At 74.0% G+C, this 114242-nt stretch carries 90 protein-coding genes, 5 pseudogenes and 1 riboswitch (1 of these 96 only partly in view); of the genes and pseudogenes, 36 read left to right on the top strand and 59 right to left on the bottom strand.

Features of this window, described 5'->3' with window-relative positions:
• Positions 1-59 precede the first annotated feature (59 nt).
• A complete protein-coding gene (locus AC3CHW_RS33135; protein WP_488468947.1) occupies positions 60-767 on the top strand; it encodes a PAS domain-containing protein in 708 nt (235 codons plus the stop codon).
• Positions 768-1239: 472 nt separating this feature from the next.
• Positions 1240-2736, top strand: coding sequence for an amino acid permease (locus tag AC3CHW_RS33130; protein WP_488468946.1), 1497 nt, complete (start codon positions 1240-1242; stop codon positions 2734-2736).
• Between the two features lie 580 nt (positions 2737-3316).
• On the opposite strand, the gene AC3CHW_RS33125 is transcribed toward AC3CHW_RS33130, so the two are convergent.
• Complete coding sequence (locus AC3CHW_RS33125; RefSeq protein WP_488468945.1) at positions 3317-5827, bottom strand: excinuclease ABC subunit UvrA; 2511 nt, start codon at positions 5825-5827, stop codon at positions 3317-3319.
• 288 nt (positions 5828-6115) lie between these two features.
• Here AC3CHW_RS33125 and AC3CHW_RS33120 point away from each other — a divergent pair, with 288 nt between their 5' ends.
• Both AC3CHW_RS33120 and AC3CHW_RS33115 read left to right on the top strand, forming a co-directional pair.
• Positions 6116-7789: an NAD(P)/FAD-dependent oxidoreductase gene (locus AC3CHW_RS33120; protein WP_488468944.1), complete on the top strand. Its 1674-nt coding sequence runs from the start codon at positions 6116-6118 to the stop codon at positions 7787-7789.
• Between the two features lie 528 nt (positions 7790-8317).
• The gene (locus AC3CHW_RS33115; protein ID WP_488471257.1) at positions 8318-9205 is read left to right on the top strand and encodes an aminoglycoside phosphotransferase family protein; all 888 of its coding nucleotides are present in this window, start codon (positions 8318-8320) and stop codon (positions 9203-9205) included.
• Positions 9206-9404: 199 nt separating this feature from the next.
• Here AC3CHW_RS33115 and AC3CHW_RS33110 read toward each other — a convergent pair whose 3' ends face one another.
• The 11 genes and pseudogenes from AC3CHW_RS33110 to AC3CHW_RS33060 all read right to left on the bottom strand — a co-directional run bounded on the left by AC3CHW_RS33110 (position 9405) and on the right by AC3CHW_RS33060 (position 23880).
• Positions 9405-11354 (bottom strand): ABC transporter ATP-binding protein, encoded by a 1950-nt coding sequence (locus AC3CHW_RS33110; protein ID WP_488468943.1) that lies wholly within the window; start codon positions 11352-11354, stop codon positions 9405-9407.
• A gap of 127 nt (positions 11355-11481) precedes the next feature.
• The gene (locus AC3CHW_RS33105) at positions 11482-13137 is read right to left on the bottom strand and encodes an ABC transporter ATP-binding protein (RefSeq protein ID WP_488468942.1); all 1656 of its coding nucleotides are present in this window, start codon (positions 13135-13137) and stop codon (positions 11482-11484) included.
• Positions 13134-14030 (bottom strand): ABC transporter permease subunit, encoded by an 897-nt coding sequence (locus tag AC3CHW_RS33100; protein ID WP_488471256.1) that lies wholly within the window; start codon positions 14028-14030, stop codon positions 13134-13136. The genes AC3CHW_RS33105 and AC3CHW_RS33100 overlap by 4 nt, the downstream gene beginning before the upstream one ends.
• A 128-nt stretch (positions 14031-14158) precedes the next feature.
• Positions 14159-15112: an ABC transporter permease gene (locus tag AC3CHW_RS33095; RefSeq protein ID WP_488468941.1), complete on the bottom strand. Its 954-nt coding sequence runs from the start codon at positions 15110-15112 to the stop codon at positions 14159-14161.
• Positions 15109-16695 carry an ABC transporter substrate-binding protein gene (locus tag AC3CHW_RS33090; protein ID WP_488468940.1) on the bottom strand — a complete coding sequence of 529 codons (1587 nt, stop codon included), beginning with the start codon at positions 16693-16695 and terminating at the stop codon, positions 15109-15111. The genes AC3CHW_RS33095 and AC3CHW_RS33090 overlap by 4 nt, the downstream gene beginning before the upstream one ends.
• Before the next feature lie 95 nt (positions 16696-16790).
• A complete protein-coding gene (locus AC3CHW_RS33085; RefSeq protein ID WP_488468939.1) occupies positions 16791-17744 on the bottom strand; it encodes a class I SAM-dependent DNA methyltransferase in 954 nt (317 codons plus the stop codon).
• A 227-nt stretch (positions 17745-17971) separates the two neighbouring features.
• Positions 17972-19228 (bottom strand): annotated as a pseudogene (locus tag AC3CHW_RS33080) (MFS transporter); the annotation flags it as partial.
• Positions 19229-19647: 419 nt separating this feature from the next.
• Positions 19648-20739 (bottom strand): enolase C-terminal domain-like protein, encoded by a 1092-nt coding sequence (locus AC3CHW_RS33075; RefSeq protein WP_488468938.1) that lies wholly within the window; start codon positions 20737-20739, stop codon positions 19648-19650.
• Positions 20736-21806 (bottom strand): PLP-dependent cysteine synthase family protein, encoded by a 1071-nt coding sequence (locus AC3CHW_RS33070; protein WP_488468937.1) that lies wholly within the window; start codon positions 21804-21806, stop codon positions 20736-20738. Before AC3CHW_RS33070 ends, AC3CHW_RS33075 begins: the two co-directional genes overlap by 4 nt.
• Positions 21803-22627: a Rossmann-like domain-containing protein gene (locus AC3CHW_RS33065; protein ID WP_488468936.1), complete on the bottom strand. Its 825-nt coding sequence runs from the start codon at positions 22625-22627 to the stop codon at positions 21803-21805. Before AC3CHW_RS33065 ends, AC3CHW_RS33070 begins: the two co-directional genes overlap by 4 nt.
• Positions 22624-23880 (bottom strand): ATP-grasp domain-containing protein, encoded by a 1257-nt coding sequence (locus tag AC3CHW_RS33060; protein ID WP_488468935.1) that lies wholly within the window; start codon positions 23878-23880, stop codon positions 22624-22626. The genes AC3CHW_RS33065 and AC3CHW_RS33060 overlap by 4 nt, the downstream gene beginning before the upstream one ends.
• Before the next feature lie 417 nt (positions 23881-24297).
• Here AC3CHW_RS33060 and AC3CHW_RS33055 point away from each other — a divergent pair, with 417 nt between their 5' ends.
• Positions 24298-25668, top strand: coding sequence for an alpha/beta hydrolase (locus AC3CHW_RS33055; protein ID WP_488468934.1), 1371 nt, complete (start codon positions 24298-24300; stop codon positions 25666-25668).
• Positions 25669-25793: 125 nt separating this feature from the next.
• Complete coding sequence (locus AC3CHW_RS33050; protein WP_488471255.1) at positions 25794-27272, top strand: lipase maturation factor family protein; 1479 nt, start codon at positions 25794-25796, stop codon at positions 27270-27272.
• A 51-nt stretch (positions 27273-27323) separates the two neighbouring features.
• Here AC3CHW_RS33050 and AC3CHW_RS33045 read toward each other — a convergent pair whose 3' ends face one another.
• The 4 genes from AC3CHW_RS33045 to AC3CHW_RS33030 all read right to left on the bottom strand — a co-directional run bounded on the left by AC3CHW_RS33045 (position 27324) and on the right by AC3CHW_RS33030 (position 30891).
• Positions 27324-28181, bottom strand: coding sequence for a hypothetical protein (locus AC3CHW_RS33045; protein ID WP_488468933.1), 858 nt, complete (start codon positions 28179-28181; stop codon positions 27324-27326).
• On the bottom strand, positions 28178-28981 hold the full coding sequence (locus tag AC3CHW_RS33040; RefSeq protein WP_488468932.1) for a MerR family transcriptional regulator: 804 nt from the start codon (positions 28979-28981) through the stop codon (positions 28178-28180). Before AC3CHW_RS33040 ends, AC3CHW_RS33045 begins: the two co-directional genes overlap by 4 nt.
• Before the next feature lie 147 nt (positions 28982-29128).
• Positions 29129-29908, bottom strand: a complete 780-nt coding sequence (locus tag AC3CHW_RS33035) for an NAD(P)-binding domain-containing protein (RefSeq protein ID WP_488468931.1) — start codon at positions 29906-29908, stop codon at positions 29129-29131.
• 20 nt (positions 29909-29928) lie between these two features.
• A complete protein-coding gene (locus AC3CHW_RS33030; RefSeq protein ID WP_488468930.1) occupies positions 29929-30891 on the bottom strand; it encodes an alpha/beta hydrolase in 963 nt (320 codons plus the stop codon).
• Positions 30892-31020: 129 nt separating this feature from the next.
• Here AC3CHW_RS33030 and AC3CHW_RS33025 point away from each other — a divergent pair, with 129 nt between their 5' ends.
• Both AC3CHW_RS33025 and AC3CHW_RS33020 read left to right on the top strand, forming a co-directional pair.
• Entirely contained in the window at positions 31021-31674 is a 654-nt protein-coding gene (locus AC3CHW_RS33025) for a TetR/AcrR family transcriptional regulator (protein WP_488468929.1), read from the top strand.
• 337 nt (positions 31675-32011) lie between these two features.
• A complete protein-coding gene (locus AC3CHW_RS33020) occupies positions 32012-33355 on the top strand; it encodes a DUF418 domain-containing protein (protein ID WP_488468928.1) in 1344 nt (447 codons plus the stop codon).
• 112 nt (positions 33356-33467) lie between these two features.
• Here AC3CHW_RS33020 and AC3CHW_RS33015 read toward each other — a convergent pair whose 3' ends face one another.
• Entirely contained in the window at positions 33468-33827 is a 360-nt protein-coding gene (locus tag AC3CHW_RS33015) for an ArsR/SmtB family transcription factor (RefSeq protein WP_488468927.1), read from the bottom strand.
• Positions 33828-33936: 109 nt separating this feature from the next.
• Here AC3CHW_RS33015 and AC3CHW_RS33010 point away from each other — a divergent pair, with 109 nt between their 5' ends.
• The gene (locus tag AC3CHW_RS33010; RefSeq protein ID WP_488468926.1) at positions 33937-36120 is read left to right on the top strand and encodes a heavy metal translocating P-type ATPase; all 2184 of its coding nucleotides are present in this window, start codon (positions 33937-33939) and stop codon (positions 36118-36120) included.
• A gap of 139 nt (positions 36121-36259) precedes the next feature.
• Here the strand turns inward: AC3CHW_RS33010 and AC3CHW_RS33005 are convergent, their stop codons facing one another.
• Positions 36260-37894, bottom strand: a complete 1635-nt coding sequence (locus AC3CHW_RS33005) for an MFS transporter (RefSeq protein WP_488468925.1) — start codon at positions 37892-37894, stop codon at positions 36260-36262.
• Positions 37895-38092: 198 nt separating this feature from the next.
• Between AC3CHW_RS33005 and AC3CHW_RS33000 the strand changes: the two genes are divergently transcribed.
• Positions 38093-38854: a TetR/AcrR family transcriptional regulator gene (locus AC3CHW_RS33000; protein WP_488471254.1), complete on the top strand. Its 762-nt coding sequence runs from the start codon at positions 38093-38095 to the stop codon at positions 38852-38854.
• 78 nt (positions 38855-38932) lie between these two features.
• On the opposite strand, the gene ptsP is transcribed toward AC3CHW_RS33000, so the two are convergent.
• From ptsP to AC3CHW_RS32950, 10 genes and pseudogenes are all read right to left on the bottom strand, one after another.
• Complete coding sequence (gene ptsP / locus AC3CHW_RS32995; protein ID WP_176165799.1) at positions 38933-40603, bottom strand: phosphoenolpyruvate--protein phosphotransferase; 1671 nt, start codon at positions 40601-40603, stop codon at positions 38933-38935.
• A 140-nt stretch (positions 40604-40743) separates the two neighbouring features.
• On the bottom strand, positions 40744-41193 hold the full coding sequence (locus tag AC3CHW_RS32990; RefSeq protein WP_387598010.1) for a PTS sugar transporter subunit IIA: 450 nt from the start codon (positions 41191-41193) through the stop codon (positions 40744-40746).
• A 101-nt stretch (positions 41194-41294) separates the two neighbouring features.
• The gene (locus AC3CHW_RS32985) at positions 41295-42365 is read right to left on the bottom strand and encodes an SIS domain-containing protein (RefSeq protein ID WP_176160145.1); all 1071 of its coding nucleotides are present in this window, start codon (positions 42363-42365) and stop codon (positions 41295-41297) included.
• Between the two features lie 1018 nt (positions 42366-43383).
• Positions 43384-45339, bottom strand: a complete 1956-nt coding sequence (locus tag AC3CHW_RS32980; protein WP_488468924.1) for a pentapeptide repeat-containing protein — start codon at positions 45337-45339, stop codon at positions 43384-43386.
• 166 nt (positions 45340-45505) lie between these two features.
• Positions 45506-46021 carry a hypothetical protein gene (locus AC3CHW_RS32975; RefSeq protein WP_488468923.1) on the bottom strand — a complete coding sequence of 172 codons (516 nt, stop codon included), beginning with the start codon at positions 46019-46021 and terminating at the stop codon, positions 45506-45508.
• Positions 46022-46410: 389 nt separating this feature from the next.
• Complete coding sequence (locus AC3CHW_RS32970; RefSeq protein WP_488468922.1) at positions 46411-46758, bottom strand: hypothetical protein; 348 nt, start codon at positions 46756-46758, stop codon at positions 46411-46413.
• A 38-nt stretch (positions 46759-46796) separates the two neighbouring features.
• Entirely contained in the window at positions 46797-46958 is a 162-nt protein-coding gene (locus AC3CHW_RS32965) for a hypothetical protein (RefSeq protein WP_488468921.1), read from the bottom strand.
• A gap of 440 nt (positions 46959-47398) precedes the next feature.
• The gene (locus tag AC3CHW_RS32960) at positions 47399-47542 is read right to left on the bottom strand and encodes a hypothetical protein (protein WP_488468920.1); all 144 of its coding nucleotides are present in this window, start codon (positions 47540-47542) and stop codon (positions 47399-47401) included.
• A 540-nt stretch (positions 47543-48082) separates the two neighbouring features.
• A pseudogene (locus AC3CHW_RS32955) lies at positions 48083-48746 on the bottom strand (response regulator).
• The gene (locus tag AC3CHW_RS32950; RefSeq protein ID WP_488468919.1) at positions 48743-49870 is read right to left on the bottom strand and encodes a sensor histidine kinase; all 1128 of its coding nucleotides are present in this window, start codon (positions 49868-49870) and stop codon (positions 48743-48745) included. Before AC3CHW_RS32950 ends, AC3CHW_RS32955 begins: the two are co-directional and overlap by 4 nt.
• Before the next feature lie 234 nt (positions 49871-50104).
• Here AC3CHW_RS32950 and AC3CHW_RS32945 point away from each other — a divergent pair, with 234 nt between their 5' ends.
• From AC3CHW_RS32945 to AC3CHW_RS32930, 4 genes are all read left to right on the top strand, one after another.
• A complete protein-coding gene (locus AC3CHW_RS32945; protein WP_488468918.1) occupies positions 50105-50482 on the top strand; it encodes a DUF6223 family protein in 378 nt (125 codons plus the stop codon).
• Positions 50483-50624: 142 nt separating this feature from the next.
• Complete coding sequence (locus AC3CHW_RS32940) at positions 50625-51017, top strand: hypothetical protein (RefSeq protein WP_488468917.1); 393 nt, start codon at positions 50625-50627, stop codon at positions 51015-51017.
• 476 nt (positions 51018-51493) lie between these two features.
• A complete protein-coding gene (locus AC3CHW_RS32935; RefSeq protein ID WP_488468916.1) occupies positions 51494-52039 on the top strand; it encodes a hypothetical protein in 546 nt (181 codons plus the stop codon).
• Positions 52040-52452: 413 nt separating this feature from the next.
• The gene (locus AC3CHW_RS32930; RefSeq protein WP_488468915.1) at positions 52453-52833 is read left to right on the top strand and encodes a helix-turn-helix domain-containing protein; all 381 of its coding nucleotides are present in this window, start codon (positions 52453-52455) and stop codon (positions 52831-52833) included.
• Positions 52834-52901: 68 nt separating this feature from the next.
• Here the strand turns inward: AC3CHW_RS32930 and AC3CHW_RS32925 are convergent, their stop codons facing one another.
• Positions 52902-53114 (bottom strand): hypothetical protein, encoded by a 213-nt coding sequence (locus AC3CHW_RS32925; RefSeq protein ID WP_488468914.1) that lies wholly within the window; start codon positions 53112-53114, stop codon positions 52902-52904.
• Between the two features lie 695 nt (positions 53115-53809).
• Here AC3CHW_RS32925 and AC3CHW_RS32920 point away from each other — a divergent pair.
• Positions 53810-54220: an actin-binding ADF family protein gene (locus AC3CHW_RS32920; protein WP_488468913.1), complete on the top strand. Its 411-nt coding sequence runs from the start codon at positions 53810-53812 to the stop codon at positions 54218-54220.
• Here the strand turns inward: AC3CHW_RS32920 and AC3CHW_RS32915 are convergent.
• Positions 54181-54465, bottom strand: a complete 285-nt coding sequence (locus AC3CHW_RS32915; RefSeq protein ID WP_488468912.1) for a hypothetical protein — start codon at positions 54463-54465, stop codon at positions 54181-54183. The genes AC3CHW_RS32920 and AC3CHW_RS32915 overlap by 40 nt on opposite strands.
• A 363-nt stretch (positions 54466-54828) precedes the next feature.
• Between AC3CHW_RS32915 and AC3CHW_RS32910 the strand changes: the two genes are divergently transcribed.
• The 3 genes from AC3CHW_RS32910 (at position 54829) to AC3CHW_RS32900 (ending at position 57005) form a co-directional block, all read left to right on the top strand.
• Entirely contained in the window at positions 54829-55005 is a 177-nt protein-coding gene (locus tag AC3CHW_RS32910; protein ID WP_488468911.1) for a hypothetical protein, read from the top strand.
• A gap of 483 nt (positions 55006-55488) precedes the next feature.
• Positions 55489-56094, top strand: a complete 606-nt coding sequence (locus tag AC3CHW_RS32905) for a hypothetical protein (RefSeq protein ID WP_488468910.1) — start codon at positions 55489-55491, stop codon at positions 56092-56094.
• Positions 56095-56543: 449 nt separating this feature from the next.
• Entirely contained in the window at positions 56544-57005 is a 462-nt protein-coding gene (locus tag AC3CHW_RS32900) for a peptidoglycan-binding protein (RefSeq protein ID WP_488468909.1), read from the top strand.
• Between the two features lie 372 nt (positions 57006-57377).
• Here AC3CHW_RS32900 and AC3CHW_RS32895 read toward each other — a convergent pair whose 3' ends face one another.
• From AC3CHW_RS32895 to AC3CHW_RS32855, 9 genes and pseudogenes are all read right to left on the bottom strand, one after another.
• Positions 57378-57668: an acyl carrier protein gene (locus AC3CHW_RS32895; protein ID WP_488468908.1), complete on the bottom strand. Its 291-nt coding sequence runs from the start codon at positions 57666-57668 to the stop codon at positions 57378-57380.
• A complete protein-coding gene (locus AC3CHW_RS32890) occupies positions 57650-59509 on the bottom strand; it encodes a fatty acyl-AMP ligase (RefSeq protein ID WP_488468907.1) in 1860 nt (619 codons plus the stop codon). The genes AC3CHW_RS32895 and AC3CHW_RS32890 overlap by 19 nt, the downstream gene beginning before the upstream one ends.
• 13 nt (positions 59510-59522) lie before the next feature.
• Entirely contained in the window at positions 59523-60998 is a 1476-nt protein-coding gene (gene purF / locus AC3CHW_RS32885; RefSeq protein WP_488468906.1) for an amidophosphoribosyltransferase, read from the bottom strand.
• Positions 60995-61540 carry a hypothetical protein gene (locus AC3CHW_RS32880; protein ID WP_488468905.1) on the bottom strand — a complete coding sequence of 182 codons (546 nt, stop codon included), beginning with the start codon at positions 61538-61540 and terminating at the stop codon, positions 60995-60997. The genes purF and AC3CHW_RS32880 overlap by 4 nt, the downstream gene beginning before the upstream one ends.
• A complete protein-coding gene (locus AC3CHW_RS32875; protein WP_488468904.1) occupies positions 61537-62418 on the bottom strand; it encodes a hypothetical protein in 882 nt (293 codons plus the stop codon). Before AC3CHW_RS32875 ends, AC3CHW_RS32880 begins: the two co-directional genes overlap by 4 nt.
• A 1165-nt stretch (positions 62419-63583) precedes the next feature.
• Positions 63584-63838, bottom strand: a complete 255-nt coding sequence (locus AC3CHW_RS32870) for a hypothetical protein (RefSeq protein ID WP_488468903.1) — start codon at positions 63836-63838, stop codon at positions 63584-63586.
• Between the two features lie 277 nt (positions 63839-64115).
• A pseudogene (locus AC3CHW_RS32865) lies at positions 64116-64881 on the bottom strand (IS5 family transposase); the annotation flags it as partial.
• Positions 64882-64999: 118 nt separating this feature from the next.
• Positions 65000-67810, bottom strand: a complete 2811-nt coding sequence (gene fxsT / locus AC3CHW_RS32860; RefSeq protein WP_488471253.1) for an FxSxx-COOH system tetratricopeptide repeat protein — start codon at positions 67808-67810, stop codon at positions 65000-65002.
• 32 nt (positions 67811-67842) lie between these two features.
• Entirely contained in the window at positions 67843-68334 is a 492-nt protein-coding gene (locus AC3CHW_RS32855; RefSeq protein ID WP_488468902.1) for a hypothetical protein, read from the bottom strand.
• A gap of 537 nt (positions 68335-68871) precedes the next feature.
• Here AC3CHW_RS32855 and AC3CHW_RS32850 point away from each other — a divergent pair.
• Positions 68872-69393 carry a carbonic anhydrase gene (locus tag AC3CHW_RS32850; RefSeq protein WP_488468901.1) on the top strand — a complete coding sequence of 174 codons (522 nt, stop codon included), beginning with the start codon at positions 68872-68874 and terminating at the stop codon, positions 69391-69393.
• Between the two features lie 188 nt (positions 69394-69581).
• Here AC3CHW_RS32850 and AC3CHW_RS32845 read toward each other — a convergent pair whose 3' ends face one another.
• Positions 69582-69707 (bottom strand): hypothetical protein, encoded by a 126-nt coding sequence (locus AC3CHW_RS32845; RefSeq protein WP_488468900.1) that lies wholly within the window; start codon positions 69705-69707, stop codon positions 69582-69584.
• A gap of 290 nt (positions 69708-69997) precedes the next feature.
• On the opposite strand from AC3CHW_RS32845, the gene AC3CHW_RS32840 reads away from it, so the two are divergent.
• Positions 69998-70141, top strand: coding sequence for a hypothetical protein (locus tag AC3CHW_RS32840; protein ID WP_398609558.1), 144 nt, complete (start codon positions 69998-70000; stop codon positions 70139-70141).
• Positions 70142-70305: 164 nt separating this feature from the next.
• Here AC3CHW_RS32840 and AC3CHW_RS32835 read toward each other — a convergent pair whose 3' ends face one another.
• The 4 genes from AC3CHW_RS32835 to cobN all read right to left on the bottom strand — a co-directional run bounded on the left by AC3CHW_RS32835 (position 70306) and on the right by cobN (position 76503).
• A complete protein-coding gene (locus AC3CHW_RS32835; RefSeq protein ID WP_488468899.1) occupies positions 70306-71487 on the bottom strand; it encodes a macrolide family glycosyltransferase in 1182 nt (393 codons plus the stop codon).
• A gap of 222 nt (positions 71488-71709) precedes the next feature.
• The gene (locus AC3CHW_RS32830; protein WP_488468898.1) at positions 71710-72228 is read right to left on the bottom strand and encodes a nuclear transport factor 2 family protein; all 519 of its coding nucleotides are present in this window, start codon (positions 72226-72228) and stop codon (positions 71710-71712) included.
• A 200-nt stretch (positions 72229-72428) separates the two neighbouring features.
• A complete protein-coding gene (locus AC3CHW_RS32825) occupies positions 72429-72863 on the bottom strand; it encodes an NUDIX hydrolase (RefSeq protein WP_488468897.1) in 435 nt (144 codons plus the stop codon).
• Entirely contained in the window at positions 72856-76503 is a 3648-nt protein-coding gene (cobN, locus tag AC3CHW_RS32820; protein WP_488468896.1) for a cobaltochelatase subunit CobN, read from the bottom strand. Before cobN ends, AC3CHW_RS32825 begins: the two co-directional genes overlap by 8 nt.
• 53 nt (positions 76504-76556) lie before the next feature.
• A riboswitch (cobalamin riboswitch) is annotated at positions 76557-76630 on the bottom strand.
• A gap of 356 nt (positions 76631-76986) precedes the next feature.
• Between cobN and AC3CHW_RS32815 the strand changes: the two genes are divergently transcribed.
• From AC3CHW_RS32815 to AC3CHW_RS32805, 3 genes are all read left to right on the top strand, one after another.
• Positions 76987-78645, top strand: coding sequence for a hypothetical protein (locus tag AC3CHW_RS32815; protein WP_488468895.1), 1659 nt, complete (start codon positions 76987-76989; stop codon positions 78643-78645).
• 91 nt (positions 78646-78736) lie between these two features.
• Entirely contained in the window at positions 78737-79363 is a 627-nt protein-coding gene (locus AC3CHW_RS32810) for a precorrin-8X methylmutase (protein WP_176160151.1), read from the top strand.
• Entirely contained in the window at positions 79360-80961 is a 1602-nt protein-coding gene (locus tag AC3CHW_RS32805; protein WP_488468894.1) for a precorrin-2 C(20)-methyltransferase, read from the top strand. Before AC3CHW_RS32810 ends, AC3CHW_RS32805 begins: the two co-directional genes overlap by 4 nt.
• 103 nt (positions 80962-81064) lie before the next feature.
• On the opposite strand, the gene AC3CHW_RS32800 is transcribed toward AC3CHW_RS32805, so the two are convergent.
• Positions 81065-81832, bottom strand: a complete 768-nt coding sequence (locus AC3CHW_RS32800; RefSeq protein ID WP_488468893.1) for a cobalt-precorrin-6A reductase — start codon at positions 81830-81832, stop codon at positions 81065-81067.
• A gap of 428 nt (positions 81833-82260) precedes the next feature.
• On the opposite strand from AC3CHW_RS32800, the gene AC3CHW_RS32795 reads away from it, so the two are divergent.
• The 4 genes from AC3CHW_RS32795 (at position 82261) to AC3CHW_RS32780 (ending at position 86504) form a co-directional block, all read left to right on the top strand.
• On the top strand, positions 82261-83406 hold the full coding sequence (locus tag AC3CHW_RS32795) for a cobalt-precorrin-5B (C(1))-methyltransferase (RefSeq protein WP_488471252.1): 1146 nt from the start codon (positions 82261-82263) through the stop codon (positions 83404-83406).
• 323 nt (positions 83407-83729) lie between these two features.
• Entirely contained in the window at positions 83730-84860 is a 1131-nt protein-coding gene (locus tag AC3CHW_RS32790) for an FAD-dependent oxidoreductase (RefSeq protein ID WP_488468892.1), read from the top strand.
• A 112-nt stretch (positions 84861-84972) separates the two neighbouring features.
• Complete coding sequence (locus AC3CHW_RS32785) at positions 84973-85956, top strand: helix-turn-helix transcriptional regulator (RefSeq protein WP_488468891.1); 984 nt, start codon at positions 84973-84975, stop codon at positions 85954-85956.
• Positions 85957-86036: 80 nt separating this feature from the next.
• Entirely contained in the window at positions 86037-86504 is a 468-nt protein-coding gene (locus tag AC3CHW_RS32780; protein WP_488468890.1) for a GNAT family N-acetyltransferase, read from the top strand.
• Positions 86505-86588: 84 nt separating this feature from the next.
• Here AC3CHW_RS32780 and cobM read toward each other — a convergent pair whose 3' ends face one another.
• The 3 genes from cobM to AC3CHW_RS32765 form a co-directional block, all read right to left on the bottom strand.
• Positions 86589-87335 carry a precorrin-4 C(11)-methyltransferase gene (gene cobM / locus AC3CHW_RS32775; protein ID WP_187064470.1) on the bottom strand — a complete coding sequence of 249 codons (747 nt, stop codon included), beginning with the start codon at positions 87333-87335 and terminating at the stop codon, positions 86589-86591.
• The gene (gene cbiE, locus AC3CHW_RS32770) at positions 87332-88720 is read right to left on the bottom strand and encodes a precorrin-6y C5,15-methyltransferase (decarboxylating) subunit CbiE (protein ID WP_488468889.1); all 1389 of its coding nucleotides are present in this window, start codon (positions 88718-88720) and stop codon (positions 87332-87334) included. The genes cobM and cbiE overlap by 4 nt, the downstream gene beginning before the upstream one ends.
• 136 nt (positions 88721-88856) lie before the next feature.
• Entirely contained in the window at positions 88857-89696 is an 840-nt protein-coding gene (locus AC3CHW_RS32765; protein ID WP_488468888.1) for a (2Fe-2S)-binding protein, read from the bottom strand.
• Between the two features lie 247 nt (positions 89697-89943).
• Between AC3CHW_RS32765 and AC3CHW_RS32760 the strand changes: the two genes are divergently transcribed.
• Complete coding sequence (locus AC3CHW_RS32760) at positions 89944-91002, top strand: enoyl-CoA hydratase/isomerase family protein (protein ID WP_488468887.1); 1059 nt, start codon at positions 89944-89946, stop codon at positions 91000-91002.
• A gap of 51 nt (positions 91003-91053) precedes the next feature.
• Positions 91054-91776 carry a transporter substrate-binding domain-containing protein gene (locus AC3CHW_RS32755; protein WP_381165639.1) on the top strand — a complete coding sequence of 241 codons (723 nt, stop codon included), beginning with the start codon at positions 91054-91056 and terminating at the stop codon, positions 91774-91776.
• Between the two features lie 52 nt (positions 91777-91828).
• On the opposite strand, the gene meaB is transcribed toward AC3CHW_RS32755, so the two are convergent.
• The 3 genes from meaB to mutA are packed head-to-tail and all read right to left on the bottom strand — an operon-like array spanning position 91829 to position 97069.
• Positions 91829-92935 carry a methylmalonyl Co-A mutase-associated GTPase MeaB gene (gene meaB, locus AC3CHW_RS32750; protein ID WP_488468886.1) on the bottom strand — a complete coding sequence of 369 codons (1107 nt, stop codon included), beginning with the start codon at positions 92933-92935 and terminating at the stop codon, positions 91829-91831.
• 4 nt (positions 92936-92939) lie between these two features.
• On the bottom strand, positions 92940-95174 hold the full coding sequence (scpA, locus tag AC3CHW_RS32745; protein ID WP_398609575.1) for a methylmalonyl-CoA mutase: 2235 nt from the start codon (positions 95172-95174) through the stop codon (positions 92940-92942).
• A complete protein-coding gene (gene mutA / locus AC3CHW_RS32740; RefSeq protein WP_488468885.1) occupies positions 95174-97069 on the bottom strand; it encodes a methylmalonyl-CoA mutase small subunit in 1896 nt (631 codons plus the stop codon). The genes scpA and mutA overlap by 1 nt, the downstream gene beginning before the upstream one ends.
• Before the next feature lie 219 nt (positions 97070-97288).
• Here mutA and AC3CHW_RS32735 point away from each other — a divergent pair, with 219 nt between their 5' ends.
• The 4 genes from AC3CHW_RS32735 (at position 97289) to AC3CHW_RS32720 (ending at position 101968) form a co-directional block, all read left to right on the top strand.
• Positions 97289-98017, top strand: coding sequence for a 4'-phosphopantetheinyl transferase family protein (locus tag AC3CHW_RS32735; RefSeq protein WP_488471251.1), 729 nt, complete (start codon positions 97289-97291; stop codon positions 98015-98017).
• A 400-nt stretch (positions 98018-98417) separates the two neighbouring features.
• Positions 98418-98813, top strand: coding sequence for a TOBE domain-containing protein (locus AC3CHW_RS32730; protein WP_176160163.1), 396 nt, complete (start codon positions 98418-98420; stop codon positions 98811-98813).
• A gap of 64 nt (positions 98814-98877) precedes the next feature.
• A complete protein-coding gene (gene modA, locus AC3CHW_RS32725; RefSeq protein WP_488468884.1) occupies positions 98878-99660 on the top strand; it encodes a molybdate ABC transporter substrate-binding protein in 783 nt (260 codons plus the stop codon).
• Between the two features lie 31 nt (positions 99661-99691).
• The gene (locus tag AC3CHW_RS32720; protein WP_488468883.1) at positions 99692-101968 is read left to right on the top strand and encodes an ABC transporter permease; all 2277 of its coding nucleotides are present in this window, start codon (positions 99692-99694) and stop codon (positions 101966-101968) included.
• Positions 101969-102059: 91 nt separating this feature from the next.
• On the opposite strand, the gene AC3CHW_RS32715 is transcribed toward AC3CHW_RS32720, so the two are convergent.
• The 4 genes and pseudogenes from AC3CHW_RS32715 to AC3CHW_RS32700 form a co-directional block, all read right to left on the bottom strand.
• Complete coding sequence (locus tag AC3CHW_RS32715; RefSeq protein ID WP_398609579.1) at positions 102060-102605, bottom strand: hypothetical protein; 546 nt, start codon at positions 102603-102605, stop codon at positions 102060-102062.
• A 142-nt stretch (positions 102606-102747) separates the two neighbouring features.
• Positions 102748-103446 carry an endo alpha-1,4 polygalactosaminidase gene (locus tag AC3CHW_RS32710; RefSeq protein ID WP_488471250.1) on the bottom strand — a complete coding sequence of 233 codons (699 nt, stop codon included), beginning with the start codon at positions 103444-103446 and terminating at the stop codon, positions 102748-102750.
• A gap of 638 nt (positions 103447-104084) precedes the next feature.
• Complete coding sequence (locus AC3CHW_RS32705) at positions 104085-104990, bottom strand: NAD-dependent epimerase/dehydratase family protein (RefSeq protein WP_488471249.1); 906 nt, start codon at positions 104988-104990, stop codon at positions 104085-104087.
• Positions 104991-104998: 8 nt separating this feature from the next.
• Positions 104999-105676: pseudogene (locus AC3CHW_RS32700) on the bottom strand (nucleotidyltransferase family protein).
• Positions 105677-106466: 790 nt separating this feature from the next.
• Between AC3CHW_RS32700 and AC3CHW_RS32695 the strand changes: the two are divergent.
• Positions 106467-107945 carry an aminotransferase class I/II-fold pyridoxal phosphate-dependent enzyme gene (locus AC3CHW_RS32695; RefSeq protein WP_488468882.1) on the top strand — a complete coding sequence of 493 codons (1479 nt, stop codon included), beginning with the start codon at positions 106467-106469 and terminating at the stop codon, positions 107943-107945.
• 37 nt (positions 107946-107982) lie between these two features.
• Here the strand turns inward: AC3CHW_RS32695 and AC3CHW_RS32690 are convergent, their stop codons facing one another.
• The gene (locus tag AC3CHW_RS32690) at positions 107983-109383 is read right to left on the bottom strand and encodes an NADP-dependent succinic semialdehyde dehydrogenase (protein WP_488468881.1); all 1401 of its coding nucleotides are present in this window, start codon (positions 109381-109383) and stop codon (positions 107983-107985) included.
• 391 nt (positions 109384-109774) lie between these two features.
• On the opposite strand from AC3CHW_RS32690, the gene AC3CHW_RS32685 reads away from it, so the two are divergent.
• Both AC3CHW_RS32685 and AC3CHW_RS32680 read left to right on the top strand, forming a co-directional pair.
• Entirely contained in the window at positions 109775-112150 is a 2376-nt protein-coding gene (locus AC3CHW_RS32685; protein ID WP_488468880.1) for a phosphoketolase family protein, read from the top strand.
• Positions 112151-112209: 59 nt separating this feature from the next.
• Entirely contained in the window at positions 112210-112707 is a 498-nt protein-coding gene (locus tag AC3CHW_RS32680) for a DUF6328 family protein (RefSeq protein WP_398609612.1), read from the top strand.
• Here AC3CHW_RS32680 and AC3CHW_RS32675 read toward each other — a convergent pair.
• The 3 genes and pseudogenes from AC3CHW_RS32675 to AC3CHW_RS32665 form a co-directional block, all read right to left on the bottom strand.
• Positions 112704-113117, bottom strand: a complete 414-nt coding sequence (locus AC3CHW_RS32675; protein WP_488468879.1) for a VOC family protein — start codon at positions 113115-113117, stop codon at positions 112704-112706. The two genes, AC3CHW_RS32680 and AC3CHW_RS32675, sit on opposite strands and share 4 nt — an antisense overlap.
• 266 nt (positions 113118-113383) lie before the next feature.
• Positions 113384-113998, bottom strand: a pseudogene (locus AC3CHW_RS32670) (dioxygenase family protein); the annotation flags it as partial.
• A 132-nt stretch (positions 113999-114130) separates the two neighbouring features.
• Positions 114131-114242, bottom strand: the 3' end of a protein-coding gene (locus AC3CHW_RS32665) for a helix-turn-helix domain-containing protein (RefSeq protein WP_398609588.1). 941 nt of this gene lie beyond the right edge of the window; 112 of the gene's 1053 nt are visible here — the last part of the coding sequence; the start codon falls outside the window, past its right edge; it ends in the stop codon at positions 114131-114133.

The following is a 114242-nucleotide window of genomic DNA, read 5'->3' as shown; positions in this document are numbered from 1 at the left end:
CATGATTGTGCAGTGGTTTCTCACGGGCCGCACTTGCGGACGAGGCGTGGAGCGGGGCGATGGCCGAGGACGGCGCGGGTGGTGCCGGTGGTGCGCGGGGCGCGGGTGGTGCGGGTGGTGCCCGAGACGCGGGTGGTGCGGGCGGTGGGGTGGAGCGTACGGGCGGCTGGGGCAACTACTTCCTGACGCTGCTGGATCGGCTGCCGCTGCCGGTCGCGGTGTGCCGGTCCGACGGTGAGGTACTCATCGCCAACCCGGCCATGGCCAACCAGTGGGGCGAAGCCCCTGGCCGGCTCAACGGACGCAACCTCCTCGACCTGTTCCGGCCGCGGGACGGGGCGCAGTTGGAGCGGCTGGGCGAGGCGCTGCGACGTGGCTACCGGTCCCGCTACCTGGTGCGGGTGTGTTGGCGGATGGGCGGGGACGGGGCCGAGCGCGAGGGAGAGTTGAGCATCGACCCGGTGGGCGACGCCGCGCCCAACCGGCCGGCGCTGTTGGTGGTGTTGCGCGTCGGCGACGAGTGCCCCGCGCGGCCGGAGGGGGCCGAGGTGAGCCCGGTGGAGGAGCGGGTGTTGGCGCTGGCGGCCTCCGGGGCGACGACGGCGGCCATGGGCAAGGCCCTGGGCCTGACGGTCGACGGCGTCAACTACCACCTCACCCGGCTCTCCCGGCGCTGGCGGGTGCCCAACCGCACGGCGCTGGTGGCCCGGGCGTACGTCCTGGGCGTGCTGACCCCCGGGGTCTGGCCACCCGCCGCGCGCCGCTGAGCGCGGCGCCCGCCTGCACCGGTCCCCGGATGGGACCCCGGGACGGGGCGGGATCGGTGCGGATTCCGGTGCCGGGTGCCGGGTGTCGGCCGGTGATGGCGGCAGCACGGCCACCCGAGGTGGGCGCGGTGACGCCCAGGTGGCCGGCGGACGCCGATCCGTGGCCGGAGGGCGGGCAGCCGGCGACCCCCGGCGGGGTCGGGTCACGGCCCCCGGCTGCCGGTCGGGGCCGGTTCCGCTTTCCGGGCGGTGGGCGGGCCGGTGCCGGGTGGGCGGGGACGGTGGCTCGGCGCGGCGCGATCCGGTACGCGGCGAAGGGCGGGGCAGCGGCCGGGGCGCGGGGCGGCGGCGCGGGGACGGCGCGGGCCGTGGCATCCGACGGAGACGGGAAATTGCCACGGAGCGGTGTCTATCTTCCTCCCCGGCGCTGGGCCATCATGATCCGCCGTCAACTGTCGGCGGGGAGGACACCATGGCCAGACTCCGACCAGGGCACGGCGTACTGCGACGCAAACCCATCGCGACCATCGAGGAGGCCGAGGGCGCCGCGAGCGAGCAGCTCAGCCGGAGCCTGGGCCTGTGGCACCTGACGGCGATCGGCGTCGGCGGCATCATCGGTGCCGGGATCTTCACCCTGGCGGGCACCGTCGCGAACGGGACGGCCGGCCCCGCCGTGTTGATCTCGTTCCTGATCGCTGGGGTGGCGAGTGCGGCGGCGGCCTTCTCGTACGCGGAGTTCGCCGGGCTCATCCCGAAGGCGGGCTCGGCCTACACCTACGGCTACGCGGTCCTCGGCGAGCTGGTGGGGTGGCTGATCGGCTGGGACCTGTTGTTGGAATACACGGCGATCGTGGCGGTCGTGGCCATCGGCATCTCCGGCTACTTCTCCTTCCTGGTGGGAGAGATGGGGGCCGACCTGCCGAACTGGATGCTGGGCGCGCCGGGCACCGGTGACGGTCACAAGGTGGACCTGTTCGCGCTGGTCCTGTGCCTGTTCGTGGCGTACCTGCTGAACCTCGGCATCAAGAGCGCGGCCCGGTTCGAGATGGTCGTGGTGGCGCTGAAGGTGCTGGTGGTGCTGCTCGTGATCGTCGTGGGCTTCTTCCACGTCGACACCGGCAACTACTCGCCGTTCTTCCCGTACGGCGTCGGCGGGGCCTTCACCGGGGCGGCCACGGTCTTCTTCGCGGTCTTCGGCTACGACGCGATGAGCACGGCGGCCGAGGAGTCCAAGGACTCGCAGCGCCACATGCCGAAGGCGATCCTGTACTCGCTGGCCATCTCGATGGTGCTGTACGTGCTGGCCTGCCTGGTCCTGACGGGCATGCAGAACTACACGGAGGTGGACGCGGAAAGCGGCTTCTCCACGGCGTTCAAGTCCGTGGGGCTCGGCGGCATCGCGGACGTCATCGCGGTGGGCGCGATCATCGGCATCCTCACCGTGATGTTCACCTTCATGCTGGGTGTGACGCGGGTGTGGTTCTCCATGAGCCGGGACGGCCTGCTGCCGAAGTGGTTCGCCAAGACGCACCCGACGCGGCGCGTGCCGACCCGGGTGACCTGGATCGTGGGCGTCGCCTCGGCCGGGATCGCCGGCTTCGTGGAGATCGGCGAGGCGGCCGAGCTGACCAACATCGGCATCCTGCTGGCCTTCGTCGTCGTCTGCGTGGCCGTGATCGTGCTGCGCTACCGGCGCCCCGACCTGCCGCGCACCTTCCGCTGCCCCGGCATGCCGATCGTGCCGCTGATCGGCGTGGGCGCCTCCATCTGGCTCACCACCTACCTCCAGTGGCACACCTGGGTGCGCTTCGCGGCCTGGTTCGGCCTCGGCCTGGTCGTCTACTTCGCCTACTCCTACCGGCACTCGGAGCTTGCCAGATCGGCCGCGGTCGACCCGGCCGGGCCGGGACAGGGGCCCGCCGGGCCCGCCGCCGGGCCGGGGCCGGGTGGGAAGAGCAGGCGGGACTGACGGGCGTTCACCCGTACGACGGCGCGCGACCAGGGCGCCCGGCCGGAGGCGGAACTCCGGCCGGGCGCCCGCGCGCGGTCAACCACCCGGGCGCCGTTCGGCGAGTGCGGGGCGGGCTCAGCCCAGGCGCCGCCGGCGGACCAGCACCGTCAGGGCCGTGCCCGCGGCGATGGCGAGCACTGCTGCGCCCAGCACCCAGGGGTCGCCGAGCGCGCCGGTGAGCGCGAGTTGCCCGTCGTCGCTCTCGGCGCCCCCGCCTCCGCCGCTCCCGCCGGCCGAGGACGAGCCGCCGGCCCCGGCGGGCGCGGTGGGATCGGCGGTCCCGACGGGAGCGCCGGTCGGACCGGTCGGGCCGGTGACCGACGCGCTCGGCTCGACGGTCGGGGCGGTCGGGGCGGTCGGCCCCGTGGTCGGCGCGGTCTCCGTCGGGCTCGGCTCACCCGGCCCGGTCGGGTCGGTCGGGTCGGTCGGGTCGGTCGGCTCCGTGAGCGCTGGCCCATCGGGCGCTGACGGGCCGCCAGCGCCGTACGGTGGAGGTGCCGGCCGTACCGGTGGGGGGCGCCGGGGGCCCGGCGCGGGGTCAGCTCCGCAGCGCCGTGGCCAGGTAGGGGGCCGTCACGCTGGTCTGGGAGGCGGCGACGGTGGCCGGCGGGCCGGCGGCCACGACGTGTCCGCCGCGGTCGCCGCCGCCGGGTCCGAGGTCGACGACCCAGTCGGCGCCGGCCGCGACGGCCATGTCGTGCTCCACCACGAAGACGGAGTTGCCGGCGTCCACCAGGCCGTGCAACTGCCGCAGCAGCAACGCGGTGTCGGCCGGGTGCAGGCCGGTGGTGGGCTCGTCGAGCAGGTAGACCGTGTGACCCCGGTGCGCGCGTTGCAGTTCCGTGGCCAGCTTGATGCGCTGGGCCTCGCCGCCGGACAGCTCCGTCGCGGGCTGGCCGAGCCGCAGGTAGCCGAGGCCGACCTCGCGCAGCGCGCGCAGCCCGCGTACGGCGGCGGGCACGTCCGCGAGGAAGTCGGCCGCGGCGTCCACCGCCAGCTCCAGGACGTCGGCGATGCTCGCCCCGCGATAGGTGATCTCCAGGGTCTCGGGGTTGTAGCGGGCCCCGTGGCAGTCGGCGCAGGGGGCGTACGTGCCGGGCAGGAAGAGCAGTTCCACGGCGACGAACCCCTCGCCCTGGCAGGTCTCGCAGCGCCCGCCGGCGACGTTGAAGGAGAACCGGCCCGCGCGGTAGCCACGGGCGCGGGCCTCGTCGGTGGCGGCGTACACCTTGCGCACGGCGTCGAACAGGCCCGTGTAGGTGGCCAGGTTGGAGCGCGGCGTACGGCCGATGGGGCGCTGGTCCACGCGGACCAGGCGGTCGACGGCCGCGAGGCCCTCGACCGCCGCGGGCCGGGCCCAGGCCGCCGCGTCCGCGTCCCGCGCGTCGTCGGCATCGGCGCCCGGCTCGTCGGCGGCGGGGTCGGCCGCGTCGCCCGCGCCGCCCAGGTGGTCGGTCAGCACCTCCGCGAGCACCTGGGTGATCAGGGTGGACTTGCCGGAGCCCGAGACCCCGGTCACGGCGGTGAACACGCCGAGCGGCAGTTCCACGTCGAGGTCGCGCAGGTTGTGTCGGCGTACCCCACGCAGGGTCAGCCACCGCGCGGGCTGGCGCGGGGCGCGGGGAGCGGGCCGTGTCGCGGTGGGGAAGACGTAGTCGCGGGTGACGGACTCGGGCACGTCCGCCAGGCCCGCGACCGGGCCGCTGTAGAGCACGCGACCGCCGTGCTCGCCGGCCCGTGGGCCGACGTCGACCACCCAGTCGGCGCGGCGCACCACGTCCAGGTGGTGCTCGACCACGAACAGCGAGTTCCCGGCCTCCTTCAACCGGTCGAGCACGGTGAGCAGGGCGGCGCTGTCGGCCGGGTGCAGGCCGGCGGACGGCTCGTCCAGTACGTAAACGACGCCGAACAGGCCCGAGCGCAACTGGGTGGCCAGGCGCAGCCGTTGTAGCTCGCCGGCGGAGAGGGTGGGGGTCGGGCGGTCCGTGCTGAGGTAGCCGAGGCCCAGCTCGGTGAGGACCTCGATGCGGGCCACCAGGTCGCGGGCGAGGGTCGCGGCGACCTCGGCGGCGATGCCGGCACCGTCACCGGGCCCGGGCCCGGCGGCCGTACCGGCCTCGGTGGCCGGTCGCAGGATCTGGGCCAACCGGTCGAGCGGGAGGCTGGCCAGTTCGCCGATGTCGTGGCCCGCGAAGGTGACGGCCAGCGCCTCGGGCCGCAGCCGGCGCCCGTCGCACGCCGGGCATTCGGCGCTGACCAGGAACTGGCGCACCCGGCGGCGCAGGGTCTCGCTCTTGGAGTCGGCGAAGGTGTGCAGCACGTAGCGCTTGGCGCTCATGTAGGTGCCCTGGTAGGGGCGTTGGATGCGGCCGGCGTCGCGCACCGGGTGGACGGTCACCACCGGCTGCTCGTCGGTGAACAGGATCCACTCCCGGTCCTCGGCCAGCAGCTCGCGCCACGGTCGGTCGACGTCGTGGCCGAGCGCGGCCAGGATGTCGCGGAGGTTCTTGCCCTGCCAGGCCCCGGGCCAGGCGGCGATGGCGCCCTCGCGGATGCTCAGGTCCGGGTCCGGTACCAGCGACTCCTCGGTGACGCGGTGCACCCGGCCGAGGCCGTGGCACTCGGGGCAGGCGCCGGCGGCCGTGTTGGGCGAGAACGCGTCGGAGTCCAGCCGCTCGACGCCCTCCGGATAGCTGCCGGCGCGGGAGAAGAGCATGCGCAGCGAGTTCGACAGGGTGGTGACGGTGCCGACGGACGAGCGGGTGGTGGGCGCGGAGCGGCGCTGCTCCAGCGCGACCGCGGGCGGCAGCCCGCTGATCTCCTCCACTTTGGGCGCGCCGACCTGGTGGATCAGGCGTCGGGCGTACGGGGCGACGGACTCGAAGTAGCGGCGTTGGGCCTCGGCGTAGACGGTCGCGAAGGCCAGCGACGACTTGCCGGAGCCGGACACGCCGGTGAAGACGACCAGCGCGTCGCGCGGAATGTCCACGTCAACGCCGCGGAGGTTGTGCTCGCGGGCGCCGCGCACCCGCACAAACGAGTCAGTCATCCCTCCATGATCAGCCCCGCCCCGCCCGCCGCCACGCCGGGCCACCCCACCCGGTGCGCCGGGCGCGAGCGGGGCCGCAGCTCGCCCGGCCAACGGGCGAGGCACCGCTCACGGATCGAGCCGGGCGACGACCGTGCGGTCCGTCGTGACCACGGCGGCGAGGAAGGCCGGCCCGGGCCTCGGTCACTCACACGGCTCGGGTCGGCTCGCCGCGTCGCGGACCGCGGCCGAGCATCGGTGGTGGGAAGGCACACACCGTGGAAGACATGACAAAGGGAACGTGGCGGCATGGCGAGGGACCCCTTCACGACCACCGATGAGCGCGACGTCATCGTGTTGGCGCTGTCCGACCCACCGCGGGGCGAGAAACTGGCCGCGCAACTGGGCGAGTACTTCAACCACCGCTATCGCGTCGTGCGGACCTCGACCGCGCGGGAGACCCGCGAGACGCTGGGCGAACTCGCCGACGCCTCGCGCAGAACGGTCGTCCTGTTCGCCGAGGAATCACTTCCCGAGGGCCCCTCGGGGCTGGAGCTGCTGCGTGACGAGAGCCTGGCAGGGGTCGCACAGGGGCGTCTGCTGCTGGCCGACGAGCCTGAGCGGGCACTGCGTGACCTTGCCGACGAGGAAGGGGCGGCGGAAGTCGTCGTAGCTCCCCGGTCTCCGTCCACCTCACCGCAGGAGCCTTCGGACGACCCGTTCTGGGAGCAAGCGGAGAAGGTTCTCTACCTCGCGGCCCCGTCAGGCGAGACAAAGGCCGATGTGTACGGGGACCCCAAGACGGATGTCGTCTTCCGCGCGAAGCGGTTCCTCCGCCTGAATCACGTCGCTGTCTATCCCAAGGGCGGCACCGCGTACGAGGTGGTTCCCACGAAGAAAGGCGTACAAGGCACAAAGCTGGTGAAGCCAACGCTGAGCGATCTGGCACAGGCGCTGCTCGACTACACGGCTCACGACCCTGACACCACGTATGACCTCGCGGTCGTCGGTGGGGGCCCGGCGGCGATGTGCGCGGCCGTCAACGCCCACGCGTTGTACCGCATGTCAACAGTGATCGTGGAGAACTTCGCCCCCGGCGGCACGGCCGCCACCGCGAACAACACGATCGAGAACTACCTCGGCTTCCCCGACGGTATCCGGCCGGACAAGCTTTCCCAGGAGTGGTTGAAGCACACGGAGAAGTACAAGGTCGCGTGGCTGCACACCCACACCGCCACCAAGCTGGCCAAGCCCGCCGGCGGCGGCGAGCCGTACACCCTGACAGCAGAGAAGTCGGACAAGGCCAGAACTTCGGCCACGGTGAAGGCGAAGACGGTACTCATCGCCTGCGGCATGCAGACACCCAGGCAAGGCGGAGAGAACGAGGCGAAGTTCCGGTACAAGGGCGTTTACTACGACGCACTCCCCGCGGACGGCCCCGACTACAAGGGAAAGACCGTGGCCGTCATCGGAGGAGGCGACACCGCCGGGCGCGCGGTCGACATCTTCGCCACCTGCGGCGCGACGAAGATCTACCTGATCCTCCGCGGCACCTTCGCGAACGCCCCCATGCTCAAGGACATCAAGAAGCTGGTGGAAGAACACAAGGCCGCGAACAAGGTCGACATGCGGGAGAACACCGAAGTCGTGAAGTACGAGGGGGGAACCTATCTCGAGAAGCTGACGCTCACATCGAGCAGCACCCCGATCAACGTCGACGCCGCCTTCGTACTCATCGGCGGCAAACCCAACACCGGGTGGCTGAAGAACAAGGAACTCGGCCTCTACCTTGACGCTGGCGGTTACGTGCAGACCACGACCATCACCCTCGGCAAGGAACAGGCCCCCCTGGCGACCAACCTCCCCGGCGTCTTCGCCGCGGGCGACGTGCGCGGCGGCGCCACCCGCCGGATCGCCGCCGCGGTAGGCGACGGGGGAACAGCCGCCCTGTCGATCTACCACTACCGCAAGCACAACCCCTGACAGCCCGCTCCGCTGCCCGCCTACCGATCACCGCGGCATGGACGCCATGGGGGAGAGCCCTCGCAGGCGCGAGCACACACTCGGCTGACGCGGCGAAACCCACGTCACCGGGGAGTGGCCGTACGCGGCAGAAACAGTCGTGTGCCGGGCCGGGTGGGGTGGGCAGCGGGCAGGGCGGCGAGCAGTGCGTGCGCGCGTCGAAAGCCGACGCGGTCGCCGCCGAAAACTCCCGCGAACTCCTCCCCCGGGCCGGCTTACCCTGCTCCCATGTCGCCCGCGTCGATACCGCCCCCCTTACCCTCCGCTTCCCTCGGCCCCACCGTGCCGGTCACCGGCCCGGCCGTGCCGCCGGTCACGGCGCCGGCCGCCGGACCCACCTGCCCCCTCGCCCCCGCCGGCACGGCCCCCGCGCCCCCGTCCCCGTACCCGTCTGCGGCTTCGGGCCCCGTCGCCCGGTCGCGGGGCGGCCGTGCCGCCGACGCCGCGGGGTCCGCGCTGGTGCCGGCCGACCTGCCGGTCGTCACCGAGATGTCCAGGACCGCGTCCGGGCGGGCCTGGCTCGCGGAGCTGCCGGCGCTCATCGCGGAGTTCCGGGACCGCTGGTCGCTGCGGCTCGGCCCGCCGATCCACGGCGGAAGCTGCTCGTGGGTGGCGCCGGCCGCGCTGCCCGACGGCGGCTCGGCCGTGCTCAAGCTGACCTGGCCGCACCGCGAGGCGGCCGGCGAGGCGGCGGGGCTGCGCACCTGGGGCGGCAACGGCGCGGTACACCTGCTGGCCGCCGACGAGCGGCGGCACGCGCTGCTGGTGGAACGCTGCGTGCCGGGCACCGAGCTGGGCGAGGACGGCCGCCACTCCCCCGACGCTCGGCTCGCCGCCGCGGCGGAGCTGCTGAACGGGCTGTGGTCCGCACCGCCGCCCGCGACCGGGCTGGAACGGCTCGCGGCGGTCACCCGGGAGTGGGCCACGTTGGTGGAGCAGCGCATGGCGCGGCTGCGGCCCGACTACGACCCGGGTCTCGTGGCCATCGGCGTGGACCTGCTGCGGACGCTGCCACGGTCCGCGACCCGCGAGGTCGTGGTGCACGGCGACTTCAACCCCGGCAACGTGCTGGCCAGCGAGCGCCGGCCCTGGCTGGCGATCGACCCGAAGCCCATGGTCGGTGACCCCGGCTACGACCCGTGGCCGCTGCTCACCCAGTTGGACGAGCCGTTCGAGCACGACGACCCGGCCTCGGTGCTGGCCCATCGGTACACCCTGGTCGCGGACGCGGTGGGTGAGGACCCGCGGCGGCTGCTGGCCTGGTCGGTGGCGCGGACGGTGGAGAGCGCCCTGTGGTTCGCGGCGATGGGCGAGGTCGCCGACGGCGCGGAGGAGATGGCGCAGGCCGCGGCGCTGGCCGAACTGGCGGGCCTGTGACGGGAGAGCTCGTGACGGGAGGACTCATGGCGGGACGGTTCCTGGCGGTACGGCCCTCACGCGGGCGGGCGGCCGGGAGCGTTCGGCCGTGAACGCGGCGGCGCCCTCCGCGTCACGGTGACGGGGAGGGCGCCGGCTTCGTGGGGCCGACCGCGTGGGCCGCGGGACCGTGGCCCGCGCGGCGGGCGGGGCCGGGCGCTCACGGAGCCGCCGTGGCCAGCGGCTCGGCCGCGTCGGGGCCCGCCGGCGTGGTCGGCCCGCCGGCGGCCACGGCCTCGGCTTCGGTGTCGGTGTCGGCGAACTGGGTGCGGTAGAGCTGCTCGTACCGGCCGTGCTGGGCCAGCAGTTCGGCGTGGGTGCCCCGCTCGACGACCCGGCCCTCCTCGATGACGAGGATCAGGTCGGCGGCGCGCACCGTGGACAGCCGGTGGGCGATGACCACGGCGGTCCGGCCCTCCAGCGCCTCGGCCAGGGCCTCCTGCACGGCCGCCTCCGACGTGGAGTCCAGGTGCGCGGTGGCCTCGTCGAGGATGACCACCTGCGGCCTGGCCAACAGCAGCCGGGCGATGGTCAGGCGTTGCCGCTCGCCACCGGAGAGCCGGTAACCGCGCTCGCCGACGATGGTGTCGAGCCCGTCGGGCAGCGCCGCGATCAGCCCGTCGAGCCGGGCCCGGCGCAGCACCTCCCACACCTGTGCGTCGGTGGCGTCGGGGCGGGCGAGGAGCAGGTTGGCGCGGATGGACTCGTGGAAGAGGTGTCCGTCCTGGGTGACCATGCCGATGGTCTCGCGGACGGACGCGGCGGTCAGGTCCCGTACGTCCACGCCGTCGACGCGCACCGCGCCGGCGTCCGCGTCGTACAGCCGGGGCAGGAGTTGGGCGATGGTGGACTTGCCCGCGCCGGAGGAGCCGACCAGGGCGACCATCTGGCCGGGCTCGGCGCGGAAGGAGACCTGGTGCAGCACCTGCTCGCCGCCGCGGGTGTCGAGCGTGGCGACCTCTTCGAGCGAGGCGAGGGAGACCTTGTCGGCGGAGGGGTAGCCGAAGTCGACGGCGTCGAACTCGACGGAGACCGGGCCCGGGGAGACCGTGCGGGCGTCCGGCTTCTCGGTGATCAGCGGCTCCAGGTCGAGCACCTCGAAGACCCGCTCGAAGCTGACCATGGCGCTCATGATCTCCACCCGGGCGCTGGCCAGCGCGGTCAGCGGGGCGTACAGGCGGGTCAGCAGCAGGGCGAGGGCGACGACGGCGCCGGCGTCCAGGCTGCCGCGCAGCGCGTAGTAGCCGCCGAGCCCGTAGACCAGGGCGAGGGCCAGGGCCGAGACCATGGTCAGGGCGGTCATGAACACCGTCTGGACCATCGCGCTGCGCACCCCGATGTCCCGCACCCGGCTGGCCCGCGCGGCGAACTCCGCCGACTCGTCGTCCGGGCGTCCGAACAGCTTGACCAGGGTGGCGCCGGGCGCCGAGAACCGCTCGGTCATCTGGGTGCTCATCGCGGCGTTGTGGGTCGCGGCCTCGCGCTGGAGCCGGGCCAGTCGGGCGCCCATCCGGCGGGCCGGCAGCACGAAGATCGGCAGCAGGACCAGCGCCAGCAGGGTGATCTGCCAGGAGAGGCTGAGCATCACGGCGAGCGTCAGCAGCAGCGTGACGACGTTGCTCACCACGCCCGAGAGGGTGTCGCTGAAGGCGCGTTGGGCGCCGATCACGTCGTTGTTGAGCCGGCTGACGAGCGCGCCGGTGCGGGTGCGGGTGAAGAAGGCGACGGGCAGCCGCTGTACGTGGTCGTAGACGGCCCGGCGCAGGTCGAGGATGAGGCCCTCGCCGATGCGGGCCGAGAACCACCGCTGGGTGAGGCCGAGGCCGGCTTCGGCCACCGCGATGCCGGCGATCAGCGCGGCGAGGCCGACGACCTTGCGTACCGCGTCGCCGTCCACGATGGCGTTGACCACCCAGCCGGCGACGACCGGCGTGGCGACCGCGAGCGCGGCGGTGACGACGCTCAGCACCAGGAACTTGACGATCTGCGGGCGGTGTGGCCTGGCGAAACGCGCGATGCGGCGCAGGGCGGCCCTGGAGAAGGGGCGCTTGTCGTTTTTGGCGTTCATCGCGTGGTGGAGCGATGTCCAGGCGGTGACTTCCATGTCCATGGGGCTTGGCTCTCCTCGATGGGTGGCGCACCGCCTGACCGGCGGTTCGAGATGAACGTACGACTTCAACAATTGTTTAAGTCAACACCTCGAACCACCGGACCGCTTCCCGTGTGCCCGCCCACCCTCACGGCGGCACGGGCTGGTCCGCGGCGACAGTGCCCCCGGGCTCGGCCCCGGCGCCGGGCGCCTGCGGCTCGCTGGCTCTCACGAGCGAGGCCGTGAAGGGGTGGCGGGGCGCCGTGAGGACCTGGCGGGCCGTGCCCTGCTCGACGATCTCGCCCGCGTCGAGCACGGCCACGCGGTGAGCGAGCGCGGCCGTCTCCAGGTCGTGCGTGATCAGGATCAGCGCCAGGTCACCGCGGTCGCGCAGCAGCGTGGTGAGGAGGCGCAGGATGCCGTGCCGGGTGACGGCGTCGAGCCCCGAGGTGACCTCGTCGCACAGCAGCACCCGTGGCCGGGCGAGCAGGGCCCGGGCCAGCGCCGCGCGCTGCAACTCCCCGCCGGAGAGTTGTTCCGGCCGCCGCGCGGCCAACTCCTCGCTCAGGCCGGTGGCGGCGAGCGTCGCCGTGGCCTGCTCGCGCGCCGCGCCGGGCGTGGCGCCGCGCAGCCGTACGGCGGTGCGCGCCACCTGGTCGAGTACGGGCCGGTACGCGTCGAAGGCGGCCCGGGCGTCCTGGAACACGTACTGCACGGCGGCCAGTTCGGCCCGGGAGCGGTCCCGCAGACTACGCGGCAGCGCCGCGCCGTCCAACAGCACCCGACCCGTGACGTCGCGGTGGAGTCCGGCCACGCAGCGGGCCAGCGTGGTCTTGCCGCTGCCGGACCGGCCGACCAGGGCCAGGGACTCGCCCGGGGCCACCGCGAGGTCGGCGCCGCGCACGACGGCGACACCGCCCCGGCGTCCGCCGGCGCGGTGCCGTGCGGTGAGGTCCCGTACGACCAGGCCCTCGGCAGCGGGCGGGGTCGCGCGGTGCGGCCCCGCGTCGTCCGTGCCCGCGCGGGCGGTGGGTGGCGCGGCGCGCGGGGTGTCGTGGGCGGGGGTCGGTGGCGGGGCCAGGAGCTGCCGGGTCCACGGATGTCGGGGCTCGGTCAGGAGGCGGTCGGCGGGGCCCTCTTCGACGATCCGGCCGGCGCGCAACACCAGGATGTCGTCGGCCAGTGCGCGCACCACCTCCAGGTCGTGGCTGAGCAGGACGAGCGCGATGCCGCGCCGGGCCACGGCCGCGAGTTCGGCCACCACGCGGCGCTTGGTCAGCGCGTCCTGCCCGGTGGTGGGCTCGTCGGCGACGATGACGCGTGCGCCGAGCAGGAGCGCCTGGGCCAGTACGACGCGCTGTTGCTGCCCGCCCGAGAGCTGGTGCGGGTAGCGCCCGACGGTCTCCGGGCCGTCGGCGACGTGGGCCGCGGCCAGCGCGCCGAGCACCCGCTCGCGGGCGGCGGCCCGCCGCCGCCCGCGCGGCAGGTCGCGCACCTGTCGGCGGGCGATGTCGGTGAGCAGCGCGCCCACGCGCCGGGCCGGGTTGAGCACGGCCGCCGGGTGCTGGGGGACGTAGCCGGCGAGCCCGTCGGCGACCCGGACCTCGCCGCTGACGACGGCTCCCGTCGGATAGCTGCCGAGCAGGGCCAGCCCGGTGGTGGTCTTGCCGCTGCCGGAGGCGCCGACCAGCGCGGTCACCCGGCCGGGCCGGGCGCGCAGGCTCACGCCGTCCACCAGGGCCCGGCCCGCCACCTCGATCCGCAGGTCCCTCACTTCGGCAACGGCCGGCACGTCGGCGTTCACCGGCGCTTCTCCTCTCCTTCGGCGGGGCGCGTGGAGCGCTGAGCGGACACGGGACGGGCCTCGTCCGGGGCGCCGGTGCGCGGGCGAATCAGGCGGACCAGGCGGCGCCGGGTCGGTGGGCGGGTGCGGGCCCGGCGGTCGGCGCGGGGCGCGAGGGCGGCGTCGAAGAGCAGGTTGGTGCCCATCGACAGGCCGACGATCAGCAGCGCGGGCACCACCACGGCCCACGGCTGGAGGAAGAGGCCGGTGCGGTTGCGGTCGACCATCACGGCCCAGTCGGCGGCGTCGGGGGCGACGCCCACACCCAGGAACGCGGCGGTGGCCACCAGGTAGAGCACGCCCGTCAGGCGCACGCCCGCGTCGGCGACCAGGGTGCGCCGGGTGGCGCGGCCGACGTAACCCACCGCGATCCGCCACCAGCTCTCGCCCTGCATCCGCAGCGCCTCCACGGCCGGGCGGGAGGCCGCCTCCGCCGCCGACGCGCGGACCATGCGGGCCGCGTCCGGGATGTTGACCAGCGCCACCAGCAGCACCAGGCCCAGCGTGCCCGGGCTGTAGACGGCGGCGACGAGGAGCACGAGGAGCAGCGACGGCACGGCGAGCAGCACGTCCAGCGGGCGCATCAGCACCTCCTCCAGCCAGCCACGGCGGGTCAGGGCCGCAGTGAGGCCGATCGGCAGGGCGACGACGTAGGACAGGAGCGTCGCCGACAGCGCGACGAGCACCACCGAGTGGCCGCCGAGCAGCACCTGTCGCCACACGTCGCGGCCGACGAAGTCGGTGCCGAGCCAGTGCCCGTCGCCGGCGGTGAAGGACACGCCCCGCTCCCCCGCATCGCCCGCGAACAGCGGCCCGAACAGGGCGAGCAGCAGCGGCGGGGCGAGGATGAGCAGGCCGAGCGCGAACCTGCCGGGCGAGGGCCGGCGCCGACGCGGCGCGCCGGGCGTCGGCTCCGGTGGGGTGCTGGCATGCGCGGTGGTGGGGGCGGCCGGGGCGCCCGGGGTGCGGGGATCGGTCGGGTTCACGCGGCCACCCCCGTACGCGGGGCGAAGCGGTGCGCGACCAGGTCGGCGGCGAGGTTGAGCACCACCGCGAGCAGACCGAAGATCACCGCGAGGCCCTGCACCACCGGCACGTCGCGGGCGGCGACCGCGTCGATGAGCACCGTGCCGAGCCCGGGGATGATGAACAGCGCCTCCACGACGATGACGCCGCACAGCAACCAGTCGACGGTACGGGCCAGTTGCTGGGTCGCGGGCGCCACGGCGTTCGGCAGCGCGTGGGCGTAGCACACGCGGGCCCCGCTGACCCCGTAGCGGCGGGCCTGCGCGGCGTACGGGGCGGCCAGCGCGTCGATCATGCCGGCGCGGACCAGCCGGCTGATGGAGCACACCGGTCGCGACAGCAACACGAGGACCGGCAGCACCAGGACGGCGGGGTGGGCCAGCAGGTCGGTGCCGTAGCCAACCGCGGTCGGTGGCAGCCAGTCCAGGCGCAGCGCGAAGACGGTGACCAGGAGCACGCCGAACGCGAACTCAGGCACCGCGTACACGCCCAGCGTCACCGAGCTGATGAGCCGGTCGAGGGCGCCGCCCTCGCGGCGGGCGGCGAGCACGCCGAGCCCGACCGAGATCGGGACCAGCAGCGCCACCGTGAGCGCCGCGAGCAGCAGCGTGGGCCCGAAGCCGGCGGAGAGGTAGTCGGCGACGGGCCGGCCGGACGCCAGCGAGGTGCCGAAGTCGCCGTGGAGCAGCCCGCCGGTCCAGTCCGCCAGCCGCTCGAGGGCGGGCCGGTCGAGGTCCATCGCCGCGCGGATCTGCTCGATGCGCCGCGGGTCCGGGTCGTCGCCGGCCAGCGCGACGGCGGCGTCGCCCGGCAGCGCCTCGGTGAGCGCGAAGACCAGCAGCACCACGGCCACGGTCTGCGCGAGACCGAGCAGCAGCCGTCGGGCGAGCCAGGAGCGGAGCGAGTTCATCGCAGCCACACCTTGTCGAAGCGGGCCCAGTCCAGCGTGTTGGCGGGCGCGCCGGAGCGCACGCCGGCCACCTTCTTGGCGGTGCCGACGATCCAGTCAGCGAAGCCCCACACCAGGAAGCCGCCCTCGGCGTGCAGGCGGCGCTGCATGCGCTCGTAGACGCCGGCGCGGGCCCGCGGGTCCTTGGTGGACTGGGCCTGCTGGTACTGGGCGTCGAAGTCGCGGTGGCGCCAGTGCGTGGCGTTGGTGGAGGAGTCGGTGAGCAGCCGTTGCGAGATGTGCGACTCGATGGGCATGGCGCCCGAGCGGTAGCAGCACAGGGTGCCGGAGTTCAGGACGTCGCTCCAGTAGGTGTCCTTGCTGCCGGACCTGACCTTGACGGTGACGCCGGCCTTGGCCGCCTGGTCGCGGAAGATGCCGGCGGCCTCGGTGAATCCGGCGGCCACCTCGGAGGTGTCCAGGGTGACCCGCAGGTCCTCGGCGCCGGCCTGCCTGAGCAGGTGCCGGGCCCGGTCCAGGTCCTGTGCGCGCTGCGGCAGGTCGGCCGCGTAGTACTGGTACCCCTTGCCGAACAGGTCGTTGCCGATCTCGCCGGCCCCCGACAGCGCGCCGTCCACCAGTTCCTGGCGGTCGGCGATGAGGAAGAACGCCTGGCGCACCCGCGGGTCGTCGAACGGCGCGCGGTCGGTCTTCATCGCGAACGCCTGCATGGCGCTGTTGCGCAGCCGCACGATCGTGATCTGGCCCCGGTTCTCGTGGGCGCGCGCGGTGGCGGGGTTGAGCTCGTGCGCGTACTCGATCTGCCCGCCGAGCAGCGCGTTGATCCGCGCGGACTCCTCGTTGGCGATGACGAACTCCAGCTCGTCCAGGTAGGGGGCGCCGTCCCAGTAGTCGTCGTAGCGGCGCACCGTGCACGAGCGGCCGGGGGCGAAGGAGACGAAGCGGAAGGGGCCGGAGCCGACCGGCCGGTCGAACCGCTCGGTGTCGCGGGGTATGACGTACGCGCCGAACGCGGCCAGCACGTTGGGGAACTCGGCGGTGGGGCGCTTGAGGCGGAACTCGACGGTGCGCGCGTCCAGGGCGCGGCTCGCCTTCAGGTCGATGGGCTCCAGGGACGCCTTGGCCCGGTAGGTCTTCTGCGGGTCGGCGATGCGGCGGTAGCTGTAGAGCACGTCTTCGGCGGTGACCGGCTTGCCGTCGTGGAAGGTGGCCTCGCGCAGGGTGACCTTCCAGCGGTCGAGCCGGGGGCTCGGCTCCCAGGAGGCGGCGAGGCGGGGCTTGGCCGACATGTCGGCCCCGCAGTCGGCGAGCTTGTCGTACAGGGCCTTGGCGCGGGCGGCGTCGGCGAACAGGTTGCTCAGGTGCGGATCGAGTGTCTCGGCCGCGCCGCCACCGGCGAACGCCGCGCGCAGCCGGCCGCCGCGCCGGGGCTTGCCGTCCCCGCCGGCGGCTCCGGCGTCCTCGGCCCCGCCGCCACAGCCGGTCAGGGCGAGGGCGCCGAGGCCGGCCGCGGCGCCGGCGGCGAGGAACCCGCGCCTCCGCAGGGCGGGGAAGGCGCGGTCGGGGTGAGCGGATGCGGTCACGGGAGACTCCTTGTGCGGGGAACGGGTGCGGAACGTGGGGGGCGGCTGGCGGTGCGGTGGCATGGGCCGCGCCGGGGACGGGGCGGGGGCGGGTGTCAGTCGGCCGTGCGCTCGGCGACCAGGTGCAGCCGGTCGCCGTCGGCCGTGCCGCGCGGCGGCGCGTCCTCGTGCCACGCGGGCTCGGTGCGCGGCCCCGGGCCGTCGTGCAGTTCCCGTACGCGGAAGCCGTGCGCGGCCAGCAGGTGGCGCAGCTCCTGCGGGAACAGCAGCCGCCAGGCGGAGTGCTGGGTGATGGGCGGCGAACCGTCGTCCGCGGTCCACACCCGGCGCCGGCGCAGCAGTTGGGCGGCGCGGTCGAGCCAGAGCGTGGTGAGCGCGGTGTAGCTGACGCCCTGCCAGGTCAGGGTCGAGTGCGTCGGGGCGTCCAGGAGTTCGGTGTTGCCCAGGAAGAACGCCCCGTTGCGCAGCTCGGCCACGAGCAGCCCGCCGGGGGCGAGCGCGCGCCGGCAGGAGGCGAGCAGTCCGTCGAGTTCCTCGCCGGTGTGGCAGTACAGCAGGGCGCTGTCCAGGCAGGTGATCGCGTCGAAGGCGCCCGGGCCGAAGTCGAAGCCGCGCAGGTCGGCGGTGACGTAGGTGGGCCCGGGGTAGTGCCGCCTGGCGTGCGTCAGCATCGCCTGGGACAGGTCGGCCCCCACGACGCGGCGGCCCGCCGCGTGCAGGTGGGCCGCGTCCCGGCCGGTGCCACACCCGAGGTCGAGGACGCGCGGCCCGGCGCCGTACGCCCGCAGGGTCGCCTCCACCCAGCGGGCCGCGAGACCGTGCGGGTCGGGGAAGCGCGCCTCGTACAGCTCGGGGTTGTCGGTGAGCAGGTTGCCGCTGTCCGACGCGGGCGCGGGCGGGGCGGGGTTGAGGGACGCTGGGTTGCCGGCCGCCGGAGCGGCGGTGGGCGGCCGGGGCGCCGGTGGCTGTGGCGTGGGCGGCGGGGCGGTGGGCAGGGGGGTGGCCGGCTGGTGGCCGGCGGCTGGGTGCGTCGGGGTGGGGTCGGTCATCGGGCTGCTCCCGTCGGGTCGTCGCTGGGGCCGGCGGCGCGTCGCCTCGCGGCGGCGCCCGCGGGGTGGGCGCGGGTGGCGGATCGCCGGGCCGGGGTGGGCGCGTTGGCCCGGTCGGCGTGGGGCGCGGCCTGGCCGGCCGGCCGCTTCGGGGACGCGGTGGGGTGCGGGGCGGCGGGGCGCTCGGCGCGGGTGGCGTCGGGTGGCTCGGCGGCGGGGGCGGCGGGCGCGGTGGGCGCGGCGGGCGCGCCGGCCGGGGTGGGCAGGGCGCGCAGCCGGTGCAGCCAGGCCACGCCGCTGGCCGACGCCAGGCCGAAGCCGAGGCAGCACACCCAGGGCAGCCAGTGGGCGCCGCCCCGCTCGCCGGCGTCCATCGCCCAGCCGACGGCCGTGTTGCCCAGGGCCGCCGCGATGCCGGAGACGACGTAGAAGACACCGAAGTAGGTGCCGGTCAGGTGGGACCGGCCGAACTGCGGTATCAGCTCCATCACGAACGGCTGCGCGATCATGGCACCGAGGTAGAGCAGCAGCGCCCCGGCGAGCACCGGCAGCAGGGCCAGGCCCGCCGCCAGCGCGCCGTCGGGCGCGCCGCGCCCGGCCACCACGAGCGGCGGCACGAACCCCAGGCTCATCACGGCCAGCCCGCAGGCGATCCAGCGGGGTCGCGCGCCCCGCTGCCCGAGCCGTCCGGTGATGCGCATCTGCAGGGCCAGGTTGGCCACCGTGCCGACGAGGAAGACCAACCCCGCGGCGCCCTCCCAGCCGCTGGCACGCCGCGCGCTGTCGGGCAGCAGCAGGTAGAGCTGGTTCTCCATGGCGAACATGCCGACCATGGCGAGCGAGAAGGCGAGGAAGGAGCGGTGCGAGACGACCTCGCGCCAGTCGCCGAGCACGCTGGTGCGGGCCGGCGGCACCGGGCGGGCGGGGAGGACCACGGCCTGGGCGGCGGTGAGCAGCGCGAAGATGGCGGCGGCGGTGAGCGCCGAGGCCCGGAAGTCGACCAGCAGCAGGGCGCTGCCGAGCAGCGGCCCGACCAGCGCGCCGGTGGTGGCGAAGACGTTGAACAGCGCGAACGCCTCGGCCTTCCGCTCCCCCGCCTCCTGGGCCAGGTAGGCGCGTACGGCCGGGTTGAACAGCGCGCCCGCCAGCCCGCTCAGCACGGAGGCGGCCAGCAGCACCGGCAGCCCGTCGCCGAGCGCGAAGAGCGCGAACCCCAGCGTGCGCAGCCCACAACCGGCGATGATCACGCCACGGGCGCCGAGCCGGTCGGCGGCCGACCCGCCGATGATGAACAGCCCCTGCTGGCTGAGGTTGCGCACGCCCAGCACGATGCCGACCACCGCGGCGGACATCCCGAGGTCCTCGCTGAGGTGCGTGGCGAGGTAGGGGATGAGCAGGTAGAAGCCGGTGTTCACGCCGAGCTGGTTGACCAGCAGCAGGCGGATGGCCAACGGGAAGCCGCGCATCGCGCGCCAGGTCTTCACGGCATGCTCTCTTCCTTGGTGGGGGTGGGTTCACGGGACGCGCGGGTTGTTGGGCTCGCGGGCACGGGGCGGGTGGGCCGGGTCGGGTCGGGTCGGGTCGAACGCCGGCGTCGCGGCCGACCGGACGGGGTCGCCGGCCGCGCGGCGGTGGGGTGCGACGCACCGCTCGTGCGCCGCCTCGCGTGCCGCCACCACGTGGCCGAACCCGCTCCGGCCGGGGCGGGTTCACGTGCCGGACGCCGCGGGCCCGGCACGGCCGGGCGGCGTGCGGCGCGGGTGAACGGGGCCCGGGCCGGCCGCCGACCCCGCGCCGTACCGCCGAGCAGGCCACCGCGCCGCGCGCCGCCGCTGCCGTCTCGTCCGGTCCCGTCCGGCCGCCGGTGCGGGTGGGGTGGGCCCGCTGGCCGGCGGCCGGCCCGTCACGTGCGGAGTCGGGGCGGCGCCGGGGCCGGGCGGGGCTCGGGCCCGACCGGGCGCACGGGGCGTACGCCCAGGCCCGCGTGGGCGCTGGCGCGGACGGTGCCGTCGGTGCCGCCGATGCCCGTCCACGGGTCGTGCGCGAGGAGGAGGTGTCCGTCCAGGTCGACCCAGCGGGCCCGGTCGGCCAGGTGCACGGCGGGCGCGATGCCGAGGGAGCTGGCGGTGAGGCAGCCGAGCATGAGCGCGGTGCCGGTGCCGGCGATGAGTTCGCCGATGCGCAGCGCGGCGTGCACACCGCCGCACTTGGCGAGCTTGACGTTGACGCCCTGGACCCGCCCCGCGAGGCGGCGCACGTCCTCGATGCTGACCGCGTCCTCGTCGGCGATGATGGGCAACGGCGAGTCGGCGGCGATGGCCGCGAGGTCGTCCGGGGTGCCGGGGGCGATGGGCTGCTCGACGGCCTCGACGCCGAGTTCGGCGTACCGGGGCAGCAGCGCGCGCGTCTCGGCCACCGTCCAGGCCCCGTTGGGGTCGAGCAGCAGCCGCAGGCCGGGGGCCTCCGCCCGGATGACGCGTACCCGCTCCAGGTCGGCCTCCGGGTCGGCCGCGCCCACCTTGACCTTGATGGTGCGGAACCCGCTGTCGGCCAGGCACCGGGCGCGCACGGCCGCGCTGACGGCGGTGGTGATGCCGATGGTGCGGGCGGTCGCGGCGGCCGGCGGGGTGAGCGTGCCGATCAGGTGGTGGGCCGGGGCCCCGGCGCGCTTGCCCACGAGGTCGAGCAGGGCCGCCTCGACCGCGGCGACCACGGCGGGCGGCGTCCCGTCGGCGGGCAGTTCCCCGGCGCGCAGGGCGCCGAGCGCGGACTCCGGGTCGGGGTGGCGCGCGAGGTCGAGCCCGGCGTCGGTCAGCAGGTGCCCGATGGTGTCGGCGTCGAGGCCGAAGTAGACGCTGGCCACCACCTCGCCGTGGCCGCGCAGGCCGCGGTGCTCGATGGTCAGCCACACCGCGTCGCGGGCGTCCATGACCGAGCGGGAGATGCGCAGGGGTTCGGCGAGCCGCAGCCGGGTGGTGCGCAGGGTGGTCTTCATGGGGTGCCCTCCAGGGGGTCGATGACCGTGGTGCAGCGCGCCCAGCCGGCGGCCTCCGCGGCACGCGGGTGCGGTATCTCCACGGGCCGGGTGGCGGCGCGGTCCGGGTCGATGCCGTGGGCCGCGGTGAAGGCGTCGTCGAAGACGCTGCCGAGGTAGCGGTGTGGGCCGTCGGGGAAGACGGTGGCGACGACGGCCCCCGGGTGCACGCGGGCGGCCCAGGCCGCGACCAGGGCGACGGCCCCGGTGCTCCAGCCGCCGCTGACGAAGCTGGTCCTGGCGAGCCGGCGGCAGGCGTGGACGGATTCGGCCGGGCCCACCCAGTGCACCTCGTCGAAGGCGTGGTAGGCCACGTTGCGCGGGTGGATGCTGCTGCCCAGGCCGCGCATCAGGCGCGCCCTGGCGGGCTGCCCGAAGATGGTGGAGCCGGTGGCGTCCACGCCGATCAGCCGCAGCGCCGGCCAGTGGCGGCGCAGCGGTCCGATGATGCCGGCGCTGTGACCGCCGGTGCCCACGCTGCACACCAGGATGTCCAGGTGGTCGAGTTGGACGGCGAGTTCGGCGGCGAGCGAGGCGTAGCCGGCGACGTTGTCGGGGTTGTTGTACTGGTCGGGCCAGTACGCGCCGGGCAGCGCGGCGAGCAGTTCGCGCAGCCGGCGGATGCGGGCGGCCTGCCAGCCGCCGTGCGGCGCGGGGTGTTCGACGATCTCCAGGCGGGCGCCGTGGGCGCGGAGCAACTGGCGCATGGAAGGTTCGAGTTCGTCGTCGCAGACGAGGACCACGGGGTGGCCGAGCGCCTGCCCGGCGAAGGCCAGGCCGATGCCGAGGGTGCCCGACGTGGACTCCACCACGGGCGCGCCGGGGGCGAGTTCGCCGCGTTCGCGGGCGCCGAGCAGCATGGCGACGGCGGCCCGCGCCTTCATGCCGCCGGCGCCGAGCCCTTCGAGCTTGGCCCAGAAGCCGGGGTGCGGGTGGGGCAGCGGGGCGGTGACGCGGGCGAGCGGGGTGCGGCCGAGCAGGGCGAGGAGTTCGTGGCTCGCGGTGGGGGCGAGCGCGGTGGTCGTCAACGGGAGCCCCCGTAGCGGTAGATGACGCCGGGGCCGCCGTCGAGCCAGAAGAACGGGTACGGCTCGGCGCACACGGCGCTGACGCCCGCGCCGATCAGCCGGGGCAGGATGGCGCTGCCGGTCTGGGCGAACATCACCAGGGGCTTGTCGTGGCGCGCGGCGTGTTCGCGCAACTCCTCGAAGGTGCCGTTGCCCAGCGTCATGCCGGAGGCCAGGATGGCGTCGCAGCGCTCCAGCTCGGCCGCCGCGTCCGTGCTGACGGGCTCGCCCCACTCGGTGCTGCCGCCCTTGAGGTCGCAGGGCAGGTAGCCGATGCCGCGCTCCCGCAACGCCTCGAGCAGCGAGTTGACGACGCCGATGACCAGCACCCGCCGCGGGCGGGCCGGTTCGAGGAGGGCGGTGACGGCGCGGGCGCGGGCCCGCGACTTGTGCAGCGAGCTTCCGGCGGGCAGCGGGTAGGGGCGGGCGCCGCTGGCCGTGTGGTGCGGCAGGGCGTGCAGCAGGTACGCGTCGAGCGCGGCGACCCGCACGGCGGGCAGCGGGTGGGTGAGCAGGGTGGCGACGTCGGTGCCGATACAGTCGTCGAGCGCGGCGGGCGGCAGTGTGCCCGGCTCCACCGCGCAGGAGCCGACGGCCTCGGCCAGGCGCAGGCTGAGCACCTCGTTGCGGTACCCGCCGCCGCGGCCCTCGTGGCGTACGGCCTGACTGGTGCTGAAGGCGACGGAGACCCGCTGGCCCGCGGGGTCGGGGCCGAGCTCGCCGGCTCGCACCCGGCGGAGCAGGTCGGCGTATCCGGTGGCGGTGCCGAGGGCGGTGCTCATCGGGTCGCCACCCGCGGGCGCAGCGCCCCGAGCAGTTCCTCGACCCGGGCGCGGGCGCCGCTGCCGGTGGGGTCGGCGGCCATGACGTGGCCGAGGTACTCGTTGTTGCTGCCGGCCGCCTTCACCGTGGCGCCCGGCTCGGCGAGTTGGGCCTCCAGGACGCCCGGGCGCTCGGCGAGGCCGTCGGCGCCCTCGATGGCCTCCAGGACGCCCGCGGTCTCCGGTACGAGGAAGCCGATGGCGGCGCTCTCCAGGCCGGTGTCGCGTGCGGCGAGGTCGGGCGTGTTGCCCAGGGCGACGTCCACGAAGGCCGCGGCGAGGTCGATGCCGGTGACGTGGCGTACGAGTTCGGTGATGCGGTTGCCCGCGGGCCGGGGGTTGACCTCCACGACCCGGGGGCCGTGGGCGGTGAGCTTGATCTCGGTGTGCGCCACGACGTGGTCGAGGCCGAGCGCGGCCAGCGCGTCCTGGGCGGTGCTCGCGGCGGCGGTGGTGGCCTCGGCGTCGAGGGCGGCGGGGAACATGTGGCCCGTCTCGATGAACGCCGGTGCCCCGCCGACGCTCTTGTCGGTGACGCCCACGACGTGGCTCTTGCCGTCGAACGAGACGGTCTCGACGCTGACTTCGGGGCCTTCGAGGAGTTCTTCGAGGAGCACCTGCGGGGCGCGCCGCTGGCCGCGCGCGTTGACGGGGAAGTCGGCGAGGGCCCGATAGGCGCGGGAGAGGTCGCCCTCGTAGTCGACGCGCCGTACGAACATGCCGGCGCACAGGTCCACGGGCTTGATGACCAGCGGGTAGCCGATTTCGCGGGCGGCCTCGGCGGCCTGGGCCCAGTCGGTACAGACGGCGAACCGGGGCCCCGGCACGCCGGCGGCGTGCAGCACGCGCCGCGTGGCGTCCTTGCGGCAGGCGTCCGCCACGGCGCCGGGCGGCGCGCCGGGCAGTCCGAGCCGGGCCGCGACCTCGGCGACCGCGGGGAGGTAGTAGTCGCACGAGGTGATGACGCCGTCGAAGCCGAGCGCGGCGTGCAGCCGCTCCACCTGCGGGAGCAACGCCTGGGTGTCGTTGGTGTCCCAGGTGAGGACGTTGCGCGCGCCGAGCAGCGGGTGGCTGACGCCCTCGGGGGCGCTGCGCAGGTAGTGGTGCAGGTCACGGGTGAGGAACGTGAACTCGTGCCCGCTCTCCCGCACGGCGCGCGGCAGCAGCCGGCTCATGGACCCGACCCAGCTTTCGATCATCAGAAGGTGACCCACAACTCTCCTTTTCGCCAGGGAACTTGGGAGTCCGGGCACACGAGGGGGAGCCCCCTGGCGGCCGGGACCGTGTTGACCAAGAGCACACGCTATCGATAATCATTTTCATTGTCACCTAGCTGAACCACTGATCTTCCGATTGCGAGCTTCGCCATGCCCTCCGCCACCCCGACCTCGACACCCGCGGCGCCGACCGCCCCGACGAGCACCCGAACCACCCCGCCACGCGCCCGACGCGCCGCCACCACGGCCGCGCTCGCCGCCAGCGTCGCCGCGCTCATACCACCCATATCGCCGCTGTCGCCGCTCTCACCCCTCTCGCCCATATCCCCTATATCGCCGTCAGCCGCGCATGCCGCGTCCCGCTCCGCCGCCGCCCCGCGCCCCACCATCGACTTCGGTCCGTGCCCGGCCTCGGTGCCGACCCCGCCGCCCGGCGAGCGGGTCGAGTGCGGCACGGTGAGGGTGCCGCTGGACTGGAAGCGCCCCGCCGGGCCCGCGCTCGACATCGCCGTCTCCCGGGTCCGCGCCTCGGGCACCGCCGCCGAGCGGCGCGGCGCCCTGCTGGTCAACCCCGGCGGCCCGGGCGGCTCCGGACTGCCCTACGCCGTGACCAAGCGCGCCAAGCTCCCGGAGCAGGTGCGCCGCGCGTACGACGTCGTCGGCTTCGACCCGCGCGGCGTGGGCCACAGCGCCCCCGCCGACTGCGGCCCGATGGGTGGCCTGTTCGCCAGCCCGGGCGCCGACCCGCTGCCGACCGACGCCGCCGACGAGCGGCGCCACCTGGCAGCGCTGCGCCACCTGGCCGATGACTGCGCCCACGGCGCGGGCCCGGCGGCGCTCGACGCGCTGTCCACCGAGGCGACGGCGCGCGACATGGACGCCATCCGCGCCGCGCTCGGCGAGCCCCGCGCCCACTTCCTCGGCGTCTCCTACGGCAGCTACCTGGGCGCGGCGTACGCGACGCTCTTCCCGGACCGCGCCGGTCGGATGGTGCTGGACAGCGTTGTCGGGCCGTGGAGTTGGCACGACTTCGACGTCCGCCAGGCCGCGGCGCTGCTGCGCCAGCGCGAGGTGCTCTTCGGCTGGCTGGCCGGCGACCCGGACCGGTACGGGCTCGGCGAGAGCGCCGGCCAGGTGCGGGCGGCGTACGCGCGGGCGCGTGATCGGCTCGCGGCCCGGCCGGTGGACGGCTTCGGCCCGGCCGAGTTCGACCGCGCCGTCTACCGGGCGCTCGGCCGCACCGAGCGCTGGGCCCCGCTCGGCGACGGGCTGCGCGACTACCTGCGCACTGGCAACGTTGCCAAGCTGCGGCCGGCGGCGCCGTTCGGCGACGCGGCATCGCGCAACTACGAGGCGGCCAACCGCATCGTCAAGTGCGCGGACGGCCCGAGCCCCAGCCCGCGGCGGGTGGTCGCCGACCTGCGCGGGCTGCGCCGGCTCGACCCGTACCCGCTCCTGACCGGTCTGGAGGCCAGCGCCTGCGCCTACTGGCACCACCGGCCGCGCCACCGCACCCCGCTCGGCGGGCCGCGGGCGGCTTCGGCGCTGCTGGTCGCCAGCGAGCACGACCCGGTCACCCCGCTGGCCGGGGCCCGGCGGTTGGCGGCCCGGCTGCCGGGCGCGCGGCTGGTCACCCTGCACGACGACTACTCGCACGGCGTCTTCGCCAGCCGGGGCAACCCGTGCGTGGACCGCGCGACGACGGCGTACCTGCTCACCGGCGACCTCCCCGCCGCCGACGTCACCTGCCGGGGGGCCGGTTTGCCGCGGCACGAGGCGCGGTAGTCGTCCGCCGCGCCGCGTGTCGCCCGCGCCCGGGCGACACGCGGCGCCCGCGGGAAGCGGCGCCGCCCGCCCCTCGGGTGGTACGCATGGCGCACTTCCGCGGCGAGCAGGGCGAGGAGCGAGGCATGGAGTGGTTCACGGCGGACGGCTACTGGTGGAGCCGGCTGGCCTTCCAACGGGCTCTGGCCGCCCTCTATCTGACGGCGTTCCTGACCGCGGCCCTCCAGTTCCGGGCGCTGCTCGGCGAGCGCGGGCTCACGCCCATCCCCCGGTTCGTGGCCCGGGTGCCGTTCCGCGCCGCGCCCAGCCTCTTCCACTTCTCGTACTCCGACCGCCGCTTCGCCGCCGTGGCCTGGTTCGGGGTCGCGCTGTCGGCGGCCGTCCTGGTGGGCTGCGCCGACGCGGTGCCGCTGTGGGCCGGGGTGCTGATGTGGGCCGTGCTGTGGGCGCTGTACCTCTCGATCGTCAACGTCGGCCAGACCTGGTACGGGTTCGGCTGGGAGTCGCTGCTCCTTGAGGCCGGCTTCCTGGCCATCTTCCTGGGGAACGCGCGCGTCGGCCCCCCGGTGCTCGTGCTGTGGCTGGTGCGCTGGCTGCTGTTCCGGGTCGAGTTCGGCGCGGGCCTGATCAAGATGCGCGGCGACCGCTGCTGGCGCGAGCTGACCTGCCTGGACTACCACCACGAGACGCAGCCCATGCCGGGCCCGCTGAGCTGGTTCTTCCACCGGCTGCCGAAGCCGCTGCACCGGGTGGAGACGGCGGCCAACCACGTCGCCCAGCTCGTCGTCCCGTTCGCCCTGTTCACCCCGCAACCCGTGGCCACCTGGGCCGCGTTGGCCGTCATCGTCACCCAGCTCTGGCTGGTGCTCTCGGGCAACTTCGCCTGGCTGAACTGGATCACCATCGCCCTCGCGCTGACCGCCGTCGACGGCCACCTGATCGGCGACCTCCTGGCCCTGTCCGACCCGGCCGAGCGCGGCGATCCCCCGCTGTGGTTCACCGTGTTGGTGCTGGCCGCGACCGCGTTGGTGGTGGTGCTCAGCTACTGGCCCGCCCGTAACCTGGTGGCCAGGCGGCAGCGGATGAACGCCTCGTTCAACCCGTTCCACATCGCCGGCGCCTACGGCGCGTTCGGCAGCGTCAACCGCCACCGGCACGAGGTGGTCATCGAGGGCACCGACGACCCGCCCGGCACACCCGAACCACGGTGGCGCGCCTACGAGTTCAAGGGCAAGCCGGGTGATCCACGGCGCGTGCCGCGCCCGTGCGCCCCGTACCACCGGCGGCTGGACTGGATGATGTGGTTCGCCGCGATGTCCCCCGCGTTCGCCCGGCCGTGGTTCGCGCCGTTGCTCGGCAAGCTGCTGGAGGGGGACCGCGCGACGCTGCGGTTGCTGCGCACCAACCCGTTCCCGGACGCGCCGCCCGCCCAGGTGCGGGCCAGGCGCTACGCGTACCGCTTCACCACCTGGCGCGAGCTGCGCGCGACGGGCCAGTGGTGGCACCGCACCCCCGCCGGCGCCTACCTGCCGCCGGTGACGCTGGAGACCCTGTCCACCACGGCCCGCCGCGCGGGGTTCGCCCCGCCACCCGAGGGGCCCTGACCCCGCGGCGGGCGGGTCCCCCGGGGCGGGGGATGGTGGGCGGTGGTGGCATCAGGCTGCGTCGAGGGCCGCGCGGGCACGGAGCGCGGCGACGGCCGCCGCCGGGTCGTCGGCGTAGAAGCGGAAGGTGCGGGCCCGCGCCAACCCACCCAACGGTCGTACGAAGACCACCGGCTCCCGCAGTTCCACGGTGACGGTCACCTGGCTGGCCACGGCGAGGTCGGCGGCGCCGTGCGCGTCAACGGCCGCCAGCCTGCTCTCGGGGAAGCGGCGGTCGACGCGGACGGCCGCGATGTGCCCCGCGGGGACCCGGATGTCGAGCAGCACCCCGTACCGCAGCCGCAGCGAGCCGTCGGCGCCGATGACGTGCGGGCGTACGACGCAGGAGGCGTGCAGGGCGATGACGAAGTACACGCCCCACACGTCCACCACCAGGGTGATCGTGTGCAGCAGGGGCCAGGGGATGAGGTACGCGAGCGCCACCGTCTCCACGACGCTCACGAACAGGAGGCCGTACATGACGGCCGCCTGCCCCGACGCGTACGGGGCCGCCGTGTCACCCGCGCGCACGCCGTGCGGCCCCCGGCGCGTCACCCAGCGCAGCGAGCTGGTGAACAGCCGTACCTCGTGGGCGACGAGCCGGCGCACGAGCGTCGGCACCGCGTCCGCGACGGCGGCCACGGCGGCGGGGCGCCAGCCCAACCCGGTGCGCCGGTGGCGGCGGCAGTCCACCGCGAGGAGCGTCGCCATGGCCACCACGGCGGCGAGCGTCACCACCCCCACGCCGGCCCGCACCACGGGCGGGACGCGGGTGCCGGAGGCCAGGCACAGCACCAGCGCCAGTTCGCCGAGCGCCGTTGCCGACGCCGACCACCGCACGAGCGTGCGCGACACCGGCAGGCCGGTCATCGGACCCGCTCCTGGAGCAGCCGGATGGCACCGCGCACGGCCGCCGCCTGCGCCGGCGCCAGGTCCGCGAAGAGTGCCGCGGCGAAGCCGTCACCGGCGGTCTCCGGCTCCCACTCCCCCGCGGGGACCATGTGCGCGATGATCTCCGGCGGCAGGAAGTCCACGGCGGCACGGGCCGTCGCCTCCACCCGGGGGTCGTCCTCGGGTGCCTGGGCCAACTCGTCGAACCGCGCGTAGACCTCGTACGCCCGCGCGACGGCCTCCGGATCAGACCCCAACGCCCCCATCAGGCCGTCCAGCCAGCCGCGGTCGGCGCCGTCCGGGGCGGCGGTCTCCAGCAGGGCCAGCAGCTCGCGCTCCTTGGCCGCCATGGCGGGTTCCGGGCCCGGCATCTGGGCCGAGACGCGGGCCATCTCGTCGAACAGGGTGGTCAGAGCCGGTGAGACCGGTGCCTCGGCGGGCAGCCTGCCGCCCTCCTCGACCTGTCGCAGCAGTTGCGCCAGGCGCGCGCGGCGCTGCCGGATGGCCTCCTCCTGGCGGGCCAGGTCGGCGTCGAGTTCGGCGAGCACCTCGGCCAGCTCCCGGCCGGCGTCGTCGGCGATGACGTCGCGCACCTCGTCCAGGCTCAGCCCGAGTTCGACGAGGCGGCGGATGCGCGCGAGTTCGACGGCGTCGCGCAGCGAGTACGACCGGTATCCGTTGGGGTGTCGCGGGGGCTCGGGCAGCAGGCCGATGCGGTGGTAGTGCCGCACGGCGCGTGGGGTGATGCCGGCTACGCCGGCGAGTTCTCCGATGCGCATACCGCCAGTAGAAACGTTGTCGTTGCGACAGGGTCAAGCGCCGGCGGGAGCGGGGTGACGCTCGCGCACGGCGTGCGGTGTCCCGCGAGGACGTGCGGGACACCGCGCCGGGGCCACGACCAGCGTCGGACCGGTGGCTTGGGCGGGTTACGTGAGGTCGGCGAGGAGCCCGTCCAGGGCGTTCGTCAGGGCTGTCGCGTTGGCCGGGTCGAACCAGGTGGTGCGGACGCGCTCGTTGTTCCCTCCGGGCGTCTCGTGGTCGGTGGCGAGTTGGGACAGTGAACGGGTCTCGTCGCCCAGCGAGCGGCCGACGTCGCGGAACAGGCCGCGCACGTACCGGTCGGCGGCGTCCGGGGCGATGCCGTGGTCGGTGGCCCACGAGGTGAGCGTGGCGAGGTAGGCGTAGTGGGCGGTGAGGGTTCCGGTCAGCGCGGAGCAGACGTTGAAGGCGTCCTCGTCCGCGACCGGGAGCGCTCCGCCCAGCCGTTCGAAGAGGGAGTCCACCACCGGGTGCGCGGGGTAGGTCACGGTGACGGAGCGGCGCTCGCGCGCGGCGGGCAGCGGGATGGCGCGGACGATCGGGGCGTCGGTGGCCAGGGTTCGGCGCAGGTCGTCGGTGGCGACCCCGGCCATCAGGCTGACCACGGTCCTGTCGTCCTCGATCGTCAGCCCGGCCAGTGCCTCGTGGTGGTCCTGTCGGCGTACGGCGATGATCACCACGTCGGAGCGGTCAAGGACCTCCTGGTTGGAGGCGCACACCCGCACGCCCTCGAAACGCTCGGCCAGGTCGGCGGCGGTGCGGGCCCCTCGGGGAGAGAGGTGGACCTCCGGCGACGCACCGCCCCCGTGGCGCAGGCCCTCGACGATGGCCCGGCCGATCTCGCCCACTCCGATGACGCCGACGCCGCGCACTGTGTCTTCTCCCATGGTGGACAGCGCTCCTTTCGTCACTTCGCCAGGGCCGTGCGGAGGAACGCGAGGATCTCCGCCTGGGCGGCCTCGGCCTGTGGTTCCACACCGGGCAGGGTGAGGAAGGCGTGCTTGGCTTCCGGGTACTCGGAAAGCCGCACGGGGTTCCCCGCCTGGCTCAGTCGCTCGGCATAGCGGCGGCCGTGGTCGGCGAGCGCGTCCTGGGTGGGCACGACCACGAGCGCCGGGGCGAGCCCGCTCAGGTCGCCCGCGTGCAGCGGTGAGAGCGCGTCGGCGTCGGCGCCCGGCGGGACGGCGAGTCGCCGCACGTACCGCAGGAGCGGCAGGGCCCGGGACGGGTGGTACGCGTACCGGGCGATCGAGGGGTGGTCGAACATCGCCTCGGTCATGTCGACCGCGGGGTTGACCAGCACCTGTGCCAGGAGCCGGAGGCCGGCCTCCCGCGCCCGGATGGCGGTGAGCGCGCTGATCAGCGCGCCACAGCTCTCACCGAAGACGGCCACGCGTGCTGGATCGACGCCCCACCGCGCGGCGTGGCGCACCAGGTGCTGGAGCACGTCCCAGCCGTCGTCGGCGGCGTTCGCGAGCGGGCTGTCGGGGGCCAGGAGGCGGTGCTCGACCGAGACGACGAGGGCGGGTAGCCGCGCGGCGAGGTGACTGTTGGTCCAGTCGCACTGTGTCGCCGTGCCCACGAAGCCACCTCCGTGGACATGGACCACGAGCGGCAGGTCGGTGCGGGCCGCGCCGTCGTCGCCTCCCGTCGGTGCCGGCCGGTAGACCCGCACCGGTACGGCGCGGTCGGGCAGCGCGATCTCCCGCCAGTCGATCGCGGCGCCGGCGTGCGGCTCTCCGAGGAACGCCCGCGCCGCCTCGGAGGCCCGGAAGCGGTTCTCCGCGGCGCGGTAGACGAGCAGTTCCTCCGTCGTGATCGTCGAGAAGTCCGGCTCTGGCGGCCGTGTCGCGGCAGTCGTCTCGTTCACGTGTCCCTCTCCCCTCCCGGCCGGACGCCGGGTGTCATCGCGGCTGGTCCGCAGCTCGCACTCGATTATGCACGCGGTGCGTGCAACAGCAAGTGCATGGATTAGGCTGAACCCGACGAGAGGAGCGCGATGACGGGCCGCAGGCGATGGTCGACCGAGGAGATCCTGGACACGGCGGTGGAGCTGCTGCGTACGAGCGACGCGGAGTCGTTCAGCGTGCGCAAGCTCGCCGCGGCGCTCGGAACCGACTCCTCCAGCCTCTACCGGCACTTCCGCAACAAGACCGAACTGCTGCACGCGGCTGCCGACCGCATCCTGCTGAGCGCCATGGACGGCTACCACCCGGAGGGCGACTGGAAGCAGCGCATCGCCGCGGTGGCCCTGCGCCTGCGCGACACCTTCGGCGAGCAGCCCCAACTCGCCACGGTGTGGGGCCGTTACGGGTCCGGCGGCACCGGCTCCCGGCGGGTCATGGAGGAACTGCTCCAGGCCCTGCGCGCGTCCGGCCTGCCCGACGAGGAGGTCCCGGTGCGGTACCACCGCATCGTGGTCGTCGTCGCCGCGCTCATCGCCGCCGAGGCCGGCATGAGCACCATCGGCCCCAAGGAGTACGAGCAGGGCATGGAACAGTTCCGCGTCGCGGTGCTCGGCGCCGACCCCGAGGACTTTCCCGCCCTGGCCCACTTCGCCCGGGACATCCGCCCTCTCGGCGTGGACCGCCGGGCCGCGTTCGAGGAAGCCCTCGCCGCCCAACTCGCCCACGTCGAGGCCCAACTCCCCTGACGCCCCGGAGCGCCGGTGCGGTGTGGCCGGGCCACGCCGGCGCCGCAGGTCAGGGTGTCGGTGGCCGGCTGCCGGCGGGGAGGCCGACGTCCTCGCGCGGGCGCGAGGTGGGGTGGGGCGTCGTTCAGGCCGAGCCCGCCAGCCGGCCGCTCGCCGGGCGCTCGGGGCCGGGGCGAGCCCCCTTACGGGCACGGCGCCACCGCCGCCACGGGCCCAACTCCCCACCCGCCGCCGCTCCGTTCGACGCCGGGACCGGCGCCGGCCGGCTACTTAAGTCACCGGCCGCGCGACCGATGGCCGATGTCCTGCCCCCGGCCCCGTTCCTAGCGTGCGGATCATGGATGACAGCAGTACGCTCCGGCCGGCCGACGGGGCCGCGGCAACCCCGTCGGACACCACCGCACCCGCCGCGCCGCCCCCGGCGCCCGCCACGGACGGCACCTCCCGTCGGCCCGCACGCGGCGGCGTGCGCGACGCCGAACGCAGCCTCGCCCCCGACCTCGCGCGCGGCGCGATGCTGCTCATGATCGTGTTGTCCAACACGGTCTTCCACCTCTGGGACGCGCAGCACGGCCCGTCCGGCTGGCACCCCGACGAGGGCTCCGCGCTCGACCGGATCGCGCAGTTCCTCCTCATCACCGTGGTGGACCTGCGGGTCAACCCGCTCTTCGCCTTCCTCTTCGGCTACGGCATGACCCAACTCCTGCTGCGCCAGCGGGCGGCCGGCACCAGCGAGCGCTCCGCGACCAGGTTGCTGCGCCGCCGCGGTCTGTGGTTGGTGGCCTTCGGCTTCGCCCACGCCGCGCTGCTGCTCGGCGGCGACATCATCGGCTTCTACGGCGTCGTCTGCCTCCTGATCGGCGGGCTGTTCCTGCGCCGGAGCGACCGCACGGTACTGATCGCGGCCGGGGTCGCGGTGGTGCTGTCGGTCGCCCTGATGACCCCCGGACTCGTGGCGGTGGCGAGCGGTGACCTGGACGCCCTGGGCAGCACCGGCGGCGACCCCTCGACCGACGCGTACGCCTCGGGCGAGGAGAACGCGCTCGCCGCGGCCGGCACGCGGCTGCTCACCTGGTCGTTCATCACCTCGCTCGGCCCCGTGCTGTCCTTCGCCTCGCACGCGGCCGTGCTGCTCGGGTTCTGGGCGGCGCGACGGCGGGTGCTCGAGGAACCACACCGACACCGCGCGCTCCTGGGCCGGACTGCCGTCGTGGGCCTGACGATCAGCCTGGCGGGCTCGCTGCCCTCGGCCCTCGCCCACGTGGGCGCGCTCGACGTGCCGGGCGAGGCGGTCTCCGAGGAGGGCGCGCTGCACCTGGTCCTTGAGGGCACCGGGCTCGCCGGCGGCCTCGGGTACGTGGCGCTGTTCGGCCTGCTGGCCGACCGCCTCGCGCGCCGCCCCCGGCACGGGCGGGCGGTGCGCGCGGTGCGCGCCGTCGGCAAGCGCTCCCTGTCCTGCTACGTCGGCCACTCGCTGGTCTTCGCGCCGCTGCTCGCCGCCTGGGGCCTGGGCCTGGGCGGCGCGTTCGGCAGCGCCGGGATGGTGGCCTTCGCCGTCGGCGTGTGGCTGTTGAGCGCGGTGGTGGCGTACGGGTTGGAGCGGGCGGGGCGGCGCGGACCGGCCGAGGCGGCGCTGCGGCGGCTGACGTACGGGCGGGCCGCCGACGCCACCCGCCGCTGACGGCGCCCGGTGGCCCGGGAGGGCCACGGACGAGTGGGCCGCTGGTCCGGGCCGGCCGCCCGGGGTGGGCCGGCCCGGCGGGCGGAGCGCGGGGACGGCGGCGCGCGGTGGGTCAGGGCAGGTCGCGGGCGCCGAGGCGCAGGTGCTCGATGTGGTAGACCGCCTCGTCCAGGAGTTGGGCGACGTGGTGGTCGTAGAGGCTGTAGACGATGCGCCGGCCCTGCCGGGAGCCGGTGACCAGGCCGAGGGCGCGCAGCAGGCGCAGTTGGTGGGAGACCGCGGACTGTTCCATGCCGACCGCATCGGCCAGCTCGGTCACCGGGCACGGCCCCTGTCGCAGCCGGGTGAGGATCATCAGCCGCGACGGCGTCGCCAGGGCCTGGAGCGTGGCGGCGATGGTGGCGGCGGAATCCGCGTCGAGCAGTTCCACCGGGGTGGTCTCACCCCTTGCTCCGTTAGCTCCGTGTCCCATACGGGTCATCGTAGTCGCGACCTTACGCAAACAAGTGAAGAGATCTTCATGTGTTCGGCTATGGTGAGGGGACCCCGTCCGTTCCCGGCCCGCGAAGAGGTACGCCGCCATGGCAGCTCAACTCGTCGACGAGCACCGCCTCCCCTCCCCCGCCGCCCCGGGTGGCCCGCCGCCACCGCGCCCGACCCGTCTGACCGCGCTGCCCGAGGTGCGCTGGGCCGCGCTCGCCGCCCTCGCCTTCGCGCTGGCCTTCCCCCTGGACCTGGCCGGCGCCCCCGCCTGGACGTGGGGCCCGCTGTACGCGGTGTGTTACGCGGCGGGCGGCTGGGAGCCGGGGCACGCGGGCCTGCTGGCGCTGCGCGCCAGGACCCTCGACGTCGACCTGCTGATGGTGGTCGCCGCGCTGGGCGCCGCGAGCATCGGCCAGTTCCTGGACGGCGGGCTGCTGATCGTCATCTTCGCCACCTCCGGTGCCCTGGAGGCGCTGGCCACCCGGCGCACGGCCGACTCGGTGCGTGGACTGCTCGACCTGGCTCCGGCCACCGCGCTGCGGCTGGCCGCCGACGGCACCGAACAGCGCGTGGAAGTGGCCGAGTTGCGGGTCGGCGACACGGTGGTGGTGCGTCCGGGCGAGCGGCTGCCGGCCGACGGCACGGTGATCGAGGGCGCCAGCGACGTGGACCAGGCCACCATCACCGGCGAGCCGCTGCCGGTGGCCAAGCGACCCGGCGACGACGTGTTCGCCGGCACCCTCAACGGCACGGGCGCGCTGCGCGTGCGGGTGGACCGTGGCCCCGGGGACTTCGTCATCGCCCGGATCGTGGCCATGGTCGAGGAGGCCAGCGAGACCAAGGCGCCGACCCAGTTGTTCATCGAGAAGGTCGAGCAGCGCTACTCGGTCGGCGTGGTCGTGGCCACCCTGGCGCTGTTCGCCGTCCCGCTGGCGCTCGGCGCGGAGTTCACCGAGACGCTGCTGCGCGCCATGACGTTCATGATCGTGGCGTCGCCGTGCGCGGTGGTCCTGGCCACCATGCCGCCGCTGCTGTCGGCCATCGCCAACGCGGGCCGGCACGGCGTGCTGGTGAAGTCCGCCGTGGTGATGGAGCGGCTGGGCGAGGTGAGCCAGGTCGCCCTGGACAAGACCGGCACCCTGACCGAGGGCGCGCCCCGGGTGGCGGCCGTGCGGGTGCTCGGGCAGGAGGCACCGGGCGGTGGTGGTGCGACCGCCGCCTCCGCCGTGGTCGCGCGCGACACCGCCCTGGCGCTGGCCGCGGCCGCCGAGCAGCCCAGCGAACATCCGCTGGCGCGGGCCGTGGTGGACGCGGCCCACGAGCGCGGTCTGACCCTGGAGCCCGCCGACGCGTTCACCTCCGCGCCCGGCAGCGGGGTGCGCGCGGTGGTGGCGGGCCAGGAGGTACGGGTCGGCAGTCCGACCGCGACGCTGGGCGAGCGCGCCCGCGCCGCAGCGCCGCTGGGCATCGCGCACGGCTATGCCGACGCGCCGCCCGCGCCACCGCGCGAGCACCCGGACGGCGCCTTCCATCCGGCGGGCCGCGCCTCCCGGCCAGCGCCTGCCGAGGCGTCGCGCGCGCTGGCCGGCACTCCGCGGGCGGGCGCCGAGGCCGCGCCGGAGGTGGCCGAGGCGTGGCGGGTGGTGGACGAGGAGGAGGGCGCGGGACGGACCGCCGTGGTCGTCCTGGTGGCCGGCCGGCCCGTGGCGGTGCTGGCCGTCGAGGACCGTACGCGCGCGGGCGCGGCCGACGCCGTCGCCGCGCTGCGCGAACTCACCGGTTCCGAGCCCGCGTTGCTCACCGGCGACAACGGGCGCGCCGCGGCCCGGCTCGCCGCCGAGACCGGCATCGGCGACGTGCGGGCCGACCTCCTGCCGCAGGACAAGGTCGCGTCCGTACGGGCCTGGCAGGAGGCCGGGCACAGGGTGCTCGTCGTCGGTGACGGGGTCAACGACGCCCCGGCGCTCGCCGCCGCGCACAGCGGCATCGCCATGGGCCGGGCCGGCTCCGACCTGGCCCTGGAGACGGCGGACGCGGTGGTCGTACGCGACGAACTGGGCACCGTGCCCGCCGTGGTGGCCCTCTCCCGTCGGGCCCGCCGGGTGGTCCGGCAGAACCTGGTCATCGCCTCGGTGTGCATCGGCACCCTGGTGGCCTGGGACCTGTTCGGACACCTCCCGCTGCCGCTCGGCGTCGCCGGCCACGAGGGCTCCACCGTGCTGGTGGGGCTGAACGGCCTCCGGCTGCTGCGCGGCGCTGCCTGGAGGCGGGCGGCGGCCTGACGCCGGGTGCGCCCGGCGCGGCGGGACAGGTCCCGGCGCCGCGCCGGGGCGGGCGGCCCGTCGCGCGGCCGGCCGCGCGTGAGGTGGCGGCTGCTGGTCACCCGCGCGCGGCCTGGGCCACCGTGCCACGGGCATCCGCTCAGCCCGCGCCCTCCGTCGTGGGAGCGGCCGGGCCGGCGGTGGTCGCACCGCCGCTCGTGCGGCGGCCCGGCAGCACCCAGGACAGCAGGGCCGCCGCCGCGAGCAGGCCGGCGGCGACCGACAGGGCGGCGCCGTAGCCGTGGTCGAGCGCGGCCAGGGCCGGGTCGCCGGCGGAGCGGGCGGCTTCACCGCGACTGGCGGCCACGCTCACCGTCACCGCGAGGCCCAGCGAACCGCCCACCTGTTGCGCGCTGTTGAGCACGCCGGAGGCCATCCCGGCCTCGTCGTCGCCGACACCGGTGGTGGCCGCGCTGGCCAGCGGTACGAAGCAGGCGCCGATGCCCGCGCTGGTGAGCAGCGAGGGGCCGAGGACGGTGGCGAGGAACGTGCCGTCCACGCCGAGGCGGCTGAACCACAGCAGGCCGAGCGCCCCCACCGCCGCGCCGCTGAACACTAACGCGCGCGGCCCGGTACGTCCGTAGAGCCGGCTGGCGAGCAGGGCGCTGGCGGTGAAGCCGGCGCAGAACGGCAGGAAGGCCAACCCGGTGGCGGCCGGGCCCAGGGCGAGGACCCGTTGCAGGTAGAGGGAGACGAAGTAGAAGCTGGCGAACTGGCCCGAGGCGAGCAGGAGCATCGTCGCGTTGGCGCCGCCGACGGCGCGGTGGGTGAGCAGGCCGAGGCGGACCAGTGGCTGTGCGGCCCGCCGCGACTCCTGCCAGCCGAAGGCGGTGAGCAGGGCAACGGCCGCGCCCAGGGTGCCCACCGTGGCCGCCGAGGTCCAGCCGTCGTCGGCGGTGCGCACCACGCCGTAGACCAGCGCCGCCAGTCCGGCCGGGGCGAGCAGCGCGCCGACCAGGTCGAGGCGCGGGCGGCGCGCGGGGCGGTGGTCGGGGATCGCGCGCCCCGCCACGAGGGCCAGCGCCACGATCGGCACGTTGACGAGCAGCACCCAGCGCCAGTTGAGGTACTCGGTCAGCACGCCGCCGATCAGCACGCCGGAGGCGCCGCCGGCCGCGCCCGCCGCGCTCCACAGCCCGAGCGCGCGGGCCCGGCCCGTGGCGGGGAAGACGGTGGTGACGATGGTCAGGGCGACCGGCGCCAGGACGGCGGCGCCGAGCCCCTGCACCGCGCGCGCCGCCACCAGCGCCGGCGGCACCTGGGCGAGGCCGCCCGCCAGGCTCGCGAGCCCGAACAGGCCGAGCCCGAGCCACAGCACGCGCCGCGGCCCGAAGAAGTCGGCGGCCCGCCCGCCGAGCAGCAGGAAGCCGCCGAAGACCAGCGTGTAGGCGTTGACCACCCATAACAGCCCGGACTCGCTGAACCCCAGGTCACTGCGCATGTCCGGCAGCGCCACGTTCACCACGGAGGCGTCCAGCGTGACCATGAACTGCACGCCCACCACCACGGCCAGCACCACCGCGTAACGCACGGCCGCCTCCGGCGCCCCGTTCCGCCGTACGCCATCGGCGTGCCGTCCTGGGCGCGCCGCGCCCGGGACGGCGCGCCGGGGCGCCGCGCGCCCGCCGTCGACCCACTCCGCCTCGGCCCGCGGCGCTCCGTCCGCCCCTCCCCCGGTGGCGGGCGTCGCGTCCCGGCGCCCGCCGTGCGGCTGTGTCGGCCCGTCGTCGCGCATGCTGCTCCTCCGTACGGTGGTGAGAGTGGTGAGGTGAGTGAGCTGAGTGAAGTGGGCGAGGTGGTGGTCGGTGCGCGAAAGGCGGCATGGCTCGCTACCGGGCACGCCCCGCCACGGTCGGGGCGTGCCCTGCGGCGAGGCCCGACGCGAATTAACGTACACGTACAATAAAAGTATCCTCAAGCCTCCGCGGCGGCTCTGGCGGCGCGGCGCGGGCGAGGAGAGACGGGGCGAGACGATGAGGGCAGAGCGCTGACCGGGAACGCGACCACCAGACCGAGACGGGGGCGGCCACCGCGGCTCTCGCGCGAGCAGATCGTCGAGACGGCCCACGAGATCATCCTCAGGGAGGGCGCCGAGCACCTGACGATGCGACGGCTGGCCAGCGCGCTGCGCAGCACGCCGATGGCCGTCTACCACCACGTACGGGACAAGGACGAGTTGCTCGGGCTCGTCCTGGAGCACGTCGCGCGCGGCCTGCCCCGGCCCGAGTTGCCCGAGCAGCCGCGGGAGCGGCTGCTGGCGGCGTGCACGCTGATGTACCGGGCGTTCCTGGACAACCCGTGGGTGGTGCCGATCGTCGCGCGCGGCGACCTGGTGGGGGTGTCGGCCGTCTGGATGACCGAGGAGATCATGGCCGCGCTCGTGGCGCTCGGCCTCGACGACCAGCACGCCTTCCGGACGCACCAGACCATCTGGTACTTCACGGCCGGTCAGGTCATGTCCGCGGCGCACAGACCGGGCGCGACGGACGGCGCCACGGGGCAGACGGGCGAGCCGGCGCCGCACTACGTCGACGTGGCCATGGCCAGCCGGGACCCGGCCGAGTTCCCCCACCTGGCCCGCCTGGTGGGGCGTTCACGCCACTGGGAGGCCGAGTACCGCTACGCGGACGGCCTCGGCCACATCCTGGACGGCGCCCTGCCGCGGCACGGCGCGGCGGACGGCGCCACGCCCTGACCGGGTGCGCAGACGGCCGCGCGCCGGCCGATCCGCGAGACGCGGTCCGGCCGGCGCGCGGCGGGTTGGACGGGTGGGTCAGGCCACGCCGAGGACGCCCTTGACGGCCTCGCGCGCCTCCTGCGGCGTGTCGGCGGCCAGGGCGGCGCGGGCCGCCTCCTGGCAGGCCGCCAGCGTGTACTGCGCCAGCGTGGCGCGCACCCGCGGGATGGCGGTGGGGCTCATCGACAGGCTCGTGACGCCCAGGCCGGTCAGGACGCAGGCCAGCAGCGGGTCGGCGGCGGCCTCGCCACACACCCCGCAGCTCTTGCCCCGCGTCTGTGCGGCCTGCGCCGCCGCGTGCACCAGGTCGAGCAGGGCGGGCTGCCAGGGGTCCTGGAGCCGCGCCAGCGAACCGGTCTGCCGGTCGGCCGCGAAGGTGTACTGGGCCAGGTCGTTGGTGCCCAGCGACAGGAAGTCCACCTCGCGCAGCAGCGCACCCGCGCGCAGCGCGGCGGAGGGGATCTCCACCATCGCGCCCACCTTGGCGGGCAGCCCGGCGGCCTGGCAGGCCGCGGCGAACTGCGCCGCGTCCGCCCGGTCGGCCACCATCGGCGCCATCACCTCAAGCCGCACCGACAGCCCGTCGGCGGCGCGCGCCAGCGCCGTGAGCTGGCCCGCCAGCACCTCGGGGTGGTCGAGCAGGGTACGCAGGCCGCGCACGCCGAGCGCCGGGTTCGGCTCCTCGGCGGGGGTGAGGAAGTCCAGCGGCTTGTCGGCGCCGGCGTCCAGCACCCGCACCACCACGCGCCCCTCGGGGAAGGCTTCGAGCACCTGCCGGTACGCCTCCTGCTGCACCTCGACCGAGGGCGCCTGCTTGTGGTCGTCCAGGAACAGGAACTCGGTCCGGAACAGGCCCACGCCCTCCGCTCCGGCCTGCACGGCCGCGGCCACGTCGCCGACCCCGCCGATGTTGGCCAGCAGCGGCACCGCGTGCCCGTCGCTGGTGGCGCCGGGGCCGCTGACCGCGGCCACCGCGGCGCGGCGCTGCTCGGCCCGCGCCACCAGCTCGGCCCGCAGCTCCTCGCCCGGCTCGATCACGACCTGGCCGTCGGAGCCGTCGAGCGCCACCGTGGTGCCCTCCACGAGTTCGCCGGCCCCGGGCACCGCGACCACGGCGGGCACCCCGAGCGCCCGCGCGAGGATCGCGCTGTGGCTGGTGGGACCGCCCTCCTGGGTGACGAAGCCCAGCACGAGCGCCGGGTCGAGCAGCGCCGTGTCGGCCGGCGCCAGGTCGCGCGCGACCAGCACGTACGGGTAGTCGCTGTCGGGCACGCCCGGCATCGGCACGCCGAGGAGGCGGGCCACCAGGCGGTTGCGTACGTCGTCCAGGTCCGCGACCCGGCCGGCCAGGTAGTCGCCGGCCCCCAGGAGCAGCACCCGGTAGGCGGCGAACGCGTCGTAGACGGCGCGCTCGGCCGTGCTGCCCTCGGCGATCCGGCGCTCCACGTCGGTGGCCAGCTCCGGGTCGCGCGCCATCAGCGCCTGCGCCTCGAGCACGGCCTGGGCCTCGCCGCCCGCCAGGTTGCCGCGCGCCACCAGGTCGGCGGCCACCCACTCCACGGCCTGCCGTGCGCGCGCCTGCTCGCGCTCCACCTCGTCGGCGGCGACCGTACGCACCGGCGGTTCCAGCACGGCGGTGCCCATGTGGCGCACCTCGCCCACCGCTACCCCGTCGCTCACGCCGACGCCACGCAGCACCGTCTCCATGACACCCATCTCCCGTTCCACCCGATGAAACCCAACGCATCCGCGCCCGCGCACGTCCCGCGAACACGCCGACGCGGGGCGGTCGCCCCGCCCCGCTGTACGGAGCGGACGGCCCCCACGGCCACCCGCTCACGACCTACTTACTGCCAGCGGAAGAGCACGCCCTCCGGGGCGATCTCTCCCTCTTCCACGACCTCGCTGAGCGCGTCCGCGGTGGCCTCCAGGGCGACCACGGGGCACACCGGGGACTTCCCCGCGCGCTCGACCTCGGCCGGGTTCCAGCGCACCACCGGGTCACCGGTCCGCACGGTGTCGCCCTTGTTCACCAGCAGCTCGAAGCCCTCGCCAGCGAGCTGCACGGTGTCGATGCCCAGGTGCGTGAGGACCCCGTGACCCTCGTCGTCGACGACGACGAACGCGTGCGGGTGCAGCGACACGATGACGCCGCTGACCGGGGCGACGGCCACGCCCTCCTCGCGGACGGGGTCGATGGCGGTGCCCGGGCCGACCATCGCCCCGGAGAACACCGGATCGGGAACAGCGGCGAGGCCGATGGCACGCCCGGCCAGCGGGGACATCACGAGGGACATGGGAAGCCTTTCAACAGCGAGGGTGGGGTGGTGCGGGCGCGGCGGCGGCCGACGGGCGCGGTCGCTGGCCCCGTCGGCGCACCACCGCGGTGTGGCACGGCTCAGTGGGTCTCGGTGACCTTGGCCAGGGCACGCGGCGCGTCCGGGTCCTGCCCCCGGGCGATGGTCACCTCGTACGCCAGCATCTGCAGCGGCAGGATCTCCAGGATGGGCTGGACCTCCTCGACCACGCCATCGGTGGGCAGCGCGAACCCGGCCGACGCCTTGTCCACCTCCGCCTGGGTACCGATCACGACCAGGTCGGCGCCGCGGCCCCGGAGGCGCTCCAGGACCGGTTGCAGCGCCTCGCCGCCGCGCCCGTCGGTGACGATGGCGATGACCGGCGACACGTTGTCCACCATGGCCAGCGGGCCGTGCAGCAGGTCGGCGCCGGAGTAGGACAGGGCCGGGATGTAGCTGGTCTCCATCAGCTTGAGCGCGGCCTCCTTGGCGGTCGGGTAGCCGTAGCCGCGGGAGGTGAGGACCATACGCTCGGCGAAGCGGTAGCGCCCCGCCAGGGTGCGTACCTCCTCCTGCCGGTCCAGGATCTGCCGGGCGAGGTCGGGCAGCACCTTGGCCGCGGCGCCGTCGCCTCCGTCGAGCCCCTCCACGAAGAGGTAGAGGGCCAGCAGTTCGGCGGTGTAGGTCTTCGTCGCGGGGAGCGCCTTCTCCTCGCCCGCCAGCACGTCGATGTGGTACTCGGAGACCTTGGCCAGCGGCGAGTCGGCGTTGTTCGTCACGGCCAGCGTGATCGCGCCCGCCTCGCGCGCGGCGCGGGTGGAGGCCACCAGGTCGGGGGAGCCACCCGACTGGCTGACGGTGATCACCAGCACGTCCCGCAGGTCGGGCTTGGCGCCGTACGCCGTGGTCGTGGACATCGACGTGAGGCCGCACGGCAGGCCGAGGCGCACCTCGAGGAGGTACTTCGTGTAGAGCGCCGCGTTGTCCGAGGTCCCGCGAGCGGTCAGCAGGACGAACCGGGGCTGGCGGGCCGCGATGGCCTCGGCCACCTCCCGGATGCGAGGGGCGCCCTCCTCCAGGATGCGGCGCAGTACCTCGGGCTGCTCGGCCATCTCACCGGCCATGATCTGGCCCGGTCGATCGTGGTGCTGAGCGGCAGTCGTCGCCGACATGTAGGTGCCTCCCGGTGGGCGCTGTGAAGCGCGAACAGTGATCTCCCGCGCGTCTTATTTGTACCCCGTAGCGCTCCAGAGGTCTAGTCCACTCCTGCGCGCGTCGCGGCGTCCGCCGGAAGCCCGGACGGACGGCTGCGCGAGGGGCGTCGAACGACCCGCCGCTACCCCGTTCGAGTACCCGCCGATGCGGGTGAGGCACCCGCCCGGAACGTGACCGGCGGGCGGGACTCGGCGTTGGTTCGGCGTGACAACGATGCGGCGTGCCACTTCATACCACCGCCGACGACCGCTCCGCTCTCCCACCGAGGCGAAGCCCGCGTGTACAACGGGTGCGGAAACGGTTCACCAGCAGCCCGCGCCGGGACTGGCCCCGCCCGTGTCCGCGACGCGCATACCGCCCGCGTATGGGTGCCGCTCGGGTGCGGCATCTGGGAGCTGTAGTGCGTGCGGATTTCGGCATCGGCCACGCGCAGGCGTACCAGCTCCTGACCGTGGCCCACTCCCTCACCGCGATCCACGAAGCGGTCACGGCCGGCACCGAGACGCCTCGCACGCGAGACAGCGGCCTGGCCGCCGCGGCGTTCGACTACGGCCTGCCCCAGCGCGCCCTGATCGCCGTCTCCAGCCGTACGGACGCTGTCGCGGAGCTGATATCACCCGCCGACTCGCCGCGCTCGCCCACAGTGGCCTCCAGGCCGAGCACTGCCACGGAGCGCCGGACGGCATCCATCGCCTCGCGCAGCCCGGCCGCGATCGGGCCCGCTCGGTATTCAGCGGCACCGACCCCATCGCCCTGCTCCTCGTTGCTTCGCTACACCACCCCATCGGTTCTCCGCCTCGGCGGGATGCACCAGGGCGGCGTACGGAAGCATTTGAGTGGGCGGGGCTGTGACCTGGAAGCTGTAATTTTCCGACGGCGCCTTGGAGCGGTGCCAGGCTGGGTGCCGCGTTGTCTCCTTGTCTCATCTGGGGTGTGTGGGTAGCGGTTGTCTCCTCTGGGGTGTGTGGGTAGCGGTCAGCGTTTGACGCGGCTGCGGATGGCGAGGACGGCCAGGCCGAGGAGGACGGGTTCGGCCAGTCGGGAGGCCATCTCGGTGTAGGTGCCCGTGGTGGTGAGGTCTTGTCCGGAGGAGCGGAAGATGACTGAGTTGATCACCACTCGGAGACTCTTCTCCAGCCGTTCGGTGGTGAGGCGTTCGGTCGGCGGGCCGGTGGGGTTGACCGGGTCGGGGGTGTCGGTGACGAGGACGATCTTCTGTCCGACGGTTACCTGGCGGCCGGTGGTAGTCGGCTTCGGATTGTCGGCGGGCAGGCCCCACAGGACCATCACTGCGATCGTGGCGGCCATCGCCGCCCCCAGCCACGCCAGTGCTCGGGTGGCACGCAGCCCGTACCCGGACAGGGCCCAGTAGGCGGTCAGCAGCACCCGCTCGCCTTGGGGGCGGGTGGTGTCGTGGCGGCGCATATCGCACTCGCCGTAGTAGAAGTCGGCGGCGTCCGGCTCGTTCTTGCCGTCCTCCAGCGACTTGCGTATCTGCCGGTACAGCGCGGCCACCGCGGCCGGCGGGAGCTCGGGGGCGTCCTGGGGCGGGGCGGTCCAGCCCTGCCCCAGCGCGGGACGGCGGGCGGTACGCACCCGCCAGTGGTGCTCCTCGGCCAGGGTGTTCCGCCGGCTCCACCGCCAGGGAAAGCCCCGGCCCCGGTCGGTGGGGGTGGTGGCGAAAATGCACCAGCCGTCCACGCGGAGCTGATCGAGGTGGACGGCACCTGCGAACCGACACACGCTCAGGTCGATGGTGTACAGCGCGAGGTGCGCGGCGTCCACCCCACCCACAGATGTCAGACGCACACCGGGCTTCCGGCCGGACAGCCTCGCCTCCGACAGCGGGTCATGGGAGTAGAGGGCGGGGAAAGGGTCCGGGCGGGCAGCGACCACCACCGGATACTCTAAAACCGCGTCCCGCAGGTCCACCTCGGCGTAACGCAGGTGAAGCGTGGCGGTCGAGGCCCACCGCGTCCGCGCACAGCTCACCTCGCGGGCCGCCATTTCCACCGTCACCGGCTGATCGAACACCACACTGTCCAGCACCACCTTCGCACCGCACACCAGCGGCCCCAAACGCGACGCCGTCTCGAACCGCGCCCCGCCGAACGTGGTGATGCTGGTGAAGGTCGCCCTGTCGAAGTGGGCGTCGCCAGTGAAGGTCACCCTGGCGAACGTGGCGGTGCCGGTGAAGGTCGCCCCGCCGAACTGGGCGCCGCCGGCGAAGGTCGCCCCGCCGAACCCGGCGTTGTCGGTGAAAGTCACCCCGCCGAACTGGGCGGTGCCGGTGAAGGTCGCCCCGGCGAACATGGCAGTACGGGTGAAGGTCGCCCCGTTGAACCAGGCGGTGTTTATGAAGGTCGCCCTGGCGAACCCGGCGTTGTCGGTGAAGGTCGCCCCGGCGAACCAGGCGGTGCCGGTGAAGGTCGCCCTGGCGAACCCGGCGTTGTCGGTGAAGGTCGCCTCGTCGAACTGGGCGCCGCCGGCGAAGGTCGCCCCGCCGAACTGGGCGCCGCCGGCGAAGGTCACGCCGACGAACCAGGCGTCGCCGGTGAAGGTCGCCCCGCCGAACATGGCAGTGCCGGCGAAGGTCACCTCGCCGAACCCGGCGGTGCCGGTGAAGGTCGCCTCACCGAACTCGGCGGTGCCGATGTGGGGCCCACTGGTGGTGGGGTCGTGCAGGGCGGTGAGTAACCGGTTCAGCAGGTATTCGGTGATGGGGGTGCCGCGGTGGTCGATGTGGGCGCCGGGGGCCAGGCCGTTCAGGTAGGCGTCACGGTCGGTGTCGGCCAGGTGAGCCAGGCAGCCGGTATGGTCACCGACGCGGATACCGCGGCAGCCGACCGGATCGGCCGGAGTCGCACCGTGGCCGCAGTGCAGCCAATCCGGTGGCGTGCTGGACGGCGGCTCAGGTGCAGCAGTAGTCATGCCTCAAAGACGTGCCGGTACCGCTGACGGTTGCCGGGCCAGGTCGCACCGGGGCAGCAGACACAGAACCTGATGCGCCACGAAAGGCCACACGGCATGAATCGCGCGCTACTGAAATCTTCCGCACGGCCCATCACTTCGCCTCTCGCGATCACAGCCACCGCGTCTATCTGGAGGAATGGACTGTGAGGCTCGCAATCTCCGCGTCGTCTGGAGGGTCCAGGAACTGCTTGCGGGATCTGGGGTGCGTCGGGTGGGGACCATCGGGCATCAGGCCGCGGCGTCGTAGGACTTTGTCCCGGTCGCGGCACCAGGTGGTGCAGAACTTCCGGGGCCCTCGGGTGGCTTCGGAGAGTGGCTGGGTGCACACCGGGCAGCAGCCGGGGCCGGCGACTGGCGCTAGGCGCTCCAGCAACTGCCGGATGCGCTTGGCCTCATCCTCCGTGCCGAAGTAGCGGGCGTCGGCTTGGCCGCGGCATCCGGCGAGCAGTTCGGCGAACACGAGGCGCAGCTCGGTGAGGTCGCGGCGGCAGGCGCCCAGCAGAGCGAGGAAGTCGTCGACGGGCCAGGAGGTGAGGACTCCGGAGCGGGTCAGGTAGAGGCCGACGATATCGATCCGGTACCGGTCGGTGGCATCAAGCAGCAGGTAGCCGGTCAGCTGCCAAGCGGTGCGCTGCGACATCGCGGTCCAGGAACCGGCGCAGCGGGGTGTGGGGGCTTCGCAGCCCATCGACCAGGGACAAGAGGGATCACCGCCGTTTCATCGGGCGCCGCCAGGGCGTGGAGGTCCCACGGTTCGGACGGTAGGCAGAGGCACTGACACGAGGTCACCCGCAGGGAGTAGCTGCGGGGGGCCGCCGACGCGGGGTTCCCCCGTAAGAGGGGCGGCGCGGTGGCTTTGTTGATGGACAGCGGCGTGAACATCTCGGTGGAGACCGGCTGGGTCACGCGGTGCCTCGCGACCTCACAGCCTTCGGCGCCGGGTAGGGGGCGCGGGCACTACGAACGCCTTGGCCCCTGTCAGCTGACGCGCGGGGCGAAGCCGTTCGTCGACGAGGGGGTTCAGCCGAGCTAGACAATGCCCAGGACGGACGGGTGTCGTGGGGCGCGGTGGTTGTCGGGCATCGAGGGCACGAGCGTTTTCCGCACGTTGTCCGCGCAGCCCAGTGGATCACTGCCCGGTTGGGCAGACTCCGGCAAAGAGAGCCGCTCTGCACGTGAACTGGCACTGATCTGGGGGGACTTGTGATCGTTCGGCGATTCCTTGACGACGATGGTGAGCTGGCCCAACACCTTGTCCAGCAGCTCAACACTCCACTGGATTGGCCACAGGACGGAGGGCTGAACACCGGGCAGGTCGCGAAGATTGCTTCGGCGGCGGCCTGCGATGTGTCGTACGACCACGGGCAGCTTGGGCACGACGGCACCGCTGGGGCGGGGGTGGGCTTTCTCGGAGATCACTGCCGAGCCCCCCGCTGGTCGTTGCGGCGCGTCTGGCCGAGTTCGGCGTTCCCGAGCCGGACACTGGCCACGGCGATACGGCGCAGCAGTATCCGCGCGTCGGCGCAGAACACTCGGGCTGCCACCGCCACCGCGATCCACCCCGTGAGTTGGTTCATCACGGACCTTCAGGGCCCTTTCTCCTTGTGTGCGGCGCCTCCCCATGACACCGGAGAGCGGTTGCTCTCTGCCCACCTAAGCGTTCGCGATCTTGTGAACGTGCATCGGAACAACAGAAAACCTTACGGACCGCTACCATTCGGTTACTTACGTGCGATCGAGGGTCGCTGAAATCCCCGATGGGTCCCTGGCACACTCGGGCGCCATGACGAACTGCTCCTCTTGCCACCGCGAGTACGACGAGACCGATACCAGGACCCTCAAACGCCACACGACACCCGTCAACTGCAACGCACGACGGACTTGCCGATGCCAGGGCAGGCCCCGCTGCTACCCGTGCGGCGACTCCCACTGCAACTGCGCTGAGCACTGACCCCAGACCTACATGCAGGCGGAGCCCGCGACCTAGGATGGCCGGGGCCCGTGGCGTGAGGTGAGGTCAGGTGAAGCCGACGGTGTTGTCGTCCCATTCGTCCTTGCGATGAGACGACGGCCGGTGGGCCATGCCGGGGATGCTCATCATGCTGCTGTTGCGCGGTGAGTTGGTGGAACTGACCTGGGCCCGTTCGAGGTCGGGCGCCACAACCCGACCGCCACACCTGCCCCTCCCCGCGCGGCCGGCCCAGGGGCCGGCTGGGCCGCGGCAGCCCGTCATCCGCGCCGGGCCGGAGAACCGTCGCGCTCGTGGGCCGCGCACCCGCCGGGGCCCAGCGAGCCCGCGGCCGCCAGGTGCGACTCCCGCTCCAACCGGGGCGGCTCCCGCCGCTCCGCCGCCATCTCCCTGTGCAGGTCGACCCCGCCGGGGGGAACCCCACTCGGGGCGAGGTCCACCGAACTTGGTGAGCTGCTTTCCGCGCGCATAGACCCGGTGGGTGCTCGGCGAGTGGGGCGGGGGCCCGCTGCTTCCCGCGCGCGGGGATGGACACCAGGACCCAGTCATCGAACGGTGCTGCTCCCCGCGCGACGGGCTCGTGCGACAGTGCGATGTGTGCCGACTCGACCCGAGCGCGGAACAGTACGACTGACCGAGGCGTTTGTTCTGGTCCCCGCGCACTCGGGGACGGTCCCAAATCAGCGACGAGGCCTCGTAGTGGACTGGCGCGGTCCCCCGGCGGGCACGGGTTCAGGTGCTACGCGGAGTCACCAGGCCGGATTGGTAAGCCAGAACCACGAGCTGGGCGCGATCGCGGGCGCGCAGCTTGGCCATGGCCCGGTTGATGTGGGTCTTGGCGGTCGCCGGGCTGATGACCAGGCGGTCGGCGATCTCGTCGTTAGACAGGCCGTGCGCGACCAAGGCAACCGCCTCGCGTTCGCGGCCAGTCAGCTGCGCCAGCTCGTTGCCGAGGCGGGTGGGTGGCGGCTGGGTGACGTACCGATCGATGAGCTTACGCGTAATGGTGGGCGCGAGCAGGGCATCACCCCGGGCTGCGACGCGTACAGCGTGCAGGAAGTCCTCCGGCAGGATGTCCTTGACCAGGAACCCGGCGGCGCCGGCGCGCAGCGCGTCGAAGACGTACTCGTCCATGCCGTAGTTGGTCAGCATGACGACGTGCACATCAGCCAGGGCCGGGTCCGCGGCGATGCGCCGGGTCGCCTCGATGCCGTCCATGCGGGGCATCTGGATTGTCGATGAGGGCGACGTCGGGCAGTCGCGCCCTGGCGAGGGCGAGCGCCTCCTGGCCGTCGGCGGCCTCGGCCACCACCTCGATGTCGTCTTCGAGGTCAAGCAGCGCGCGGAAGCCGCTGCGGATGAGCGGCTGGTCGTCGACCAGCAGGACCCGGATCACGAGGCCGCGTTCGTGGGGAGTTCGGCCTGGACGGTGAAGCCGCCCGCGTCGCGCGGCTCGGCGCGTAGCCGGCCGCCCAGGGCCGTGACGCGTTCGCGCATGCCGAGCAGCCCGTGCCCGGGCGTCGGTGCGGGGAGCGAGGTGACCTTCCCGTTGTCGTCGACGCGCAGCGCGAGTGCGTTGGGCCGGTAGTCGATGATCACTGAGGCGGTGGTGGCCGCGGCGTGCCGGGCGACGTTGGTGAGCGACTCCTGCACGACGCGGTAGGCGGTACGGCTGACCGCGGCCGGCACGGCGTGCGGCTCTCCCTCGATCGTCAGCGTCGTTCGCAGGCCGGCTCCTTGGAACCGCCGCACCAGGTCGGGGAGGTGGTCGAGTCCGTGCGGCGGGGTGGTGTCGTCGTCGCGCAGCGCCTCGAGGGTCGCGCGCAGTTCCCGGCTCGCCTCCCGGCCGGCCTCCTGGATCGCGAGCAGGGCCGGCGGCACCCGCTCACCGTGGCGCCGGGCCACGTGGACGGCGACCTCGGACTGCACCTTGATGACCGAGATCTGGTGGGTGAGCGAGTCGTGCAGCTCCCGGGCGATGCGCAGCCGCTCCTCGTCGGCCCGGCGGCGTGCGCTCTCCTCGCGGGTGCGCTCGGCCTCGTCCGCCCGCCGCTCGGCCTGACGCACCGCCTCTCCGGCGGCGAAGGCGGCGATCAGCCAGGCGAGCTCAAGGGTGCTGCGGGCCTGTGCCACGACCTCGCGCGCGGACCCGTCACGAAGAACCAAGGCCGTGAGGTGGAGCGCGGCCAGCAGGCCCACGGAGCCGGCCAGCGCGACGGTGCGGTGCCCGGCGCGCACCGCACCGTAGACCGCGACCAGATACGAGACGGCGAGCACCTCGAACCCGGCCCCCAGGTAGCCCACCGCGCACAGCCCGGTGACCGCCAAGACCACGAGCGGCGCCCGGCGGCGCGCGGCCAACGCCAGTCCACCGGCCACCAGCAGCACGGAGCCGAGCACTTCGGGCCCGCCGGAGGGGTGCGGCCCGGGCAGCCCGGTGCCCAGCAACAGCGCCGACACGCCCAGGGCGATCGCCCAGTCGATGGCCCCGGCCGGGACAGCGAACCGTCCTTTGTCCATGGGAGCACCGTAACCGGACGCGGTTGGGGACGAGTCCGGCGCACGGACGAGCGGCTGGCTACCGCGGGGGTGGTACGCGCACGCCGTCTGCCGCCGCTGCGGTATCCGGGTGGCGTGAGGGCGGCAGCGGGAAATGTCGGCGCCTGCTGGATGACCGGCAGCGAGGCCGGCGCGCATGCTCGCCGAGCACGGCCAACTTCGGCAGCGCCCACAGAGCAGAAGGAGCAGAGCGGCATGAACACTTCAGCAGCGACACTGATCGCGGCCGTCGAGGGCGGGGTCATCGGCGACGGGCGGACCGGCGCCAACCTGGCCCTCGCGGTGGGGGCGCTCGGGCTGATCCTCGGCTGGCTGGCCCTCACCCGGGCCGGCGGTCGGATCAGCACGGGCAACGCCCGCACCGGCGGGTTGACGGCCATCGCGGTAGGCACGGTCAGTACGGTGCTCGCAGTGCTGCACCTAGCCACCGCCAGCGGCGGCCCCGGCACCGGCAACGGCCTGGTGGGCGCCGTCGTAGCCGTCCCGCTGGGCCTGGGCGCCGCTCTCCTCGGCCACCGGGCTCGCACCCGCTGTCCCCGCGCCGACCAACCAGCCGATCAGATAACCGCCTGACCGCCACACGATCACGAGGTGCGTGTGGCCACCGAGCGCAGGGCCCCGTAGGCAGCCTCGATGAGAACGGGAGGCACCCGCCGGCACTCGGGCACGGCGCGACGACGGTTGCCACCTGCGCCCGTATATGCCGCCACCGCGGGTGCAGCCGCGGCAGGAGGCGATCGCCGAGCCGGCCAAGTCGCCGGCCCGCCTCGCGTCGGTCGCGGCGGCTGTCCGCGGGGCCTTGAAGAAGGCGGCGCGGGAGCGGACCACGACGAGCTGGAAGCGACTGCAGCACCAGCTCGGCTCCGCGCTTCCCTCCCTCAGCACCGAGGAGCGCGTCCAGGTGCTGACCCAGGTCGACCGGTCCACGGCCGCCGACGAGCCGTTGCTGTCGTCTTTGCTGGCCGCGGGCGATCCGCACTTCGCGTACCAGTACTACCGGCGCGTCCTGGCGGCACTCGGCCTGGGCGCCCCGGACGACGACGATGACCTACGCGATGTCGTCGAAGCCGACGCCGAACGGGTCTTCACCGACTGGCGCTTCCGGTAGACCGGAGGACCCCTTCCAGGCTGTCTTACGCCGCCGGGACGGGCGTTCGTCGAGCACGGCCGGTTCGCCAAGACGCTGCATCTGTTGCCCCGGTCGACTCCGTGGACGGCCGCCATCGTCGTCGAGGGCGGCGTCCGGGGCGCGCGGTGGCCGCGCACGTTCGACCGGCTAGGAGCGGTGAAGCGGGCGACGGTACCGAGCAGGGCGTTGAAGTGGGAGACGACCAGTGTGGGGTTGGCTCCTGTCGCTTCGGCGAGGGCCTGCTGGACGACCGCGGCGGCCTGCCCGCACCAAGCCCCTACTCAGACGTCCCGGGTCCGACACCTCGGGAATGTCTGGTTCTGGTGTGGACCTAGAGAACTCTGTGACCGTGTAATTACGTACAACAGGAGCACTACTTCAATCATGTGGAGTAAACAGTGCGAATCCGCTCAAGATTTACCGTTCCGCTGCTTGCCGCGCTCACGCTCTTCGGAATGGCATCGGTGTCGCAGGCAGCCGACACACCCGCACCTGTGACGGGGGAATCGGTCAAGGTGGCCAAGCTAACCCCGGAGCAACTACGGAAGGTGAATGCAGCGGGCGTGCAGCGTAGCGGTTCGCGGGCCGAGGGCCGGGCCATTTGCTATCAGGCACACGTGCGGAATAAGGGGTGGTCGGACACGCTCTGCACTGACGGCAACAACGGTTACACCGGGACCGTGGGCGAGAACAAACCGATCGACAGGATCAAGTTCTACGTCGGGACGGTCGGCGCCATGAACCTCAACGTGCAGGCGCACTGGGCGGAAACCGGCACTGGCCCCGAGCGCTACATAGCACCCGGCACCAGCTATGAGTTCGCGCACAGCGGCGGCCAGCCGGTCCAGGCGCTGCGCCTGCGAAGCAACAACGAGAGCATGAAGGCCGCGGCCCACGTACAGGAAGTGGGTTGGAAGGGCACGGACCAGTGGTCGTACGATCAGTGGATCGGAAGCATCGGCGAGAACCGCTGGATGGAAGCGTTCTGGATAGACATCTGATGAGCCACGCGGGTGCCCCGAGCCGATAGTGCGGCAGCGAGCCTACGCAGCAGTTCACCCCTGACCTGCGGGCTGCACAACCTGTCAGCGGACAGGTGACGATGTGCACGCCCCCGCGCGTAAAGTGACACGTCTGCAAAGCAATACCTGCCACCTCACTAGGCGGCCGGTTTTCGCACAGCGCCAAGCGGCCACCGTACGTGCCGCCTGTTGGCTGCAGCTTCGCTCGCAGCCTCTTGACCCCTGAGCCCACACCAGCCCAATGAGCCCGGCTTGCACCGGGGGGTCTTCACGAGTGGAGGCCCCCCGGTCGCCCGCTCGCCGAGCGTCTGGGAGAGGCGGGGCCGGCGGCGAAAGGACACCACACCTAAGAGACCGCCATGGCCTGGGGCTTGCCGTGGTGGGCTTAGGTCATGGACGCGACCTTCGCCGAGTGGCTACGTGACCGTCTGATCGTTCGCGGCTTCGACCTCGGCCCCCGGGGTGGTGGCCGCAGCCGGTTCGCCGAGCACGCCGGCATCTCGCCTCCCACCGTCGGACGTCGGCTGCGCGGCACCCACGCCACCACGGACGCACGCGTCCTGGCGGCGGTCGCGGACGCGCTCGACGTCCCGTTCGTCGACGTCCTCACCCACGCGCGCGTCCTCACGGCTGACGACGTGGAAGCCATCCGGCGCCACGCCCCTACTCCCCCGACCCTCACGCCCGAACAGGCCGCCGACGGCCTCGGCATCCTGGGCCCGGAACCACGCCGGGTCTTCCTCGCCACCGTCGCGGCACTCCAGCAGGAGTAGGGAGCCGGGACGCGAGTTGGACGCGGCGTCAGTGTTCGCGCCCCTGCATCGGCGCCTACTGGCCGGCGTCAGTCGGGCAGGGGCACGCGGATCACGGGGTCGAAGGGGTGTTTGTCGAAGCCGGTGCGTATGTTGCGGCACTTCGGTGCCTCGCACATGAAGTACCCATCGACGTTCTTCTGGCCCGTGCGGTTCTTGAGCCAGGCCTTCTCGGGGTCGGTGAGGGGGCGGTGCGGTTCGTCGGTGTCGCAGGTGTAGCAGTACTTGATGCCTGATGGCACGACGGTCTCCTGTAACAGGTGGATAAGTCGAAAATATGAGTCTACGAGGGCAAGTTGGGCCACTCATAGAGGGCAATCGGACGTCTCCGGGTGGCCCGAGCCGTCGTGGCGAGATGGAGTCTGGTGGCCAGTCAGTCGACGATGCGCATGGTGGCGTACAAGCCCCCGGGGGCGCCGCCGTGCGTGCCGGGGCCGCCGAGCTCGCGGAACCGGACCGTCTGATTGGCCCAGCGTAGCGACGCGGGTGGAACGATGTCCCCGTTCCGCGCGTCCTGATTCGTTGTCTTCGCGCAGGCCCCGCGCCTTGGCTCGGCTGGCTGAGGGTAGACCGGTTGGTTGCAAAAAAATCGAGATCCCGCCCGATAAACCCGCAGGTCAATCGCTCTGCTCCCCGCGCGCGGGGGTGGCCCCACGGCGCCAGGACCTCCCCGAAGCTGTCACACCGCGGGAGGGGGATGGCCCCGTCCGAGGCCGGCACCTGCTCCGGCGGCGCGACTGGTCCCCGCCGCCGTAGTGCTGACGGGGCTGGCGGCCTGGCCCCCGCGCGCGGGGATGGACCCGAGTCTGGCCGCTGCAAGCGCTGCGGCCCCGGCTGCTCCCCCGCGCTGGACCTATCAACCAGATTCCGCACACCGCCATGTGACAAACCGTTAGCGTTTGCTCGTTCAGTGCAACCCCCGTGGATGGAGAGCGTCATGACATCGGCTGTCACGGTCAGCGAGGTCTGCCGACAGGAGTACCAGGCCCTGAAGCTCGGTAAGCACAAGTACGTCATCTTCAACCTCAGCGAGGACAACACGGAGATCGTGGTTGAGAAGGTCTCCAGTTCGGCGGAGTACGAGGACTTCATCGCGGACCTTCCCGAGACGGAGTGCCGCTGGGGCGTCTACGACTTCGAGTACGAGACGGAGGCCGGGAAGCAGAAAGAACTCGTCTTCGTGTCGTGGTCACCGGACACGGCCAAGATCAAGCAGAAGATGCTCTTCGCCGCCTCCCAGGAAGAGCTCCGGCGCTCGCTCACGGACATTGCGATCGACATCAAGGGGATCGAGTACAGCGAGGTCGCCTACGAGTCGGTCCTCGGTAAGGCACGCCGCGGGAACTGACGAGGCAGCACCGTCCGGCGTTCGCAGAAGTGGCCCGCCCCTGGGCGTTTCGCACAGGGGCGGGGAAGACGGGTCGCGTCAAGGGGCACGGTGTAGGTCTCCCCGAAGACCGTGACCCGTACCGGCTCGGCCAGCACGAGCACCGGCTCGCGCACCTGGGCGAGCTCGGCGAGTTGGGCGTTCTGTTCCTGGAGACGCCGCACGAGAGCTTCCTCGTCCGGGTCCGGGGGCAGGAGGTCGCTCACGAAGCTCGTCTCCTTACGTCCAGCTTCTACCTCTTGACCCAGCGTAGCGACGCCGGTGAAGCGAAGGGCTCGATCCGCACGGTCCCGTCCTGGTTCGTCGTCTTCGCGGGGGCCTGCGCCTTGAGCGGCTCGTCGGTCGCGTACAGGTGGTCCTGGGCGGCCGGTTCGGCAACGCCACCCAGCCGCCGACGGCTGGCAATGGCCCAGCGAGCGCGGAGCTGCTCCCACTTGCACTCGCGGGCCCATGCCGGGCCACCCGGGGGCCGGGGTGGGCTTGGCTGGTCCCCCCGCGCGCGGGAGTGGACCTCCCGCCGAGACGGTAACTGCCGTCTCCAGTCCCGTCCGGCTGTCGTCGTGCCGGGCGTGGACGATGACGAGGTGTGGGCTGCCCTGGAATTGCCGGGCGAGCGGCAGACGCTGCTGACGCCGGGTGAAGCGCGTGCGGCGGTCGCGCTCCTGCGAGGCCTGGCGGCAGGCGGGGACGAGGCTGCTGCCGAGCTGGCCGGGCGGCTGGCGCGGCTGCTGGCCGCGCCGCCGTGAGTGGTCGGCTGAAGTGCGCGAGGTCAATTGTCCCGCTCCCCGCACGGGGATGGACCCACGGCGCGCAGCAGCGTCAAGATCTCCAGCTCCTGTCTCCCCGCGCGCGGGGATGGAGGCCGCCGTAGGTCAGCTCGCGCTGGAGTTCGCCGGCGGCGGCAAGGTTTCATCGCGCATCACGCTGCTTCACCCGTCACGCTGACACTGCCCTGCCAATGTCGCCCAGAATCTCGTGCAGGCTCTCCTCGCTCATGGCCGAGAGCTTATGCACCAGGGCGGCCCTCCCTTTCGGGGCCCGTGACGGTTCGTGGGCCGTCGGCGTGGGCACGTCGACGCGTGCACTCCGTCCCCCACGGATACGCGGGTGAGGCCCGGCACCGGTGCAGCAGCGCAGGGGTGGGCCGATCGGCAACGGGAGGGTGCGGGTTGTGCGTCAGGCGCGCAACGGCTCGGACGAGGAGGCCGGCACGCGGTCAGCCTGTGGAAATGGGCAAGCTGATCGAGTTGACCAGCACGCTCGTCTCGGGGGCGTTCATCGCCGTCCTCGCGTCGTGGTTGGCCAGCCGCTCCCGCAACCACCAGGACCAACAAGCAGAGATCGGCGTCCTGCGGGTCCACGCCGACGCGATGGTGGCGGCGGTCGTGGAAGTCGAGGGCGCGGCAGCGGCCAACCGAGCGCTGTGGGAAGGCCCAGCCGAACGCGGCCGGACACTCTTGTTGACGGTGCTCGCATTCACCGGTGGTGCCACACGGGCCCGGATCTCCGGAGGCGCGGACCATCAGAGCGTGCTCGTGGGGCTCGGCCAGGCGGCAGAGCTGCTGAGCCGGGAACGCCGGGTCGCCAAGCAAACTGCGGCCGCCTTGAGGGAGCCGTTCGCTCGGGTAGCCGCCGCGGCCACCCCACTCATGCGCTCGGCGGAACCAACCGTCGTCACCACCACCGAGCAACTGCTCCAGGCGACAGCCGAGGTGCAGAACACCGCTCGCCTGGAGGCGTCCCTGACGGCGTTCAACCGGGCCGTGAACGCAGCCACCGCGCCTCAGCTCTCCTGGTGGGCGCGGCGGCGTACTCGACGGCGCGAGGGCCGCTGACACGGTTACGGAGGGGCGTCCGTACCGTCCAACCCGCCCGCCGACATGCCCGTGGGTGCTGCTGTCTACCAGCGCACAAGAGGAAGAGCGTGCGGCATGCCACACACCCTCGATGACGTTGAGCCCCCGATGGCCCGGGCGGGTAGCCAACTCGGTCGACCAGTGCGCTCGTAGGCGTAGTGCTCTCGCTCCACCAGTCCAACCGGTATGCGGCGTCCGTGCTGACCCCGGCCAGGTGTCCGAGCCGCCGGTTACGGGCGGCATGCCGGGCCTGCCCCTGGACTGCTGGCATCGGAACGCCTCATTGAGCCTTGAACAACGCGTTTGTTCTCACCAGTTGTCGTGCGTGCTGAACAATCCAGGAGGTGCTGCACTCAGTTCTGTGAGGGCTACCGACGCGACTGGGTGCCACTCGGGTCGGTAGCCACTTCGAAACCGAAGGAGGACGAATGCGGTCGAATATCATGCTGAGGGCGGCCATCAGCGCCACCGCCGCCATGAGCATCGCCGTTGGCAGCCTGGTGGGCGCGAGCGTCGCGGTGTCCGCACCGGCGGCTCCGCAGTCGGTGGTGGCCTCGCAGGCCAGTGCCCCGCGTGCGGTGAACAACCTCGGTCTGAACAATACAGAAGCCCGAAACGTCCAGTGCTTCCTGACGGATCACTGGGGCTACCACGGCCAGCTCGACGGGCAGCTGGGCACCGAGAGCTGGAAGGCGTTCCAGCGCAATCTCAAAGCGAACTGGGGCTACACCGGCGCGATCGACGGGGTTGTCGGGAGCGGCACGGTGAAAGCGTTGCAGCGTTTGCTGAAGGACAGCTGGGGCTACACGGGCGCGATCGACGGAGTCGCCGGGTCAGGGACCAAAGCCGCGTTCAAGCGATTCGCCGCTCGAGCGTGCCCCCTGACGTAGCGGTGTCGCTGAGGCCGTGGCCGGGAAGGCGCTGTCTGGATAGCCCGAGCGGCCCGGCCTTGTACGGCGACAAGCCGGGGGATGTCGATCGTCGCTGTCGCGAGCGAGCCCGGACCGATGCGGTCCGGGCTCGCTGCTGGAGATGGTCGGGCTCCTGGTGCACGAGCGGTGCGGCCGGGAGATCCGCCTGCGGCACAGCGCCCGCGGCAACACGCTGCTGGCCGCGCTGTCCTGACCGCTCCTTGCCCCGCACGCCACCACTCCCGCTCCGCTGCCCGTGCCGGTCGCGTACCGCCGTGCCGGTCCGTACGCGCCGCCGGGGAGGCAGCGGCCTTGCCGGCTCCACCCACCGGGGGCGGAACCGGCAAGGCGTCAGGCCGAGGGCCGTGAGGCGGCCTCGGCGCCACGCCCCAGCGTCTCCATGAGCTCCTGGGCCAGTTCGACGACCGTGAGCTCGCCGACCAGGAGATCGCGGCTCAGGGTCACCCCGGACCACCGTTCCAGGTCGTTGATCAGCACCGTGCCGTTGACCGAGTCGATGCCGAACGCGCTCAGCGGGAGCTCGGGGTCCACCGACCCCACCTCCATCTCCACCGTGTCGGCGAGCAGCCTCCGCAACCGCTCGACGGCACGGTCCACCGTGATCACCGGTGTTGCCCCCATGGTGTGTCTCCCTCTGCTCTCTGCTGGACCACCTGCGCTGTGCTGGACCACTGGCCGAGCGGCGTCAGTTGCCCCGCCCTTGTCTGCCGGCCGCACTCACGGCGCCGCACCTTGCCGCTGGTGGTGCGTGGAATCTTGTTGCGGGCCACCGCGTACAGCGTGATCGTGGCCGGGATCGCCTTGGCCACGGCGATCCCGGCGGCGCGTAGTGCCACGGCCAGCCGCTCCGGGTCGCGCTCGGTGGTCTCCAGCACCACGGCCACCTCACGGTCGTCCGCGCCGCGCGACCAGGCGGCGGCGCGCTGATGGGCGAACGCGGGGTGCGCCTGGGTGGCCACCGCCTCGGCGTCCTGCGGGAAGTAGTTCTCCCCGCCGATGATCAGCAGGTCTTTGATCCGCCCGGTGATGAACAGCTCACCGCCCTCCAGGAAACCGAGGTCGCCCGTGCGCACGAAGACCGCTTCGGGGTCCGCGCCCTCGATCCGGGCGGCGAAGACCTCCTCGGACTCCCGCGCCCGGCCCCAGTAGCCCCGGCAGTTTCCCGGCGCGTGCACCCAGATCTCGCCGACGCCCCCTTCGGGCAGCGCGCTGCGGGTGTGCGGATCGACGATGCGGATGTCCGTACGCTCCAGTGCCGGGCCGCAGCCGACGAGTTCGACGCCGTCGTCGGACGGGGCCACGGGGACCGCCTTGCCCTCGGCGAGCGCGTCCCGGTCGTAGTGCGCGACCACCGTCGGGACCAGCGACGGGCTGAGGCTCACCCCGAGGGTGCACTCGGCGAGGCCGAACCCGGGCGAGAACGCCGCGGCGCGGAAGGAACTCGCCTCGAAGGCGGTGGTGAACCGGCGCTGGGTCGCGGCGCGTACCGGCTCGGAGCCGTTGATCGCCACCCGCCAGGACGTCAGGTCGATGGCCGCGCGTTCCTCCGCGGAGACGCGGTTGACGCACAGGTCGTACGCGAAGTCGGGGGCGGCGGTGAACACGTCGTCCTCGCCGGCGATGGCCCGCAGCCACACCCGGGGGTCACGGACGAAGGCCGCCGGTTCGATGCTCACGGTGCGCGCCCCGGACACCAGGGGCAGCACGACGGCGGTGCACAGTCCCATGTCGTGGAAGCACGGCAGCCAGGACACGATCGTGGTGGCCGGCCCGACCTCGCACCGGTCGCGCATCGCGGTCTGGTTGGCCACCAGGTTGCCATGGCCGACGATGACGCCGCGCGGGTCACCGGTCGATCCCGAGGTGTACTGCAACAGGGCCGTTGTGTCCGGGTCGAGGGCGGCGGGGTCGGGCAGTGCCGGGGTGGTCGCGGCTTCTGCGGATTCCGCGGCTTGCGTGGGCCCGGCGGCCTCCCGTAAGGCGACCCAGGCCACCGAGGGCAGTCGGTCTGGGTCCGCTGCCTCGGCCGCCTGCGGGGAGGACACCAGCACGGCGCACGGGGCGCAGTCCCCGCAGATGGCCGACAGCCGGTCGGCGCGCGCCGACCCACGGGTGGCGGAGGCACGGAAGGCGGGGACGGGCACGGCGATCATCCCCGCGTACAGGCAGCCGACGAAGCCCACGTGGAAGTCGAGACCGGGCATGGCCGGCACGATCACCCGGTCTCCCGCGCCGCCCACCGCCAGCAGTGCGGCCGCCACCGCCCTGGCCCGTGTGTCGAGCCCGGCCGCTGTCAGCCGCTCGGCGGGTTCGCCGCCCGCGTCCAGCGCGGTCAGCAGCGGTTCGTCGGCGTGCGGCCCCGTGGCGCGGATCAGCAGTGCCTCAACGATCGTACGGGCGTCGAACGGGCGGGCGTCGCAGTGGCCGGACGCTCGCGCAGCCGGTGAAGGTGCGGTGTTCACGCTGGTGTTCTCCTCATTCGGCACGTCCTGGGAACGCGAGGGCGGAGTCGGAGTCCGGCCGCACGGCAGGGAGCGGCAGACTGGCGGGGGAGGCGGGAACAGCGGTCGGGTAGCGGCCGGTGAGGCACGCGGTGCAGTAGTTGCCGGGGTCCCCGCCCGTCGCGGCGATCAGCCGGTCGAGCGGCAGGAAGGCCACCGTGTCGCAGTCGAGCTGCCCGGCGATCGCGCTGACCGGCAGCCGGGCGGCGAGCAGTTCGGCGGGGTCGCCGGTGTCGATGCCGTAGAAACAGGGCCAGCGGTACGGCGGCGAAGCGATACGTAGATGTATCTCGGCGGCCCCGGCCCGGCGCAGCAGCCCCGCTACGGTACGCATCGTGGTGCCGCGGACGAGCGAGTCGTCCACGAGCACTACCTGCCGCCCGGCGACCGCGGCGGGGACCGGGGAGAGCTTCCTGCGGACCAGCGCCTCCCGGGAGCGCTGGTCACGTTCGATGAAGCTGCGCCCGGTCGCCCCGGAGCGCGACAGGCCCTGCACGGTGCTCAGTCCGGCGCGCTGGGCGTAGCCGTCCGCGGCCACCCGGGCCGTCTCGGGCGTGGCGACCACTACCGGCGGCTCGGCTCCGCGCCGGGGCGGCGGCGGGGCGTAGTCGGCCAGTGCCTGCCCGGCCCGGTAACGGGACCGGTAGACGCTGCGGCCCGACAGCTCGGAGTCGGGCCGGGCGAAGTACACGTACTCGAACAGGCAGGCCGCCGTCTTGGCGTCGGGCGCGGCCAACCGGGAACTGCTGGTGCCCCGGGCGCCGATGGCCAGCACCTCGCCAGGCTCCAGCTCGCGGATGACGTCACCGCCCACGGCGGTGATGGCGGCCGTCTCGGAGGCCAGCAGCCAGGTGTCACCGAGCATCCCGAGGGCGAGCGGCCGGAAGCCGTGCGGGTCGCGCACGCCGATCAGTTCCCGGCCGTCCGACAGGACGAGCGCGTACGCGCCCTCCAGCCGGGAGAGCACTGTGTGCAGGGCGGCGTGCAGATCGCCGCCGGTGGCCGCCGTCTCGTCGGCCAGGAGGTGGGCGAGGTGCTCGCTGTCGGTCGTTCCAGGTCCGTGCCCCGGGCCCGGCGCGCGAGGGTCCGGGCGGTTGTTGACGAGGGTGCCGTTGTGCGCGACGGCCAGTGCGCGCCCGGGCAGCACGATGGGCTGCGCTCCGGCCAGACCGCCCCGCGCGCCGTCGGTGGAGTAGCGGACATGGCCGAGGGCCAGCGGTCCCGAGGGCAGGGCGGTGATGTCGGCGAGTGCTTCGGCCACCAACCCGGCGCCATGCTGAGCGACGAGGGAGTCGCCCGTGCCCACGGCGATGCCGGCCGTCTCCTGGCCCCGGTGCTGGAGCGCGAGCAGCAGTTCGCGCACCAGGTCCGCGTGCCGGCCCGTCGGCCCGCGGGCTCCGGCGACCCCGCACGCCTCGCGCGGCTTGTCCGCGGTGGGCCCGTCGCTCATGGGACGTCACCGACGGCACTGGCGTCACCGGCGTTGTCGAGCCACGCGGTGAAGGCGTCCAGGTCCGGCAGGATGAGGGTCGAGCAGGACAGCACGGCGAGGTTCTGCCGCATCTCGGTGATGGTGACGACGGTGGTCCTGGCACGGTGGGCGGACAGCATCTCGGCGGCCGTTCCCATGCTCGGCTCGTGCCCCGGCAGCCACGCCACGCAGACGTCGCTGTCCGCCGCGAGACGGGTGAGCTGGTGGAACAGGTCGGTCAGCTCGATGAGCTCCGGACCGAGCTCGCGGCGGTGGATGGTCTGCCGTGCGGCGAGGGCCGCGTGGGCGGCGCGTACGTCGGCCGGATGCCCGGCGAGCCAGTCGCGCATCATCACCCCGGGGTCGTGGACCAGCGCGTCCGGCCTGCGCTCGGTGATGGCGGCTGTCAGTGCCGCGCGGTACGACTGGTCGGTGACGTGCGCGCCGGGGCGGGCGCCCTGCATGGTCCCGGCGAGGAAGAACGAGCGGGCATGGCGGCGTGCGGCAGGTGGCGCGGTCATTCGTCCCCCAGGGAGTACGCGGCCAGTTCGAGTCCGGCGGGGGCCACGGCCCGGTGGATCGCGGCAGCCTCCAGCAGGAACGCCGTGACGTCCGCCTCCGTGGCCTGGACCGCGTCGGCCACCAGCTCGGCGTCCCGCTGGAAGGCAGCGCTGCCGTACGCGCTGACCACGCCCTGGTTGTCCTTGGTCACCAGCGCGGAGGCCCCGGCGGCCGCCCCGCCGTGCGCCCGTGCCAACGGCAGGATCAGCTCCGCCATCCGCCGGGTGCCGGGGTGGACGACGCGCACCGAGACGCTGTGTTGTTCGGGGTGGACGAGCAGCGGCCTGACCCATTCGGCGGGTGGCGGTACGGCGGCGAGTCGGACGTCGGGCCGCAGCGTGAACGAACGCGACAGGACGTTGTGGCCGCGCCGCGGGCTGTACCGCACGTAGTCCAGGCGTATCGAGTCGTCGTCGAGCAGCCAGGTCGCCCGCATCCGGGCGGGCGCGGGCGAGCCGTCCGCCCGGACGCGGAGCGGGTACGCGTCGACCGTGACCCGCACCTCGCCGTCGACGGCCGCCCCGCGTTCCAGGCGCGGCGGGCGCTGGTGCAGCAGGTACGGGTCGAGCAGCGTGACGCACTCCGACTCACGGTAGACGGCCGCCACATGCCGGCCGTCTATGAGGTAGTCGGCCTCGACCCCGGTGCGCTCGGCGACCGCGTGGCCCGCGGCGAACGACTGCCACGCGCAGGAGGCGCCGAACCGCTCGGGGGCGGCCCGGGTGCCGTAGTACTCGTGGAACTGGGACGCGCTGTTGTACGGCATGCCGACGAGGACGTCGTCGAGCACGCGGTCCTGGGCATCGGACAGCTCTGCGGTGGCTTGCTGGGTGGTCATGACCGGCCTCCTTGACCGGCGCGGCGGCCCGAGCCGGATGGCTGTGGCGAGGCCGACGCGCGTACGAGGTGGTGCGTCCATCGGCGTCAGCAGAGGCGCACGCGGACGGTGGAAAAGGCTGCGGCACTGGACGAATCGGGCGAGAGGGGGCAGACGGGGAGAGCGTGGAGGGGCGGTTGCCGCCGCCTGGACCAAGCGTGTCCGGCGCGGCGCCGGGATCACCGCCGGGGGCCGCGCCATCCGGGGCGGGCGCGGGTGAGGCGACGGAGAGCCAGGACATGTCTGTCGGCGTGGGAAAGCCGGGGACGCCGTGCGTGGGCGAGAGACCGGCGGGTGGAAGGAAGGCAGATGGGCGGGTGAGGCCGAGACGAACACCGTGGGGGTGCCGTCTTTTTCGCCGTCGGCTAAGCGGGGCTTCCGCCGGACGCGCGGAATTCCTCAAACGCCGGGCTGGTCACGGTGCTAAGAGTCCGTTCATCGCTTCTGAGACGGCGACCGGGTGAGGGTCTTCACGCGGTGTTCTTGCATCACAACTCCAACGGAAAGTCAGCAATGGCCCGAAAGCGCCGGGTGCTGGCGGGTTGCGAACGCGGATATCACGTCCGTGCGAAGGGCATGAGGAGTGTGGTGAGGCGATTCGCCCAAGCCCCCGCGAACACCCGCCCAGAATACCGAACGGGGCATCCGTTGGACGGCTGTGGAAGTCGCATCAATGCCCCCGTGCTGCGACCTGTACGTCAACGCCCCCGTACCGGCATCTCCTTCAAGTTTCCGGTGCGTAACGCAGGAGAGCCAGCCTTATGAAGAATTTCAAAGTGACAAGCGCGCCCTCCGAATTGGCACCGTCTTGACCTGTCCGGCTGCCGGAAGCGACATGAGTGCCGCTCCGCGCACTTAACAACCCTTGCCAATAAACGCGGACGGCGGACTTGCCGGATGTGACACGCGTCTCGCCCGTAGGCGGGGCCGACTGCGCGATGACAGTCGACCGGATGGAGCGGACACGCTCAACGCCGAGTACGCGTCGGATACGCAGGCGGGTCCCACCCCGGGTACCCAGGACGGCCCGCCGCGGCTGCCGGACCCCTCCAAACTGTACGAGCGCAGAACGAGAAAGCGGGCCTCACACCGGTTGTCCCGGTGTGAGGCCCCTTACCTGTGCGTGTCAGTCGACGCCGGGCACGGCCACGGGGTTGTCGCCGAGGTAGCCGAGCCGGGCGTCCACGTTCGCCTCAGCCTCCCGGAGCCGCTTGGCGTGCGGCCTCTCCGACACCCGCCCGTTCTCCCCCGAGCTGACGTGGTAGGTCTCGCACGACCGCGGACCCGGCCGGGCATGGAAGCCGGGCCCGCCCATCGAGGCGGCGCCCCTCGCACCGGCCGCGAAGCCGATCCGGATCGGGTACGCGCGGTGCTCGACCACCCAGCAGGAACTCCAGTCCCAATTTCATGTCGAGCTCGCCTGGCTCCGGCGGTGGGGTGGCCAGTAAGGGCCGGCTGCGAGATCTCGGCACCATACGTGCTGGCTCGTGGCGGTGACGGTCATGCCGAAGTCGTAGAGGTGCGGCGCGCCTTGGCTCCCCCACCAGGCCCAGGCAGCGAGAAGCTCGTCGGCTAGGTTCTGTCGTCAAATGTCACGCCCACATCAGGAGTGATGCGAGGGTGATGGCTGCTTCGTAGGACTGGGCGGTCTTGTCGTAGCGGGTGGCGATGCCGCGCCACTGTTTCAAGCGGTTGAAGCACCGTTCCACTACGTTGCGCTGCTTGTAGGCCGTGCGGTCGAAGTTCGGCGGCCGGCCGCCACGGCTGCCGCGCTTGAGCCGGTTGCGGATCTGGTCGGCCCGTTCAGGAATGGTGTGCTGGATGCTCCGGCGGCGGAGCCAGGTGCGGATCGCCTTCGAGCTGTAGCCCTTGTCGCCCAGGAGATGGGCAGGGCGGACCCGAGGCCGGCCCGGCCCGGTGCGGGGCACTCGGATCGCTTCCATCACCGCGGTGAACTGGGTGCAGTCGTTGGTGTTCCCGCTCGTGACGACGAAGCCGAGCGGGCGGCCGAGTCCGTCGCAGGCGAGGTGGATCTTGCTCGTCAGCCCGCCTCTGGACCGGCCGAGCGCCGGGGTGCGGAGCCCCCTTTCGGGCCCCGGCCGCGTGCTGGTGTGCCCGGACGATGGTGGAGTCGACGGACACCAGCCAGTCGATGTCGCCTGCCGCATCCGCTTTCGCCTGCGCGGCCCGCAGCATCCGCTCGAACGTTCCGTCCGCCGCCCACCTGCGAAAACGCGTGTGGAGAGTCGCCCACGGCCCATACCGGTCGGGCACATCCCGCCAGGCCGTCCCGGTCCGAAACTTCCACACGATCCCATTCAGCACCCTGCGGTCATCCACCCGTTTCCGCCCCCGCAACGACTCGGGCAACAACGGCCGGACAAACTCCCACTCGACCTCGGACAGTTCATGGCGACGTATCACGACCCCATGATCCACCACCCAAGATCATTTGAAGACACCGCTTAGTGGCCGACCGGCGCCACCGCCCGGGAGTGGTACGCGGAGAGTGACCGAAAGCTCCAGCCGACGCGGCCGTCCATCACCATCTCCTCCATCGAGGTGAGGCTTCGGGCGGTGCGGTCCCATGGTTCTCGTCCTCCCCAATGGCCCAGTCGAGGAGTTGAGCGACGACTTCCGCCGCCCCCGTAGCGTCTCCCGCCTTCTCTCGCCAGTAGGCAAGGTCGCTGCAGGTGGTGAGGGTGTCGGGGTGGGCGGGGCCCAGCATGTGCCTTCGATCGTGGAGGAGCTCGGCGAGGATTACCGCAGCGCCTGCAGCATCCCCCGCTTCCCCTCGCCAGTAGGCGAGGTTGCTGCGGGTAGCAAGGGTGCGGGGATGGACGGGGCCGTACATGCGTGACAGGTCGTCGAGGAGCGCGGTGAGGCCTCTCGCGGCGCCGGCCGCGTCTCCCGCCTTCCCTTGCCAGTAGGCGAGATTATGGCGGGCGGTGACGGTATGAGGGTGGTCGGGGCCATACACGCGCCAGTGGGCCTTAAGCACTTCGGCGATCTCCCTCGCCGCGCCGGCAGCGTCCCCCGCTCTCCCCCGCCAGCGGGCGAGGTTATGGCGGGTGGTGAGGGTGCCGGGGTGGTCAGGGCCATGCGCGCGCGTCTGGTCGTTAAGGAGTTCGGCGGTCGCAGTCGCGGCACCGGCGACATCCCCCGCCTCCCCCCGCCAGCGGATGAGCTCATACCGAGTGGCGAGGGTGTGAGGGTGGTCGGGGCCATGCACGCGCACCAGATCGTGGAAGAGCACGGCTAGGGCTTTCGTGGCTCCGGCAATGTCCCCTGCCTCCCCCTGCCAGCGGGCGAGATTATGGCGGGTAGTGAGGGTGCCGGGGTCGTCGGGGCCATACACGCGCATGTGGGCCTTAAGGACTTCGGCGAGGGCCCTCGCGGCGCCTGCCGCGTCCCCCATCTCTCCCTGCAAGTGAGCCAGGTTGTGATGGGTGGTGAGGGTCTCGGGGTGAAAGGGGCCCAGTATGCGCTGCTGGTCGTTAAGGAGTTCGGCGGTCGCGGTCGCGGCACCGGCGACATCCCCCGCCTCCCCCCGCCAGCGGGCAAGTTCATGGCGAGTGGCGAGGATGTCGGAGTGAGAGGGGCCCAGTATGCGCAGTTGGTCCTCTAGGAGTGAGGTCAAGGCTTTCGCGGCGCCTGCCGCGTCCCCCGCCTCTCCCTGCAACTCGGCGAGGACACGCCGGGTGGCGAGGGTGCTGGGGTGGGAGAGGCCCAGTATGCGCTGCTGGTCGTCAAGGAGTGTGGCCAGGGCTTTCGCGGCGCCCGCTGCGTCCCCCGCCTTCCCTCGCCAGTAGCCGAAGAGCCGGCGGGTGGCCAGGGTTTGGCGGTGGTCGGGGCCGAGGTAGCGGTGTGTGGTGGTGGTCAGGTGGTGGAAGTAGGTGCGGGCGGCTTCGGCCTGGCCAGCCTCGCCGAGGCTTCGGCCTGTCCGGAACAGCACCGGGTGTGCGTCGGGCTGGTGCAGTGCTTCTTCGGCGTGGGTGGTCAAGGTGGTGGTGTTGGCGCGCAGCGCCTGTGCCAGGTCGGTGTCGCGTTCGATCTCGGGCCAGGCGGCCAGCAGGGCGTCGGCGGCTGTGCGGGCGAGCTGGTCACGGTGAGTGGGGGTGAGTGTCTCGCGCACGGCGCGTTGGATGAGCTGGTGGACTCGCACGGCCTGGTGTTCGGTGGCGGGGTTGTGCTCGACCAGGCTCAGGCGGTGCAGCACTCGCAAGGCCTGCACCGCTTCGCCGGCGTCGACCTCGGCCGTGGGGCCCGTGGCCGGTGTGCGGTGTGCGGTGAGGTGAGCTAGGACGGGTGAGCTGGTGAGGACATCGTGGGGGATGCCGTTGGAGTGCATGAGCGCGGCCAGTTGGAGGAGGGGGCGTGCCAGCCCGGCGGGTCGTAGAGTGTCGGCGCGGTCGATCGACAGGGACCAGGCGGCGGCTACGGGGTGGGGTTGGTCGTCGGGGAGGGCGTCGGGGGTGGTGTCGGCCAGGGTGCGGGTGCGGTCGGCCAGCAGGGCGCGGTAGGTGCCGCAGTCGATGCCGGCGTCCAGGAGGTAGGCGGCGGCCTGCGACAGTGCCAGCGGGAGACGTCCCAGGTCTGCGGCGAGCGCGGCCAACTCCATCTCAGGCTCATCACGACCGGCAGCGACCAGTGCTTGGGTGAGGTAGGCGACCGCTTGTGCGCTGGTGAAAAGCCCCACGTCGATCGTGCGTCGGCCGTGCCTTGTCAGGGCCGCGTCGCGGCGGCGTGTGGTCACCACGGTTCGCCCGTACTGGCTCGACGGCGGCCACAACCCGTTCAGGTCGGCCGGGTCGGCCACATCGTCGAACACGACCAACCATCGGCACACCCGCTGGCCCCTCTTGGGCTCCAACCACGCCAAGAACACCTGCGCGTCACGCTGCGCGTCTCCGGAGTCCAGCGCGAGGACCTCGGCGGCGGCCTGGGCGAGACGAGTAACCACAGCGGTGCGATGGTCCGCAGTGATCCACACTAGTACGTCCAGCTCGCCGGCCTGCCAGACGGTGCGAGCGAAGTCGGCCGCGAGCTGCGTCTTGCCCACCCCGCCCATCCCCACCAGCACCCCACCCGAGGGCATCTGGTCCACGGAGCCAACAACCGCGGTCCCACCCTCAGTAAGGACTGTGGTCAGTCGGGCGACCTCCGCCCGGCCCTGGAAGCAGCCCGCGCGCGCCGGGATGACTCCTACCTGATGTGGCCACATGGCCGGCTGGCCCGGCGCGGCATGTTCGTGCCGGTGCTGGTGCTGGTGAACGCCGCCAAAGACATGGTTGGCGGCCACGCTGCCGTTGGCTGCGGTGGCGACCGTGTTTCCCGCTGTGTTGAGCGGGATGGCCGGTGGGCTTGGCGGGGCGCCGGGTGCGGTCAGCCCTGGTGTGTCGGACCCGGCTGCGAAGGGCGGACCGGGGATCCGACTGTCACATCGCCCATCCCCACCGCGGCGGCCGATCCGCCCTCGGCGCGGACGTTCACATCTCCGCCGACCGCGACACCGCCGGGCCCCGCGCTGACCGCACCACCGGGCGGACCATGCCGCGCCAGCAGGCCACGTAGGTCATCCACGGCTCGGGATCGTTCGCCGTCGGGCAGGCTCTCCAGCAGGACCTCGATCCGCGCCTGCCAGGCCGCCTCCTGGCGAACCCTCACCCGCTCGGCTTCACCCGGGTCAGCCCCAGCGATCGCGGCCGCGGTGATGCCCAGCCGTTCCAGCTCCGCGCTCTCCCGCTCGGCATCGCCGCGCCCGAACCAGCCAGCTACCGCAGCCCGCAGCGTCGTCCACGCATCCGTACCCGCAGCCGCCACCACCGCCGTGCCACCGGATGCGGCTAACGCCACCACCACCTGGTCCAACAACACACCCTCCCCGCTCGAACACCTGACGCGACAGTAGCGCCCCAGACGCTCCAGCCGTCACGCCACCGTTGCGGCCACGTGACGTACCACCGTGCCGGTGCACCGTTGCGGCTTCTTCCTTATGGCGCCGTCCTTCTTCGCCTGCCTCTCGGGCCGTTGCCCAGGCTTGGTACGCAAGGCTCGCGCCACTCAATCCCGGCTCGCCGGTCATGCGATCAGCATCCCGGTGACATCGCTGTGTGGCGGGGGCACGGCCAACTCGGGTAGGCGAGCGTCCACGGCGTCACCGCGACCTGCTTCGTCCGCGTGGCGACCAGCTCGCCCTGCCTCCCCCTGCTGGCGGTACACCGGTGCTGCACGGTGGCGGCCGGGCGCGCGCCAACGGCCGGGCCCACATGCGCTGCCCCCGATGCCGTCCTCCTCGCCCTGCGCCACGCGCTGGCGCGGCACCACTGCCCCAAACCACCGGCTGGTGGCTGATCTGGCTCGCGGAGCTCGTGCGCGATCCGGCCGGCGGTCGCCGTACCGCGCAAGTATCGCGTGACGCCGTCCCAGCAGCCTTTCGCCGTGCTGTTCGGGTGCTCCGACTCCCGGCTGGCCGCCGAAATCATCTTCGACCGCGGCCTGGGCGACCTGTTCGTCGTCCGCACCGCCGGGCACGTCACCGGCACGGAGGTCCTTGGCTCCATCGAGTTCGGCGTGAGCGTCCTCAAGGCGCCCCTGGTCGTCGTCCTCGGCCATGACTCGTGCGGTGCCGTCGCCGCGGCCTGCTCCGCCCTGCAGGACGGGCAGACGCCGGGTGGCTTCGTCCGGGACGTCGTCGAACGGGTGACCCCGAGCGTGCTGGCAGCCCGCGCCGCCGGACGCGAGACGGCCGAGGAGATCCTGGCCGAGCACATCGAGCACACCGTGGACCTGCTGCTCGAACGCTCCCGCGTCCTGGCCGATGCGGTGGCCGACGGCCGCCTGGCGGTGGTGGGCCTGTCCTACCGCCTGGCCGACGGCAGCGCACAACTCGTCGCCGCCCGAGGTCTCGACGCGGTGGTCCCCGCCGCGTCCTGACCGTCCCGACCGCGCCGCTCACCGGGAGAAGCAGGGCCCCGCCGGCCTGGCCCATACGCTATTCGGCATCTACGGCTCGGCCTCCCGCTGACCCGCCGGCCGCCGATCAGGGAGGACGAGGCTACAAGGGGGTCTCGCGGAAGTCGGGCCCGGTGCCGACGTCCGCCGCGGGCCTTCCGCGGCCGTGCCTACGCACGCGCGTCACCGGGAGCGTCGTCGAAGAGGTCGAGCTGTTGTTCCCTGGGGTCGGTGTCCTGGGCACCGGGCAGCGGGTCCTGCCAGGCCGTCGCGTCGCGCAGCGGCACGCGCTGCATGGAACCGGGACACAGGCCCGCCCGTGCGGGCGGGGCGGCCGGCGCCGCCACCGGCGCTGATCACCCAGCCGGTGCGGATCGACCCGCCAACCGGCCCACGCGCCAGTGCGCCGCCCGGCTCCCCCGGCGGCCCACCCCACGCCTCCCCGGCCGCCCCGCCGGGCCCGGCCGCACCCCCGACCAGCCGGCCGCCGGCCGCCACCCCACCCTCGGTGGCCGCGCCCCGGCCCCAGGCGCCGCCCAACCCGCGACCGCTGCCCCACCCGACGCCCCCGCCCCACGCACCGGGCATGCCGATCTACGCGGAGCTGGCCGAGCGCTGGCTCGGCGCGGGCCGGACCGTGCCGGGCGCGTACGACCAGGAGTGGGCGGACCTCGTCAACCGCCCCGCCTGGCCCGCCACCCGCCGGGCCGGCGCGACGCCGCACGGCTGAGGCCCGGCTCCGGGCCGCCCGTGCGGGGGCGGCCCGGGGCTCGCCTGGGCCGCCCTCCGGACGGGCGCGGCCCGGGCGGGTCCGGCGTGGCGCGGGCCCGGCGTGGCGCGGGCCGCCCTCTCGTGCGGCGGCCCATGGCGCGGGGTCCGCGCCGGCCGCGCGGCTCAGCCCAGTGGCAGCTCCGCCTCGATCAGGTCGGCCGCGCGAGCCGTGCCGCCCTCCGCCCTGGCCTGGGCGCGCAGCTCGGCGAGGCGGCGGGCGACCTCGGCGTCGGAGGTGAGCGCGAGCAGGGCCGTGCGGAGCGCCTCCGGCGTGGCGTCCTCGGTGTCGAGGCGCCGGGCCACGCCGAGTTCGACCAGCCGGTCGGCGTTGGCGAACTGGTCGGCCGCCTGCGGCACGGCGATCATGGGAACGCCGCTGTCGAGCCCCTCACCGCAGCCGCCCATCCCGGCGTGCGTGACGAACGCGTCGGCCTGCCGCAACACGGCCACCTGCGGCACCCACGCGTGCACCTCGACATTGGCCGGGATCCGCCCCAGCGCGGCGGGGTCGGTGTACTTCCCGACCTGGAGCACGACGTGCCAGCCGGGCAGGTCGCCGAAGGCCGCCAGGCAACTACGGTAGAAGTCGGTCTGCCGGGTGTAGGCCGAGCCGAGCGAGACCAGCAGCACCTGTTCGGCGTCGGCCGGGCGCGTCCAGGAGCCCTGGTCGGCCCGGTCGCCCAGGCACGGCCCGACGAAGCTCACGATGCGCGGGTCCACGGTCTCGGCGTGCGGCTGCATGGCCCGCGGGATCATGACCACCGCACGCCTCGGGCGCCCGCCGAACTCCTCGGCGTCGGTCGTGGTGGCGCCGCACTCCGCCAGCCAGGCGGCGAACCGCGCGAAGTAGGCGTCCGCCCCCGGCAGCGCCCTGAGCTGGGCGCCCACCTCCTCCTCGAAGGTCTCCCAGGCGACGTGGCTGGGCGACAGTTGCACGGTAGGCCGGCCCTGCCGCTCCGCCAGCGCGCGGGCCGCGTAGCCGCCGATGTCGTACAGGTAGAGGTCCGCCGGGTCCGCGTCGTAGACGGCGCGCAGTTGCGGCAGCATGTGCGTGGCGTCGTCGAGGAAGAGGCCCATGGCGGCGATGGGGTCGGCCGGCCAGTCGTTGTCGGCCACCGGCAGCGTCGAGCGGTACGCGACCAGTTCGGCGTCGGTGGGGGCGATCACGTCGGCGACGGCCGGGTCGTTGGCGTAGGTGACCCGGTGGCCGCGGGCGACGAGCTCCCGGATGATCTCCAGGCTGGGCAGGACGTGGCTGACGGCGGGGATGCCGACCATGGCGATGTGGGCACGCTGGCGTGACATGGATGTGCTCCTTGGCGGTGCTACGGGAGATGGGCACGACGAGCCGACACCCAGGGATGGCGCGACGGTTCGACCGGTCGCGCCGCGAGCGCCGCTGGGCGTGGCGGGAACGGGCGCTGGGCCCGTCGTCGTGTCAGCCGTAGAGCTGCTGGAAGCACATGCCGGGGACGCTAGCGCGACGACCACCCGCGACGCCACCGCATTGCCGCCGCACCGTCGTCGCTACGGCCGCCCGGGGGGCACCGCACGCTCGGGCGGTGCCAGGTGGTCGGCCGGTGCCAGGCGCTCGGTCGGCCCGGCGAAGGCCAGGAAGACGGTGCGGGTGGCCAGCGACCACCGGCCGTCCACCCGTCGGAAGGTGTCCTCATAGTGCCCCACCTGCACCGGCGCGCCCGGAGACGCCATGCCGCCGTCATGGCCGTCGACGCGGTACGTCGTGAAGTAGCTGGTCGCGCTCGCCGTCGTCGGCGACAGGAGGGTGACCAGGACGTTCGTGCTCACGCGTCGCGAGAGCCGGTCGGCGGGGCGTGCGCCGAAGTAGGCACGCAGCGCGTCCCGGCCTTCGATCCTGCGGTCGCCGTCGGGCCACTCCCAGACCCCGTCGGCCGTGAAGAGGTCGGCCACGGCGGCCGGGTCGCCGAGGTCGAGTTCGCGGACGAACGCGGCGATCAGACGCTCGCAGGCACGCTCGGCGAGCAGGCGGTGAAGGGGGCTGAGGGAGGCGGGCTCGGCATTCGGCATCCTCGCCTCCTACCCGTGTGGCCGGCGCCGGCACACCTGGCCAGCGCTCCCCCACGCCCCCGCCGACGGCGCCCGTCGGCCAACGTACAGACCGACCCTGGGATCGCGTGGCGGGACGCGACGGGGCAGGCGGGTCGGCGGCGGCCAGCCGGCCGTGCCGCCCGCCTGCCGGGGGTGTGTGATCCGCTCGGGCGGTCGCGCTAGCGCGCCAGCACGCCGTCCGCGGTCAGCCGTGCCAGGACCTGTCGCAGCGCCGGGGCGCAGCGCTCCGTGTCGGCGGGGCGGTCCCGGAACCAGTCCAGTTCGGCGATCTCGCGGTCGGGTTGGAGAGCGCCGGTGGCCGGGCCGGTGTAGCAGGTCATGCGCAGCGGCCGGCCGCCCTGTCCGTGGGCCTCGTCCTCGATGACGAACGCCCGGGTCAGCTCCCGCGCGTCGGCCCGCACGCCCAGTTCCTCGCCGAGTTCGCGGGCCAGCGCCCGCGGCCCGCTCTCGCCGGGTTCGAGCTTGCCGCCGGGCAGGTAGAACCGGTCCTTGCCGTGGGTGCGGACGGCCAGCAGGCTTCCGTCGCGCACGCACAGCCAGGCCACCGACTCCAGGGCGGTGAGTTGGCTGGTGCGCTCGGTCCGCTCAGGCACCGGAATCCTCCCCGGCCGCGCCGTCTTCGAGGTTGCCCTCGGTCTCCAGGTACAGCTCCCGCACCGCGGCCAGCGTCTCCTGGTCGGGCTCGGCCCACAGGCCGCGGCTCTCGGCTTCGAGCAGCCGCTCCGCCATGCCGTGCAGGGCCCAGGGGTTGGCCTCTTCGAGGAAGGCGCGGTTCTCCGGGTCGAGCAGGTAGCTCTGGGCGAGCTTGTCGTACATCCAGTCGGCGACCACGCCGGTGGTGGCGTCGTAGCCGAAGAGGTAGTCGACGGTGGCGGCGAGTTCGAAGGCGCCCTTGTAGCCGTGCCGGCGCATCGCCTCGATCCAGCGGGGGTTGACGACGCGGGCGCGGAAGACGCGGGAGGTCTCCTCGTGCAGGGTGCGGGTGCGCACGGTCTCCGGGCGGGTGCTGTCGCCGATGTACGCGGCGGGAGCGGTGCCCTTGAGCGCGCGCACGGTGGCCACCATGCCGCCGTGGTACTGGAAGTAGTCGTCGGAGTCGGCGATGTCGTGTTCGCGGGTGTCGGTGTTCTTCGCCGCGACCGCGATCCGCTTGTACGCGCTCTCCATCTCCTCGCGCGCGGGGCGGCCGTCGAGGCCGCGGCCGTAGGCGTAGCCGCCCCAGACGGTGTAGACCTCGGCGAGGTCGGCGTCGGTGCGCCAGTCGCGGCTGTCGATGAGCTGGAGCAGACCCGCCCCGTAGGTGCCGGGCCGGGAGCCGAAGATGCGCGTGGTGGCGCGGCGTTCGTCGCCGTGCGCGGCGAGGTCGGCCTGCGCGTGGGCGCGTACGTAGTTGTCGGCGGCGGGCTCGTCGAGGCCGGCCACCAGGCGTACGGCGTCGTCCAGCAGGCCCACCACGTGCGGGAACGCGTCGCGGAAGAAGCCGGAGATGCGCAGCGTCACGTCGACGCGCGGGCGGCCGAGTTGGTCGAGCGGGATGGGCTCCAGGCCCGTGACGCGGCGCGACGCCTCGTCCCAGGTGGGGCGGACGCCGAGCAGTGCCAGGGCCTCGGCGATGTCGTCGCCCGCGGTGCGCATGGCGCTGGTGCCCCACAGCGAGAGGCCGACGGACTGCGGCCAGGTGCCGTCGTTGTCGGTGCGGTAGCGGTCCAGGAGGGAGTCGGCGAGCGCCTGGCCGGTCTCCCAGGCGAGGCGGCTCGGCACCGCCTTGGGGTCGACGGAGTAGAAGTTGCGGCCGGTGGGGAGCACGTTGACCAGGCCGCGCAGCGGCGACCCGGAGGGGCCGGCGGGTACGAAGCCGCCGCTCAGCGCGTGCACGGCGTGGTCGATCTCGTCGGTGGTGCGGGCGAGCCGGGGCACCACCTCGCGGGCGGCGAACTCCAGGATGGCCGCGACGTCCTCGCGCGTGTCGGCCGGGAGCGACGCGCAGACCGTCTCGGTCGCGGCGGGGTCCCAGTCGGCGTCGTCCATGGCCTGCACCAGCGTCCGGGCCCGCTCCTCGGCCTCGTCGGCGCCGATCCGGCTGTTGGTCGACTCGTCGTAGCCGAGCGCCTCGCGCAGCCCCGGCAGGGCCGTGGTGCCGCCCCAGATCTGGCGGGCGCGCAGGATGGCCAGGACGAGGTTGACCCGGTCGGCGGCGGCCGGGGCGCTGCCGAGCACGTGCAGCCCGTCGCGGATCTGGACGTCCTTGACCTCGCACAGCCAGCCGTCGACGTGCAGCAGGAAGTCGTCGAAGCCGTCGTCGTCGGGCCGGTCGGCCAGGCCGAGGTCGTGGTCGAGCTTGGCGGCCTGGATCAGGGTCCAGATCTGGGCGCGGATGGCGGGCAGCTTGGCCGGGTCCATCGAGGAGATGGCCGCGTACTCGTCCAGGAGTTGTTCGAGCCGGGCGATGTCGCCGTAGGACTCGGCGCGGGCCATCGGCGGCACCAGGTGGTCCACGAGCGTCGCGTGCACCCGGCGCTTGGCCTGCGTGCCCTCCCCCGGGTCGTTGACCAGGAAGGGGTAGACCAGCGGCAGGTCACCGAGCGCGGCGTCGGGGGCGCAGGCGGCGGACAGGCCCGCGTTCTTGCCCGGCAGCCACTCCAGGTTGCCGTGCTTGCCCAGGTGGACCATGGCGTCGGCGCCGAAGCCGCCGTCCTCCTGGGCGGCGGAGATCCAGCGGTAGGCGGCCAGGTAGTGGTGCGAGGGCGGCAGGTCGGGGTCGTGGTAGATGGCGATGGGGTTCTCGCCGAAGCCGCGCGGCGGCTGGATGAGGACGAGCAGGTTGCCGCGGCGCAGGGCGGCGAGCACGATCTCGCCCTCCGGGTCGCGGCTGGTGTCCACGAACATCCGGCCGGGCGGCGGGCCCCAGTGCTCCTCCACCGAGTCCCGCAGCTCCTTGGGCAGCTCGGCGTACCAGCGGCGGTAGTCGGCGGCGGGGATGCGCACCGGGTTGCGGGCCAACTGCTCCTCGGTGAGCCACTCCTGGTCGTGGCCGCCGGCCTCGATCAGGGCGTAGATCAGCTCGTCGCCGTTGCCGGACGCGAGCCCGGGCAGCGCGTCCTCGCCCTCCTCGGGGCCGAGGTCGTAGCCCTCGGCGCGCAGCCGGCGCAGCAGGGCGACGGCGCTGGCGGGGGTGTCGAGCCCCACGGCGTTGCCGATCCGGGAGTGCTTGGTCGGGTACGCGGAGAGCACCAGGGCCAGGCGCTTGTCGGCGGCCGGTACGTGGCGCAGCCGGGCGTGCCGTACGGCGATGCCGGCGACGCGGGCGGCGCGCTCGGGGTCGGCGGCGTAGACCGGCAGCCCGTCCTCGTCCACCTCCTTGAAGGAGAACGGCACGGTGATCAGGCGGCCGTCGAACTCGGGCACCGCGACCTGGGTGGCGGAGTCCAGCGGGGACAGGCCCTCGTCGTTGTCCTGCCAGGCGGCGCGGCTGCCGGTGAGGCACAGGGCCTGCAGGATGGGCACGTCGAGCGCGGCCAGCGCGCCGGCGTCCCAGGACTCGTCGTCGCCGCCGGCGGAGGCTTCGGCGGGCTTGGTGCCGCCCGCGGCGAGCACGGTGGTCACCACCGCGTCGGCCGCGCCGAGCGCCTCGATCAGCTCCGGTTCGGGGGCCCGCAGCGAGGCGACGAACAGCGGCAGGGGCCGTCCGCCGGCGTCCTCGATGGCGGTGCACAGCGCGTCCACGAAGGCGGTGTTGCCGCTCATGTGGTGGGCGCGGTAGTAGAGCACCGCGACCACGGGGCCGCTGGCGTCGGCGCGCGCGGTGCGCTCCAGCGGGCCCCAGGTCGGCGCGGCGTGCGGCGGCTCGAAGCCGTGGCCGGTGAGCAGCACGGTGTCGGAGAGGAACCGGGCGAGCTGGTCGAGGTTGGCGGGCCCGCCGTGCGCGAGGTAGGCGTGCGCCTCGGCGGCGATGCCGACGGGGACAGTGGACGCCTCCATCAACTGCGCGTCCGGGGCCTGTTCGCCGGTGAGGACGACGACCGGGCGGTCGCCCGCGAGCAGCAGGTCGAGCCCCTCCTGCCAGGCCCGTACGCCGCCGAGCAGGCGCACCACGACGAGGGAGACGCCCTCCAGGAGGGCGGGCAGGTCATCCAGGCTGAGCCGGGCCGGGTTGGCGAGCCGGTAGGGCACCGGGCCCTCGGCCGCACGAGCGCTGAGCAGGTCGGTGTCGGACGTCGACAGCAAAAGGATCATGCGGCAGCAGCCTTCCTCGGGGTCCGCGCCCCGGGCGGGTGGGAGGACGGCAGGAGTTCCTGGCTCGTCCGGCATCGCTGCCGAACTCACAGTGGCGGGACCGCGCCGGTCTCACACCGGCTTCCTCCCCTGGCGCCGTCGCTGGCGTCGGCGGACCGGGAGGCCCGCCGGGGAGCATAGTAACGACCGACCAGGGGCCGCGTCGCTGGCTCCGTTCCCGGTCAGGTGGCTGATAGCGACGCGGGGTCGCGGTGCGTGGGCGGGCCTGGTATGGGGGTCGCGGAGGGCGTGCGGGGGTGGGCCGGGGCGGCGGGGCGCGGGCTGTGTGCCCGGGCGTGGGGCGATGCGCCGGGCCGCCGGGCGGGGTGTGGGGGCGCGGCGCCGGGTGTGCGGGGCGGTGGTGGGTTCGGCGGCGTTCGGCCCGGGTGGGCTGACCTGGTGCGGGACGGTGCGGCCGGAGGGATCGTCGGTATGCTCGCCGCCATGCCTCTCACCCCGACAACCGCCCCAACTGGGGAGGAACCGCGCAGCCGCACGGGCGATGACGCCTGTCCCGGCGCGCTGCGGCTGCACCGGGCCGACGACGGCTTCCTGGCGCGCGTACGGCTCCCCGGCGGGTTGCTGACGGCGGACCAGGCGGAGGAACTGGCGCTGGCGGCCGAGGCGTTGGGCGACGGCGCGCTCGACCTGACCTCGCGGGGCAACGTGCAGGTGCGCGGGCTCGACTCGGGGTGCGGCGCCGAGCTGGCCGAGCGGCTGCGGTCGGCGGGCCTGTTGCCCTCCGACACGCACGAGCGGGTCCGCAACGTGGCCCTGTCGCCCCTGTCGGGGCTCGACGGCGCGGGGCGGGCCGACGTGACGGCCTGGGTCCGGGAGTTGGACGGCCTGTTGTGCGGGACGCCGGCCGCGGCGGGGCTTTCGGGGCGGTTCCTGTTCGCCGTCGACGACGGCCGGGGCGATGTGGCCGCGCTCGGCGCCGATGTGACATTGATCGCAGAGCCGGACGGTCGGGCCCTGCTGCGGGTGGGAACCGGCCCCGCGGCCGGTCGCGCGCCCGGGGCGCCCGCGCCCCAGCGGCCGACCGGCGCGCGCGCCGACACCTCGCCCGCCGCCCCACCCGGCGAGGGCGCCCCCGGCTCCGTCGCCGCGTGCGACGGGGCCGACCCCGCTCCGACGCTGCGCGTACCGGCCGACGCGGCGCCGCGCGCCGCCCTGTTGACCGCGCTCGCCTTCGCCGCGGCGAGCCGGGACAGCGGCGCGAAGGCGTGGCGGGTGTGGGAGTTGCCGGCCCGACACGCGCTCACGCAGTCGCGGATGCGCGCCGCGCTGGCGCGCGCGGGCATCGACGCCGAGGCGGTGCCCGCGAGCGAGGCCACCGCTGGCCGCACCGGTATCGGTACGCCGGAGACGGCCCCGCTCGACGCGGCCCCGGCCCCCGGCCTGGTCCCGGCGCCGGGCGGCGAGCGGGCCGCGCTGAGCGTGGCCGCGCCGCTGGGCCGCCTCTCCCTCGCGCAGTGGCGGCTGCTGGTGGCCGCGGCCCGCGCGGGGCGGGGTGAGATGCGTGTGACACCCTGGCGCGGCGTGGTGGTCCCGGGGCTCGCCACGGCCGACGCGCGGCACTGGTTGGGCGAGCTCGCCAAGGCCGGCCTCGTCACCGACGCCGCGTCCGCCTGGCACGGCGTCGGGGCCTGTACGGGGCGGCCCGGCTGCGCGAAGTCGCTGGCCGACGTACGAGCGGACGCGGCCGGCGCGCTGGCCGCGACCACGCCGTCGCCGACCACGCCGTCGCCGACCGAGCCGACGCCCGCCGACCGGCGACCCGAGCGGAGGTTGCCGGTGTACTGGTCGGGCTGTGAGCGCCGCTGCGGTCATCCTCGGGGCCGCTGGGTGGATGTGCTGGCGGGCGCCGAGGGCTATCGGATCTCGATCGAGGGTACGGAGCGTACGGCGGCCCGCCGGGTGGCGCCCGCGCCACGGCTCGGCGGGCCGACGCCGGGCGCGGCGGAGGCGGAGCGCGCGGGGATGCCGGACGCACCGGACCGCCCGGACGCACCGGGCCCGACGGAGGCGGCGGCTCCCGTGGGGCCGCTCCGGCTCGCGGAGTTGGCGACCACGGTGGCGGCGGCGCGACGCGTGCCGTGACCCGACATCGCCGCCCCGGTCGCGCCGGGGCCGGGCACAGCCCGAGGGACATCGAAGGCCATCAGGAACATCAAGGGACAACGAGGACACTGTGTTCGACTACGAGAAGGACGGCGCGGCCATCTACCGCGCCTCCTTTGCCACCATCCGCGCCGAGGCCGCGCTGGACGCCCTGCCGCCCGACGTCAGCCAGGTCGCGGTGCGGATGATCCACGCCTGCGGCATGGTCGACCTCGTCAAGGACCTCGCGTACACGCCGAACGTGGTGGCCGCCGCCCGGGCGGCGCTGCGCGCCGGCGCGCCCGTCCTGTGTGACGCGAACATGGTCGCCAGCGGCGTCACCCGCAAGCGGCTGCCGGCCGACAACGACGTGCTGTGCACCCTGGCCGACCCCACGGTCCCGGAGTTGGCGCGGCAGTTGGGCACCACGCGCAGCGCCGCCGCCCTGGAGCTGTGGCGCGACCGGCTCGAGGGGGCGGTGGTGGCCGTCGGCAACGCGCCGACGGCGCTGTTCCGCCTGCTGGAGATGATCGAGGAGGGCGCGCCACGGCCGGCGGCGATCATCGGGGTACCGGTCGGCTTCATCGGCGCGGCCGAGTCCAAGGAGGCGCTGGCCGGACACCCGGCGGCGCTCGACCACCTGGTGGTGCGCGGACGGCGGGGCGGCAGCGCCATGGCCGCCGCCGCGATCAACGCGATAGCGAGCGAGGAAGAGTGAGCGAGCAGCAGGAGCGGGCGGCCGACGCGCCGGAGCACGGCACGGGCAGGCTGTACGGGGTCGGGCTCGGCCCCGGCGACCCGTCCTTGATGACGGTGCGGGCCGTCGAGGTCATCACCGGCGCCGACGTGGTCGCGTACCACAGCGCCCAGCACGGCCGCAGCATCGCGCGCGCCATCGCCGAGCGGCATCTGCGCCCGGACCACATCGAGGAGCGGCTGGTCTACCCGGTCACCACCGAGTCGACCGACCACCCCGGTGGCTACCGGGGCGCCATGGAGGACTTCTACGCCGAGGCCGCGGCCCGGCTGGCGGCGCACCTGGACGCGGGCCGCACGGTGGCGGTGCTCGCCGAGGGCGATCCGCTGTTCTACGGCTCGTACATGCACATGCACAAGCGGCTCGCGGACCGCTATCCGACGGAGGTCATCCCCGGCGTCACCTCGGTGAGCGCCGCGGCGGCCCGGACCGGCAGCCCGCTGGTGGAGGCCGAGGAGGTGCTGACGATCCTGCCGGGCACGCTGCCCGAGGAGGAGTTGGCGGCCCGCCTCGCCGGCACGGACTCCGCGGCCGTGCTCAAGCTGGGGCGCACCTTCCCCACCGTGCGGCGGGCCCTGGAGCGCTCCGGGCGGCTGGCGGAGGCGCGGTACGTGGAGCGGGCCACGATGGGAGCCGAGCGCACCGCGGCGCTGGCGGACGTGGACCCGGACTCGGTGCCGTACTTCTCGATGGCCCTGGTCCCGAGCCGGATCGGCGCCCAACGCCCGGACCCGGACGCCGGCGAGACACGGCGCGCGGCGGAGCCCGCGCCGAGTGACGGGCTGGCGACGGGCGACGAGCCGGTGGCGGGCGGCGAGGTCGTGGTCGTCGGGCTCGGACCGGCCGGGCCGATGTGGCTGACGCCGGAGGCGCGCGGCGCCCTGGCGGCGGTCGACGACCTGGTCGGCTACACCACCTACCTGGACCGGGTGCCGGTGCGGCCGGGGCAGCGGCGGCACGCGTCGGACAACAAGGTGGAGGCCGTGCGGGCGGAGTTCGCCCTCGACCTCGCCCGGCGCGGGCGCCGGGTGGCGGTGGTCTCCTCCGGTGACCCCGGCGTGTTCGCGATGGCGACGGCCGTCCTCGAGGCCGCGTCCGTCGCCCCGTACCGCGAGGTACCGGTGCGCGTGCTGCCGGGGATGACGGCCGCGCACGCCGCCGCCGCCCGGGCGGGCGCGCCGCTCGGGCACGACTACGCGGTGGTCTCGCTGTCCGACCGGCTCAAGCCGTGGGAGGTGATCGCGGAGCGGCTGCACGCCGCGGCGGCGGCCGATCTGGTCCTCGCGCTCTACAACCCCGGCTCGCGCAGCCGCGTCTGGCAGGTGGGCAAGGCCCGCGAGCTGCTGCTCGAACACCGCGCCCCGGACACGCCGGTCGTGCTCGGCCGCGACGTGGGCGGCCCGGAGGAGAGCGTGCGCATCGTACGGCTGGCCGACCTCGACCCCGAGCAGGTGGACATGCGCACCATCCTGCTGGTCGGCTCGTCCCAGACGCGGGCGGTGCGCCGGGGGGACGGCACCGAGGTGGTGTGGACGCCACGGCGCTACCCGCCGCAGTGAGCTGAGGCCGGGGCGCGGGACGGTTCCGAAGGCCGTCGCAGGCGGGCGGCTCGGGGCGCGGTCACCCGGCGGGTGAGCGCCCCCGGGCCGGCGCCGCGTCGGCTCAGCCGAGTCGGGCCCGTAGCCAGCGCGCCGCCCGCGGCACGTCGTCGGCCACCGGCACCCCGGCGGGCACGGGCGGGCGGCGCACCACGACCACCGGGAGGCCGGCCTCGCGCGCGGCCGTGAGCTTGGCGGCGGTGGCCTGGCCGCCGCTGTCCTTGGTCACCAGCACGTCGATCCGGTGCCGCCGCAGCAGCTCCGCCTCGCCCGCGAGGTCGAAGGGCCCACGGGCGAGCAGGACCTCCATCCGGGGCGGCGCCGGCGGGCCCGGGGCGTCCACCGAGCGGACCAGGAACCAGTGCTCGGTCAGGTGCGCGAAGGCGGCCAGCCCCATCCGCCCGGTGGTGAGGAACACGCGCTCGCCGAGGCCGCCCAGCGCCCCGGCGGCCTCGTCCAGCGAGGCCACCGGGTGCCAGCGGTCGCCGGGGCCGGGGACCCAACCGGGGCGGCGCAGGGCGAGCAGGGGAACATGGGCGGTGGCCGCCGCCCGGGCGGCGTTGAAACTGATCGTCTCGGCGAAAGGATGAGTGGCGTCGATGAGCGCGTCCACCTGCTGCTCACGCATCCAGCGGGCCAGCCCGTCGGGCCCGCCGAACCCGCCGACGCGCACCTCTCCGGCGGGCAGCCGGGGCTCGGCGACCCGGCCGGCGAGCGAACTGGTCACGCGCGGCGGGCGCGCTCCGGCGCCGTCGCCCGTGGCGAGCGCCGCCGCGAGGAGGCGGGCCTCGGTGGTGCCGCCGAGGATCAGCACGTGGGGTGCCGCGGTCATCGTGGTACTCCCGGTGAGGCGGTGCGGGGTGGTCGCCCGCTGGACAGCCGCGGACGCGGCCGGCTCGCGGGCCCGCCGCTGGGGCGGAGCCACCAGCGCGGCGGGTGCCACGGCGCGCGCGGGCGCGCGCGTGAGCACCATCGGTACGGTACGCGCCGCCGCGACGCGCCCCGCCGCCTGGTCCCCGGGCCCGGGCCCGCTGCCGACCGGGACCCCGACGGCACAGGCGAGCGGCGCGGCCCGTGGCTGACCAGCGGCAGGGCCCCGGACAGGGCGACCGGAACGCGGCCGACCAGCGGCAGCGCGCGCGGAACGGCGCGAGCCCGGCGGTAGCGGAGGGCGGGCCGGCCGGCGCGGGTGGCGAACCGGTGGCCGTGGGAGGTGGTGAACCGGTGGCCGGAGGTGAACCGGTGGGCGGAGGTGAACCGGTGGCCGCGGGTGGCGAGCCGGTGGCCGTGGGCGGCCGGCAGGCCCAGCTTCAGCACACCGGGCTGCGGCCCGGCTGGACCACGGGCGCGTGCGCCACAGCCGCGACGACGGCCGCGTACACCGCCCTGCTCGGCGGCGACTTCCCGGACCCGGTGACCATCACCCTGCCGAAGGGGCAGCGGCCGGCGTTCGCGCTCGCGGCCGAGGAGTCGGGCCCCGACTGGGCGATGGCGGCCATCGTCAAGGACGCCGGGGACGACCCGGACGTCACGCACGGCGCGCTGGTGCGCGCGCGGGTACGGGCGCTGCCGCCCGGCTCCGGCGTGGTCTTCCGCGCCGGCCCCGGAGTCGGCACCGTCACCCGCGCCGGCCTGCCGCTGCCGGTCGGCGAGCCCGCGATCAACCCGGTGCCCCGGCAGATGATGCGCGAGCACGTCGCGGCGGTGGCGGAGCGGCTCGGCGGGAGCGGCGACGTCGAGATCGAGGTGTCCGTCGACCACGGCGAGGAGATCGCCCGGAGCACCTGGAACCCGCGTCTGGGCATCCTGGGCGGCCTGTCCATCCTGGGCACGACGGGCATCGTGGTGCCGTACTCGTGCTCCGCGTGGATCGACAGCATCCGGCGCGGGGTGGACGTGGCGCGGGCGGCCGGGCGCCGTCACGTGGCCGGCTGCACCGGCTCGACCTCCGAGAAGGTCGCCGCGGCCGAGCACGCGCTGCCGGAGGACGCGCTGCTCGACATGGGTGACTTCGCCGGCGCGGTGCTCAAGTACCTGCGCCGCCACCCGGTGGACCGGCTCACGATCGCCGGCGGCTTCGCCAAGCTGTCCAAGCTGGCGGCGGGCCACCTGGACCTGCACTCCTCGCGCTCCCAGGTGGACAAGGGCTTCCTGGCCGAACTCGCCCGCACCGGCGGTGCCGACGAGGAGTTGGCGACGGCGGTCGCGACGGCCAACACGGGCCTGGAGACGGTGCAGTTGTGCGCGGCGCGCGGCGTCCCGCTGGGCGACCTGGTGGCCGAGGCCGCCCGCGAACAGGCCCTGGGGGTATTGCGCGGCGCGCCGGTGGCGGTGGACGTGATCTGCATCGACCGGGCCGGCACGATCGTGGGCCGCGCCCGCCCACGCGGCCCACGCGACGACTGACGCCCCCTCAGCAGCGAACGAAACACCCACCGACAGCCGCCGGGTGCCTGGCGTGCGGTGGTTGGCGCCCGGCGCCTGGCGAGGCCCGTACCGCGACCGGATCGCGACAGCCGCGACCAACCGAGGGGCGGCCAGCCGACCACGCCCTACACGGGCAGCCGACCGCTCCGTACGCGGACAGCAGACACCAGACCTCAGACGCCAGACACCAGGCCAGGGCCGCCAACTCCTCGCCGGTCGCGGATACTTGTCGCCGGAAGTGGACAGGGCGGCGAGGCGGCGGATCGTACGGTCCCGGAGGAAGCGATCCTCTGGAGGCGTACATGGACAGTGGGCACGGTGGCGTGCGGACGGCCCTGGTCGTGGGGGCGGGTGTCGCTGGTCTGGCGGCGGCCACCGCCCTCGCGCGGACGGGTTGGCGGGTGGAGGTCGTCGAGGCCAACCCGGCACGCGAGACGACCGGTTGGGGGTTGAGCCTGACCGGGCCGGCGCTGCGCGCGCTGGCCGAGCTTGACCTCGCCGACACGTGTCTGGCCGAGGGCCACGGCATGAGCGTGATCACACACGTGAACGTGCGCGGTGAACCCACGGACCGGGTCGAGCTGCCCCGACTGCTCGGCGCGCGGCGGCCGGCGATGGTCGGCATCGCGCGCCCGGCCCTGCACCGCGTCCTGTACGCGGCGGCCGAGCGGTCCGGCGCGCTGGTGCGGCACGGGCTGACCGTCGCCGCGCTGGAGCAGGGGGCGGCGTCGGTCCGCGTGCGCCTGTCGGACGCGACCGAGCGGCGAGCCACCCTCGTCGTCGGAGCGGACGGGTTGCGTTCCTCGGTACGGGGACTGCTCGGCCTTCGGTCCTCGCCCGGCTACCACGGGCAGATGGTGTGGCGGGCGCTGGTCCCGCGCCCCTCGTGGGCGACCGGCATCCACCAGTTCGCCGGGACGGTCGACACGGCGGGCCTCGTCCCCCTCTCGGCCAGCCAGGCGTACGTCTTCCTGACGGAGAACGGGGTGGCCCACGACGTCCTCCCGGAGGCCGAACTCGCCCCGCGCCTGGCCCGGTTGCTGGAGCCCTTCCCCGGCCGGGTGACGGAGCTGGTCCCGCTGGTGGCCGCGTGCCGCGCGGTGGTACGCCGTCCGGTACGGACCCACGTCCTGCGGGGCGCCTGGAGCCGTGGCAGCGGCGTGGTCATCGGCGACGCCGCCCACGCACCCGCGCCACAGATGGCCAGCGGCGCGGCCCTGGCCATCGAGGACGGCCTCGTACTGGCCCAGGAGCTGGACCGACACAAGTCGGTCGGGGCCGGGCTCGCGGCGTTCACCAGCCGCCGCGCACAGCGCTGCCGAACGCTCGTGGAGACCTCGATGACCATCGCCGACCTGGAGCGGGCCCAGCGCCACGACGAGGCGTACCCGCTGGTCAACGCGTGTCACCGGCTGATGGCCGAGCCCGCGTGACCAACTGGCCCGCGCTTACGATGGGCTGTCGACAGGTCACACGAGGGCATCGGGCCTGGCAGGGGCGCCCCGGGCCCCCGGCCTCCGGCCCCCGGCCCCCGGAGGAAGCAGGATGAGCGCGTTGCCGGCTCCGCTGCGCGGATTCCTCCTCACCCGTTCCCGGAACCCCGTCGACCTGCTGAACGCCGCCACCCGCCTGTTCGGCGGCTCCGTCACCACGTCGCCGTTGGACGGCCTGTGCGCGGGGCGGCACGAACTGCGCGGGGTGGCCGCGCCCGACTTCGCCGTCGGCTACTTCGCCTCGCCGCTCACGGTGCGCGTCCGCGCGGCGGAGGGACTCCACTCCTACTTCGTCAACCTGAGCGTCTCCGGTGCCATCGCCGCGTCCCGCGACGGCCTGGACGCCACCCTGACCACCGCCACGGCCGGAGTGGTCAACCCCGGAGACACCCAGGAACTGCGCCCCGTACGGAACACCCCCTCGCGCTTCCTGGGGCTGCGGATCGACGCGGCCCTGGTCGACCAGGCGTACGCGGCACTGACCGGCGCTCCCCCGCGGTCCACCGTCCGCTTCGACTTCGCCCTGGACCTGGCCAGGCCCAAGGGTCGGGCCGTACACCTGCTCGTCCGCTCCCTGGTGGAGCAACTGGACTCGGGCGACCCCCTGTTCCAGCGGGCCGAACTCCAGCGCGGCCAGCTTCGCTGCCTCGTCACCGCCCTGCTGCTGGCCCAGCCGCACTCACACACCGACGCGTTGCGCGACGGCCCGCGCCCCGGTCACCCGCGCGCCCTGCGCGCGGCCCTCGCATACGTCGAGGCCCACCTGGCCGAGCGCATCACCCTCGCCGACATCGCCGACGCCGCCGGGTGCGCCCCGCGCACCATCAGCTCCGCCTTCCGCGACCGCCTTGACCTGTCCCCGCTGGCCTACGTGCGCGACCTGCGCCTGGACCGCGTCCGCCAGGACATCCTCACCACCACCGACAGCGTGGGCACGATCGCCTACCGGTGGGGCATCTCCCACCTCGGCCGCTTCGCCGGCGACTACCGCGCCCGCTTCCACGAACTCCCCTCCACCACCGCCGCCCGCCGGTAACACCCCACGCCCGAGGACCCGGAGGTCCGCGCGTAGGCGAAGCAACCCTCGTCCACGCGGATCCGGGCCACCATGGAGCCGTGAAGGACATCATCTGCCGCCCCGCCCAACCCCACGAGTTCGCCGCTGTCGCCGAGCTGCGGTGGCGGTGGGTGGCAGAGCTCCACGGACCGCCGGACGTCACGCTGGACGCGTTCGTCCCCCGGTTCGCGGCGTGGGCCCGGCAACACACGGCCTCACACCGGTGCGTGGTGTCGGTCCGTGGGGACGTCGTCATCGGCATGGCGTGGCTGGCGATCACGCAGCGCGTGCCACACCCGCGCGCGTTCGAGCGGCTGTCGGGCGATGTGCAGTGCGTGTACGTCGTGCCGGACGAGCGAGCCAGCGGCGTGGGCGGCGAGTTGATCGAGACGGTCCTGGCCTGGGCGGGCGAACTGGGCCTGGAGCGGGTGACCGTTCACTCCAGCGACCGGGCGGTCTCCGCGTACCGCCGGCACGGGTTCGCGGTCTCCCCGCGCCTGCTCCAGGCCGAGGTGGGGGAAACCTGAGCCGCCACCAACCCGCGCCCGACAGGACGCCGCACCCCGCAACGCCCGCACCCCGCAACGTCCGCACCACGCCCGCGCGGCGGGCTACGCCGGGCGCTCGCGGTCCACGGAGTACAGGTAGCTGTCGCTGAACTGCTCCGCGCCCAGCGTGCGGCCGACCATGATGACGGCCGTGCGCGTGATGTCCGCCGCGATGGTCTGCTCGGCGATGGTCTCCAGTGTTCCGCGCAGTACGAGTTCGTCGGGGCGGCTGGCCATGGCGACGACGGCGGCGGGGCAGTCGGCGCCGTAGTGCGGGAGCAACTCGGCCACCACCCGCTCCACGTGGCGGGCCGCGAGGTGGACGACGAGCAGGGCGCCGCTGCGGCCGAGGGTAGCGAGGTCCTCGCCCTCCGGCATGGGTGTGGCGCGCTGCGCGACGCGGGTGAGGATGACGGTCTGCCCGACGGTGGGCACGGTCAGTTCGCGGCCGAGCGCCGCCGCCGCCGCCGCGAACGCCGGCACACCGGGCACCATCTCGTACGGCACGCCGGCCGCGTCCAGTCGGCGCATCTGCTCGGCGACCGCGCTGAACACCGACGGGTCGCCCGAGTGCAGCCGGGCCACGTCGTGCCCGGCGGTGTGGGCGGCGACGAGTTCGGCGGTGATCTGGTCCAGGTCGAGCCGGGCGGTGTCCACCAGGCGGGCGTCCGGCGGGCACTCGGCGAGCAGTTCGCGCGGCACCAGGCTGCCCGCGTACAGGCAGACGGCGCAGCGCGCGAGGGTGCGGGCGCCGCGCAGGGTGATCAGGTCGGCGGCGCCGGGGCCGGCACCGATGAAGTACACCGTCATCGTTCTTCTCCTCGGTCCGGTCCGGTCGCGCGGTCGGCGCCCGGGGTGCCGGCGCGGCCGGCGGGGGTGGCTGTGCGGCCGGCAGGGGTGGCTGAGCGGCTGGCGGGGATGGCTGTGCGGCCGGCGGCGCGGGGGGCCTCGGCGTTCTTGGTCACGGCCCACTGGGTGACCGGCATGGCCTGGCGCCAGCCGGTGAAGCCGCCGACGGCGACGGCGCGCGCGACCGTGAGGCGCACGAGTTCGCCGCCGTGGCGCCGGTACCAGTCGGCCAGCAGCGCCTCCGACTCCAGCGTCACCGTGTTGGCCACCAGCCGGCCGCCGCCCGGCAGCGCGGCCCAGCAGGTCTCCAGGAGGTCGGGCGTGGTCAGCCCGCCGCCGATGAACACGGCGTCAGGCGTGGGCAGTTCGGTCAGCGCGTCGGGCGCCTTGCCGGTGATCACGCGCAGCGAGGGCACACCGAGGGCCGCCGCGTTGCGCTCGATGCGCGTCGAGCGCACCGGGTCGCGTTCGACGGTCAGGGCCCGGCAGGCGCGGTGCGCGCGCAGCCACTCGATGGCGATGGAACCGGAGCCGCCGCCGATGTCCCACAGCAGTTCGCCGGGGGCCGGGGCGAGCGCGGCGAGCGTCGCGGCGCGTACCCGGCGCTTGGTGAGCTGGCCGTCGTGTTCGTACGCGTCGTCCGGCAGCCCGGGCACGGTGGCCAGCCGGGGCGCGTCGGGGGTGGCGCGGCACTCGACGGCGATCACGTTGAGGGCGTCGCCCGGGGGGTGCGGCCAGTCGTCGGCCGTGCCGGCGAGTTGACGCTCGCGCTCGCCGCCGAGTTGTTCGAGTACGCGCAGGGTGCTCGGTCCGAAGCCCCGCTCGTGCAGCAGGGCCGCGACCTCGGCCGGGGTGTGGGCGCCGGCGCTCAGGACGAGCAGCCGCCGCCGGTCGAAGAGCCAGCGGTGCAACGTGGCCAGCGGTCGTCCGACGAGGCTGACCACGTCCGCGTCCTCCTGCGGCCAGCCGAGCCGCGCGCACGCGTACGCCACGGACGAGGGGTGGGGCAGCACGCGCAGCCGCTCGGCCCCCAACTCCTCGCTCAGCGCCCGGCCGATGCCGTAGCAGAACGGGTCGCCGCTGGCGAGGACGGCGACGCGGTGCCCGGCGTGCGCGGCGAGCAGGCCGGCGACCGCGGGGCGCAGCGGGGACGGCCAGGGGACCCGGCGTCCGGGGCAGTCCGCGGGGACAAGGTCGAGCTGGCGGGCCCCGCCGATCAGGACCTGGGCCTCGCGCAGGGCTTCGCGTGCGGTGGCCGTGAGCCCGCCCCACCCGTCGGCGCCGATGCCCACGACCGTCACTGGCCCGGCGTCGTCGGGGCGTGCGTCGGGTGGGTCGGCGTTCACGGGAGGTACCTCGGCGGTCGGGGATGGCAGCAGCCGCACTCTACTGACCTGCTGCGATCGGCCCGCGACCGGGCCGCCGTGCGATGACCCCGGCCCCGGCACCGCCCGGTCCCGGGGCTCGCTGGCCGGCCGTGGGTCAGCGTCCGGGCACGCGGGGCAGGACGCAGTCGCCGCACAGGCCACCGCCCGGCACCCGGTAGTAGAGGCAGCAGGTGCCGCGGCGGAACGTCGGGCGGGGGCCCGGGCTCCACTGGCCGGTGGAGCGCAGCGGTTCGGTGGCGAACAGGTCGCGGGCCAGCGTCCGCGCGCGGGCCGTGGCCGCCTCGCGGTCCTCGGTCGTGATGCCGTCGCCCGACCGCGCGGGCGCGTGCAGCCAGCCGTGGAGTACGCCCAGGGCGCCGGCCAGTGCCGAGCCGGCGTTCCCCCACAGCAGGGCGCCCGAGAGCCCGGAGGCCGTCGCGGCCACCCGGTGCAGCGGGGTCAGGTGCTGGTCGATGACCGTGGCCCGCACCCGCTCGGCCAGGTCCACGGCTGGTGCGGGGGCTACGGGGTCCTGCGGCGCGTCGGCGTCGGCGTCGGGCAGCCACAGCTCGCGCGGGGCGCTGTGCTCGGGGTGCCACCACAGGCGCCGCGGCTCCAGGCCCGGCACCTGGTCGGTCAGCGCGGCGCAACCCACCGCCAGCGACCACAGCCGCCCGGCCAGGCCCTGGAAGCTGAGCGAGGCCGCCACCCGGAGTTCGTCGGTGCCAAGGCGCCGTGCGACCGTGGTGTGGCGGTGGCGCAGCGCGGGCGGGGCGGCCTCCAGGCGGTCGGCGGCCGGTGGGCCCGCGGCGTACACCTCGGCGAGCGGCACGTAGCCCTCGGCCCGCGGGCCGGCCGGGCCCGGTGGGTCGGTGCGGACGGCGAAGAACGGCCCGATCCGGGCGGCCGTGTGCAACGCCTGGGTGGGCGACGCTGGCCTGGTGGGCTCGGGCATCGGTGTCGGCCGTCCTCTCCACATCTGGTCGGGGCCCGCGGTCGGGGCGCCCGACGCCTGGGCGCGGACCAGGCTAGCCGTACCGTCCACGGGCGTCGCGGCCCGGCCTTCGTGGGAGGAGCGGGGGGAGCGGGGGGAGTGTCCGGGTGGCGTGGGCCGGTTGAGAGGATCGCACCAGCAGCGCGCCAGGCCCAGCCATCGAGACCACGCGACGCGCCGTCGCGAGCGACCCGACCGGAGCGAACCGATGAACCACTCCCCCGCCGCCGAAGACGTCCTGACCCGCGTGCGCGGCAGGTCCGCCACGCTGACCCTCAACCGCCCCAAGGCCCTCAACTCCCTCAGCCACGCCATGGTGCGCGCCCTCGACGCCGCGCTGACCGCGTGGGAGCACGACGACGCGGTGCACACGGTGGTCATCGAGGGGGCCGGCGAGCGCGGCCTGTGCGCGGGCGGCGACATCCGCGCCATCTACGAGGACGCCCGCGCCGGCGGCACCGCCTCCCGCGCGTTCTGGCGCGACGAGTACGTGCTCAACGCCCACATCGCCCGCTACCCCAAGCCGTACGTGGCGCTCATGGACGGCATCGTGATGGGCGGCGGCGTCGGGGTCTCCGCGCACGGCGGGGTGCGCGTGGTGACCGAGCGCTCGACGGTCGCGATGCCGGAGGTCGGTATCGGCTTCGTGCCCGACGTGGGCGGCACGCACCTGTTGGCCTCCGCGCCCGGCGAGTTGGGCACGCACCTGGCGCTGACCACGGACCGGATGGCGGCGGGTGGTGCCATCGCGTGCGGCTTCGCGGACCACTTCGTCCCGGCGGAGCGACTGGGCGCGTTCAAGGCCGCGTTGGAGACCGGCACGCCGGCGGACGCGGTGGAGCGGTTCGCCGCGCCGGCGCCGGCCAGCGAGTGGGACGAGCACCGCGAGTGGATCGACGCGTGCTACGCCGCCGACTCCGTCGAGGAGATCCTGACCCGGCTGCGCGACTGCGGCGTGCCGGCGGCCAAGGAGGCGGCGGAGCGCATCGCGGGCAAGTCGCCCACCGCGCTGAAGGTGACCCTGAGCGCGCTGCGCCGGGCCCGGCGACTCGGCGCCCTGGAGCCGGTCCTGGACCAGGAGTACCGGGTCTCCTGCGCCGCGCTGACCACGCCGGACCTGGTGGAGGGCGTGCGCGCGCAGGTGGTCGACAAGGACCGCCGGCCCCGCTGGAGCCCGGCCCGCCTCGCGGAGGTGGGCCCGGCCGACGTGGAGCGGTTCTTCGCGGACCTGGGCCCGGAGGAGTTGGGCCTGGCGGCCCGCCCGTGACCGACGGTTCCGCGCGGCGACGAGCGAGGCGGGCGGCCTAGACTCCGGGCCATGACGAACGCGATCACCGACATAGCGCGGGACCTCGCCCCGCTCGGCACCCTGCGGGCCTCCATCAACCTGGGCAACCCGGTCCTGGCCCAGGGCACGCCGACGGCTCCGGCCGGCGTCACGGTGGACCTCGCGCGCGAGGTCGGCGCGCGGCTGGGCGTCCCGGTCGAGTTCCGCTGCTTCGACGCGGCCCGCAAGTCGTACGAGGCGATGGCGACGGGCGAGGCGGACCTGTGCTTCCTGGCCGTCGAGCCCGCCCGAGAGGCTGACGTCGCCTTCACCGCCCCGTACGTGCTCATCGAGGGCGTGTACGCCGTGCCCCACGGCGCGCCGTTCGCCACCGCCGCCGACGTGGACCGGGCGGGCGTGCGCATCGGCGTCAAGCGCGGGTCCGCGTACGACCTGTTCCTCTCCCGCACCCTGCGCCACGCCAGCGTGGTGCGCGGCGACGAGGGTGTGACGGCCTTCCGCGCCGAGGGCCTTGAGGTCGCGGCGGGCATCCGGGAGCCGCTGACGGAGTACGTCGCGGCGCAGCCGGACCTGCGCCTGCTCGCGGAGCCGTTCATGCACATCCGGCAGGCCGTGGGCACCACCAGGGACCGCGAGCCGGCGACGGTCGACTTCCTGCGCGACCTCGTGGAGGAGTTGAAGGCGAGCGGCTTCGTCGCCGACGCGCTGCGCCGCTCGCGGCAGTCCCCCACGCTGGTCGCCCCGGCCGGCTAGGCACGGCCCCGGCCGGCCGGGCGCGCGGGGCGCCCGGCCGGCACGGGCCGCCTCAGGTGCGGGGCGCGTCCCCGTTGAGCGACGCGCCGGGCTCCTCGCCGGTGGTCGGCGAGGCGAACGCGGCCAGGACGCGTTCGGCCGCGAGGGAGGCCGTGAGCGTGCCCTCCCGGACCTGGCGTTCGACCTCGGGGCCCACCCGGCGTACCGCGGGGTGTTCGCGGAGCTGGGTCAGAAGTTGGTCCCTGACCATCGACCAGACCCACTCCACCTGCTGGTCGCGCCGCTTGGCCTGGAGCGCGCCGGTCGCGTCCAGGACCTTGCGGTGTGCCTCGACGCGCTCCCACAGCGCGTCGAGGCCCGTGCCCTCGCGGGCGCTACAGGTCAGCACCGGGGGGTTCCACACCTCGTCCGGGTGCGGCGGCGCGTCGCCGCCGCGCGCGCCCGCGGGTCCGGCGGCGGGAGCCGACGACGGGGCCGTCTGCGGGCGCAGCAGCCGTAGGGCGCCGGCCAGTTCGCGGGCCGCGGAGCGGGCGTCGCGCTCGTGCGGGCCGTCGGCCTTGTTGACCGCCACCAGGTCGGCCAGCTCCACGACGCCCTTCTTGATGCCCTGGAGCTGGTCGCCGGTGCGGGCCAGGGTGAGCAGCAGGAAGGTGTCCACCATGCCGGCCACCGCCGTCTCGGACTGGCCCACGCCCACGGTCTCCACCAGCACCACGTCGTACCCCGCGGCCTCCATCAGCACGATGGTCTCCCGGGTCGCCCTGGCGACGCCGCCCAGGGTGCCCGAGGTGGGCGAGGGGCGGACGAAGGCGGCCGGGTCCACGGCCAGGCGCTCCATCCGGGTCTTGTCACCCAGGATGGAGCCGCCCGTGCGGCTGGAGGACGGGTCGACGGCGAGCACCGCGACCCGGTGGCCGCGCTCGGTGAGCAGGGTGCCGAGCGCGTCGATGAAGGTGGACTTGCCGACGCCCGGCACGCCGCTGACACCCACGCGGCGCGAGCCCCCCGCGTACGGCAGCAGCTCGATCAGCAACTGCTGGGCGAGCGCCCGGTGGTCGGGCCTGGTGGACTCCACGAGGGTGATGGCGCGGGCGATGTGCGCCCGCGAGCCCTCGCGGATGCCGCGTACGTACTGGTCGATGTCGATCTTGGGTGGCATGGGCTCACAGCTCGTGGCCGAGCGCCGCGCCCAGCGACGTGACCAGGTCGTAGGCGGCGTCGGGGATCACCGTGCCGGGTGGGAAGACGGCTGCCGCGCCCATCTCGCGCAGGGTCTCGACGTCCTGCGGCGGGATGACGCCGCCCACCACGATGGTGATGTCCTCCCGCCCCGCCTCGGCCAGTTGCTCGCGCAGCGCGGGCACCAGCGTGAGGTGGCCGGCGGCCAGCGAGGAGACGCCGACGATGTGCACGTCGGCCTCCACCGCCTGCCGGGCGACCTCGGCGGGGGTCTGGAACAGCGGGCCGACGTCCACGTCGAAGCCGAGGTCGGCGAAGGCCGTGGCGATCACCTTCTGGCCCCGGTCGTGCCCGTCCTGGCCCATCTTGGCGACCAGTATGCGCGGGCGCCGGCCCTCGGCCTCCTCGAAGGCGCGGACCAGCGCCCGGGTGCGCTCCACGCCTGATGACGTTCCTGCCTCGTCTCGGTACACACCGGAGATCGTACGGATCTGGCCGGAGTGCCGCCCGTACACCTTCTCCAGGGCGTCCGAGATCTCGCCGACGGTGGCCTTGGCCCGGGCGGCGTTCACCGCCAGGGCCAGCAGGTTGCCCTCCAGGCCGCCGCCGCGCTGGGCGCCGTCCCGGGCGGCGCCGGTCAGCGCCCGCAGCGCGTCCTGGCACGCCTGCTCGTCCCGCTCCTCGCGCAGCCGGCGCAGCTTGTCGATCTGCTGGGCCCGCACGGCGGAGTTGTCGACCTTGAGGACGTCGATCTGCTCGTCGCTGTCCACCCGGTACTTGTTGATGCCGATCACCGGCTGCCGGCCCGAGTCGATACGGGCCTGGGTGCGGGCGGCGGCCTCCTCGACGCGCAGCTTGGGGATGCCCGCGTCGATGGCCTTGGCCATGCCGCCGGCGGCCTCGACCTCCTCGATGTGCTGCCAGGCGCGGCGCGCGAGGTCGTGGGTGAGGCGCTCCACGTACGCGCTGCCGCCCCACGGGTCGATGGCTCGGGTGGTGCCCGACTCCTGCTGGAGCAGGAGTTGGGTGTTGCGGGCGATGCGGGCGGAGAAGTCGGTGGGCAGCGCCAGCGCCTCGTCGAGCGCGTTGGTGTGCAGCGACTGGGTGTGGCCCTGGGTGGCGGCCATGGCCTCGACGCAGGTGCGGGCGACGTTGTTGAACACGTCCTGCGCGGTCAGCGACCAGCCCGAGGTCTGCGAATGGGTACGCAGGGAGAGGGACTTGGGGTTCTGCGGGTCGAACTGCTTCACCAGCTTGGCCCACAGCAGGCGGGCCGCGCGCAGCTTGGCGATCTCCATGAAGAAGTTCATGCCGATGGCCCAGAAGAACGAGAGGCGCGGCGCGAAGGCGTCCACGTCCATGCCCGCGTCCAGCCCGGCCCGCAGGTACTCCACACCGTCGGCGAGGGTGTACGCCAGCTCCAGGTCGGCGGTGGCCCCGGCCTCCTGGATGTGGTAGCCGGAGATGGAGATGGAGTTGTAGCGTGGCATCTTCTGCGAGGTGTACGCGAAGATGTCGGAGATGATCCGCATGGAGGGCTGCGGCGGGTAGATGTAGGTGTTGCGGACCATGAACTCCTTCAGAATGTCGTTCTGAATGGTTCCGGCCAGCTTCTCGGGCGCGACACCCTGTTCCTCGGCCGCGACGATGTACAGCGCGAGCACGGGCAGCACCGCGCCGTTCATCGTCATCGACACGCTCATCTTGTCCAGCGGGATGCCGTCGAAGAGCTGCCGCATGTCGTAGATCGAGTCGATGGCCACGCCCGCCATGCCGACGTCGCCGGTCACCCGCGGGTGGTCGCTGTCGTAGCCGCGGTGGGTGGGCAGGTCGAAGGCGACCGACAGGCCCTTCTGCCCGGCGGCGAGGTTGCGCCGGTAGAAGGCGTTGGACTCCTCGGCGGTGGAGAAGCCCGCGTACTGGCGCACCGTCCACGGCTGGTTGACGTACATCGTCGGGTACGGGCCGCGCAGGTAGGGCGCGATGCCCGGGTAGGTGTTCAGGAAGTCGACGCCGGCCAGGTCCTCGGCGCCGTAGAGCGGCTTGACGCCGATGCCCTCGGGCGTCTCCCAGACCAGCGCGTCCTGGTCCTTGCCGGTGCTCTCGCGGAGCGCGGCGCGCCAGTCGTCGGCGGTGGGGCCGGGAGTCTCGCCCTCCTCGGCCAGTTCGACGTCCGCGAAGTTCGGGATCTGACCCGTCGCTGCTGCTTCGCCTCGCATCACGCAATCCCCATGGTGTCCAGGGCCGAGGTCAGCACCTCGACCGCGTCGCAGCCCGCGAAGACGAACTCGTCCACCCCGGCCCGCTCGTAGTCTTCCCGCCGCTCGCCGGGGCGGCCCGCCAGATAGACCCGGGTGGCTCCCGCGGCCTTGAGCCGGGCGGCGGCGTCCGCGGCCTGCTCGGCGTAGAGCTGGTCGGTCGAGCACAGGCAGGCGATCCGCGCGCCGCTGGCGGCGAACGCCTCGGCCACCGCCACCGGGTCGGTGCCGGCCTGTTCCCGCACGGCCTCGATGCCGCCGGCCTGGAAGAGGTTGGCGGCGAAGGTGGCGCGGGCGGTGTACGCGGCGGCCGGGCCGAGCGTCGCGAGGAAGACCTTCGGCCGCTCCCCCGCCGCCGCCCGGTGGGCGTCGCTGCGGGCCCGGAGCCGCTCGTACGCCTCGTCGCGGCGCACCCGGGGCAGGCCGCCCTCCGGTGTCGCCACGGCCGGGGCCGGCTCGCGCTCGATGGGGCGCTCGTCCAGCAGCGGGAACTCGCTGACGCCGGTGATCGGCTCCTTGCGCCGGGCGAGGTCCTTCGAGCGGCGCTGCCAGGTGGCGGCGAGCCGGTCGGGGATCAGCCCGGAGGTGAGCCCGCTGGCCATGCCGCCGGCGGCCTCGATCTCCTGGAAGAAGGCCCAGGCTGCCTCGGCGACCTCGGCGGTCAGCCGCTCCACGTACCAGGAGCCGCCGGCCGGGTCGATGACGCGGGCCAGGTGCGACTCCTCGATGAGGATGGAGGAGGTGTTGCGGGCGACGCGGCGGGCGAAGCCGTCGGACAGGCCCAGCTCGCTGTCGAAGGGCAGCACGGTCACGGCGTCGGCGCCGCCGACGCCGGCGCCCAGGGTGGCGACGGTGGTGCGCAGCATGTTCACCCACGGGTCGCGCCGGGTCATCATGACCGGCGAGGTCACCGCGTGCTGCCGCTGGGCGGCGCTGCCGCCGGCCGCGCCGCAGACCCGCGCGACCCTGGCCCACAGGCGGCGGGCGGCGCGCAGCTTGGCGATGGTCAGGAACTGGTCGGCGGTGGCCGCGTAGCGGAACTCCAGTTGCGCCAAGGCCGCGTCGACGGACAGTCCGGCCGAGGTCAGCTCGCGCAGGTAGCCGACGCCGGCGGCGAGCGAGCAGCCGAGTTCCTCGGCGGTCGAGCCGCCGGCCTCGTGGTAGGGCAGCGCGTCCACGCTCAGCGCCCGCACGCCCGGGTAGTCGCGGCTGGCCCGGCGGGCCAGTTCGGTGGCGGCGGGCAGGTGCCCGTCCAGGGCCTCGGCGCGGCCGGTGCGGGCCAGGACGCCGTACGGGTCGGCACCCAGGACGGCGAGCGCGGCGTGCTGGGGCACCTCGCGCTGGTCGTAGAGGGCGAGCAGGGCCGAGCCCGCGGCGGCGAAGTCGGGGCCCGCGTCGAGGGCGACGGTCACCAGGTCGAGGTAGACCCCGTCCAGGGCCCGGGGCAGCGCGTCGGTGGGCAGTCCCCCCTCGCCGACCGCCAGCCACAGCGAGGACACCCCGTTCTCCAGGTCCGCGAGGACCGCCTCCCGGGTGCGCTCGGGGTCGGGGTGCGCGTGGCGTTGGCGTACGTCCCAGCCGGCGACCGCCGCTCCCTCGGGCCGCCCGCCGCGCACGAAGGGGGGGAAGCCGGGGTAGCCGACGGCGGACGCGTCGGGGGCGTCGTCAGCGGTGTAGAGGGGACGGGCGAAGATGCCGTCTTGGAGCGGGGTTCTGAGCGCCTCCTCGGCCGCGACGCCGGTGGCGTCGGACGCACCGGACTTGCGCAGCACGTGGCCAACTAGCTGTTGCCACTGCTCTCGGGATGCGTCCGGGAACTCGGCTGCCAAGGGGAGCCCGTCGGGCAGGACCGTCATGCGACGGAGACTAGGGGAGGTTTGTGAACGACAGGAGTAGGGCACACTGTGATCTTGCCCTCGTTCGCCCCTGGTAAGCGCGACAGATCGCTAAGGTACGGACAGAATGACCTGCAAGGCGCTTACGCACAACGGGGGTTGGCCATGGGACGGGACGCGGACGAGGCCACGGTGAAGGACTTGACAAACGAGGTGGCATCCGCCTCTTCGGCATCGGTCATATCGACCGCGCTGGTCCCCCGCGTCGTCTCCTGGGCCGAGGCCGTCCGCACCGACGCCGAGCCCGACGCGCTCTTCCCCGAGGAGGCCGCGCTGCTCGAACGCGCGGTACTCAAGCGGCGCCGCGAGTTCACCACGGTACGCGCCTGCGCGCGGCGCGCGATGGCCGGCCTCGACCTCCCGCCCACCCCGGTCCTGCCGGGCAAGCGCGGCGAGCCCAACTGGCCCGACGGCGTGGTGGGCAGCATGACCCACTGCGACGGGTACCGCGCCGCGGCCCTGGCGCCGAACACGGCGGCCCGCTCGATCGGCATCGACGCGGAACCGCACGCCCCGCTGCCCGACGGCGTGCTCGGCATCGTGTCGCTGGACGCCGAGCGGGAGCGCGGCCAGCGGATCGCCGACGGCGCCTGGGGGCCCGGCGGCCCGGTGCACTGGGACCGGCTCCTGTTCAGCGCCAAGGAGAGCGTCTTCAAGGCGTGGTACCCGCTGGCCCGGCGTGAACTCGACTTCTCCGACGCCGAGTTGACCTTCACCCCGGAGGCCGCGGTGGCCGGCGGCGCCGAGGGCCCCGCCCACCAGGGCACCTTCCGGGCCCGCCTGCTCCCGTCGGCGGACGTCCCCGACGGGTTCCCCCTCACCGGGTTCGACGGCCGCTGGGTGATCCACGACGGCTTCGTCGTCACGGCAATCGTGGTGCCGCCCGCGACGGTGCCGGCCGCCCGCTAGCGGCTCCCGGCGGGGCGGCCCCAGTCCACACGCCGTCCCGCCGCCGACAGACCCGCCCCTCCCCGCCCCGGTCGCGTCACCACCCGTGCCGCGCAGCCGGGGCTCTCGCATGCCGCGCGCCACCCGTACGCTCCGGGTGGCGCGCCGCGTATCAGGCCCCGCGCCGTACGCCGGGTGACGCGACGGAGGCGATGGGATGACGCATGGGTGGGCGTGCGGAGGGTGCGCCCGGCGTTCCCGCTCTCGACGCGCTTCAGTGCGCCGCCTTGGCGTGGTGCGTGGGAGCGCGCTCATGGGATAGAGACTGGGAGCCACAGACAGTGGAGGCGAGACAGCAGATGCGAGCGATTCTCGCTCGTAGGTTTGCAGGTGCTGCCAGAGGTCGCTTATTGTCCCGCACATGCAGTCCTACAGCATCGGTCAGGCCGCGCGGTTGCTCGGCGTCAGTGCCGACACCGTGCGCCGGTGGGCCGACGCGGGCCGCGTCGAGACGCACCGCGACGAGGGTGGGCGGCGCCTGATCGACGGCCGGCACCTCGCGGCGTTCTCCGTGGAGTTGGCGCAGGCCGCCGACGGCGAGGAGGACGTGCCGTACACCTCGGCCCGCAACGCCTTCGCGGGCATCGTCACCGCCGTCAAGCTCGGTGACGTCGCGGCCCAGGTGGAGATCCAGGCCGGGCCGCACCGGCTCGTCTCGCTGCTCACCCGGGAGGCCGTGGAGGAGCTGGGCCTTGAGGTGGGCGTGCGCGCCACCGCGCGGGTGAAGTCCACCAACGTGCACATCGACCGGATCTGACCCGCCGTACCGGCGCGGTCCGGTCCCGCGTCGGCCCCCGCCCAGGATCCCCAAGGAGCCGTCCATGTCCCTCGCCCGCCCGCGCCGCCGGGTCGCCGCCGCCGCGCTGTGCCTCGCCGCCCTGCTGACCGTGGCCGGGTGCGGCTCCGGCGACGACTCCGCCGGCGGCGGTGGGGAGGGCCGGACCCAGTTGACCGTGTTGGCCGCGGCCTCGCTCACCGACGTGTTCGCCAAGGTCGGCGACGCGTACGAGAAGGAGCACCCGGACGTGCGGGTGCGGTTCTCCTTCGCCGGCTCGCAGGACCTGGCCGCGCAGGTGCGGCAGGGCGCCCCGGCCGACGCGCTGGTCACCGCGGACCTGCCGACGATGCGCGGGCTACGGGGCGAGACCGGGCCGATGACGACCATCGCGAGGAACCGTCTGGTGATAGCGGTGGGCGAGGGCAACCCGCACCGCTTGCGCGGCCTGCGCGACCTCGCCGACGCGGACCTGAAGGTGGTCCTGGCGGCGCCCGAGGTGCCGGTGGGCCGCTACAGCCAGGCCGTCCTCGACGGGCAGCACGTGAGCGTCAAACCCGTGTCGCAGGAGCCGAGCGTGCGGGCCGTCCTCAGCAAGGTCACGCTCGGCGAGGCCGACGCGGGCATCGTCTACGTCACCGACGCGGCCACCGCCAAGGGCAGCGTCGACACCGTGACCATCCCCGACGCCCAGAACGCCATCGCCACCTACCCCGCCGCGCCCCTCACCTCCTCCCGACACGACGCGCAGGCCACCTCGTTCGTACGGTGGCTGACCTCCCCCACGGCGCAGAAGATGCTGCGTGCGGCGGGGTTCCAGCGCCCCTGAACCCTCCTGAACCCGTAAGGAACCGGCACGGATGAAACGCGGCGCGCGCAGCGGAGGCGGCGACCCCGAACGTCTTCCCCGGGCTGCAGCCGATCGGGGGCCGGAGCGGGCGAGGCCGGTTCGCGAGGGTCGGCGCCCGGCGCGCGGGCGGCGGGTCGCGCGGGCGGGCACGCCGCTGGCGCTCGCCCTGCCCGCCGCGCTGGCGGTCGCGTTCCTGCTGCTCCCGCTGGCCGGCATGGTGGCCCGCACCTCCTGGTCCGAGCTGGGAACGCACCTGGGCAGCGCGCCGGTCCGGGAGGCGCTGTGGCTGTCGCTGACCGTCTCGTTCTGGTCGCTGGGCATCTCCGTGGTGCTCGGCGTGCCGCTGGCCTGGGTGCTCGCCCGGGGCGCGGTGCCCGGCAAGACGCTGGTGCGCTCGCTGGTCCTGCTGCCGATGGTGTTGCCGCCCACGGTGGGCGGCGTGGCGCTGCTGCTGGGCTTCGGCCGCAAGGGGCTGCTGGGCGGGGTGTTGGAGGACTGGTTCGGCGTCACCCTGCCGTTCTCCACCGCGGGCGCGGTGGTCGCGGCGACGTTCGTGGCGATGCCGTTCCTGGTCATCAGCCTGGAGGGCACGCTCGCCGGGTTGGACCGCCGGTACGAGGAGACGGCCGCCTCGCTCGGTGCCGGTCAGTGGCGGGTCTTCCGTACCGTCACGCTGCCGCTGGTGGCGCCGGGGTTGCTCGCGGGCGCCGCGCTGACCTGGGCCAGGGCGCTGGGCGAGTTCGGGGCCACCATCACCTTCGCCGGCAACCTGCCGGGGGTCACCCAGACGTTGCCGCTCCAGGTCTATCTGCTGTTGCAGGCCGATCCGGCGGCGGCCACCTCGGTGTCCCTGCTGCTGCTCGGCATCGCGATGGCCGTGCTGATCGCGCTGCGCGGCCGGTGGGCCGGCGGCACCCGCGCGTCGGGTGGCGGCACCCGGCGCGAGGCCGCGCACGACGGCGGCGGGCCGCCCACACCGGGCGGCCCGTCCGGGCGCCCGGACGACGCCCCGCTCGACGCTCCGGCCCCGGGCGGAGGTACGGAGGAAGGCCCGGACGCGGAGGCGGGCCCGGATGGAGACGGCCCTGGTGGCGGCGCCGCCGGCGACGGCCGGGGCAGCGCTGACGCGCCCGGTGCCGGGCAGGGCGGCTGGTCGCTGCGGGCCGAACTCACCGGCTTCAACGAGTTGACCCTCGACGCGCCACCGGGCACCACCATCGCCGTCGTCGGGCCCAACGGCGCCGGCAAGACCACGCTGCTGCGCGCCCTGCTCGGGCTCACCGACCGGTCGCGGGCCACGCTGCGGCTGGGCGAGGCGGAGGTGGGCGACCTCCCGGCGCACCGCAGGGGGGTGGCGTGGGTGCCCCAGGACGGTGCGCTGTTTCCGCACCTGACGGCGGTGCGCAACACCGCGTACGGGCTGCGGGCGCGCGGCGTCGGCGCGACCGAGGCGCACCGCGTGGCGCGGGAGTGGCTGGAGCGGCTCGGGGTGGGGCACCTCGCAAAGCGCCGCCCCGGTCAGCTCTCCGGCGGGCAGGCGCAGCGCGTCGCGCTGGCCCGCGCGCTGGCGGTACGGCCACGTCTGCTGCTCCTCGACGAGCCGCTCGCGGCGCTCGACCAGACGACCCGCGCCCAGGTACGCCACGCGCTGCGCCGGCATCTGGCCGCCTTCGACGGCGTCTGTCTGATCGTCACGCACGACCCGGTGGAGGCGGTCTCGCTCGCCGACCGGGTGCTGGTGCTGGAAGGGGGGCGGGTCGTGCAGTACGCGACGCCGGCCGAGGTGACCCGCCACCCGAGGTCGCCCTGGGTGGCCCGCATGCTCGGTCGCAACGCCTGGCGGTGCACCGTCACCGCGGACGGCGGCCTCGCGCTGCCGGGCCCGGGGCGCCTGGTGGCCGCCGACCCGCCGCCCGCGCCGAGTGGCGGCGGCGAACACCCGGTCACGGGCGGGGAAGCGGCCGGTGCCGCGCCGGCGGCCGGGGCGGCGGAGAAGGTGGGCACGGAAGCCGTCGGGGAGGCCGGCGCGGCGCTGGCGATCTTCGAACCCGAGGCGGTCTCGCTGCACCGGGAGCGGCCGAGCGGGAGCCCGCGCAACGTGTGGCTGGGCCGGGTGCAGGAGATCACGGCCGTGGGCAGCCGGCTGCGGGTGGTCCTCGGCTCGGCGGAGGTGCCCGACCTGGTGGCCGAGATCACCCCCGCGGCGGCGGTGGAGCTCGGCCTCGCGGAGGGCAGCGCGGCGTGGGCCAGCGTCAAGGCCACGGAGGTCACCGTGGTGCGGCTCTAGGGACCGGGGTGGCGGGCCGCCGGGCGCGGCCCGCCCGCTGGGCGTGCGCACGGGTCTCGGGGCCGTCGGCGGGCGGCCGGACGAGGGTTGGCTAGAACGGGTTGACGTTGACGCAGCCGCTGTCCACGCCGTTGAGCGCCCCGCAGTGCGGGCAGCGTACGGCGGTGACGGCCTGGTAGCGGAGGCCGTCATACCACTCGTGCTCGCACCGGCCGCAGGCGACCTCCGCGATGAAGTTGTCGCCCTGGCCACGGGCCGCCAGGACGAGGCCCCGGAGCCCCGCGACGGCGACGACCGTGCCCGTGCAGTCGGCGGCCGACGCGTCCCGCTGCCACGGCCGCAGGGCCTCCAGGTACAGGCCCCCGGAGTCCCTGCCCCAGGTGCCGTCCGGGGTTCGTACGACGTAGCGCAACAGCCGCTCCTCGACCGGCGGGAGGTCCAGCAGGTACCGCTTGGCCAGCTCCGCGTCGCCGCCACGGAAGACGATGTGCCGCTCCGTGCCCCGCCGGGAGCGGTCGTCGTCCGGCTCCAGGCCGGCCGCGGCGGCCCGGGCCCTGGCCGCCCGCACCGCGGCCCGCGTCACGTGGCTCAGCCGTGGCCCGTTGCCCGAGCGCCGCCGGCGTGTCAACCAACCCATGTACCCCGCCTCAGCCCGTGGTTGCCCGCACCCTGGCGATGCTAGGCCGGCGCGGCCGGGAGGGGTCCCGGGCTGGCGGCGCGATCAGGCCAGGCCGCGCGGCCGTGGCCGGGGCGCGGGTCGGAGTTCCGGGGCGCGGGGGTCAGCAGGCGTCACGCCAGGGGTCGAGGTCCAGGCGCTTGCGCATCGAGCTGAGGCCGAGGTCCTTGGCGGTGCGGCAGAACTTGTCGGTCGGCAGCGTGTACTCGACGTGGAAGACGGCCTTGTTCGCCTTGATGAACGGCGTGAGCTTGGCGCACTCGCCGAACTCGGCGCACTCCTCGTTGACCGCGAACTCGAAGTCGTCCACCAGCTCGGGGATCTGGTCGAGGTCGTTCTTCAGACCTACGGCGAGGTCGCGCTCGTGGGCGAGCTTGGACAGCCCGCGGTTGTAGGCGAGTTGGTCGGCGGCGGTGAGGGGGAAGCCGGTGCGGTTGCGGTAGCCGTCCATCAGGTCCGGCTCGACGGCGTCGAAGCCCTTCTCCACGCACATGTCCATCCGCTTGGCCATCAGCGGCAGCAACGTGTCGCGCTGGCGGATGTCCAGCCAGCGCTCGCCCTCCCAGCCGTTGCCCTTGCCGCGTACGGCCTCGGGGAAGGCGTCGGCGTCCGGGCGCCAGTCCTCCCAGGCACCGGCGTTGATGTAGCAGATCACCTTGCGACCGTCGGCGTGCAGGCCGGCCACGGTCTTCGCGGAGTTGTCGAAGCCGTCGATGTCGTAGACGGGCACGTCGAAGCTGGTGTCCACGCGGCCGTTGAGCTGCCACTGCCAGCCGGTGCCGGGACGCGGTTGCCACTTCACGGCGGCCCGCTCCCCCGGCTCGCGCGGGGCCTGCTCGCCGGACCTGGTCGGCGACGGCCTGGCCGCCTGGTCGTCGTTCGTGTCACCGTTCGAGCATCCGACCAGCACCAGCAGTGCCGCGCCGGTCCATGCCGCGAGCGAGGTTCGCGCCGTCACCCGTCGTCTCCCATGCCGTTGTCTCCACCAGACGGGGGACACCGCCACGGGTCGCTCCCCTCCCCCGGCACCGCACAGTGCGGCGCCGCTCCGCGATCATACGATGTACGGGCCACCTTTTTTCGCTCGTTATCGGGCACCGCGTACACCAGGTGGCAAAACCGCCGCGGCGCGTGCCCGGCCGTCCACGGGGGACCCGGGCCCGCTGGTAGCTGACCCAGTCGCCCTCTGGTCGTGGAAGACCCCGCCCACGCCGGACCAGCGGCGGTGGCGGTGGACGGCGGAGAGTACGGCCCGTGGCGACCGGCGCCCGTACGCGGTGTCCACGTAGCCGAGCAGGCGTACGCCCGCTGCGCGCGGGCCCTGCACCACGGCGTAGAGCTGCCGCGCGCGCCCGTGGAGCACCCGCCAGGCCGCCGGGTCCACAGCGGGGTGGACGTACAGCGGCACGAGCGGGCGCCCCGAGGGTGGGAGCGCGGGGTTCAGCGCGGTGCGTCGACGGGCTGGCCGGTGGCGGCGGCCCACAGGTCGGCGAGCGACTGGTCGAAGGTGTGGCGGGGCTCCCAGCCCAGCGCCGCGGTGGTCGTGGTGATGTCGGCCCAGGCACGGGAGGCGGCCGACGAGCGGCCCGAGCCGGCGCCGCTCTCGTCGATGTGCCCACGGAAGTCGGCCAGCCGCGCGAGCCCGGTGGCGACGGCCCGCACGGGGTGGGCGGTGCCGCTGCCGAGGTTGAGGACGGGCGGCAGTGACGCGGGGGCGGTGGTGGCACGGCCGATGGCCCGGGCCACGTCGCGGACGTCGATGAAGTCGCGGTACGCGGAGAGGGCGCCCACCCGGATCGTGCCCTCGCGGTCGGCGTCACGCAGCAGGGCGGCGAGCCGCCCCGGTAGGCCGCTGGTGGGCGAGCCGGGGCCGATCGGGTTGAAGACCCGCAGCACCACCGCGTCGAGCCCGGATGAGGTGACGGCGAGCGTGCCGGCGAGCTTGGTGGCCCCGTAGACGCCGAACGGGTAGGTGGGGCTGGACTCGGTGAGGGCGAGGTCGCCACTGGAGGTGCCGTACTCGGCGGCGGAGCCGAGGTGGACGAGGCGGGCGCCGGGGGCGGCGTCGGCGAGCGCCGCGCACAGGGCGGCCGGCCCGCGGGCGTTGGTGCCGGCCAGGGCGAGCGAACCGCCGCCGACCGCGCCCGCGCAGTTGACCACGGCGTCCACGCGCAGCGCGGCCAGGGTGTCGGTGAGGTGGTCCACGCCGATGGTGGCGAGGTCGACGTGGGCGTCGGCTGCGGGCGAGCGACCGCCGGTGAGCACCCGCGCGCCGGGCAGGGCGCGCAGGTGCCGGACGGTGTGCTCGCCGAGGAAACCGCTGGCTCCCAGGACGAGGATGCGCATCGGGTCGGTCACGCTCCCTTGATGAGGACGCCGTGGCGTTGGGTGAACTCGGCGTTGGCGCGGTCGTAGGCGTCGGGTCGGCCGATGTCGAGCCAGTAGCCGTCGAAATCGTAGGCGTGTGGTGGGGTCTCGGCCTTCAGCAGGTCGAGGACGAGTCCGTCGAAGCCGAGCGGCAGGCCCGGTGTGTAGGGGTCGAGGGTGTCGCGGGAGACACCGTAGACGCCCATGGAGACCCGGCAGTCGACGCGGGGCTTCTCGGTGAAGCCCACCACCACCCGACCCGGTGGTCAGCACGCCGAAGTCGATGTTGCCCCGGCGCGCGTAGGCGGCGATGGCCAGCGGGGCGCCGCCGGTCGCGTGGGTGCGCGGCACGTCGCCGAATTCGAGGTCGAGGTCGAGGTCGAGGTCGAGGTCGGTGAGGATGTCGCCGTTCATCACCAGGAAGTGTTCGGGCAGTTGATCGAGCATGCTCAGCAGCGGGCCCATGGTGCCCAGCGGGCTGTCCTCGCCGCTGTCGCCGACGCGCGGGCCCCACTGGGAGCCGTTGCCGACGCAGGCGCGGATGATGTGCCCGACGTGGCCTATGGCCGGCGTGCGGCTCGTGAGGCCGGCGGCGGCGAGTTGGCGCAGCACGGGCGGGCCAACGCGGGGTGGGGGCGGCCCCGTCGGGGCCACGGGCTGGTCAGACGTGTAGCGGTCGGTCTTGTAACGGGCCGGGTTGGCCGGGTCGCGGAAGAAGTCGATGGTGTGGCCCAGGCCGTCCTCCAGGGCGTGGGCGGGGGTCCAGCCGGTGGCGGCGCGCAGCCGGGAGGCGTCGCAGACCAGCCGCATGACCTCGGAGTCGGCGGCCTGATGTGCTGGGCGTCCTCGCGGATCCCCAGGGTGGTGTCCGTCAACGTGCCGATGGGCCCGGCGAGTTGGCCGACCGAGATCTCGCCGACGGTGCCCGCGCTGAAGGTGTGCCCGACGACCCGCTCGGCGGGGGCGGTGCCGACGGCGGCGAGTTGGACGGAGGTGGACGTCCAGGCGTGCGGGGCGAGCGGTACGGTCTCCACGCCGGCGGCGGCTGGCGTGGCCAGCGCCGGAGTTCACGCGGTGCCGCACGCCTGGAGCGGCAGGCCCAGCCCCATCGCGGCGCCGAGGGCGACCACGACCGACGCTCTCCGCGCGTACCGAAACGCGGCGCCGCGCGGGGGCCGTCCGACACGGCCATCTGAGTTCCCCGGGATGACCTGCGGCACCCGTGGTCGAGACCCATGGGTGCCCTCGCCGGCCCGTGGCGCGCGCCGTCCCACGGCCGCCCGACGACGGGCCGGAGAGCGCACCGTAGCGGAGGAGAGAGGGCCGCTCGCCTCCGGCCTCCCCTGTGCACGGAGATCGCGCCACGGAGGTCACGTCCGGGCCAGGAGCCGCGGCGGAACCCACGATCGGCCTACCGCGGTGATAGGTCGCGGACCTGCGGGGAACCCGTGGCGCATGGACCAAAGCCAAGCGCCGATCCTTCAGGCCCTCAGCCGCTACCAGTCCGACGGGCACCTCTCGTACACGCCCCCTGGCCACAAACAGGCGCGGGGCGCCGATCCGCGGGTGCGGGCCGTGCTGGGGGACGCGGCCTTCGCCGCGGACGTGCTGGCCATCGGCGGCCTCGACGACCACCAGGAGTCGCGGCAGGTGCTGGTGCAGGCCGAGGAGTTGATGGCCGAGGCGGTGCACGCGCGGCTCACGTTCTTCTCCACCTGCGGCAGCTCGCTGTCCGTCAAGGCGGCCATGTTGTCGGTGGCCGGCCCCCAGCAGAAGCTGCTGGTCGGCCGGGACGCGCACAAGTCCGTCGTCGCGGGGTTGATCCTCTCCGGGGTGAACCCGGTGTGGGTGGAGCCGCAGTGGGACGCGGAACGCCGGCTGGCGCACCCGCCGTCCCCGGAGGCGTTCGAGGCCGCGTTCGCCGCCCATCCCGAGGCCCGAGGCGCGCTGGTCACCAGCCCCACCCCGTACGGCGCGTGCGCGGACCTGGCCGGCATCGCCGAGGTGTGCCACCGGCGCGGCCGGCCGCTGATCGTGGACGAGGCGTGGGGCGCTCACCTGCCCTTCCACCCCGACCTGCCGACCTGGGCGATGGACGCCGGCGCGGACGTGTGCGTGACCAGCATCCACAAGATGGGCAGTGGTCTGGAACAGGGCTCGGTCTTCCACCTCGGCGGAGACCTGATCGACCCCGCGGTGCTCGCCTCCCGGGCCGATCTGCTGGGCACCACCAGCCCGTCCGTGCTGATCTACGCGGGCCTGGACGGCTGGCGCCGGCAGATGGTCGAACACGGCAAGCAGCTCATCGGCGACGCGCTCGACCTGGCCCAGGAGGTGCGGGCCGAGATCGAGACGCTGCCCGGGCTGCACGTGGCCGACCGCGCCGACTTCGTCGGGCCCGGGCGTGCCGCGGACCTCGACCCGCTGCCGGTGGTGATCGACCTCGCGGAGACGGGCACCACCGGCTACCGGGCGGCGCGGTGGTTGCGGGAGCACCACCGGATCGACGTGCACCTCGTGGACCACCGACGGATCAGCACGCAGCTCACCCACGCCGACTCGGCCGCGACGACCCGGCCGCTGTTGGCTGCGCTGCGCGACCTGGTGGCGCACGCGGCAGAGCTGCGGGACGCGCCACGGGTGGCCGTGCCCACGCCGCGGGAGTTGCGGCTGGAGCAGGTGTGCCTGCCGCGCGACGCGTACTTCGGCACGACCGAGGACGTGCCGCCGTCCGCGGCGGCCGGGCGGATCGCGGCGGAGATGCTCACGCCCTACCCGCCGGGCATCCCGGCCGCGCTGCCGGGCGAGCGGCTCACCGAGCCGGTGCTGCGCTACCTGCACACCGGCGTGGAGGCGGGGATGCGCGTCCCGGACGCCGCGGACGAGCGGCTGCGCACGGTGCGGGTGCTGGTGCGCGCGGCCCAGGCGGACTGAGCCGGCGGCCCGGGCGCACCGCGCGCGCCCGGGCGGCTCACCCGTTCGGCGGGCCGTACCAGACGGTCGTGACGTTGCAGAACTCGCGGATGCCGTGGCCGGCCAGCTCGCGCCCGTAGCCGGAGCGCTTGACGCCGCCGAAGGGCAGCGCCGGATGGGAGGCGGTCATGCCGTTGAAGAAGACGCCGCCGGCGGCCAGATCGCGGATGAGCCGCTCCTGCTCGGCCTCGTTGCGCGTCCACGCGTTGGAGCTGAGCCCGAAGGAGGTGTCGTTGGCGAGGGCGACCGCCTCGTCCAGGTCGGCCACCCGGTACAGCGAGGCGACCGGCCCGAACGCCTCCTCCCGGTGGATGCGCATGTCGGTGCTGAGGTGCGTGAGCACGGTCGGCTCGTAGAACCAGCCGGCCGGCTGGTCCGGCGGGCGGCGGGCGCCGCACAGGGCGTTCGCCCCGTGCCGCAGCGCGTCGTCGACCAGCTCCTCCAGGTCGGCGCGGCCCGCCTCGCTGGACAGCGGGCCGACGTCGGTGGCCTCGTCCGTCGGGTCCCCGACGCGCAGCGCCCGCATGCCCGCCACGAACGCCTCGGTGAACGCGTCGTAGACCCGCTCGTGCACGATGAAGCGCTTGGCGGCGATGCACGACTGGCCCGCGTTCTGGGTCCGCGCGGTGACGGCCGTGCGTGCCGCGCGCTCCACGTCGGCCGACGGCAGCACCAGGTACGGGTCGCTGCCGCCCAGCTCCAGGACGGTCTTCTTGATCTCGTCGCCGGCGATGGCGGCCACCGACCGCCCGGCGGGCTCGCTGCCGGTCAGGGTCGCCGCCGCCACCCGCGGGTCGCGCAGGATGCCCTCGATGGCGCCCGAGCCCACCAGGAGCGTCTGGAAGACGCCCGCGGGGAACCCCGCCCTGCGGAACAGCTCCTCCAGGTACAGCGCGGTCTGCGGGACGTTCGACGCGTGCTTGAGCAGGCCCACGTTGCCGGCCATCAGGGCCGGCGCGGCGAACCGCACGACCTGCCAGATCGGGAAGTTCCACGGCATGACGGCGAGCACCGGGCCGATCGGCCGGTAGCGCACGAAGGCGCGGACCGCGCCGGAGTCCGCGACGTCGTCGGGCGCGGGTTGCTCGTCGGCGAGCAGGTGCTCGGCGTGCCGGGCGTACCAGCGCATCGCCTTCACGCACTTGGCGGCCTCGGCCCGGGCGGCGCCCAGCGGCTTGCCCATCTCGGTGGTGACGGTGCGCGCGATCGTCTCCTGGTCGGCTTCCAGCAGGTCGGCGGCCCGGTTCAGCAGTTCGGCGCGGTGGGCGAAGCTCGTCGTGCGGTAGTCGGCGAAGGCCGCCTCGGCCCGGTCGAGCCGCTCCCGCACCGCTTCCTCGCTCAGTGCGTCGAAGGTCATCAGGGTCTCGCCGGTCGCCGGGTTCACGGTGGCGATGGGCATGCGGTGCCTCCTTGGCTCGCGGTGCGCGGGGCCACGCCGTCTCCCCGCGCCGCGCCACGCGAGCACCCGGCGCGGCGCGCGGGCCGTGGCCCCGTCGTTCGACCATGCAGGCCCTGCGGGTACCCCGCAAACGCGTCCCTCAGCCCCGCCTCCCCCGCCCCGGGGAAACCTCCCGCGACCAGCCGGCACCCGCCAGGCCCGGCGGGCGGTTCCGGCGCGCGGCCCGTCACCGACCGTACCCGCCGGAGCGCCCTCCGCCGCTGGTCAGGGGCCCACCGATCGGGTGCCGGCGACCGTCGCCGGCGGGGGCCTGGCTCGCGCGGTCGGCATACCGGAGCCAGGCTGGGTAGGCGGAGACCGTCGACGTCCCCGGACCAGAAAGGCCCGCTGCATGGCCACAGCCCCTCCCCAACCGTTGTCCGATCACGATCTCGCCACGGTGGACCGGTACTGGCGGGCCGCCAACTACCTGGCCGTCGGCCAGATCTACCTGCTGGCCAACCCGCTCCTCACCGAGCCGCTGAGCCCGGACCACATCAAGCCACGACTGCTCGGCCACTGGGGTACGAGCCCGGGGCTCAACCTCGTCTACGCGCATCTGAACCGCGTCATCTCCGCCCGGGACCTGAACGCCATCCACATCACGGGCCCCGGGCACGGCGGCCCGGCCACGGTGGCCTGCTGCTGGCTGGACGGCAGCTACTCGGAGGTCTACCGGGACGTGCCGCGTGACGGGGCGGGCATGGCGCGCCTGTTCCGGCAGTTCTCCTTCCCCGGCGGGGTGCCCAGCCACGTGGCGCCCGAGACGCCCGGCTCGATCCACGAGGGTGGCGAACTCGGCTACTCGCTCAGCCACGCCTACGGCGCCGCGTTCGACAACCCGGACCTGCTGGTCGCGGCCATCGTCGGCGACGGCGAGGCCGAGACCGGCCCGCTGGCCACCGGCTGGCACGGCAACAAGTTCCTCGACCCGGTGCACGACGGCGCGGTGCTGCCCATCCTGCACCTCAACGGCTACAAGATCGCCAACCCGACGGTGCTGGCCCGAATGCCACAGCGGGAACTCGACGACCTCCTGCGCGGCTACGGGCACGACCCGCTCTACGTCAGCGGCGACGAGCCACGGGACGTGCACCAGCAGCTCGCCGCCGCGCTGGACACCGCCCTGGACCGCATCGCCGCCTACCAACAGGAGGCCAGGTCGCGCGGCTCGGCCGCCGCCACCCGGCCCCGCTGGCCGATGATCGTGCTGCGCACGCCCAAGGGTTGGACGGGCCCGAAGGAGGTGGACGGGCAGCCGGTCGAGAACACCTGGCGCTCCCACCAGGTCCCGCTGTCCGGGCTGCGCGAGAACCCGGACCACCTGGAGCAGTTGGCCGCGTGGCTGCGCTCGTACCGCCCCGAGGAGCTCTTCGACGAGCACGGCCGGCCGCGCCCCGATGTGCTGGGCCATGTGCCGAGCGGCGACCGGCGCCTGGGCTCCAACCCGCACGCCAACGGCGGCCGGCTGCTGCGCTCGCTGCCGCTGCCCGACATCCGCCGCTACGCCGTCGAGGTCATCAAGCCCGGCGCCACGCTCCACGAGCCGACCCGGGTCCTCGGCGCGCTGCTGCGGGACGTGCTGCGGGCCACCGACGAGCGGCGTGACTTCCGCGTCTTCGGGCCGGACGAGACGGCCTCCAACCGGCTCCAGGACGTGTACGAGGCCAGCGGGAAGGGGTGGCAGGAGGAGATCCTGCCGGTGGACGAGGACCTGGCCCGCGACGGGCGGGTCCTGGAGATGCTCTCGGAGCACAACTGCCAGGGTTGGCTGGAGGGGTACCTGCTGACCGGGCGGCACGGTCTCTTCTCGTCGTACGAGGCGTTCATCCACATCGTCACCTCGATGGCCAACCAGCACGCCAAGTGGCTGAAGGTGTCGCGCGAGCTGCCCTGGCGGATGCCGATCGCCTCCCTCAACTACCTGCTGACCTCGCACGTGTGGCGGCAGGACCACAACGGCTTCTCGCACCAGGACCCGGGCTTCATCGACCACATGGTCAACAAGGACCCGCACACCATCCGGGTCTACCTGCCGCCGGACACCAACTCGCTGCTGGCGGTGGCCCAGCAGACGCTGGACACCCGGGACCGGATCAACATCGTCGCGGCCGGCAAGCAACCCTCGTTCGACTGGCTGCCCGTCGAGGACGCCATCCACCACGTCCACCGGGGCGTCAGCGTGTGGGACTGGGCGGGCACCGACACCGGACGGGAGCCGGACGTCGTGCTGGCCGCGGCCGGCGACGTGCCGACCATGGAGGTGATGGCCGCGGCGTCGCTGCTGCGGGCGTTCCTGCCCAAGCTGGCGGTGCGGGTGGTCAACGTCGTGGACCTGATGCGGCTGCTGCCGCCGCGCGACCACCCGAGCGGGCTGCCGGACAGCGCCTACGAGGCCGTGTTCACCACCGACAAGCCGGTGATCTTCGCTTACCACGGCTATCCGTGGCTGATCCACCGCATGACCTACCGCCGCGCCGGTCACGACAACCTCCACGTCCGCGGCTACAAGGAGGAGGGCACCACGACCACCCCGTTCGACATGGTCGTCCGCAACGACATGGACCGCTACCGGCTGGTCATGGACGTCATCGACCGCGTCCCGGGCCTGGCGCTGACGGCCATCGCGGTGCGCCAGCGCATGAACGACAAACGCACCGAACACCACGCGTACATCAGAGAGTACGGAGAGGATCTGCCCGAGGTGAGGAACTGGTCGTGGACGTGAACCAGGAAGCATCCGCCCAGGAACCCGGCGACGCCGAGCACGGCCCCGGGCCACACCGAATACCGGGAGGTAGTGGGCGGCAGGAGAGTCAGGACGAGCGCGCGGACCGGCGGTGGGTCGAACTCCTGCAGGAGGTGCGCGTCGCGCAGACGGGCGTGCAGATCCTGCTGGCGTTCCTGCTCACGGTCGCCTTCACGCCGCGCTTCCCCGACCTGTCGGACACCAACCGCAACATCTACGTGGTCACCGTGCTGCTCGGCGCCGCGACCACCGGCGCGTTGATCGCCCCGGTCTCCATCCACCGCTTCGTCACCGGCTGGGGCGTCAAGCCACAGACCGTGATCTGGGCCTCTCGCTTCACGCTGATCGGCCTGATCCTGCTGTTGTGCACGATCGGTTCGGCGCTCCTGCTCATCCTGCGCGTGGTGGTCACCGACACCATGGCGGGTTGGTTGGTGGGCGCCGTGCTGGTCTGGTTCACGTGCTGCTGGTTCCTGCCGGCGTACTGGATGCGCCGCAACGGGCGCAACCCGGACCGGGCGAAGGAGCGCCGTTAGCTCGACGGGCCGTCCGGCGCGGGGCTTTCGGCCGCCTCGGGCCGCTGGTCGGCGGGGCGCGCCTCGGCCGGGACCTCCAGCACGCAGAACTCGTTGCCCTGCGGGTCCTGGAGAACCGTCGTCAGCCAGCCGTTGTCGTCGAAGGGGCCGCGCACCGTCCGCGCACCGAGCGCGCGCAGCCGGGCCAGTTCGGGTTCCATCCGGGGCACCCGCAGGTCCATGTGCATCCGGTTCTTGCCGCGCTTGGGCTCGGACACCCGCTGCAACAGCACCTCGGGGCCGACGCCGCCCGGGTCGCCGAGCACGACGTAGGGCGGGTTGCCGCGGACGACGCGGTAGCCGAGCGCCCGCGCCCAGAAGGGGGCCAGCGCGTCCGGGTCCGAGCAGTCGAGCACGAGCGCGAGGATCATCGAGCACCTCTACGGGGCGTGGGGCGGGCGGGCGGAGAGCGGGGAGGCTCGCCCGTCCCACGATGCCAAAGATCGCGCCGCACCGCTCGCCTTCCCCGGAAGGCGAGCGGTGCCCGTTCCACCGTGCCGTGCCCTGACCGCGCGGCGCGTGCGCACCAGCCGCGCCGCGCGGCGTGTGGGGAAGTGGTGCAGGGGCAGCGGACAGCACCAACGGTGGGTCACGTGCTCAGGTGTTCAGGTGCCCGGCGAAGGGTGGCGGCTCAGCGACCGCTTCGCTGGTTGACGTTGAGCAGGAAGTCGAACTTCGCGAGCTTCCCGCCGCCACCGTTGGAGATGTTCATCAACAGCGCCGGGTGGAAGATCGGGTCGCTGTTGTTGCCCGGCTCACCCGGGAAGTAGAGCTGGGTGGTGAGGATGGGCCGGTTCGGGGCCTGCACCTTGACGTGGATGTGCCGGGTGCGGCCCGGGTAGAGGCCGGGGACGATGGTCTCCAGCTTGAAGGCGCCCTGGGCGTCGGTGTACTGGTGACCGCGCAGCCGGAAGCCGCGGTTGTCGTACGCGCCGCGCACGTCCGCCTGCCAGAAGTCGAGCAGCGCGTTGGCTATGGGCCGGCACGCGAGGCCGAACACGTAGCCGGTCAGCGTCAGCTTGGTGCCCTGCATCCCCGGCTCGAGCAACGAGGTGCGCCGGGGCGAGTTGGGCTTGAAGTACGGGCCCTCCATCTGCGGCGGCGTCGGGTCGTCGTTGTCGTCGCAGTACGGGGTGGGCGCGAGCGGCTGCCCCGAGGGCGTCCGGTCGTCCTTGGCCCAGGAGACGCCGCCGAGCACGATCGGCAGGGGGGCCGCCGCGAGCGCCGCCTTGAGCAGCGTCTTGCGGGTCATGCCTCTACGCGAGCCCTCGTGCGTGTTCGTGGGGTCTTGGGTGTTCTCGCCTTCCACGGTGTTCCTCCCGCGGTCCTTTTTGGGGGTGAGTCGTGCTGGCCGTACGAGCGGGACTGAACCTATGCGGAGCGCTCAGGGCCGGTCGATGGACTCGATTCGGCGAACGTGGTGATTCCCTCCGGTCCCCGGCGAAGCCGCCGGTGGCAGGGGGTCACGCTCCGACTGGCGGCGGAAGTCACCCGGG

This window comes from Streptomyces sp. MGP-BFMKR1, from assembly GCF_057766585.1.
Note: the sequence above shows the minus strand (reverse complement) of the source record. Positions and strands in the feature narration are given on the sequence as shown.

Excerpts from the sequence above, each read along its gene's own strand:
- meaB (WP_488468886.1), bottom strand. The coding sequence starts at position 92,935 with ATGCCACCCAAGATCGACATCGACCAGTACGTACGCGGCATCCGCGAG.
- AC3CHW_RS32840 (WP_398609558.1), top strand. The coding sequence starts at position 69,998 with ATGCCGATCTACGCGGAGCTGGCCGAGCGCTGGCTCGGCGCGGGCCGG.
- AC3CHW_RS33010 (WP_488468926.1), top strand. The coding sequence starts at position 33,937 with ATGGCAGCTCAACTCGTCGACGAGCACCGCCTCCCCTCCCCCGCCGCC.
- AC3CHW_RS33125 (WP_488468945.1), bottom strand. The coding sequence starts at position 5,827 with ATGACTGACTCGTTTGTGCGGGTGCGCGGCGCCCGCGAGCACAACCTC.
- AC3CHW_RS32730 (WP_176160163.1), top strand. The coding sequence starts at position 98,418 with ATGCAGTCCTACAGCATCGGTCAGGCCGCGCGGTTGCTCGGCGTCAGT.
- AC3CHW_RS32845 (WP_488468900.1), bottom strand. The coding sequence starts at position 69,707 with ATGCAGCGCGTGCCGCTGCGCGACGCGACGGCCTGGCAGGACCCGCTG.
- AC3CHW_RS32990 (WP_387598010.1), bottom strand. The coding sequence starts at position 41,193 with ATGTCCCTCGTGATGTCCCCGCTGGCCGGGCGTGCCATCGGCCTCGCC.
- AC3CHW_RS32895 (WP_488468908.1), bottom strand. The coding sequence starts at position 57,668 with ATGGGGGCAACACCGGTGATCACGGTGGACCGTGCCGTCGAGCGGTTG.
- AC3CHW_RS33020 (WP_488468928.1), top strand. The coding sequence starts at position 32,012 with ATGGATGACAGCAGTACGCTCCGGCCGGCCGACGGGGCCGCGGCAACC.
- AC3CHW_RS32975 (WP_488468923.1), bottom strand. The coding sequence starts at position 46,021 with ATGTCGCAGCGCACCGCTTGGCAGCTGACCGGCTACCTGCTGCTTGAT.
- cobM (WP_187064470.1), bottom strand. The coding sequence starts at position 87,335 with ATGACGGTGTACTTCATCGGTGCCGGCCCCGGCGCCGCCGACCTGATC.
- AC3CHW_RS32720 (WP_488468883.1), top strand. The coding sequence starts at position 99,692 with ATGAAACGCGGCGCGCGCAGCGGAGGCGGCGACCCCGAACGTCTTCCC.
- AC3CHW_RS33005 (WP_488468925.1), bottom strand. The coding sequence starts at position 37,894 with ATGCGCGACGACGGGCCGACACAGCCGCACGGCGGGCGCCGGGACGCG.
- AC3CHW_RS32705 (WP_488471249.1), bottom strand. The coding sequence starts at position 104,990 with ATGCGCATCCTCGTCCTGGGAGCCAGCGGTTTCCTCGGCGAGCACACC.
- AC3CHW_RS33065 (WP_488468936.1), bottom strand. The coding sequence starts at position 22,627 with ATGAGCACCGCCCTCGGCACCGCCACCGGATACGCCGACCTGCTCCGC.
- AC3CHW_RS32930 (WP_488468915.1), top strand. The coding sequence starts at position 52,453 with ATGGACGCGACCTTCGCCGAGTGGCTACGTGACCGTCTGATCGTTCGC.
- AC3CHW_RS32965 (WP_488468921.1), bottom strand. The coding sequence starts at position 46,958 with ATGAACCAACTCACGGGGTGGATCGCGGTGGCGGTGGCAGCCCGAGTG.
- AC3CHW_RS32830 (WP_488468898.1), bottom strand. The coding sequence starts at position 72,228 with ATGCCGAATGCCGAGCCCGCCTCCCTCAGCCCCCTTCACCGCCTGCTC.
- AC3CHW_RS33075 (WP_488468938.1), bottom strand. The coding sequence starts at position 20,739 with ATGAAGACCACCCTGCGCACCACCCGGCTGCGGCTCGCCGAACCCCTG.
- AC3CHW_RS33135 (WP_488468947.1), top strand. The coding sequence starts at position 60 with ATGGCCGAGGACGGCGCGGGTGGTGCCGGTGGTGCGCGGGGCGCGGGT.
- AC3CHW_RS33035 (WP_488468931.1), bottom strand. The coding sequence starts at position 29,908 with ATGGGAGAAGACACAGTGCGCGGCGTCGGCGTCATCGGAGTGGGCGAG.
- AC3CHW_RS32950 (WP_488468919.1), bottom strand. The coding sequence starts at position 49,870 with ATGGACAAAGGACGGTTCGCTGTCCCGGCCGGGGCCATCGACTGGGCG.
- AC3CHW_RS33045 (WP_488468933.1), bottom strand. The coding sequence starts at position 28,181 with ATGACCGGCCTGCCGGTGTCGCGCACGCTCGTGCGGTGGTCGGCGTCG.
- AC3CHW_RS33120 (WP_488468944.1), top strand. The coding sequence starts at position 6,116 with ATGGCGAGGGACCCCTTCACGACCACCGATGAGCGCGACGTCATCGTG.
- scpA (WP_398609575.1), bottom strand. The coding sequence starts at position 95,174 with ATGCGAGGCGAAGCAGCAGCGACGGGTCAGATCCCGAACTTCGCGGAC.
- AC3CHW_RS33095 (WP_488468941.1), bottom strand. The coding sequence starts at position 15,112 with ATGAACTCGCTCCGCTCCTGGCTCGCCCGACGGCTGCTGCTCGGTCTC.
- AC3CHW_RS32675 (WP_488468879.1), bottom strand. The coding sequence starts at position 113,117 with ATGATCCTCGCGCTCGTGCTCGACTGCTCGGACCCGGACGCGCTGGCC.
- AC3CHW_RS32690 (WP_488468881.1), bottom strand. The coding sequence starts at position 109,383 with ATGCCCATCGCCACCGTGAACCCGGCGACCGGCGAGACCCTGATGACC.
- AC3CHW_RS32945 (WP_488468918.1), top strand. The coding sequence starts at position 50,105 with ATGAACACTTCAGCAGCGACACTGATCGCGGCCGTCGAGGGCGGGGTC.
- ptsP (WP_176165799.1), bottom strand. The coding sequence starts at position 40,603 with ATGGAGACGGTGCTGCGTGGCGTCGGCGTGAGCGACGGGGTAGCGGTG.
- AC3CHW_RS32815 (WP_488468895.1), top strand. The coding sequence starts at position 76,987 with ATGCCTCTCACCCCGACAACCGCCCCAACTGGGGAGGAACCGCGCAGC.
- AC3CHW_RS32875 (WP_488468904.1), bottom strand. The coding sequence starts at position 62,418 with ATGACCACCCAGCAAGCCACCGCAGAGCTGTCCGATGCCCAGGACCGC.
- AC3CHW_RS33115 (WP_488471257.1), top strand. The coding sequence starts at position 8,318 with ATGTCCAGGACCGCGTCCGGGCGGGCCTGGCTCGCGGAGCTGCCGGCG.
- mutA (WP_488468885.1), bottom strand. The coding sequence starts at position 97,069 with ATGACGGTCCTGCCCGACGGGCTCCCCTTGGCAGCCGAGTTCCCGGAC.
- AC3CHW_RS33085 (WP_488468939.1), bottom strand. The coding sequence starts at position 17,744 with ATGACCGACCCCACCCCGACGCACCCAGCCGCCGGCCACCAGCCGGCC.
- AC3CHW_RS32905 (WP_488468910.1), top strand. The coding sequence starts at position 55,489 with ATGGGCAAGCTGATCGAGTTGACCAGCACGCTCGTCTCGGGGGCGTTC.
- AC3CHW_RS32695 (WP_488468882.1), top strand. The coding sequence starts at position 106,467 with ATGGACCAAAGCCAAGCGCCGATCCTTCAGGCCCTCAGCCGCTACCAG.
- AC3CHW_RS32920 (WP_488468913.1), top strand. The coding sequence starts at position 53,810 with ATGACATCGGCTGTCACGGTCAGCGAGGTCTGCCGACAGGAGTACCAG.
- AC3CHW_RS32760 (WP_488468887.1), top strand. The coding sequence starts at position 89,944 with ATGAACCACTCCCCCGCCGCCGAAGACGTCCTGACCCGCGTGCGCGGC.
- AC3CHW_RS32935 (WP_488468916.1), top strand. The coding sequence starts at position 51,494 with ATGGCATCGGTGTCGCAGGCAGCCGACACACCCGCACCTGTGACGGGG.
- AC3CHW_RS33050 (WP_488471255.1), top strand. The coding sequence starts at position 25,794 with ATGGAGTGGTTCACGGCGGACGGCTACTGGTGGAGCCGGCTGGCCTTC.
- AC3CHW_RS33025 (WP_488468929.1), top strand. The coding sequence starts at position 31,021 with ATGACGGGCCGCAGGCGATGGTCGACCGAGGAGATCCTGGACACGGCG.
- cobN (WP_488468896.1), bottom strand. The coding sequence starts at position 76,503 with ATGATCCTTTTGCTGTCGACGTCCGACACCGACCTGCTCAGCGCTCGT.
- AC3CHW_RS32715 (WP_398609579.1), bottom strand. The coding sequence starts at position 102,605 with ATGGGTTGGTTGACACGCCGGCGGCGCTCGGGCAACGGGCCACGGCTG.
- AC3CHW_RS32980 (WP_488468924.1), bottom strand. The coding sequence starts at position 45,339 with ATGACTACTGCTGCACCTGAGCCGCCGTCCAGCACGCCACCGGATTGG.
- AC3CHW_RS32755 (WP_381165639.1), top strand. The coding sequence starts at position 91,054 with ATGACGAACGCGATCACCGACATAGCGCGGGACCTCGCCCCGCTCGGC.
- AC3CHW_RS33110 (WP_488468943.1), bottom strand. The coding sequence starts at position 11,354 with ATGGACATGGAAGTCACCGCCTGGACATCGCTCCACCACGCGATGAAC.
- AC3CHW_RS33015 (WP_488468927.1), bottom strand. The coding sequence starts at position 33,827 with ATGGGACACGGAGCTAACGGAGCAAGGGGTGAGACCACCCCGGTGGAA.
- purF (WP_488468906.1), bottom strand. The coding sequence starts at position 60,998 with ATGAGCGACGGGCCCACCGCGGACAAGCCGCGCGAGGCGTGCGGGGTC.
- AC3CHW_RS33130 (WP_488468946.1), top strand. The coding sequence starts at position 1,240 with ATGGCCAGACTCCGACCAGGGCACGGCGTACTGCGACGCAAACCCATC.
- AC3CHW_RS32800 (WP_488468893.1), bottom strand. The coding sequence starts at position 81,832 with ATGACCGCGGCACCCCACGTGCTGATCCTCGGCGGCACCACCGAGGCC.
- AC3CHW_RS32790 (WP_488468892.1), top strand. The coding sequence starts at position 83,730 with ATGGACAGTGGGCACGGTGGCGTGCGGACGGCCCTGGTCGTGGGGGCG.
- AC3CHW_RS32900 (WP_488468909.1), top strand. The coding sequence starts at position 56,544 with ATGCGGTCGAATATCATGCTGAGGGCGGCCATCAGCGCCACCGCCGCC.
- AC3CHW_RS32785 (WP_488468891.1), top strand. The coding sequence starts at position 84,973 with ATGAGCGCGTTGCCGGCTCCGCTGCGCGGATTCCTCCTCACCCGTTCC.
- AC3CHW_RS33040 (WP_488468932.1), bottom strand. The coding sequence starts at position 28,981 with ATGCGCATCGGAGAACTCGCCGGCGTAGCCGGCATCACCCCACGCGCC.
- AC3CHW_RS32685 (WP_488468880.1), top strand. The coding sequence starts at position 109,775 with ATGGCCACAGCCCCTCCCCAACCGTTGTCCGATCACGATCTCGCCACG.
- modA (WP_488468884.1), top strand. The coding sequence starts at position 98,878 with ATGTCCCTCGCCCGCCCGCGCCGCCGGGTCGCCGCCGCCGCGCTGTGC.
- AC3CHW_RS32835 (WP_488468899.1), bottom strand. The coding sequence starts at position 71,487 with ATGTCACGCCAGCGTGCCCACATCGCCATGGTCGGCATCCCCGCCGTC.
- AC3CHW_RS32985 (WP_176160145.1), bottom strand. The coding sequence starts at position 42,365 with ATGTCGGCGACGACTGCCGCTCAGCACCACGATCGACCGGGCCAGATC.
- AC3CHW_RS32880 (WP_488468905.1), bottom strand. The coding sequence starts at position 61,540 with ATGACCGCGCCACCTGCCGCACGCCGCCATGCCCGCTCGTTCTTCCTC.
- AC3CHW_RS32765 (WP_488468888.1), bottom strand. The coding sequence starts at position 89,696 with ATGCCCGAGCCCACCAGGCCAGCGTCGCCCACCCAGGCGTTGCACACG.